The following is a 115,343-nucleotide window of genomic DNA, read 5'->3' on the forward strand; positions in this document are numbered from 1 at the left end:
GCCGTTATGTCTCGCGAAGAGATCGAACGTATCGGCAATATTGCCGACGCAGAAGCGCGCGCCATGATAACCTGGTTGCTGGTCGGCCTCCTCCTGGCCGCAGTCGTGGGAAGCGTGGTCGCCTGGATCAGTCATCGCGTTCTCGCGCGCGACGTTTCGGGCACCCTTCGCCAGATGACCGACGTTGCCGGCCGCTTGGCCGAAGGCGAAAAAGACATGCATATTCCCGCAACGCACCGAAAGGACGAGATCGGCGAGCTCGCGCGTGCGCTCGAGGTATTTCTTCATACGTCGCGCCAGATCGAAGAGTTTGCTCAGGAGCGAGAAGCATCGCGCCGTGAGCACGGACAAGAGCTTGTTCGCCTTGCACAGCGTTTCGAAGCCACCGTCGGCGAAGTCGTCAATGGTGTCGCCGCTGCAGCCGCTCAGTTGCAGACAACTGCGGGGTCGATGGCAACCGCCGCCGAACAGACGACTTCGAAGGCAGCGACTGTGTCGGATTCCATGATGCAGGCATCCGGCGGCGTTACCGCAGCGGCTGCCGCGTCCGACGAGTTCGCCATGTCGATCGGGGAAATCAGTCGTCAGGCTGCCCATTCGGCAGAACTTGCCCGCAATGCGGCAAACGCAGCAAATGGAGCCGACGAGACGATCTCCGCGCTTGCCCTATCCGCAGACCAGGTCGGGCAGATCGTCGAACTTATCCAGTCGATCGCGAAGCGCACCAACCTCTTAGCCCTCAATGCATCGATCGAAGCTGCCAGGGGCGGCGAAGCGGGGCGGGGCTTCGCGGTCGTTGCCAGCGAAGTTAAGGAACTGGCGGCTCAGACGAGCAAAGCGACAGAGGAAGTCGCCAGCCAGATCCGCTCGATGCAAGATTCGACCGGGGCCAGCGTCAGCGCGCTGCGTTCGATCGCAGGTCAGATCAAGGAGCTCGAAACAACTTCCGTTTCAATCGCCAGCGCTGTGGATCAGCAGTCGTTTGCCGGTCAGGATCTGGCACGCAGCATCGATCTTGCGGCTCGCTCGACCGATGAAGTTGCGTCGAATATCGACCATGTACGCGAGACGAGTTTGGCGACCGGCGCTGCTGCGAGTCAGGTATTTAATTCCTCCACGGAACTCGAGGCTCAGGCGCGTACCTTGAAATCGCAGGCAGCCGACTTCCTCCTGCACGTGAAAGCGGCTTAACGCGATTTCAAGCATTCGCCCCGTACAGTTTACGTGACGTTGAGGGGGATGCCGGGATGAATGCTCATAGTTCGCTGATCTACGACGAGGAACTTGCGCGCGAAATCGCAGATGTCGAGATCGTGAACGCCGCGGACGTCCGCGCAATGCGTGGATGGAGCCGCTGGCTGATGGAACAGCCGCTTGCAAATAAGGCGAAGCTGGCAGCGACCTTCTCGCTCGGCGGCATGACGGTAATCACCGCCCTCGCCTTGGCTGGATTTTACGTGCCGTCCTTTGCGGCAACCGCACAGATACTCATGATCGCTATATTGAGTGCGGCATTCGTCAGTGGAATTGCCAGCGTCCGGTTCGTGCTCAGGCATGTCATCGAACCTTATCTGCAAATCTCCGCGGACATGTCCCGCCTCGCGAACGGCGATCGCGATTTCACCGTATCCAATACCCATCGCCCGGACGAGATTGGCGATCTTGCCCGCACGTTCGCGGTCTTTCTCAGGTCTGGTCACAAACTCGACGAACTCTTTGCCGGCCGCAAGGCAAACGCGGAAGCGCGCAAGCAAGAACTGATGCGCATGGCGAAGGAATTCGAAAATGGCATCGGTGACGTTGTCGGCGGTGTCGCCGCCGCCGCTAGCCAGCTCAATGCTACCGCATCGGGCATGGCTACATCGGCAGAGCAAGCCTCGAGTAAATCGCAACTGGTCACCTCGCTCATGGAGCAGGCCAACAACGGCGCCACTGCTGCCGCTGCCGCGTCCGACGAATTTGCCATGTCGATTGGCGAAATAAGCCGCCAGGCCTCACATTCCGCCGACCTTGCACGGCGAGCGACCGATACTGCCAACGGGGCGGACGAAACCATTTCCGCCCTCGCCTCTTCGGCTGAACAAGTCGGAAAGATCGTCGAGCTTATCCAGTCGATCGCGCAGCGGACGAACCTTCTCGCGCTGAATGCCTCGATCGAGGCTGCACGCGGCGGGGAGGCCGGCCGCGGCTTCGCGGTCGTTGCCAGTGAAGTGAAAGAACTGGCCGCCCAGACGAGCCGCGCGACCGAGGAAGTCGCCGAGCAGATCCGTGCCATGCAGCAATCCACCGGAGCGAGTGTCGGCGCCCTGCGTTCGATCGCCGGGCAGATCAAGGAACTGGAATCGACCGCCATCTCGATCGCCAGTGCCGTCGATCAGCAATCCGTGGCAGGCCAGGACCTGGCACGCAGCATCGATCTTGCCGCACGTTCGACCGACGAGGTCTCGTCTCACATCGGACAGGTCCGCGAGACCAGCCTTGCGACCGGAACCGCCGCAAGCCAGGTCCTCAACTCCGCAAGCGAGCTGGAAGAGCAGGCTGGCGCTCTCAAGAGCCGCGTCGACTCGTTTCTCGGCCAGATCCGCGCAGCCTGAAGCAGAGCGGCGCGTAGCTAGCTGCGCGCCGCCCCTGATATCTCACTCCCACCAATACGGCAGGCGCCGCGCGTCGCCCGTCTCGACCTCGTTCATGGTCCGGGCATCGTACAGCCGCCCGCCGATCATCACGCGCTCGATCTTGTCCGAATTGCGGATGTTCTCGCTCGGATCGGCCTCGAGCACGATCAGGTCGGCCAGTTTGCCTGCCTCGAGGCTGCCGATATCGCGGTCCATGCCCAGCGATCGTGCGGATTCGATCGTCCCTGCACGGAGTGATTCGACCGGTGTCATGCCGCCGCGCACAAAGCTCCACAGCTCCCAGTGCGAGCCGACACCGGCTTGCTGGCCATGGGCCCCGATGCTCACCTTCACCCCGCGCTGCGCCAGCTTTTTGGCTTCACGGGCCGCCTCGTCATCGACGAAGGCCCATTCGGGCGCCGTCACCCTGCGCGCGGTTTCCGCAATCAGCTGCCGCGGCGGGGTGTGGACCATCAGGGGATTGTCGAACACATCGGTCGCCTGACGCCAGTAGGGGTCGGCCGCCAGCCCGCCATAGGTGACGACCAGTGTCGGCGTGTAATTGGACTGCGATCCGGCCCAATACTGCAGCACGTCTTCGTAAAAGACTTCGCCCGGGACATTATGTTCGATGGTCGAATTGCCATCGGCGATGAGGTTCATGTCCATGCCGAACAGCGAACCGCCCTCTGCCACCACCAGCATGTTTTCCGCACGGGCGGCGGCGACGACCTGCTGGCGCTGTTCACGCCGCGGCTGATTGTAGTTCTTGATCGAAATACCGCCCTGCGCCTTGATCCGCTGGATGTGCGCCAGGGCATCCTCGTAACTGTCGATGCGGGCATAAACGCCGGGGGCCTTGGCTCCGTACACGACTTCCGCAGTCGAAAAGATACGCGGTGCCAGCATGTTGCCCGCCTGCTGCCGCTCCGAGGCGGAGAAGATCATGCTGGCGCTGGAAGACGGATCGTGGATCGTGGTGGTACCCATCGCCAGGTTCTGGACGAGCGACCAGTTCTGCTGCGGCACCAGGTCGCCCACACCTTGCGGACCATGCGCATGGGCATCCACCAGCCCCGGCATGATGGTCTTGCCCGCAGCGTCGATCATCGTCGCGCCCTGCGGTATCTGGACGGACGAGGCTGGACCTACCGCGGCAATCCTGTCGCCGACGATGACGATGGTGCCATCGGCAATCTCGCCCGCACCGTCGCCCGTCATCGTGAGGATCTTCGCACCCGTGATCGCCACGGTTGCGCGCGGCTTGTCCGCGCTGACCGTACGCTCCAGCGAAGTGCCAGAGGTCGGCGGCACGAACTTAGGGGCGTCCTTGTCCTTCGGTGCGCTGGCGAACATCGATGCCAGGCTGGCGCGATAGAGAACGGGTCCCATCGACCAGGTCAGCATATCGCCGCCTTCGGTCCACCCGATATAATCCGCTCCGCCTTTGGATGCGCGCACGACCGGTAGCGAGCTTGCTTCCTCGCCGACCGTAACCGCCTGTCCGCCCGGCAGCAGCGGCATGGCGAATGCCTCGTAATTCTCCCGGAAGGCCACGAAATCGCCGCGCGGACTGACGTGATATTCGGTCGCCAGTTCGCCTTCGGCATGGACCTGCCTCGCATCGCCATCGAGATCGGCAGACAGAAGCTGGAGCTTGCCGTCCTGCCTGCCCAGCATGAACACTCTGTCGTTCTGGGCACCGAACTGGGGATTGGTCGTATCCCGCGCGATCAGTTCCGGCACGCCGCCGCTCGCGCTGACGCGGTAAACCCCGGCGTTCTCAGAAAACTCTGGCGAGGTTAAATAGCCTCCCGAACGTTTCTCGAAAACGATCATGCTGCCGTCCGGCGAAAAGCTGGGCTGCGCATAGTGGCCCTGCATGCTGGTGACCACGCGCGCATTGGATCCATTGGCATTGGCGGTCATGATTTGCCCGAGGCCCGCATCGGTCCACCGCACATATGTGAGCCGCCGCCCGTCGCGGGACCATGACGGCCACAGTTCGAGTGCATCGTCATCGGCGGACGTCACTCGCCGCGCCGTTCCGCCCGCCACCGGCTTCGAATACAGCTTGCCCAGGCTTTCGAACACCACCGTTCGTCCGTCGGGCGATACGCTCGTGAACCGCGGGATCTTGGCCGTAAAGCTGTCGGGCGAAACCGGGATTACGGGGTGGGGTGCATCGGCAACGCCGCGCGTATCGTCGATGGTAAAGGGAATAACGCTGGCGCCGCTGCCATCGGCGGAGACGCGCTGTAACTTGCCGCCTGCCCACAGCACGATGGAATTGCCGTCCGGCATCCAGTCCATCAAGGGATAGAAGCCATGCACGGCCCAGGTTTCCTGCATATCCATGTCGAGGTCGCCATAGATCATGCGCTGCTGACCGCTCGCCAGATCCTTGACCCAGAGCTCGGTCTTGTCCTTGTCCCGGCGGATAAAGGCGATGTTCTTGCCATCGGGCGAAGGCTGCGGGCGAACCGCGCCGCCATATCCGCTGACGGCTGTCGTCACTTCGCCGGTTGCCAGGTCGTAACGCTCGATGGCGAAGGTTCCCTGCGTGGAATCCTGTGCATATTCGAAAATCGGCCCGGATGTGACGTTGCGCGAATAATACACCGCATCGCCATTGGGCGAATAGACGGGCTCGCCCAGTTCCTTCTGCAAGGTGTCGCTCGCCCGCTTCACCAGCTGGACACCGCCCCCACCCGAAACATGGTAGATCCAGATCTCGCCTGTGCCGAGCGAACGCTGGGTGGTGAAATGCTTCTTGGCGACGATATAATTGCCGTCGGGCGACCAGCTTGCCTGATTGATGAGGCGGAAATCCTCCTTGGTCAGCTGGCGCTTGTCCGACCCATCGGCATTCATGATCCAGATGTTGTCGCCGCCGCCCCTGTCGGAGGTGAAGGCGATGCGGCGGCCATCGGGTGAAAACCGCGGCTGCACTTCCCATGCAAGACCTTCCGCTACACGGGTTGGCGTTCCGCCCGTGACCGGCATGGTGTAGATGTCGCCCAGCAGTGCGAACGCGAGTGTTCGGCCATCGGGGGACACATCGACATCCATCCACGTACCCTCGTCGGTACGGATCGGCACCTGTCGGATATTGGCGCCGCGTGGCGCAGTGACGTCCCACTTCGCTTCATCCGTGCGCTCGGCTGCAGGGTTGGCCGTCGCCGCGGCCGCTTGGACTGTCTGGCCGCTGCCTTCTGCGGGTCCATCCTGCGAAGACGCCTCGACCTCCTGTTCCTCGACAGGATTGGGGCTCGGTTCGGAATCCTGGGCATACGCTGCCTGTCCCGCGAATAGGACGGCAAGAACGGAAGCAATACTTGTCTTCATGATATTCCCCTGAAAGCGAATGCGACGATCAACGCACACTGGCGCGTTCGACGAGGTGAACTTTGACACGTCGCTCGGGGCGATCTTCCCCGGATGCGAGTGCCGTATCGACCAGCGTCATGCCGGCCTGAGCGAAATCGGGTTGTACGGTAGTGAGCGGGGGAGCGCTGAATTCGCCGGATCCAAGTCCGTCGAATCCGATCACGCCGACCTGATCGGGCACTGCGATCCCGAGCGAGGCCAGTTCCTCCAGCGCACCGAGCGCCATGGCATCGCAGGCGAAAAAGAGCCCGTCGAACCCTGCGCCGCTGTCAGCCATCTGCCTGATCGCGTTGCGTCCTTGGGACACGCGATCCTCGCCGTCGCTGATCACCGGCTCGACCGGCAACAGGCCAGCCTGCTCCATGGCGTCGCGATACCCTTCGTACCGTTCCCGGAACTGACGCTGCGATGACGCCGTATCGCCGACGAAAACGATCCGCTCCGCCCCGCTACGCGCCAGCCGCTCGACCGCCAGGCGCCCGGCTTCCCGATTGTCGGAACGTACCCAGACGCTGTCGTCGAAAGGTGATCCCCAAAAGGCCATGCCTTTCGATTGCTCGGCGCAGGTGCGGAAATAATCCCATGCCGCCTCGTTGGTCGCGGTCCCGATGACCACCACGCCGTCCGCCTGCCTGCGGGCCACATAATGGCCGAAGAATTCCTCCGGTCGCGCCTGAAACGATACCAGCGCCTCGTATCCCCGCTCCGCTGCGGCGGCACAGGTACTGCCCAGCAGGCTGTAATAGAACGGATTGATTGCCGCCGGCCCCTGCCCTTCGCGGCCGATCACCACAATGGCGATCGTTCCGGTTTCCCCGCGCCTCAGTCCGGCAGCGCGTGCGTTGACATGATATCCCAATTGCTCGGCCGCCAGTTCGACACGGCGGCGGGTCGCTTCGGTGATCGTCTCGCTGCCCGACAAGGCACGGCTGACGGTCGATTGGCTGACCCCGGCCCGCTCGGCAACATCGATCGACGTCACTCTACGTAAAGGGGGTTTGTCGTTATTATTCATTGTTAACCGGCTCTCCCCTATGATCGATGCCCTAACGCAGCCGCTTCACGAAAGCGATAGCGAAGCATTTCTTGTCTAAATACTTCTGCCGTCGCTATCGTGGAAAAAAGGGTCACTACGAGAATCGGAAATGTCCAAGGAGTATCGTAGAGAAACGCGGCATACCGTCACCGTTGCAGGGCGCTATCGTGCGCGGCAAGGCGGCGCGCGCGATGTCTGGATCAAGGACATCTCCGAATACGGTTGCCGGTTTTTCGACAAGTTCTCGGTTCTTCAGACGGAAGCCGGAATCCTCGTCAAAGTCGGGAACGTCGGGCCGATCCCGGCTGACGTGAAATGGCGCAAGGGTCATGTCGTTGGCGCGGAATTCGAACAGCCGCTGCATCCCAGCGTGCTCGAACATATCATCCGCGAAATGGATCAGGGCGAAGAATAGACCTCTGGCGTCCCAATGTTCTCGCATCGTCCCGGCACATCCGCGTGGGCGACCGGGAAGCATTTAGGTTTCTCACTGCCACCGAGGCTGGCGCTGAAGCGAAGTCTGGGTTAGGCTCTTCCACACTTGGGAGAGTGACATGAAGAACACGGCGACCGATTTCGATGTTTTGATCGTCGGTGCGGGCATTTCCGGCATCGGTATGGCTGCGCATATGAAAGAGAAGGCGCCTGACCACAGTTTCGTCATCGTGGAACGCCGCGAAAGTCTCGGCGGGACCTGGGACCTCTTTCGGTATCCCGGCATCCGCTCCGACAGCGACATGCACACGCTTGGCTTCGATTTCGAACCGTGGCGCCATGAAAAATCGATCGCGGACGGTCCCTCGATTCTCGAATATCTCGAACGGATCGTGGATGAGCGTAAAATCCGTGACCATATCCGGTTGGAACACAAGGTCCTTGCCGCCGACTGGCGCGAAAGCGATGCACGCTGGCATGTCACGCTGGAAACCGGTGAAGGCGAGCGCAAGCATCTGACCGCCAACTGGCTGTATCTCGGTTCGGGCTATTACGATTACGACGAAACTTACGATCCGGGGTTCGATCTGGGCGAGTTCGAAGGGCAGGTTCTCCACCCCCAGTTCTGGCCGGATGATCTCGATTATTCGAATAAGGATGTCGTCGTCGTGGGCTCGGGCGCGACTGCCGTCACCATCGTTCCATCGATGGCGGACAAGGCGGCGAAGGTCACCATGCTTCAGCGCACCCCGACCTGGATGTTCAGCCGTCCGGCGAAGGATGCCCTTGCGAATTTCCTGCGCAGGATCCTGCCCGAGAAACTGGCTTACCGGCTGACCCGGTGGAAGAACATCACGATGCAGGATTTCGCCTTCAAGATGGCGCGCAACAAGCCGGAGAAGGTTAAGGAAGGGCTGCACAAGCGCATCCGCAAATCCATGGGCGAGGATTACGATCTGGCGCCGTTCACCCCGCCCTACAATCCGTGGGACCAGCGGCTTTGCCTCGTTCCGGACGACGATCTGTTCCAGGCGATGAAGAACGGGAAAGCCGAAGTTGTGACGGGTCACATCAAGGCTTTCGAAAAGGGAGGCGTCCGCCTGAAGGACGACCGCTTCCTACCCGCCGACATCGTCGTTACGGCGACAGGGTTGAAGCTGGCTGTCGCGGGCAAGATCGCGCTTTCGAAAGAAGGTCAGCCGATCGATCTCGCCCAGCACTTCTACTACAAGGGCTGCATGTTCTCGAATGTGCCGAACCTTGCAGTGGTCTTCGGCTATCTCAACGCCAGCTGGACGCTGCGCGCTGACATCAATTCGGATTTCATCTGCCGTGTTCTGAACGAAACACGCAAACAGGGTGTCGACGTGGCCGAACCGATACTCACGCCGCAAGCGGAAGCCGCGATCGAGGAAGACGATATTTTCGATTTCTCATCGGGCTATATCCAGCGCAGCAAGCATATCATGCCGCGGAACGCCGTGGCCTATCCCTGGCGCCTCAATCAGGAATATGTGCTGGACCGCAAGCGTATGAAGCAGGACCCGGTCGATGACGGGTTGCTCGAATTCCGTCGTCACGGGGCGAATGCGAAATTTGCCGATCAGCAACTGGAAGCTGCAGAGTAGCATTCGCCCGCCGACCGCGTTACGCCCTTCCCATGACCGAACGCATCTTTACCGCAGGACTTGTCATCATTGGTGATGAAATCCTGTCGGGCCGAACGCACGACAAGAATATCGCCCAGATCGCAAGCTGGCTTCAGGTCCAGGGCATCAGGCTCGCCGAAGTGCGCGTCGTGCCGGATGTGATGGAACGGATCGTCGAAGCGGTGAACGCGCTGCGCGAAGGCAACGATTACCTGTTCACCACGGGCGGCATCGGCCCCACCCATGACGATATTACCGTCGATGCCGTGGCCCAGGCACTGGGTGTGAATGTGGTCGTTCATCCGCAGGCGCGTGCGATTTTGGAAAAGTACTATGCCGACAAGCCCGGCGGCTTGACGGATGCGCGCCTGCGCATGGCGCGCGTGCCCGAAGGAGCAGACCTGATACCGAACCGGATGTCGGGGGCGCCCGGCATCAAGATCGGCAATGTCCACCTCATGGCCGGCGTCCCGCACATCACCGCAGGCATGCTCGATGCACTCACCGGGACGCTGGAAGGCGGCGCCCCGCTCCTGTCGGAAACGGTGGGGTGCTGGACACCCGAAAGCGAAGTCGCAGACATCCTCCGGCAGGTCGAGAAGGCGCATGAACATTGCCAGATCGGCAGCTATCCTTTCTTCCGCGATGGGCGTGTGGGTGCCAATTTCGTGGTTCGTTCGACCAGCGCACAAGAACTGAAAAGCTGCGTCGACAGCCTCTACGATGGCCTCGCGATGGCGGGATTTGATTTTACCCCAGGCGGAATTTAAGAACATCCGGATCTGGAGTAACTGTTAACTCCCCTGTTGTAGGTATCGAGAATGACTGCAGTCTACATGACGATCGATACCGAATACTCCGCGCGACTTGCCACGCGCCTGGGCCTGCATGCGCGCCAGGAAGTCTTCGAACGCTCGATTACCTGCGTGACGGACTTCGGCGACGTCGGCATCGGTTACCAGATGGACGTGATGGAAGAGTACGGCATGAAGGGAATCTTCTTCGTCGATCCAATGCCGGCACTTGTTTGGGGCACGTCAGCCATCGCAGCCGTGGTCGAGCCGATCCTGAAGCGCGGTCACGAAATCCAACTCCATCTGCATCCCGAATGGCTGAAAATCGCAGGAGACGCCAATCCCCTGCCCGGCCGGACGGGCCGCAACATGCATCAGTTTACCGAAGAAGAGCAGGTCGAACTGCTCGAAATCGCGCGCGACCACCTCATGCGAGCCGGGGCGCCCGCACCCACCGCATTCCGAGCAGGCAATTACGGCGCCAATGATGCCACCCTTCGCGCGCTGGCACGCGTGGGCATCCGCTATGACAGCAGTCATGTCCCGGGGATCAGCCGGTCCGAATGCCGCATCTCGCTAAAGGAAACCGACCAGCGCGTAGTCGAACATCAAGGCACCATCGAGGTGCCCGTCGGAGCCATTCGAAGCTTTCGCGGCAGGCGTCATGCGCAGATTACCGCCCTTTCCCATTGGGAGATGGCTGCCGCACTCAACCACTGCCTGCGCAAGGACTATCCCCTCTTCAACATCGTGTGCCACAGCTTCGAACTGATGTGCCGCAAACGCAAGCGCGCCAACGCCATCATTCGCGCACGGTTCGAGAGGTTCTGTCGAACCATCGCCGAAACGCCCGGCGCCAAAGGGGCCACCTTCGCCAGCAAGCCGCCACGTATCGGCGAAACGACAGGCGCGGCCTGTTTGCCGCAAAGCGAGCTTCGCAGTGCCGCGCGCGTTGCCGAACAACTTGTATCGAACGCTATCTACGGGGCCTCGTGACTGGTTCGCAGCCGCAGGCTGCACCGCACCGGATTTCCTATACCATCGGTTCGCGTCGCCTGATTACAGTCGGACGCAATGTCATCCCAGTTGCCTTTTCGCTTACGGATGTGCTTGCCGGCAGGATTCCTACGATCCCATCCATTACTCATGCTGATGGGTTCCGGATTCTCTCAGCGCCGCCGGCAGCTGAAGCAAGACTGCGCGATGCCATGCCGGGATTTCTCATGGGCGGGCGGGAAGATTACGAGCGCCATTACATCGACATGACCGGTAGTTACGATGATTACCTGGCGCGCTTTTCCGGAAAGACCCGATCGACCTTGCGGCGCAAACGACGCAAGATGGAAAACGAAAGCGGCGGATCGCTCGACCTGCGCCTCTATTCCCGACCTGAGGAAATGGACGAGTTCGTCCACCATGCCGTTCCGCTATCGCGGATCACCTATCAGGCACGCCTGCTCGACGCAGGATTGCCCGAAAGCGAGATAGCCCGCGCCGAAATGCGCGAACTCGCCTGGCAAGATCGCGTCCGCGCCTTTCTGCTCTTCCTGAATGGCGAGCCAGTTGCCTATCTCTATCTACCGGTGATCGGCGAAACTCTCGTCTATGCCTATCTCGGCTACGATCCGGCCCACGCCAATCTTTCGCCCGGAACCGTGTTGCAAATGGGAGCACTCGAAAGGCTGTTTGCCGAGCAACGCTACCGCTATTTCGACTTCACTGAAGGAGAGGGGGCACACAAGCGCCTGTTCGGCACTCGCAGCGCACCCTGCGCAAGCTTTCTTCTGTTGCGCCCTACCTTGGCCAACCGTGCACTGCTGTCGAGCCTCAAGGCCTTCGACGCGGCGGTGGGAAATGCGCGATCACTGGCAGCGCGGACCGGGGCCGAGCACCTCCTGCGCCGCGCTCTACGCACATAAGAAAAGGGCCGGAAGGTTCGCACCCGCCGGCCCTTTCTGATCTGTCTCCGCCGACCTTGATCGGCGATCCGTCAACGCGGGAATTACGCGCCTTCGATTTCCTCGAGGTCGACCTTGAGGCCAGGCCCCATCGACGAGGTCAGCGTTACCTTGCGGACATACTTACCCTTGGCGCCGGAAGGCTTCGCCTTCACGATCGCATCGGTCAGAGCCTTGAAGTTCGTCTTCAGGTCTTCGTCCTTGAACGACAGCTTGCCGATGCCAGAGTGGATGATGCCCTGCTTCTCGACGCGGAATTCGACCTGGCCGCCCTTGGCGTCCTTAACGGCCTGCTCCACGTTCGGCGTAACCGTACCCAGCTTCGGGTTCGGCATCAGGCCCTTGGGACCCAGCACCTTACCGAGGCGGCCGACGACGCCCATCATGTCGGGCGTTGCGATCACGCGATCGTAGTCGAGATTGCCGTTCTGCATGTCTTCCATGAGATCTTCGGCACCGACCTTGTCCGCACCTGCGGCAAGGGCCTTCTCGGCATTGTCGCCCTTGGCGAACACGGCAACCTTGACGTCCTTGCCGGTACCGCTCGGAAGCGAAACCATGCCGCGGACCATCTGGTCGGCGTGGCGCGGATCGACACCGAGGTTCATCGCGACTTCGACGGTCTCGTCGAACTTTGCCTTGTGTTCACGCAGCGTGGCGAGAGCTTCGTCAACGCTATAGAGCTTTTCAGCGTCGAGCTTGGCGACGATCTGCTGCTTCTTGGTCTGCTTTGCCATGATCTTAGCCCTCCACCACGTCGAGGCCCATCGAACGCGCGCTGCCTTCGATGATCTTGGTAGCCTGTTCGATGTCGTTCGCGTTCAGGTCGGCCATTTTCTGTTCGGCGATTTCGCTCAGCGCCGAACGCTTGATCGATCCGGCCGAAACCTTGCCCGGCTCTTTCGAACCCGACTTGAGCTTGGCGGCCTTCTTGATGAGGAAGCTGGCCGGCGGGCTCTTGGTGACGAAGGTGAACGAACGGTCCGCATAGACGGTGATCGTCGTCGGGATCGGCATGCCCTTTTCAAGGCTGTCGGTCGCCGCGTTGAACGCCTTGCAGAATTCCATGATGTTCACGCCGCGCTGACCCAGCGCAGGGCCGATGGGCGGCGAGGGATTGGCGGTGCCCGCAGGCACCTGCAGCTTGATATAGCCGTCGATCTTCTTGGCCATAACTGGCCTCCTTTCTCACTGTCGCCCCGGCACTTTCGAACCAAGGCTCATGGTAAGCGGTCAGCGGCCTGCTGTTGCAAGCCTCCCGCACGATTCCCGAAGATGACTTGGGAAGGCGCGCACATAGCGTTTTCGCGTCTCAATGCAAGCAGTCGTTTCGCGTCCGGCCCTTGTCGAAAGCCCATCGCGTGCCACATTTCGCCGGTATAGTGTGAACTGGGATGAAACGATCTGCCAACTCAGCGATAATGGCTGCCCTTGTGTGCGCAGCTTCGCCTGGGTTTGCGCAAAATTCGGCAGCGCCTTCCGGCAGTCTCCCAAAACCTCCCACGGCCGTCATCGACGAAGCGCTTGAGATCGGCGGCGAGGAAATTGCGGCAAGCAAGCTGCGCAACCGAATGACTGTCGAGGTAAAGATCAACGGCGCCGGCCCTTACGAGTTCGTCGTCGATAGCGGTGCCGACAGTTCTGCGATAGGATCGGCCCTTGCGGGCAAGCTGGCTCTTCCAGCAACCGATCGCGCCTTGTTACACAGTGTCACGGGTAGCAGCTACGTCGATCGGGTGGTCATAGACGAACTGCAGTTGGGGCCTACGGTTACCACCGGACTGGAAGTGCCGATACTCGACGAACGGGCAATGGGCGGCGATGGCATGGTCGGCCTGGACGCCCTCGTTAACCAGCGGCTGATGATCGACCTGGAAGAGCGAACCATCACGGTGGATGACAAGGTCGATTTGGGTGAGATCAGGGACGGAGTAATCGTCGTGACAGGCCGGCTTCGGCGCGGCCAGCTCATTCTTACGCAGGTCACGGCCGGTCGTCAGAAAGTCGAAGCGGTCGTCGACACGGGTTCAGAGGTCACGATCGGTAATCTTGCCTTGCGGGACAAGCTCCTGCGCAAGCGCAAAAAGGCGTTCGCCACCATCAAGGTGTTCGGTGTAACAGGCCAAGAAATCGAAATCGAATTCGCAGTCATTCCGACTTTGAAGCTCGGTCCCATCACTCTGCAGAATGTGCCGATCGCGTTCGCCGACATCCCTCCGTTCGCCGTCTTCGGTCTCGAAAAGAAGCCCGCACTGCTGCTCGGTATGGATCTGATGGAGAGCTTCCGCCGCGTGTCGCTCGACTTCAAGGACAGGAAGGTCCGCTTTCAATTGCGTAAATGCCGACAGACCAGCACCATTCTTCGATCTGCGCGGGCAACACGGATCAGCACGACCGAGGATAGCGCCTGCGCCCGCTAGTCAGAACCAGAAGCGAAGTCCGAACACAACACTGGTGACCGATACATCCCGGCCAGCCGCACGCGAGAAATCGGCGCCCCTGCCCACCTTCCATTCCTGTTCGACACCGACATAAGGCGCGAATTCCGGGACGAATTCATAGCGCAGACGAAGGCCAGTTTCGATATGATCGATGCCGGCTCCCACATCCAGTTCGGGAATGTCCTGCGCCGACAGCGCCAATTCTGTGCGAGGCTGCAGAATTAGTCGCTGTGTAATACGCTGGTCGAGTTCCGCCTCGATTCTCGCCGTTACGTCCCCTTTGTTCGAAACGAAGGCTGCCGCGTCCAATTCAAAGAGATATGGTGCCAGCCCTTGCACGCCGATCACTGCGTGAGTTCGCGCTGGACTGTTCAGATCCTGCCGGACGCCTGCCTGAAAATCGAACCAGGGGCCAATGGCGTGCGACCAGAGTGCCTGCACTTCGGCCTGTTCCAGCGGGCGGCCCCATTCACCCTCCCCTTCGCTTTTGACCCATATTTTGTCGATGTCGCCGCCATACCAGCCCTGCAGGTCCCACAGAAATCCGTCTCGCCCCTCGCGTGTCCGCAATTCCAGCCGGTCGCCCTGTACCCACAGTAGCTGCATGCCACCATGCTCACGGGCGAGCGCTGCGCGGCTATCTTGCATTGTGTCCGCTCCCCAGATCGTATCTGCGGCTCGCGGAGGCCCACTGCCAGCCGAATCAGGGGGCCGCGCCAGCATTTTCGGCTCGGCCGCGTTTTGCGAATGCTGGTGGCCATGGTCCATTTCGGAATGGTCCACTTGCTCACGATCTACTGGCTGAGCATGTTTAGGTTCGGAATGGTCGGAATGGCCTTCGTGCTGGGCGAAAGCTGCAGTGCCGACATTGGCGCAGGCGAGCGCAAGGATAAGCGCGTATCTCATGCCTGGCCATCCGGTGAAGCAACCGTAACTATCTGAAACATGCCGGCATGCATGTGATAGAGAAAATGGCAGTGAAACGCCCAGTCCCCCGGCTCGTCAGCAGTGAGATCGAATGTCGCGCTGCCGCCGGGTTGCACGATCACCGTGTGCTTTTGCGGCTGGTGCATGCGATCAGCGCCATTGACCAGCTCGAAAAAATGGCCGTGCAGATGGATGGGGTGGGCCATCATCGTGTCATTCACCAGCTTCACACGGACCCGCTCATTATAGGCAAAACGAATGGGCTGGTCGGCGACGGCGTTGAACTTCCGTCCATCGAACGACCACATATATCGTTCCATGTTGCCAGTGAGATGGATTTGCATGTGGCGACTGGGTTTGCGCGGATCGTCGTTGGGTTCCAGCGCGGTGAGATCGCGGTACGTCAGCACCTTGTGTCCCACCTTGTCGAGCCCGAGACCCGGGTCGCCCATCCGGTCGGCAGGATTTGCGCTGACCATGTCGATCCCAGGGCCGACAGCCACATTCGGCGGCAGGCTGGATGTATCGCGCATTTTCATCGAGCCATGGTCCATCCCCCCGGTCGATGGGGCATGGCCCATGTTCGAATGATCGCCACCCGAATGGTCCATCCCGCCGTGACCCATGTCCGTCATGGTCAACAGAACCGGATCGCGCAGCGATGGCACCGGTGCCCGCGCGCCAGCCCGCGATGCGAGCGTGGCGACAGCCATGCCTGACCGATCCATTGCCTCGGCAACGATAGTATGCGCTTCGGCCGTCGGCTCGACGACGATGTCATAAGTCTCTGCCGTTCCGATCTGAAACTCGTCCACCTCTATCGGACGCACGTTCTTCCCGTCCGCCTGAACCACGCTCATCCGCACCCTGGGAATGCGGATGTTGAAGAAACTCATCGCGCTGCCATTGATAATGCGCAGGCGAACGCGTTCGCCCGGACTGAAAAGATATTCGAGGCTGTCTTCGGGCGCGTGGCCGTTGATGAGATAAGTGTAGGTCGATCCGGTCACATCGGCGATGTCGGTCGGCATCATTCGCATACCCGCCCACATCCTGCGATCGCTTCCGCTCAGGCGATAATCGTCCGTCCAGCTGGTCTTCTGACGGTTGAAATACTCCTCGCCCTTCTTGAGCTTTGCCATGATCGTATGCGGGTGAAGCGGGCTGAACTCGCTTAACAGCAGCACGTAGTCGCGATCAGCCTGCACCGGATCGGGACCCGCAGGATCGATAATGATCGGGCCGTAATGGCCCGTCTGTTCCTGGAGATCCGAGTGGCTATGCCACCAGTAGGTGCCCGACTGGCGTAACGCCGGCAGCTCGTAGACAAAGGTTTCGCCGGGCTTGATACCCGGAAAGCTTACCCCGGGCACACCGTCGAACTGAAACGGAAGGAGCAGGCCATGCCAATGTATGGACGTGTCCTGCGCAAGATGATTGGCCACGCGAAGGGTGACGGCTTCGCCTTCCTTCAGCCGCACCAGCGGGCCAGGCACGCTGCCGTTCACAGCAAAAGCGTGCCCACTTCGCCCGGCAACCTCGATTGCCCCCTGCCCGACCGCAAGGTCGATCACTCTGCCGGATACTTCGTCGAAGCCTTGCCGGATTGGTCCATACGGCATCGCCCGGGCCCACGCAGGAATTGCTGCAAGACCGCCAAGACCAACTGCGCCCTTGAGCATCGCCCGGCGGGTAGTAAATAATGCGCTCATTACCGTTGCAAACTCTCGTCTTGCAGCGCAAGCTATACCCCCAGGGGGTATCACACAAGCAGGAATTCCCATGCCGGAAAAGTCAGCACAGCACCGGATCGTCGACCGGCTTCGCAGGGTAGAGGGTCAAGTGCGCGGGATTTCGCAGATGGTGGAAGACGATCGTTATTGCATCGACATCCTGCATCAGTTGCAAGCGGTGAAGTCCGCTCTGGCTCGCGCAGAGGACGAAATTTTGAAGAATCACGCCTCGCACTGTGTGGCCGAAGCTATCGCATCTGGCGATGCGGACGAGCAACGACAGAAATTCGGCGAACTGATCGATCTGTTCGCCAAGGCAAAACGTTAATTCCGGCGGCAACCACGGAACCTGACAGCGCAAACGGAAAGGCCCCGCCCGGCAGATCCGGACGGGGCCTTTCAAACGCGTTTGTCAGCCGTCTTACTTGACCAGTTCGACCTGTTCGAAGTCGAGTTCGACCGGCGTGGCGCGACCGAAGATCGAAACCGAAACCTTGACCTTCTGCTTGTCGAAATCGAGCTCCTCGACAAGGCCGTTGAAGCTGGCGAAAGGTCCGTCGAGGACCTTGACCTGATCGCCGATCTCGTAATCGACGCTGATGTCCTTCTTTGGTGCCGACTTCGCTTCTTCCACACCGCCGAAATAGCGCGCGGCTTCCTTCTCGGAGATCGCCTGCGGCTTGTTGTTGTTGCCAAGGAAACCGGTGACCTTGGGCGTGTTCTTGACGAGGTGGTAGATATCGTCGGTCATGTTCAGCTTGGCCAGCACGTAGCCGGGCATGAACTTGCGCTCAATCTGAACCTTCTTGCCGCGCTTCACTTCGGTGACGGTCTCGGTGGGAACCTCAACTTCTTCGACGCCTTCCGACAGGCCCAGACGCTCGGCCTCGGCGATGATCGAATCGCGGACCTTGTTCTCGAATCCGGAATAAGCGTGGATGATGTACCAGCGTGCCATGTGTTCCTAACTACCCTGTCGAATTACTGCTCAGGCGACTGTCAGCAGCCAGCGCACCACAGCGCTGAACAGCGAATCGACGCCGAGGAAGAAGACCGAGAGAATGACCATCATGATGAAAACGAAAATCGCCGTGCGTACCGTTTCCTCGCGCGTCGGCCATACGACCTTGCGCCCTTCGGCCTGGACCTGCCGGAGGAATTCCGCCGGGCTGGTTTTCTTTTCGTCTGCCATCGCTCACGTCTCTCGCGTAAAAATCGTGCCGCCTTCCGCCACGTCCCTTTCAGGTAGGGTCTCTCGCCGCCCCGGTTCAAGTCCGGGAGGGGCTTTTATCGATCCCAATGTCGGAAGACGGTGCAGCGTCTAGTTTGCCGCGCGCAAAAAGGCAAGCCGGGGACTGAAGTTCAAAGCCCCCCTTTGCAAGCGTGGCAAGCGCGACTAGCCTGCCCGCTTTCCAGTTAACGGGACGCATGAGGGGAATTTACGACATGGCAACAGGCCAGACGGCAAGTCTGGGCGAGCGGCTGATCGAGCCGGTCACCAACATTTCCGATTTTATCTGGGTGGGCACATGGAACGGCGCGGAGGTACTGCCCTTCCCACCCATGACGATCGTACTGCTCGGCATCGGCCTGTGGATCATGGTCGGACTGAAATTCTACCCCATCCGCAATCTCGGCAACGCTTTTGCCGGCCTTTTCAAAGGCAGGAAAAGCGCCGGCGCGGGCGAAATCTCGCCATTCGCGGCCCTGTCGACGGCGCTTTCGGGCCAGGTCGGAACCGGTAATCTTGCCGGTGTGGCGACGGCCATCGCACTCGGCGGACCCGGTGCGATCTTCTGGATGTGGATTACCGCTCTGTTCGGCATGGCGCTCGGGTTTGCGGAAGGCAGCCTTGCCATCCGCTACCGCGAAAAGACGAGTGACGGCGTGCTACGCGGCGGCCCGATGACCTACATCATGATGGGTCTTGGCAAGAAATGGACATGGCTCGCCGTGCTCTTCTGCCTCGGCACGCTGTTTTCCGCATTGGTGACCGGCAATTCGATCCAGTCGAACGAAGTGGCCAGTGGCCTTAACGAACTGTTCGGGATCGAACGTTGGATGGGCGGTCTGATCGTCGCCGTTCTGGTCTTCATCGTCATTATCGGCGGCATCAAGTCGATCGGCAATGTTGCAGAAAAGGTCGTGCCTTTCATGGCCGCAACCTACATCGCGATGGCGTTGATCGCGCTGATCCTGAACTTCCAGGACCTGCCCGAAACCTTCGGGCGCATCTTCGGCGGTGCATTCAACATGCAGAGCGCAAGCGGCGGCTTCGCTGGGGCGATGATCATTATCGCAATCCGTGCCGGCGTTGCTCGCGGCCTCTTCTCCAACGAAGCTGGTCAGGGTTCGACTGCCATTGCGCACGCTGTCGCGCAGACGAACGATCCCGAGCAGCAGGGCCGCATGGCGATGCTGGGCACGTTCATCGACACGATCGTCATCTGCACCATGACCGCACTCGTGATCCTGACGGTGGAAGGCGATTTCACTTATCAGGGGCAGGCAGTGCAGCATGTCTGGCAATCGGATCTCGGCACGACGCAGATGTCGGGCTTCGTTACCACCTCCGGGGCATTCGCCGCGGCGTTTCCAACGCTCATCGCCGGCATACCGCTCGGCACGCTCGTGGCCTCGGTGGCACTGATCCTGTTCGTCTTCACCACGTTGCTGACGTGGAGTTATTACGGCGAGCGGGCGATTACCTTCCTTTACGACCGTATTCCGGGCTCCACCCGCGGCGGCGAGAAGATCCTGCACATCATCTGGCGGGTAATCTGGTGCATCGGCATTTTCGTCGGGGCGACCCAACCTTCGCAGCTGGTCTGGCGTCTGGGCGATATCTCCAATGCGGCAATGGCCCTGCCCAACCTGCTGGCTCTCGCATTGCTGAGCGGCGTCGTGTTCAAGCTTGCCAAGGGCGAGCGTGACGCAGGACCTACCCATACGGAAGACACGCCGGAAGAATCGGAAGAATACTGACGGTTTTTAGACTGGCACGAAAAAGGGGCCGGGGGTCAACAGACCTCCGGCCCCTCGTCCTTGGTACGACTGAACCCTCAGCGCAGCCCGAACAGGCGAGCCAGGAAACCTGGCTCCTCCATGGGCAGGATCTTGCCGTGCATCTGATAACGCAGCGAGCTGTCGCTATAGGGTTTCGGCTTGGCCCAGCGATCCGGGCTACTGCTGTGGAAGGACAAACTTGACATGGCAAACCTCCATGAAATCTCTCCCACCGTCCTGATGAGTAAAAACCCTAGGGTTGCACGCTTGTTCCCGGTGGGCGGCTTCCGCGGCTCCAGACCAGCGCCAGTAACGCCAGCGCTGCGAGCGGCATCAGGTTTACACCCAGCGGGAATGCCAGAGCCCGTGTGGCGAAGGGCGCGAAGTAAAGGATGACCAGCCCAAGCTTTTCGAATGGCCGAAACCCTCGTTCCAGACCCTGAGTGACCAGCCACAGCGTAGGAAAGACCAGAAATGGCAAATCGTAGTTGAAGAGATAGGGCGACGCGAGAGCGGTCGCCGCCAGAACGACCGCGCCCGTTGCCCTGGCGTCGCCATCGAACCGCCGCCATGCGAATATCGCCGAGGCGACAGCCAGGCCGCCAGATGCAAGACCGGCAATGCTCGCGGGCAAATCCCCCGCCCAAAGCCGTACCTGTGAGAAGAACGTCGCCATCCGCAGGAGGAAATCGGCCTCGACAACTTCCATCAGCGCCCCGCTCGCGCGCCAGCTTGTGGCGTAATCGCCAAGGATGCCCTTTCCGAAAACCAGCACGGAAGAGGCAAGCAAAGCCAGTGTCACCACCCCTGCCGACAGGAAGGCTCGCCACCGCCCACCGGCAGCGAACCAGATCGGGGCAAGCACCGCTAAATGCGGCTTGATTACCAGCGCTCCGATCGCTGCTCCGGACAATGCCGAACGTTTGCCCAGTTCATGGGCGCCAAAAACCAACAGGGCGCCAGTGAGCAGTCCCGTTTGCGCATGCGTTGCCGCAATCACTGCACCGGGATACGCGATTACCAGCGGCCACAGGCGAGGAAATGCCCGCAAGCTTGCCCATGCCCATAGTCCCCATGTCGCGGCGACCCAGGCGATCCATGCGATCGGGAACGGCAGTGCCCCGAATGGCACCGCCGCGAAAAGGAACGGGGGTGGATTAACGAACGCGAACCACCCATCGCTGCCGGTGGCAATCTGCACTTGCTCTTGAACCGCGAGATCGTATGCCGCCGCCGGATCGCCTGCTGCCGTCACATGGCCCGCACCCCAGAATGCCAGAAAATCCGTACCGACAGGGCCCACTGCCTGAAGGTAGGCGTGACCCACCAGTACAAGGCCCGCCAGCGCAACCAGCCACGCATAGCCGCGCACCCGGTCCCTGGTGAGCCATTCGGCTTTGCGCAGCCAATCCACGTCCGCCTATCCGGCTTTGGCTGCGATCCAGCGATCGATCTTCGCTTCCAGTACCGGCATGGGGAGGCTGCCGGTGCCTAGCACTTCGGCGTGGAAATCGCGGATGTCGAATTTGTCACCCAACTGTTCCTCCGCGCGCTTGCGCAGTTCCTGAATTTTCAGCGCTCCGACCTTGTAGGCGAGCGCCTGGCTGGGGATCGCGATATAGCGCTCCACTTCCGCCACCACCTCGGTTTCGGTCATGCCACTGTTCTCGAGCATGAAATCGATCGCCTGCTGCCGGGTCCAGCCTTTCGCATGCAGGCCGGTATCGACGACCAGCCGCATGGCGCGCAATTGCTCGTCCTGCAGGGTGCCATAGCGATTCCACGGATCGTCGAAAAAGCCCATCGGGTAGCCCAGTGTTTCGGCATAGAGGGCCCAGCCTTCGACATAGGCCGTATTGCCGCCGAACCGCATGAAGGCGGGCAGATCGGTATTTTCCTGCGCAAGGCTGATCTGGAAATGGTGGCCAGGCGCGCCTTCGTGCAGATACAGCGTGACATTGCCGGTCGTCAGGCGGCTCGGCAAATCATAGGCGTTGAAATAGAACGTGCCCGGGCGCGATCCATCCGGGGCGCCGGAATTGTACGATCCGCCTGCTTCGAACTTTTCACGATACTCTTCGTATGGCTTGATCTCGAGCGGTGTCTTGGGAACGAGCGAGAAATACTCGCCGATCTTCGCATCAACCTGCTTGCCGATATCGTAGTAAGTCTGCGTCAGCGCCTCGCGGCTTTCCGGCTTGAACTTCGCGTCGGTGCGAACGTAGTCGAAAAACTGGTTGAGCGTGCCTGCGAAACCGACCTCTCGCTTGATTTCTTCCATCCCGTTCTTGATCCGCGCGACTTCGGTCAGACCGAGACTGTGCAGATAGTCCGGCTCCAGGGGCAGCGTGGTCGTATCTTCGATAAGCTGTCTATAGAGTTCAGCTCCACCCTTCATCTGCGACAGGCCCACCGTGTCGCGCGCGACAGGCATATATTCGTCCCGCAGGAAATCGCGAAGGCGAGCGTGAACTGCATAGATTTCAGCGGTCCCGGCTCTGTATTCCTCGGTCAGCCGGGCCTTGTCTTCATCTGAAAAGTCTTCGGGAAAATTCTTCACCGGCATGAAGAAGGGCGATTCTTCCACTGGCATGGCCAGTTGCGTGTCAAGCTGGCTGACGACATTGCCGATCGTCAGTTTCGTTTCGAAAACGCCGGTTTCCATTCCCTCGCGAAACCTGTCGATCGCCCGGTCGGTGATCGCGATATAGTCCTTGTGCCGTTTGAGATTGTTTTCGTAATCCGTAACTGTCTTGAACGGAGCCGCGCTCTGTCCACTGGCAAAGTTCGGATAGAACGTGTGGAAACCCGAAAAATGATTGATCGGGCGCACCTGCGTGACAGCCAGGATTTCCGGGGCGAAGCCTGCCAGCGTTCTTTGCTGATTGTAGGCGAACACGTCATAAGCCAGCTGGTCCGTGGCCGAAAGCTTGCTGCGGTCGATTTCTGCCAGCATGGCGATGTTCTTCGCATTATCCGCCTTGCTCGCAGCGAGATATTCGTCGGTCAGGTAATCGCCCAGCCGGTCGGCATACCGCATATCGCCGCGAAACAGGGCGCCGATGGGGTTCAACTTCAGTTCGCGCTCGTCCGCATCGGCGAAAAGCGCGAACAGTTTATCATGTTCGCCAGCCTCGGCGGCAACCGCAGCATCATTCTGCCGGTCCTGTGCGATGGACGGAACTGCCGAGAGCGCGAGCGCAAAGGCTGCACCTGAAGCGAATGCATGGCTGACGTATTTCATCGCGATTCCCCTGAAACCTCTGAGTTCCGTTACAACACTGGTTTGATATGGCGGACAAGCAGGGTTTGCGACCGATGGCGTAAACGCATCGACCGAACGCCGGCGTCGGTGTCCCCCGACGCGTAGGTCAGTCGATCACGCGCCCGCGAACCATCACCCAACCCACATTTTCGAGCGTAGCCGTGTCTTCCAGCGGGTTGCCATCGATCGCAATCAGGTCGGCGGAATATCCCGGCGCGATCCGACCGATTTCATTTTCCATGCCGAGCACCTTGGCGGCATTTGTCGTCGCCGTGGCGAAGGCTTCGCGGTGGCCCATACCCTGCGCCACCATGAGCGCGAATTCGCCGGCATTGCGCCCATGACCGAAAACGCCGGCATCGGTCCCGAAAGCGATTGGCACGCCCCAACGCATCGCCTTGCCCATGAATACCCGCGCCGTTTCGGCAACTGCCCGGATCTTCTCTTCGACAACGGGGGTGTAAATTCCTTTGCCCAGCCGTTCAGTCACACCCTGGAAAGCCATGAGCGTGGGGATCAGCACCGTGCCGTTTTTCTTCATTTCGTTGGCGGCCGCTTCGTCCAGATACGTACCATGTTCGATCGTATCGATGCCTGCTCGGCTCGCGGCCTCCACACCGCGGGCACCGTGGGCGTGTGCCATGACCTGCAGACCCAGCGAATGAGCGGTATCCGCGATGCTTTTCATTTCGGCATCGCTGAAATGCGCTTCCAGCCCGCGCCCCTGCTGGCTTAACACCCCACCGGTGGCGGTGATCTTGATGACATCGGCACCGTTCTGGCTGGCGAGGCGCACTTTCTCGGCACATTCCACTGCGCCGGTACAGGTGAACCCCGTGTCGAGAACCTCGTTCACTTCGGGACGGAAACCGCTGACATCGCCATGTCCGCCGACAATCGCCAGCGGGGGGCCCGCCGCCACGATACGCGGTCCGGCGATGAAGCCTTCTTCGGTGCCGCGCCGCAGGGCGAAAGCGGATTCGCGGCCGCTGCCTGCCTCGCGCACGGTCGTGAACCCTGCCAGTGCCGTCAGTCGGGCATTCTTGGCGCCCACGACCACGCCCCATTCGTCGGGTTCGACGGCTTCTTTCCAGAAGTCGCCCCCAGGATCACCGGTCAAATGAACGTGCAGGTCGACCAGGCCGGGCGCCACAGTCTTGTTCCTGAGGTCGACCACCGTCGCTCCTGTCGGAGCATCGGCGAAACCGTCCTCTATGCTGACGATCCGCCCGTCTGTGACCGTAACGGTCGATTGCCCCCGCGGCTGGCTGTCGGCATCCACCACGACCGCACCGGCATGGATGACCGTCGTTTCCGCCAGCGCAGGCGTTCCAATGATTGCTGCGCCGAGCACAAGCAGTGCGGCGATTCTCATATGTTTCTCCCCTTTGGCGCAAGGGGATGCCTGCCCTCATCGGCGAGGGCAAGCAAAAGCAGGTGTCAGAACGTATAGCCTACGCCTACCGCCCCCATCCATTGGTCGGCATCGCCGCGGATCGAGGTGAACGGGGTGCGTTTCGCATCGCCAAGCATGCGCGAATAACCGCCCAATGCGATCAGGGCGAGCCCGCCATTGGTCACGTCGCCATCGAGATCGAAGACACCCAGCAGATTGACCCCGGCGCTTTCGAAACCGCCTTCCGCCTGAAACTCGGGCAGCGGCCCACCAGCCGGGACGGAGTAATAATAATCGGCAAAGTCATCGTCGATATGCTTTGCGCTCACGGACAGCGATACGGCGATACCGCGGCTCAGCGGCGTGAAATAGGTGATGGAAGGATTGACCGACATGCCGTTATGCGCGCCGGCCACGTCCCACACCGCATCGATGTTGAAGCTCAGGCTGTCATAGGGATTGAGCAGCGCCGGAACGCTGGCGCCTGCGCTCGGACCTACTTCGATCGCCGTTTCCAGCTCTCCATAGCTCCTCACCACCGGATCCTTGATCTGGGCAGCGCGGTTGCGGCTCAGCTTTGCAGCGATGCCGGCGGAAAACGACACTTCACCGTCCCGGTCGGGAATGAAATCGAGCGCGATGCCGCCGGCTCTCGGGCTGATGCCGACCCCGCCCAGATTGCCCTGAACCACGGGGATCGGGGAGAAGACGTAGTCGTCCGAACCTCTGTAGCTCGGGCCATAGATCACGCCGGCGCCGACGCTCAGCCAGTCGCCGTCGAACACCGTTGGTTCGGCATTGCCGCTAGCCGCAGCGATTTCGTCCGCCTCCTGGGCGGCGGCAGGTGATGCGCACAGGGCGACGGCAGCGCCCGCAGCGGCAAGAATGGCTTTCATTTGATTTCCCTCGAGGTTCCCTGTTTGCATTGAAACACCCGGTTCGCGCTCCTGTTCCCGCCAGCATCGTCAAGACGATTGTCCCCTGTGCGCTTCGCCTCTAAGCCTCTTGGCGATGACTGAGCGCATGTTCGATATCGCAATCGTCGGAGGTGGGCTTGCAGGCGGGCTTACCGCGCTGGCAGTCCACCGGGCACATCCGCAATTGCGCCTTGCCCTGTTCGAAGCGGGGGAGGTTTTCGGCGGAAATCACCGCTGGAGTTGGTTTGCCAGCGATCTGGATGCCGCCGGCACCGATTTGCTCGCACCCTTTCGCAAGACCGAATGGCCCGGCGGCTACACCGTCGCCTTCCCCGCCCACAGCCGGACGTTGGGCTCGGCCTATCGCTCGCTCGCCAGCCGGGACTTCGACGCTGCGCTGCGGCGCGAGCTGCCGCAGGAAGCGATCCGGACCCGGTCCCGTGTGGTCGCGTTGGCAGCAAACGGCATCACGCTCGATAATGGCGAGCATATTTCCGCCCGGGCAGTGGTCGATTGCCGGGATTTCCGACCTTCGCCCCATCTGCGCGGTGGCTGGCAGGTCTTCATGGGCCGCCACCTGCGCACCGATGCGCCGCATGGCCTTGTTGCCCGGCCGATCGTGATGGATGCGCGCGTCGCGCAGCACGATGCCTATCGCTTCGTCTACACGCTGCCGCTCGGCGCCGAAGAGCTGTTCGTCGAAGACACTTATTACGCGGACAGCCCCGTGCTGGACCGCAACGCGCTTTCGGGCCGGATCGACCGCTATTGCGCCGCCATGGGCTGGCATGGCGACATCCTCGGCGGCGAAACGGGCGTCCTGCCCGTCATTACCGGTGGCGATTTTGCCGCATACCGGCGCGACCTGCGCGAACCGGGCGTGGTGCAGATTGGCGCGCGCGGCGGGTTTACGCATCCCCTCACCAGCTACACGCTGCCATTTGCCGTTGCCAATGCGCTGGTGCTGGCCCGCGAGGCCATGTTGCCGGGCGAACAGCTTGCCGCCCTGTTCGAAAAGCGCGCGCATGATCACTGGCGGACGACGCGGTTCTTCCGCCGGCTTGGCCGGATGCTGTTCGACGCCGCCCGCCCGGACGAACGCTATCGCATCTTCGAACGGTTCTATCGCCTGCGTGAACCGCTGATCGAACGCTTCTATGCCGGAGCCCCGACATATGGGGACAAGTTGCGCATCCTTTCCGGCAAGCCCCCCGTCCCCGTGACCGATGCCGTCCGCGCGCTGCTTGGCAAGGGCAGCCCGCTCGTCCATGAGAAGCCCCAATGACCGCACAGACCAGCCCTGCCCCCCAGGCGGCCCAAACCCCAGCGCCCGTTCCGCCGGGCCGCACCGCCTGCGTCATCGGCGCGGGCTTCGGCGGGCTCGCCCTCGCCATCCGGTTGCAATCTGCCGGCATCGCCACCACCGTGGTGGAGGGGCGCGACAAGCCCGGCGGCCGCGCCTACCACTGGCAGAAAGACGGTTTTACCTTCGATGCGGGCCCCACCGTCATCACCGATCCGAACTGCCTGAAGGAACTATGGGCACTGTCCGGCCACGACATTTCCGAAGATGTCGATCTGATGCCGGTGATGCCCTTCTACCGGCTCGCCTGGCCGGACGGAACGCAGTTCGATTATTCCAACGATGAAGAGCAGCTGTTCCGCGAAATCGCGCAGCTCAACCCGGCCGATGTCGCCGGTTACCAGCGCTTCCTCGAATATTCCGAAGCGGTCTATCAGGAAGGCTATTTAAAGCTCGGCCACGTGCCCTTCCTCGACTTCAAGTCGATGATCAAGGCTGCTCCGGCGCTCGCGAAACAGCAGGCGTGGCGCAGCGTCTATTCGGTCGTTTCCAGCTATGTCGATAATGAAAAGCTGCGCGAAGCGCTGAGCTTCCACACGCTTCTGGTCGGCGGCAATCCGATGAAGACCAGCAGCATTTACGCGCTGATCCACAAGCTCGAAATCGACGGCGGCGTGTGGTGGGCCAGGGGCGGCACCAATCGCCTGATCGCGGGCATGGTCACTCATCTGGAACGCCTTGGCGGCACTGTCCGGCTGAACGATCCGGTGGTCCAGGTCCACACGCTCGGCAAACAGGTGACCGAGGTCGAAACGCGGTCGGGCTGGAAACAGCGCTTCGATGCCATCGCCAGCAATGCCGACATCATGCACAGTTACAAGGATCTGCTCGCTGGCGCGAAACGCGGTGCCGATTACGCCAAGCGGCTGTCACGCAAGAGCTTCAGCCCCAGCCTGTTCGTGGTCCACTTCGGGATCGAGGGGAGCTGGCCCGGCATCCCCCATCACATGATCCTGTTCGGCCCGCGGTACAAAGGCCTGCTGGAAGACATTTACGATCACGGCGTGCTGCCGCAGGACTTCTCGATCTATCTGCACCACCCGACCGTCACCGATCCGTCCATGGCGCCCGAGGGGATGAGCACGTTCTACGCCCTCGTTCCGGTGGCCCATATGGGCAAGCTGGCGGTGGACTGGGAAGAAATGGGGCCGATGCTCGAAAAGAGCATTCTCGACGAACTCGAACGCCGCCTCATCCCCGGCCTGCACGATCGGATCGTCACCAAATTCCATTACGCGCCCAGCGATTTCGCCACCGATCTCAACGCGCATATGGGCAGCGCCTTCAGCCTTGAACCCGTCCTCACGCAAAGCGCCTATTTCCGCGGGCACAACCGGGATGACGTGCTGGACAATTTCTATCTCGTCGGGGCAGGGACCCACCCCGGCGCCGGCATCCCCGGCGTGGTCGGCAGCGCCAAGGCGACTGCCGGACTGATGCTGGAGGATTTGGCATGAATATCCTCCCCGTTACGGGGAGAGGGACTACGCATAGCGCGGCAGAGGGCGGGCCAGTGTCGATGAAGATTGTCTGGACCGCCGGTTTTCTTATCGGGACGCTGACCCATGCAATCGATCTCGTTAATTTTGGCTGGTTGCCGTACGATTTCAGACCGCTGCCGTTTAACGTCTACTGGACCAGCCTTACTTTTTTGGACCCGCTCGCCGCCCTGCTAATTTGGGTGCGCGAGCCATGGGGCATTGCACTTGGTGCAGCCATTATGTCGTCCAACGTGGTTGTGAACGGATACACGCTTTCACTCGGTTACGGCGCTTTCTTCTATCCTGTAATCCTGCAAAGCGCGTTCGCGTTATTTGTCTTTTGCGTTGCGTGGCGGCATTGGGCCAGCAGCAAAACAGTCTAGGTTTCGGAATGCATCTCCTCGCGTATCAATCAATCAACCTTAAACTAGTCCCGGTGGACACTTGTCCTGCCGAAGTCGGGAAAGATCTATGAACCGTCTGGCCGTCTATTGCGGCTCCGCCTCGCCGCAGGATCCGCGGTTCATCCAGCTTGCCTATGATGTGGGCAAGGGGCTGGCGCAGCGCGGCATCGGGGTGGTCTATGGCGGCGGACGACTGGGCCTGATGGGTGCCACGGCCCGCGGCGCGCTGGAAGCGGGCGGGGAAGTTATCGGCGTCATTCCCGATGCACTGGCCAATAGCGAAGTCGCCAATCACGACTGCACCGAACTCTACACGGTCGGCGGGATGCACGAACGCAAGCAGCGCTTCACAGATCTCAGTGACGGCTTCATCACCATTCCGGGCGGCGTCGGCACCATGGATGAACTGTGGGAAGCGATGAGCTGGGCGCAGCTTGGTTATCACGATAACCCGGTGGGCCTGCTCAACGCCTTCGGCTTCTACGATCACCTGATCGCATTCAACCGCCACATGGCCGAAGTCGGGTTCGTGCGGCCCGTGCACCAGAATATCCTGGTCCATGATACAACTCTGGATGGGCTGCTTAACCGTATGGAAGCATACGAACCCCATACCCCCATCTTCCAGATGAAGGCCGACGACCTCTGAACAAGCCCCGTACCCTCGTGCAGTCGCGCTATTTGCGCCCCACCCCCGCAAGGGCTGGCGGCGGGCGCGATCGTGCCGTGCTTGTCGATCGCTCGCTCGAATCGATCGAAGAGGGTTCGCACAGTTTTGCCGCGGCTTCGAAACTGTTCGATCGCACGACGCGCGAACGCAGCTGGCTGCTCTATGCCTGGTGTCGCCGGTGCGACGATATTGCCGATAACCAGGACAAGGGCGGCCCCCTCGGCGATCAGGGCACGCCAAAGGATGCGGAAGACCGCGTCCAGGCGATCCGCGTCCTGACCCGCCGCGCTTTCGAAGAACAGCCCACGGCGGATGCCGCCTTCGATGCATTTGGCCTTGTCGCGGACGAATGCGGCCTGACGCTGGAAGAAGCGAACGACGTGATTGCCGGTTTCGCGCTCGACGCCACCGGGTGGAGCCCGAAGACAGAAACCGACATGATGCGCTATTGCTACCATGTCGCCGGTGCCGTTGGCATCATGATGGCGCGTATCATGGGGGTTCATCCCGACGATGGCGAAACGCTCGATCGCGCTTGCGATCTGGGGCTGGCTTTCCAGCTTGCCAATATTGCGCGCGATATCGTCGAAGATGCGCAGGCCGGGCGCTGCTATCTGCCCCGCACCTGGCTCGACGAAATGGGTTGGGAACAGGGCGAACACGCATTGCCCGAAAACCGTTTCCGCCTAGCCAGCCTGATGCCTCGCCTTATCGGCATGATGGAAAAATACGAAGCCGCGTCGAAGCTCGGCGCCAGGCGCCTGCGTTTCCGTCAGCGCTGGGCCGTGCTGGCCGCCGCCCGCATATATGGTGCCATCGGGCGCAAGGTGCTTACCCGCGGGCAGCTCGCATGGGACAGCCGCACCAGGGTCAGTGGTCCGGAAAAACTGTGGCACATGACGGTCGCCTTCTTCGAAGCGATCGTGAACCGGCCGCAGGGTCCGTCGGAGCCGATCCTGTGGAGCCGCCACGATTTCAGGCCGGTCACCGGCTGGTAAGGCCCGGGGCTGTCGCAGCAGTCATTGAAAGACAGCCCCATGGGCCGTCGCACCAATCCATGGCGCAGCTTCCTAAGCCGCCGACAGGCTGACGTTGGTTTGCTTCGCCTACCGCTCGCAATGACTTCAAAAATGGGTTAGCGCCCCGCCCATGATCCAGAAGCTTCTCATCGCCAATCGCGGCGAAATCGCCTGCCGCATCATCCGCACCGCGCGCGAAATGGGGATCGCCACGGTCGCCGTTTATTCCGATGCCGATGCCCGGGCGCTCCATGTCCGTCAGGCTGATGAAGCGGTCCATATCGGCCCTTCGCCTGCTGCGGAAAGCTATCTGCTGGGCGAAAACATCATCGCCGCGGCGCAGCAGACCGGGGCGGAAGCGATCCACCCAGGCTACGGCTTCCTCAGCGAAAATGCAGGCTTTGCGCAGGCCGTCATCGATGCCGGACTGATCTGGGTTGGCCCCAAGCCCTCTTCCATCGAAGCGATGGGGCTGAAAGATGCCGCGAAGAAGCTGATGCGCGCAGCAGGCGTGCCGGTGACTCCAGGCTACGAGGGCGAGGATCAGTCGGTCGAACGCCTCAAGCAGGAAGCCGATGCGATCGGTTACCCCGTACTCATCAAGGCCGTCGCCGGCGGCGGGGGCAAGGGAATGCGCAAGGTCGATGCTGCAGCCGATTTCGAAGCGATGCTGGAAAGCTGCCGCCGCGAAGCCAAGGCCAGCTTCTCCAATGACGAGGTGCTGCTGGAAAAATGGATCACCTCGCCCCGGCATATCGAAGTGCAGGTGTTCGGCGATAGCCATGGCAACGTCGTCCACCTGTTCGAACGCGATTGCTCGCTGCAGCGCCGTCACCAGAAGGTCATCGAGGAAGCACCCGCTCCCGGAATGGACGATACAACGCGCGAGGATATCTGCGCGGCTGCCGTGCGCGCGGCCGAGGCGGTCGATTACGAAGGCGCAGGTACGATCGAATTCATCGCCGATGCCAGCGAAGGCCTACGCGCCGACCGCATCTTCTTCATGGAAATGAATACGCGCCTTCAGGTCGAACACCCCGTGACCGAAGAAATCACCGGCGTCGATCTGGTCGAATGGCAGCTGCGCGTCGCAAGCGGCGAAGCTATTCCGCTGTCGCAGGACGATCTTTTCATCGACGGTCATGCCATCGAAGCGCGCCTTTACGCAGAAGATCCGGCTGGTGGCTTCCTCCCTTCGACCGGAGCGCTCGATCACTTCGACCTTGGCGTTGAAGGCCGCATCGAAACCGGCGTCGAGGAAGGCGACCGGATTTCGCCTTTCTACGATCCCATGGTGGCCAAGCTGGTCGTCTGGGGCGAAACTCGCGGCGATGCTATCGACCAGCTCGCCGGTATTGCGGAAAATGTCGAAATCTGGCCGGTAAAGACCAATGCCGCGTTCATCGCGAACTGCCTTCGCGACGAGGATTTCGAACAGGCCAATCTCGACACCGGCTTCATCGAAACCAAGCTCGAAAATCTCGTGTCGTCCGACGAAGCAGACGACGACATCTGGCAGAGCGCGGCCGATTTCATCGCTCTGGCCGAAACCGAAGACCATGAGGACCTGCCCATCGGCCTGCGCCTCAATGCCCCCGGCGTGCTGTCGGCAACGCTCACGCACAAGGGCGAAACCCGCACCGTCTCCGCCGCTCGTGCCGGCACGGAAAGCTTCGCGACGGGCTTTGTCGATCCCGCCAGGGCTGTGGTCTTTGCCGATGGGCAGAGCTTCGTCTTCGAACGTCAGTCCCGTGGATCGGGTGCCGCAGCAGCGGGAGACGGCGCCATCCTTGCCCCCATGCCGGGCAAAGTCATCGCGGTCGATGTTGCCGAAGGCGACACTGTCACCGCGGGCCAGCGCCTCATGGTACTCGAAGCGATGAAGATGGAACACGCCCTCACCGCGCCCTTCGACGGTACTGTAACCGAACTGGCCGCCAGCGAGGGCGGGCAGGTGCAGGTCGAAGCCGTTCTCGCAGTTGTCGAGCCGAAAGAAGAATAAGGCTTCACAAAGCCTCTGCTCATTGCGAGCGTGTCCCCCGAAGAGAGAGGGCACGAATGAGCTGGGACAAGGAACTCGAGGAACTCCGCCGCCGCGAAAGACTGGCCGAGCAGATGGGCGGCGAGGAAAAAGTCGCGCGTCAGCATTCGCGCGGCAAGATGGATGCCCGCGCCCGGCTCGCCGCACTGGTCGATCCCGGCAGTTTTCGCGAAATCGGCAAGATCGCGGGCAAGGCCTCCTATGACCAGGACGGCAATCTCGAACGCATTCTTCCGGCTCCCTTCCTCTTCGGCAAGGCGGAGATAAACGGCCGCCCCGTCGTCGCCACGGCGGACGATTTCACCATTCGCGGCGGTGCGGCCGATGCCGGGATCAGCCGCAAGATGGTGCAGGCGGAAAAGATGGCGCACGAGCTCAAGCTCCCCATCATCCGCATGATCGACGGCACTGGCGGCGGCGGCAGCGTCAAGACGCTGGAACAGATCGGTGCCACATACATCCCCGCCGTGCCCGGCTGGTCGGACGTCGTGAAGAATCTCGACACGGTACCGGTGGTCGCACTGGCGCTTGGCCCGACCGCCGGTCTCGGCGCCGCCCGCACCGTCGCCAGCCATTATTCGATCATGGTGAAGGGTCTCAGCCAGCTCTTCGCCGCCGGGCCTGCCGTGGTCGATGGCCTTGGCGACAGCTATCGCGGCTCGACCGATCACCAGCAGGCCAAGGAAGATCTCGGCGGCAGCGCGATCCACACCCGCAACGGCGTGGTCGATGACGAAGTGGGGAGCGAAGCCGAAGCATTCGCCCGCGCGCGGCACTTCCTATCGTTCATGCCCGAACATGTTGGCCAGCTTGCCCGCCGGACAGACTGTTCGGACCCTGTTCGGCGGCGCGATCATACGCTTGATTCACTTGTGCCTCGCGATCCGAAGCAGGTTTATTCCATGCGCCGCTGCCTCTACATGGTCTTCGACAAGGGCACGGTTTTCGAGATCGGTCGCATGTGGGGGCGCGCCTGCATCACTGCTCTTGCCCGCCTCGACGGCTGGCCCGTGATGGTTTTGGCCAGCGACCCGTCCTACCTGGGCGGCTCGTGGGAAGCGAAGACCAGCGAAAAAGTGGAACGCTTCGTGAAGCTTGCAGACCGGTTCCGCCTGCCCATCGTCCACCTGGTCGACAACCCCGGCTTCATGATCGGTCGCGAAGCGGAAATGGCCGGCACCATCCGCTACGGCGTCCAGGCCATGACCGCGATTTACAAGGCAAGCGTGCCCCTCGCCTCCGTGGTTTTACGCCGCGCCTACGGCATAGCCGGCAGCGCGATGAGTAACGCCGAGAATTTCCAGTATCGCTATTGCTGGCCCTCGGGCGACTGGGGGTCGCTCCCCATCGCAGGCGGGCTGGAGGTCGCCTACAAGTCGGACCTCGAAGCCGCCGACGACCCCGCAGCGGAACTCGAGGCGATCCGTGGCCGGCTGGACAAGGTCACCTCGCCCTTCCGCAGCGCGGAACGCTTCAACGTCGAAGATATAATCGCTCCGCGCGACACCCGCCCGCTCTTATGCGAATTCGCCGATCTTGCTTGGCGCAAGCTGTACGCCGAAGCCTAGTCTTCTTCCGGCTCGGGCGGCCCGAAGAGCGTGCCGCGCTCACTGATCAGCACGAACACGAGGCTCAGCACCGCCGTACCCAAAAGAGCGATTGCGAGCGGCCGCGCCGTCCCGTCGTAAAGATAGCCTATATAAGCGCCCAGCGCCGCCCCGCTTGTCATGCGCAAGAAGCCCTGCGCCGACGAAGCTGCACCTGCGATATGCTTGAACGGCTGGAGAGCGATGGACCCGAAATTCGCACCGATGAAGCCGAGCAGGCTCATATTGGCGGCCATCAGAGGTACGAACGTCCACAGGCTCTCGTTCGGCTGGCTCGCAAACCAGTACTGCGCAGCGGCCACAGCGATGAAAGCGAACAGCGCCACATGGCTGACACGCCGTGCACCGAACCGCTCGACGATGCGGCTGTTCGACCAGTTTGAAATCGCCATGCAACCAGCGCAAATGGCAAAGATCATGGGAAATTTGTCGCCCGCGCCGAAGGCTTCGCCTATCAGCTGCTGGCTGGAATTGATGAAGCCGAACAAGCCGCCAAAAACCAGCGCACTGCCGAGGGTATAACCGATGGTTTCCCGCAAGGTCACGGCACTTGCCATATTGCGCGTGATCGTTGGCAGGTGAATCTGCTGCTTGTCGGACTCATGCAGGGTTTCCGGCAATCGCACATATACCCACGCCGACATAGCAACACCCGCCAAGGCCATGACGCCGAAAATCCAGCGCCAGTCGCCCATTAGCATCAAGACGCCCTGCCCGATGCTCGGTGCGACCGCCGGAACCAGCAGGAAGATCACGAAAATCAGGCTCATCATGCGGGCCATTTTATCGCCCCCCACACGGTCACGAATGATGGCGGGCGGCAGAGCGATGATCCCTGCAGCAAAGAAACCCTGCGCTGCGCGTAGAGCGATCAGCATATCGAAGCTCGTCGCCAAGGCACACGCAATCGACAGGGCGATGTAGAAGAACAAGGCCGTGAAAAGCACCGGGCGTCGGCCGAACCTGTCGGCGAAAGCCCCAGGAATGAGCGTACCGATGCCCGCGGCGAGCAGATACGCGCCGACCACGAACTGACGGTTGTTGCCTTCCACGCCGAGATCGCTGGCCAGGGCATCGAGCGCAGGAAGGATTGCATCGATACCGAAGGCGTTGCACGCCATCAGCAGAGCCATCATCCAGATCAGTTCGCGCTCGCCGATGCTCTTGCCGCGCGCAGCGCTCGAAATCGGGCGCTCGCCGCCGGCCAACTGTTCGCTTCGCATCTGCACAAAATGGCAGTTGGCCGACAAGGTTCCGATTTGCAACCCGCGTCGCTATCTATTCTCCCATGAATGATGGCGAAGTGCGTACCGATGCGGATGACAGCGAAGCCGATGGGCTGCGGAAGATCATTCACGTCGACATGGATGCGTTCTTCGCCAGCGTCGAGCAGCGCGACCATCCAGAATTGCGCGGCAAGCCTGTCGCCGTGGGTGGATCGAGCGGGCGCGGCGTTGTCGCTGCTGCCAGCTACGAGGCGCGCAAGTTCGGTGTGCGCAGCGCCATGCCCTCTGTCACGGCCAAGCGCAAATGCCCCGACCTTATCTTTTGCAAGAGCCGTTTCGACGTCTACCGCGAGGTCAGTCAGCAGATCCGCGCAATCTTTCGTCACCACACCGACCTGGTCGAACCGCTCAGCCTTGATGAGGCATATCTGGATGTCACCGAAGACAAGCTGGGCATTGGCAGCGCCACCCGGATAGCGGAACTGATCCGCCAGGAAATCCGCGCCAAGACGAAACTGACCGCCAGCGCAGGGGTCAGCTACAACAAGTTTCTCGCCAAGATCGCGAGCGACCAGAACAAGCCCGATGGCCTGTGCGTGATCCGTCCCGGCGAAGGGGCCGCCTTTGTCGCCGACCTCTCGATCAGGCGCTTCCACGGCGTCGGTCCCAAGGGCGCCGAAAAAATGGCGCGGCTCGGCATCGAGACCGGTGGCGATCTGGCGGAAAAGGACATCGAATGGCTGCGCGCTCATTTCGGCAGCTTCGCCGATTATCTCTATCGCGCTTCGAGAGGCATCGATTTGCGGCCCGTTCGATCAAGCCGTATCCGTAAATCCGTTGGCGGCGAGAGGACGTTCAGCCGCGACCTTTCGTCGGGTAGCGAGTTGCGCGAGACAATGGAGGACATCATCGATATCGTCTGGGGCTATATCGAGCGCGCGGAAGCAGAAGGTCGCACCGTCACTCTCAAGATGAAATTCACCGATTTTCAGATTTTCAGCCGCGCCAAGACGATGGATCGGCCAATCGCGAACAAAGAGGAATTTGCGGCAATCGGCCGCGCCCTGCTGGAGGAGGTCCTCCCCCTGCCAATGCCGATCCGCCTCATGGGACTGACGCTTTCGAAACTGGAAGGGAACAGTGACCAGCAACCGCGACCCGATGCGCAGTTATCGCTGCTCTAGTTTACGCAGGACTGCCATAATTCCAGCCGCCTTCTGGTGAGCGCGCTCATTGCTTCGGGAAGCAGGCGTATCGCAAAGAAACGCGCTTCCACGATTTCTCGCCCGTCCGCTTCGGGTGCCGCATCCACGACAGTGCTGAAAATATAAGCGCGGTGCGGTGCGCCCGAAATTTCCTCGTTCAATATGCCGACAAGTTTCAGATCGGTCACGAGGCAGCCTGTTTCTTCGCGCATTTCTCGCCGCGCCGCGTGCTCCGGCGTTTCTTCCCGCCTGATACCACCGCCCGGAAAATACCACCCTTGCGGACCGTAACTATGCCGCACCAACAGGATTTCACCCTGCGGATTGGACGCAATGATGGTGACGCCCTCTGCCGTGATCCCGCTGAATTTGCGCCAGTGATGGCGCAACCGGTGCGCAACCTTCAGCGCCACTCGGTGAAGCGGCCTGGGGATCAGGTGAAGCATGTCACCGGTTGCCGGGCCGCAGCGAGCAATCGCGCAATCGGAAGATCGTTATCACCTGCAATAGCCTGATCGAGTACGCTGCGTTTTTCCGCACCGCGAAGAACGAAGACCAACCGGTCGCTTGCGAGAAGCGATGGCATGGTCAGGCTGATCCGATCGAACGGAGCTTCGGGAGGCAGCGGATCGGGCGTCAAACGCACGACCGGTCGCGCGTCGTCGACCTTGGGATCCGTATTCGGAAATAGCGAAGCCACATGCCCGTCAGCGCCCATGCCAAGCCAGGCAAGAGCGAAAGGCGGCACGCCCTCCATCTCGTTCAAAGTGACGACTTCGGCCCCCGCAGGCTCGAACAGTTTGCGCAGCTTCCCTGTATTCGATGCGGCATGATCTTCGGAAACGATACGGTCGTCTCCCGGCCACACAACCAGTCGCGTCCAGTCCAGTTCGTGGCCAAGCAATTTTTCCATGATCGGAAAGGGAGTGGATCCCCCGGGAACCGTGATCGTCACCGGCCCATCGGATTGATCCATCCGTTCGCGCAGCGGGGACGCCAGCCAGTCAGCAATAGCAGCATCGCCCTGACCCTCGATGATAGTCAAATTTTCCATACTGTATTGATACACCAATGCCGCCCGTCCCCAAGGGGAAAGGCGGCATAGGCGCACACGAATAGGTATGTGCTTACTTGGTAGTCTGATTAAGGAACCAGACGCGTTCTTCGCACTGATCGATCCAATCGTCGACGATACCGCTGGTGGCGTTGTCACCCACTTCTTCCGCGGCGTCTTTTACCTGATTGAGCCGTGTGTGCAGCTTGCGGTTATCATCACGCAATTCTGCCACCATCGCGTCGGCAGTGATTGTCACATCATCCTGATCGGCAATCTTTGTCTGCTGGGCGATGCTGCCGATCGATGTGAGCGTGAACTCGTCATTCTTGCGGACGCGCTCACCAATGGCATCCACTGTGCCAACCAACTGCGCTGCCTGCTCGTCAAAGAGCAGATGCAGGTCGCGGAAACGCGGCCCCGCCACATGCCAGTGAAAGTTCTTGGTTTTGAAGTATAGCGCCACGGTATCGGCCAGTGCGCCGTTTAGCGCGCTTACCAGTCCGGCTTTCGAGTTGTTGCCCAATTCTGCCATGGTATTTACCCCTTTCGTCATTTTGAAGTTCACCTCCTCAACGGCCCTCCGCCACTCCGGTTTCCCGATTAACGGCGGTTGCTGTGATCGGGTCAGGCGATGATTCCTCTCGCGCTGAGCCCGGTAATCACGCCAAGGCCGAAAAGCAGGACAGCCAGGCCGATCCTCAACCGCCGTAGCGGCAGTCTCGCTTCCAGTGCTGTGCCGGAAAGCCATCCCATAGTGACTGCAGCCCCTCCCCCGATCACGCCGCCTAATCCCGCCAGCGGCCAGTAGGAGAAAACTACGGCCATCGCCGCTACCAGGAAGCGCGAGGCGTCGGTCATTTGCCTGAAGCACAAGACGATGAACGCAGCCCCCAGCGAACGTGTCGGTTCTCGCGGCACTCGCTCCCGATTGGGCCAGGCGCACTCGAAGGCGGCCAGCAGAAGCGCGAGGGCCACGAACATGGTTGCCGCACTTCCAGACATGGTTCTCGCCAGAAGGCTTCCCAACCAAGCCGCGGTAATTGCGGTCACAGCAGAACTCGTCAACGCCACCACGAGCAAACCATTCGCCGCACCCAGAGCACCCGCAAGGCGCGCCACCAGCAACTGGTCGCGCGCGCCGATCGCGGCTACGAAGCTGGCAACCATGGCGAATAGCAGTGCCGTCATCCTCGCTCCCGTCCATCTTTCTAAGCGTCCAGGCTTGCGATAGCACGGCCCGCAGAAAAACGAACAGGAGAGCGATGTGAAACTCGCAGACGGCATGGCGGCAGTGGTCACAGGCGGCGCTTCGGGGCTTGGCAAGGCGAGCGCACAGGCACTGGCGGACGCTGGCTTAAAAGTCACAATCTTCGATGTGAACGAAAAGACGGGCGAAGAACACGCCGAAGCAATCGGTGGAAGCTTCGTGCTGGTGGACATCACCGATGAGCAATCGGTCGTCGATGGTTTTGCGAAGGCCCGTGCGGCCAATGGGCAGGAGCGCGTCACCGTACATTGCGCAATGACCAGCCGGCGCGGAAAAACGCTGGGCTGGGACAAGGACGCATCTCGGTACAAGCGACTGGAAACGGAAGACTATGCGTTTGGCGCCGAAGGCATCCTCGTATCATCCTATCGCATTGCCAGCCTGTCCGCGCTGGGCATGGCCAATTCCGAGCCGCTCAACGAAGATGGCGAGCGCGGTTGCATTATCCTGACGGCCAGCGTGGCGGCGCAGGACGGGCAAATCGGCCAAGTGATTTATGGTAGCTGCAAGGCTGGCGTCAACGGGCTCGTCCTGCCGATGGCACGCGATTTGATGGACATCGGCATTCGCGTGAACTCCGTGATGCCTGGCGTCTTCGCGACCCCGCTGATGCTTGGCATGAAAGAACGTAATCCGCAGATGTGGGACCAGCTGAATGCGAGCGTTCCCTTCCCCAAACGCCTCGGTCACCCGGAAGAATTCGCTTCGCTAATCTGCGAAATCGCCCGCAACAGCTATATCAACGGTCACCAGTTCAGGCTCGACGGGGCGATAAGAATGCCGCCCAAGTAACCCATTTTAGGCGATTGGCAGATCCATACGGCCGGACTTGCTCTCGTTCTACGTGTGACCACGAAAATCTTACATATCGCCAATCCAGAAACGCGCAGCTCAAGCACCGCACTTTAAGTTTCGAAAAAGATGTCCGGAATGGAGGGCCCTAAACCTGCCCGATCGCTTCGAGAGCGGCCCCGGCTGCCAGCCATGCTTCTTCTGCTACCGCCAAGGAATCGACCGCGTCGGCTCGTTTCCTCAACAGCTCCTCCATCGACACACCATCCAAGTTGGATGTCTTCGCGCTGCCTTCGAGGATCGAACGGTCGAGTTTTTCGACTTCCGCTGTGAGCCGCTCCATGGTTTTTTCGGCTTTGGCCAGTTCGGACTTGGCCTCGCGGGACTGAGCCTCGGTTTTATTCCCGCGCGAGCCGCGCGATTTTCCGCCGCCACTGCGCCGATCTCCCTTGGGCTGGTTCCGACCCAGAACGAAATCGATGTAGTCCTGCATGCTTCCAGCGTACTCGGTCGCAGTGCCGCTATCGACAAGGATCAGCCGATCCGCAGTCAGTTCGACCATGTGGCGATCGTGACTGATAAGGATGACGGCTCCCGAATAATCGTTGAGCGCCTGTATGAGGGCCTCGCGTGCGTCGACATCCAGGTGGTTGGTGGGCTCGTCCAGTATCAGCAAGTGCGGCGCATCGCGCGTGATCAATGCCAGCGCCAGCCGCGCGCGTTCTCCACCCGATAGCTTGTCCACTCGCTGCTGCGCTCGCGGGCCGGAAAAACCGAACCGTCCCAGTTGTGCTCGAACCGCACCTTGGGCTGCGCCGTCCATCGCGCGGTTCATCAGGTCGAGAGGCGTGTCTTCGCCAGCCAGTTCTTCTACCTGATACTGGGTAAAATAGCCGACCTTCAGCCGTCCCGGTGCATTCACCTCCCCTTCCGCTGCGGCGAGCTGCGAAGCCAGAAGGCGCGCGAGCGTGGTCTTGCCGTTTCCGTTACGACCGAGCAGCGCAATGCGATCGTCTGCTTCGATCCGGAAGTTCAGTCGCTTGAGGATTGGCGGCGCTTCGCCGTAACCCACGGCCGCCTGCTCCAGCGTGATCATCGGCGATCGCAGCTCTTCAGGATCCGGGAAGTCAAAACTTAAGCTTGGGTCCTCCATGAGCGCAGCGATTGGCTGCATGCGCGCCAGCATCTTCGCTCGCGATTGCGCCTGTTTGGCAGTCGAAGCACGGGCACTGTTACGGGCGACGTAATCCTGCAACTTGGCGCGCTGCGCATCCTGCGAAGCCTTTGCAGCCGCCAGTTGCGCCGCACGTTCGGCCCGCTGTTTCTCGAACGCATCATAACCGCCCGGATACAGCGTCAACTGTCCACTCTGGAGGTGCAGGATGTGATCGACCACCTTGTTCAGGAGGTCGCGCTCGTGACTGATTACTACGAGTGTTGCGGGATAGGACTTGAGGAAATTCTCCAGCCAGAGCGTCGCTTCCAGATCGAGGTGGTTGGAAGGTTCGTCCAGCAGCAGGATGTCGGGTTCGGAAAACAGGAGCGCGCCGAGAGCGATGCGCATTTTCCATCCGCCCGAAAAGCTTTCGACCGGACGTTTCTGCATCTCTTCATCGAAGCCCAGCCCGCTCAGTATCTTGGCCGCGCGCGACGGGGCACTGTAGGCGTCGATCGCCAGCAGGCGGTCGTGTACATCGCCCATGCGATTCATGTCGGTGCAGGTTTCAAGCTCTTCCAGCAATTGCGCCCGCTCGGTAGCAGACGCGAGTACGACCTCTTCCGGCGTCATCGTGCCGCTGGGCGCTTCCTGCGCAATATAGCCAATGCGGGCGCGCGACGGTTTGCTGACTTCGCCCTCATCCGGTTCAATTTCGCCGATAAGCGCTTTCATCAGCGTGGATTTGCCTGCGCCATTGCGGCCGATCAGGCCGACGCGCGCACCAACCGGAACGGTCGCGCTGGCGCCCTCGAGAATGGCCCGGCCGCCAAGCCGCACTGTGACACCATCGATTGTAAGCATGCGCGGCCCCCTAACAGCCCATCGTCGTTCCCCAAAGAAAATACGGACTGTGAAACTTGCAAGATTTGCGTCGTGCGCTAGCCCGTCGAAATGGAGATGCAGGATCTGCTACAGCGGTACTTCGGCACGCCCGATCTGGCCAACGTCGATCCGGCTACAATGCCGGCGGGGATCGATCGCATGCTTGTCGACCTCGGGCTTGAGCGCGACCGCGGCCGGCGGTTCGCGCTTTGGACATTGCTTTACATGCTGGATGCAGCGCCCGACCTTGATGTCGCATTCAAAGATGAAACCGATCGAGAGGCAGCGCGCAACATGATGGATATGATCGCCGCCGCCACGCCAGACTAAGGCCCCAGGAGACAAGTTTCCTTTAGCTACTGCGCGCCCCCAAACGCGTTGCTGCTAGCTCGCTGTCAGCGCGCTTTGCTCCCGGTGACGTTCCAATTTGAATGCCACGCATAGGATCAGGATACCTCCCAGCGCGAGGCACAGGCCTACCCATCCCGGAGCGGTCCAGCCCATTCCGGCAGTGATGGCCAAACCCGCCAGCCAGGGGCCCAGCGCGTTGGCGATGTTGAAGGCCGCATGATGGAGGGCGGCAGCCATAGTCTGCGCCTCACCGGCGACATCCATCAGGCGAACCTGGAGAATTGGGCCGAGGCCGCCGCCCATGCCGATGGCAAAGCAGACGAGAGATAGCAGCCAGAAATTCGTAGCAGCGAAAGTGAAGGCCGCGAGAAAGACTGCACTCCAGGCAAGCAGGCCGATCGCTGCAGCCTTTAGCGAAATATCGGCCATCCAACCACCCAGCAGATTTCCGACGAGAATTCCGACTCCGAATATCGCGAACACCCACGGAACCGAAGCAGGCGTGGCGCCGGTATATTCCGTAAGAACGGGTGCCAAAAAGCTGTATACTGCGAACAGGCCGCCGAAGCCCACCGCACCTGCTCCAAGCGTCAGCAGAACCTGCGGATGCGCCAATGCATGCATCTCGCGCCGCATGCTCCGCCCTACTTCCACTGGTTGTCGGGGGGCAAGGATCAGGAGCGCGGTGGCGGTCGCCAGGGCGATTCCCGAGACACCGCCGAATACGACGCGCCAGCCGACATGCAGGCCAAGCCAGTTGGCGAAAGGCGCCCCGATCACCGTGGCGACAGCCAGACCGGCCATCACGTAAGATGCGGCCGCGGCGCGCTTCTCCGGAAGAAGCGAGGCGGCCAAGAGCGCTGCCACCCCGAAGTAGGCGCCGTGAGGCAGGCCGCTAAGGAACCGGAAAGCGAGCAGCGTATGATAAGTAGGCGCCCACACTGTCGCCGCATTACCCATCGCGATCAGGACCATCAGCACAACCAGCAGACGCCGCCGCGGCCAACTCGCCCCGAACAGCCCGAGGATCGGCGCGCCGACCACCACCCCGAGCGCGTAGGCACTTACGGCATGCGCTGCGACCGGTTCGGTAACAGCGAAGTCTGCTGCGTAAAACGGCAGCAGGCTCATGGCAGCGAACTCCGTCGTGCCAATCGCGAACCCGCCGAGGGCAAGAGCAAGAATAATGAAGGCTATGCGACCCGTTGAGAGTGGATCTGCGGAATGGGTCATGATGTGGTCTGTCGCGGGGAGTGAGGGGAAGATCGCGCTAGATCGGTAGCGGCGCAGCTTCGATCAAGCCCCACGGCACGTCTCCCGATATTTATCCTAGACGCCAACCGCCTCTGGCGTGTCCCCGATATTGGTACAGAGAGTTTGCCCCTCCGGAACGGGATGGCGCGTCGCATCGTTGGATAAACCAAAGGAGATCAACATGTTCGGTTGGGCCATTACACTTGCCATCATCGCACTCGTCGCAGCAATCCTCGGGTTTGGAGGCGTTGCAGGCTTTCTGGCAGATCTGGCCCTGATCATATTCGTCGTCGCCTTGATTGCGAGCGCGATCTTCTTCTTCCTGGGCTGGAAGGGTGCGAAGGCGGCTGCAGACAAGCTGAAACAGTGAGCCGCTTACTGTGAGTGAATGACCGAACCTAATAGCTGGCGAGTTCTGAATCTGCGGATCAGTCGTCGACCATGCTGGTCAATTCAACTGTGGGCTTGCCGCAGATAGACACCCCGGGTCGGTAGTCGGGAGATGTTGCATGTCCAGGCGCCCCCGTCCGGACCGTTTGACATCGTACATAAGGTTATCGGCCAGTCGGATCAGCGAACCTGGATCAGGATAGTTATCGGGGGGGATTACAATCCCGCCTGCACTTGTACTGACACCCCACGGTAGAGTTTCGATCGCTCCAACAAGCGAACTTTGAACACTCTCAGGCCTCGCCGGATCATTTGCGACCTGAAGAAAGACAAGAAACTCGTCGCCGCCAATACGCGCGACATGGTCTTTTTCCCGCAAGACACTTCGCAGGGCGGTGACGACATGACGCAGTACTTCATCGCCCCCCGAATGTCCGTAGCGGTCGTTGATCGATTTGAAGTGATCAAGGTCTAGAAATATCAGAGCTGTCGTGCGCTCGTCACTTTTTGCCTTCGCCAATTCCGTCCGAAGCATTTTCTCGAAACCGCGCGGTGTGAGCGCTCCTGTGAGCTTATCGATATTCGCCGCCTTTTCGGCGTCGTTAAATCCAGATCTCGCTCTGCTCACGCCCACTCCTGCAGCGAGTGTCATGGGGACCAGTAAATATGCTTCCCATGGCATGTCATGCACCCACGCTGAAATCAGCAAGACCGCGCATGCCGACAGGATGATCAGGTGAGAAATCGGTTTGCGGAAGTGCCAGCAGGCGAAAGCTGTGAAGAGCAGATATCCGCACTGTGCAGATGCTGAGGGAGGCGCCGCGATCAGCGCGGGGGTCAATAATATTTGCCCTGCCAAAAGGCCGTAGCCCAAGTGAGCCTGAGAAAACAATCCCCGCGACCGAACGGCGCCGGAAGGGTCTCTGTCGAAGTTGTATGACTTGTCTCTCTGGCCCAACCGCATCGAGGCGAACTCCGCTCCTTACGGGTTGAATGCCGTCCCAGGCCACCCACGCACCCGGCAAGCTACGACCTCTCGCTGCGCACGTATAAGACCCACGACCAATTCCCCTGCTCAAACCCCAAATGCTTCGCCCATGCCTAACTTGCGCTAACTGGATTCGCGCATGGCTTGCGCGCGCGATGAAGCAGTTGCCTTTCCGCATGGAAACCGTAGAAATCAGAATAGTGCATATTCCGATCGGTAATAATAACGACGAAGGCCTTGAACTTCTGAAGTAATTGCCCTGATGGAAGCAAAGCTAGCGACGACGTGGTATTTGCGGGGGCGATAAATGCTAGGCTCGAATGAGGCTCAGCAAGAGCGGCAGAGCCGCGATTTGCGCAAGCTCGACCTTAATCTGCTCATCGTGTTCGAAACCGTATACAAGACCGGCAGCGTCAGCGAGGCAGCCCGGGTTTTGGGTATGACGCAGCCTACTGTCAGTAATGCATTGGCGCGCCTTCGAGATCATTTCTCCGACCAGCTCTTTGTGCGCCGGGATCATAGCATGAAGCCAACGGCGCGCGCCCGCGCTCTCCTACCTCCAGTGAAGGAAGCGCTGACCGCTTTGCGGCGCGGCCTATCGCTCGAAACCGACTTCGATCTGATTACCGCCGCTCGCCGCTTTCGGCTGCTCTTGCACGATTTCAGCGTACCGTCGGTTCTGCCGCCGATCATCAAAGCGCTCGATGATGCGCATTCATCCTGCTCGGTCGAAGTGATTACGCCGGACTGGTCGCGACCGCACGAGGCGCTCACCAATGGCGATGCCGATATCATGCTCGACATTTCCCTGCATGATCAGCCGGGTGTCACGCTCGAGCCGCTTATGGACGGCGAGGCGGTCTGCGTCGTCCGGGAAGCCCACCCCACGATCGGGCACGCACTCTCGCCAGAGCAGTTCGCGGAGAACGGGCACGCCGTGGTCGAAAAGGAAATGCGTCTGCACCTTCCCACGGCGCGGCTGGTGATGGCGGGAGGGTTGGAACGCCGGGTCGTAGCCGTGGTACCGAATGCTGCCAGCCTGACGGTCACGATCGCAACGACAAACTTGATCGCGATAGTACCGCGACGCTATGCGGAACTGGTGGCACCGATCTATCGGCTGAGAATACTTCCGGTCCCCTTTGAATATCCAAAAACCAAAATATTCTTGGGTTGGGCCACAGAACGCGCTGACGATCCAGGACTTCAATGGCTACGCGGCCTGATCCGGGCGACCTTCGCCGCCTGACCAATTCCCGAGGTGCCAAACGAAAGGCTGCACACCTTACGGCTCGCTAACCGGTGGTTATCTTGAGGCACGCTAGGAAAACTGGAGCGGGTGAAGGGAATCGAACCCTCGTCGTCAGCTTGGGAAGCTGCTGCTCTACCATTGAGCTACACCCGCAAAGCATTGCAAAACAAGCTAAACCGAAGCATCCGCATGGAGCGGTTTACAGGTCAGTTTACACCCGCGTTCCTTATGCGTTCGCCGATTGCCACGATTGCCCGCGATTGGTCAACGTATGTTCTGCGAATGCCGGATACCTTTTCGATAGACCATGCCATAATCTCCGCGACCTCTACATCCGCCAGCCCCGACAGGATGAGGCGAGTGGCGAATGTCCCACGCACATCGTGCAGGTGTTTGCGCTTCTTCTCCCCAGTATCAGGATCTGTGAAAACGATACCTGCGGCGTCACGGACCCGATTGAATGATCCGCCGTAACCGTCACCACTCCAGGGCTGACCACGACTGTTGACCAGCAAGGTGGTTACCCCCTCTGCCCGCTGCCGAGTATCGAGTTCTTGGAGAAGGAGATCGAGCTCCGGTATCCGTGGCATCGAAGCGGTCCGGCGCCGACCACGACTAGTCTTCAAGGTGCGCTTGACGATGGCATAGTCGTAGACGTCCGACCGGCTCACTGTGACAAGATCTTCTCGTCGTAGACCGGTGACCGCGCATAGACGAAGACCGTCGAGGACATGATGCTTGTCCATGCGCTTGGCTTCGAACGCGAACCGATCAATGTCTTCCTCGGTCCAGATGATCTCCGCGCGCTGCCCGTTGCGATAAAGTGTTGGAATACCTTCCGCTACATTGATGAGAACGCGGCCATGCAGGCATCCGAACTTCAGAAGTTCACGAAGCACCATAACCCCGAGATCAGCACCCCGCGGCGTGGCAGCACGCTCGTCGCGCCAACGAACAACCTTCGCCTTCATGCGTGGGTCATTCCACACCGTAAGGGGTGTTTGGCCCCAACGCTCAACGATCTGCTTCAGGTAGCTTGTCCACGTCTTCTTCGTGGAGGTCGCGAGATTGCTCCAAGACGGGCTACGTTCCCATTCCCGAACCAGCGCAGACAGCGTCTTGCAGTCCGGCGTCGCATTGCGCTCGAGCGCTGCGATCGCAGCCTTGATTTCAGCGGTAGTGAGAACCGGCTTTCCACCACCTTCACGTTTCGCGATTAGCGGTCCTCCGCGCCATGCATACACGTAATGTAACGTGGGCTTACCTGGTCGCTTTTTCGGGACGAAATGCAGACCGACGATCAAAGAACGCCCTTTCGGTCCCACTCGTCGAAGTCATTGGCTACGCTCTCCGCTGGATTACCGGCGGCGATGACGCGGATCAGGCCCGATGGCAAAATTTCAACCGAGCCGACGGAAACACCGGCCCTCGCTACGGCGGTGATTGCTCGTTTAATTTGGGTTGTGCGGGGAAACGACCCGCTGGGAGGCATTGTCATGCGTGTCATATAACACGCATCGGTGATAAGTCAACACATTGACACGCATGTGTGTTATATGCCATCCAGACCGCCATGGATAATGACTACCCCCTTGCAGAGACCCTCGCTGCCCGCATGCTCTCCGAGGCCCTAGCTCGCGCTAAGGACGAGGACGGCCTGAGTGTTCGCCAGATCGGCAAGCTCATGAACTACAAGACGGCCGTCGTCTTGAGTCATATGGCTACCGGCCGCGTGCCCATTCCGATCGACCGCGCCCCCGAACTCGCCGAAATCCTCAAGCTCGACAGGGACCGTTTTCTCTCGGCGGTGTTGCAACAGCGGCACCCTGACATCGACTGGGGCAGGCTTTTTAAGCGGACCACTTTTTCCGGCGAAGATGGGCTTGCGATGGAACTCGAAGCGGTTCTGGGTTCCAAGCTGAAAGACCTCACACAGGAACAGCGCGCAGTCATGCGTGAAGTAGCAGGTGAGCGGTCCCCACGAAGGCGATGGCTGTCTGTCCATGAGCTAGGCATGGTGACCATGCTGCGGGAGAGATTCCCGGAGATGACCACGGACGGTCTCGATCAGGCTGACATGGTAAAAATAATGTCGGCGATCGAATGATGCCGATTTCAAATTCAGTGACGCCGCGTCTTCTAAAAAGATGAAGACACAGGGGCGTTGGGAAATTGAAAAATGCCTCCCGATTATTTCTGCCCTACATCGGGCTTTTAATAAATGTATGAAATACGTGACTTTTTCTGAAAGTCGCTAATTCTCTCAAGTTTAGTTGCTAAACAAATGGGGTGACGTGGTCGCCCAAGGATAACCCTTTTCGATATGATCCCTTCAACATCACCACCGAGCACATGGGCGGAAGACGTGTTCGCCGCTGGACGAAATGACGCTTGGAAGGGGCGACTCCCCCTCAAACATGGAACTACCTTTCAGTGGGCCGACGTCCGCACGGATGGATTGGGCAACGTCCTCGAAATGCCATTACTTCGGCACAAATGGTGCTTCGGCCGACCTGAAGTTTACATACGGCAGATCAAGCGGACCAAGATGCAGCGCTTTCACTGGGGCACAAAGGAGGTTGCAGCGTCCCGTTGCGGCAGCTGCAAAATCGCCACTGGGTGCGGTAAGCTTGCAGGCGAGCGAATTGAGAGTTCGCCATTGATCCATTCAGCGCTGAAGCAATGGAGCGACTTCTGCAGAGCTATGGGTGGTGACCGTCAATTTTCGGGAGTGGCAGGCCGATACTGGCAAGGGTTCCTTCAGGCCATTGCGGACCACGGCCCTTGGTCATCTAGGAATGACGAACTGATCGCCGAAGATGCGAAGCGGCGCCTGATCGAGGGACGCAAGGCTGATGCGACCCGAAAGAGTAAGGACCGAGCAGCAGAACGAGCTCATCGTCGATCCCTGAACCTTCCTCCCACGGAAGAATTTGTGAAGGCAGCATTGCTGGAAAGAAACGAGCGGTGCGCTCGGCTCGAAGGAGCGGCGGGCGACGCAACATACCCGCCCTCGATCAGCAAGATCAGAGCGGACCATGCCAAGGCAACAGCGGCGTTCACCGCCGATGCTTGGATGGTCGATGCCCTTCTACGCGAACATGGGAAGAAGTCGAACCCGAGCACGATCGCTAAAGCGATGATCAGAATGGGTCGGAACCAGGATAAAAAATATCCGGCGTTACGGCAACGCGTCGAAAACGACCTCCGGCGCGTCCGAGACTGCGAGACGGGCTCACCACGTCTGTGGACAGCTTTCGACTTCGAGAGCCAGCAGGTGGCGACCGAGCTCGACCAAATCATGCAGGAGCTAGAGGACCCGCTCGAACGGGTTGTGAGAGGTTGGTAGTCACCCCCTACCGGCACCCTCTACATTTCGTGTCCGTCTGCTTTACCTACATGGACTCCATGTAAGAATATGTAGACCATGGATTCAGAACACATAATGAGATGGTCAGCATCCCTCGGCTTACGCCGAGGGATAGAAGACACGCCGGAGCGTGCCTTCGAGTTTTTTTGCAAAGGGAAATACTCGGAGTGTCAGGTCCATCCGTGAGTCGATCCCGCAGTCCCACCGAATTGCCCACCCGACACCCAACCGGGGTGCACGTAGACCTTGCTGATCAACAACATAATGAAGGTCTATCGAATGAAATTTCACCTCTACGAGTGCATCATCCAGCGCGGTGATCACGAAGTCCGCGGACACATCGTCGCCCCCTCCCAAGATGCCGCCTTTATGGTCGTGGTAGAGCACAATGAAGCGCTCGGCCTGGACCATGAAGACTTCACCACCGAACGGGTCGATCATACTCTTAAGGGCGACCGTCGGCGTGGCCTCGACACATTGCTACGCACCGCCCCGGTGGGCTTCGCGAGCTTCTGCGAGATCGGGTGGATCGCCCATGTTGCCCCCGTCCAGAAATTGAATCTCTACCGAACCACGGACGACAAGGGCAGTAACTTGTTCGCGATCGCTCCCAACACCGACATTGCCGCGTCGATTTTCACGACTGCTATGTTCATACCGACCGGTGAGGTAAGGCTGCTGCATATCTCTGACGGTATGGCTGACCTGCCTGATGACCAGGTTCTCAACCTTCCGAAGCTCATGGAGTGTGGCCCCATCGGGATCGTTCGATTCGACGAAGCCGCCGGCGGCTGGTCGCTCGCCTGACGCGTTCAGTTCGGCTTGGCGGTGTGTGCTTCTCGAAGTTGGACATACCGCCGCGCTACTTCCTCCCAAAGCTTTCTTCCGCCATCGTCGCCGCGTTCGACGAAGTGCAGCACCTTTCCGGCGATGAATTCTTCGGCGTCTTCACCATGCTCACGATCGACCCAGAGCGCCATCGCCCAGATTTCCTGTTCGCGGGTGACCGTCATGAGAACAGCCCAATCACGACGACAACGAACATCGCGACATGCAGCACCAAGAGCGCGGAGAATTCGATCAGCGTGCCCCGCTTTGCGCGTCTGTCAGCCATTGCTGCACCACGGTTCTCGGCGACCAGACCATGTTCGTGCAAGCCCCTCGGACACCAATTGGTCCCCTATCGAACGGCCTGACGTCTGCAGCGTCGCTAGCGTTCGTCCATACCGATCTCGCCCTGTCCGGGCGATCTGGAATTCTCCGGCGTTCAGTAGCTCTACGAGTCGGTTCCTGGCGCGCAGCACCAGTCGTCGCTCATACCCGCACTTGCCGTTCAACTCCGGTGTATCGATGTCCGAGACGCGAATCATTTCGCCTTCGATCCAAACTGTGTCGCCATCATGGACACAATTTTCGCGAGGAACAGGGGCACACACTGCGAGAGCGGCTGCAATGAGAAGCATAGCATCATCTAGCCGCACACAGACCATTTTCCTACACGGAACGAATATGGAACAAAGCCGATCATCGAGTCGGAGATAGCCATGATTGTTCTTAGCGCCCCGGTGCTCGCTGCGATTGCGAGCATTATCACCGCATGCGCCGTCCTTGTCTGGTCAGTGCGTCGCAAACCATGAGTTCCAAGCGCCTCGATACAATCGCTGATTACACGCGCCATGGCTACGCACCGCGGGTGGACTGCAAGGCATGTCGCCACACGGCTGTCCTGAACCCTCTGGAGGTTACGTTGCTGTGCCAGCGGCGCGGGTGGACGAAGCAGATGGCTGGTGTCGAGCGACGGCTAAGGTGCTCGCGCTGCAGCAGTCGTGACATACGCATTGGCCCCTCGTTTGGACCGTGAAGCCCGCTTACGATCTCTTTACGCCGGTGAGTTACGTTGCACCGATGCGCAGCCTTCCCATCTTACTGCTCGTTGCCCTCGCCGTTCCGGCCAATGCCGAGGTCGTCAGCGGGACAGCACAGGCTTTCGATGGCGATACTCTCGTCTTGAACGACAGGCAGGTGCGCCTCGCTGGTATAGACGCGCCAGAGTTGGATCAGCATTGCCAGCGTGACGGCCAAGCCTGGGAATGCGGTGAAGAAGCTAAGCGCCAGCTGAATAGCATGATCGCAGGCCAGACCGTGTATTGCCAGGGAGAGGGGGTAGACCAGTATGGTCGGCTTCTCGGAACATGCTCGGCGAACAGGATGAACCTCAACGCCTCCATGGTCGAGTATGGTTGGGCCACGGCCTATCGCGCTTACAGCGACGACTATTTGGCACAAGAACACCGCGCACGTTCTGCGAAGGCGGGTATCTGGAAATCTGAATTCGCCCTGCCCGAGCAACACCGGATAGCGGCGAGAGAAGCGAGCAGACCGGCAGCCACTGTGGCACCAGCGCGCAGCACGATGAGACGCTCGAACTCTGCATGCGACATTAAGGGGAACCGCAGCAGGCGCGGTGACTGGATTTATCACCTCCCTGGCATGCAGTATTATGAGCAAACAAGACCGGAGGAGATTTTCTGCTCCGAGAGTGAGGCGATAGCAGCAGGATACCGGCGTTCGACGGTGTAGGCTGGCGAAAACTTATTCTCGACCGGCTGCATTCATGACCGCGCGATCGCCCTGAAGAACGAGGCGCTGCGTGGTGTTCCTGCGCTGCTGGAGTTCGGCCCCGCTGGCCTCGCGGTGTTCACCGAAGGCGGCTGGTCGCTCAAGGACTAGCTGCATATTGCTAAATCGAGCTTGTCGTGTTTTGGTGTTCCATTTCACGAAAAGCTTTTCTTCGTCGCTACTCCCAGTATCGCGGGCGCGCGCTCCGAATACTGCCTTGCCGATGACTTCACGGTGCGGCACTAACCCCTGCAAAGGGGAAATCAGTGAATCATCAATCGCTTTCGGCGTTTATCTGGTCGGTCGCGGACCTATTGCGCGGCGACTATAAGCAGTCTGAATACGGGCGCGTCATCCTCCCGTTCACGGTGCTTCGGCGCCTCGACTGCGTGCTCGCTCCCACCAAGGAGTCGGTTTTCGAAGCGGCTGGTAAGGGTCACCCCGACCCGATGCTGCTGCGCGCATCGCAGACCACCTTCTTCAACCGCAGCCCGCTCGACCTGGTGAAGCTGGTTGGCGACCAGGACAACATCGCCACCAACCTGCTCTCCTACGTGCAGGGCTTCTCGCCGGAGGTGCGCGACATCTTCGAGCAATTCGAGTTCGCCGCGCAGATCGACAGGCTCGCCAAGAACGGCCTGCTCTATCAGGTCACCGAGCGCTTCGCCGGGATCGACCTTCACCCCAGCACCGTCGATAACAACCAGATGGGGCTCGTCTTCGAGGAGCTGATCCGGCGGTTCGCGGAAATCTCGAACGAGACGGCTGGTGAGCACTTCACCCCGCGCGAAGTCATCCGGCTGATGGTGAACCTGATCTTCGTCGAGGATGACGATGTGCTGTCCAAGCCGAGCGTCGTTCGCACGATCTACGACCCTACGGCGGGGACAGGCGGTATGCTCTCGATCGCGGGGGAATACCTGCAAGAGCATAATCCGCAGGCGCACCTCACCATGTCAGGGCAAGAGCTGAACCCCGAATCCTATGCGATCTGCAAGGCTGACATGCTCATCAAGGGGCAGGACATCACCAAGATCGTTCAGGGCAACACGCTCTCTGATGACGGTCATCCCGGCCAGACCTTCGATTACATGCTCTCCAACCCACCCTTCGGTGTGGAGTGGAAGAAGGTGCAGAAGGAGGTTAAGGATGAGCACCAGCGGCTTGGGTACGCCGGTCGCTTTGGCCCCGGCCTGCCTCGTGTTTCCGATGGCTCGCTGCTGTTCCTGATGCACCTGCTCGCGAAGATGCGTCCCAAGGCCGAAGGCGGCTGTCGCTTCGGCATCGTGCTCAACGGCTCACCGCTGTTCACCGGCGCGGCTGGTAGCGGGGAGAGCGAGATCAGGCGCTATGTGCTGGAGAACGACCTGGTCGAGGCGATCATCGCGCTGCCGACCGATATGTTCTACAACACCGGCATCGCCACCTATGTCTGGATCCTCTCGAACAAAAAGCCTGCAGAGCGTCAGGGCAAGGTGCAACTGATCGACGCCAGCAGCTTCTGGCAGCGCATGCGCAAATCGCTCGGCAGCAAGCGCAAGCAGATGAGCGATGACCAGATCGGCAATGTGACCCAACTGTTCGGGGCGTTTGTCGAGGCGGAGCTGGCCACTGTGATGGACGGAGAAGGCAAGGAGATTGCCCGACAGATTGTGCGCGAGGGCGAAGCAGCACCCGCCGCGCCGGAAGGTGGCAAGGTGAAGTTGGCACCGCTCTCTCGCATCTTCGACAACACAAGCTTCGGCTACCAGACCATAACGGTCGAGCGACCGGAGCTGGACGAGCATGGCAAGCCGGTGCTGGGGCAGCGGGGCAAGGCCAAGGGCAAGCCTGTCGCTGACACCAGCTTCCGCGACACCGAGAATGTCCCACTTGCCGAAGACGTGGATGCCTATTTCGAGCGCGAGGTGAAGCCCCATGCACGCGATGCATGGATCGACAAGTCAAAGACCAAGACCGGCTACGAAATCCCGTTCAACCGGCACTTCTACGTGTTCGAGCCGCCTCGTGCGCTGAAGGAGATCGATGCGGAGCTTGGCGAGGTGTCCGACCGCATACGCGCGCTGCTGAAGGACATGGCTGCGTGAGCTTCACACGCTACCCCGAATACCGAGAAAGCCAGGTTGATTGGCTCGGTGAAATACCTGCTGCATGGGATGTCGCAAAGTTCCGACACATATTCCGGGAAAGCGGCGAGAAGATCGACGACGAGGTAGTCGGGCCGATGCTCTCGGTCTCTGGCTATCGAGGCATCGAAATCAAGGATTACGAAGACGATAACCAGAGACGGTCTGATGAAGACCTTGTTGGCTATCGGATCGTTCGCCCTGGGCAGTTGGTCGTGAATACGATGTGGCTGAATTACGCCGGCCTCGGTGTGTCAGAGCATGAAGGTCACGTCAGCCCTGCTTACCGAAGTTACTGGATCGAGGCGGACGTTGACAGCCGCTACATCCATCATCTGATGCGCAGCTCGCTATACGTTCAGGGCTATACGCAGCTGCTAACGGGTATCCGCCCAAACTCTCTCCAGATGAGCCGCGACAACCTAATGGGCTTCCCAGTGTTGTTGCCGCCTCTAGAGGACCAGCAAGCCATCGCCGCCTTCCTCGACCGTGAAACGGCGAAGATCGATGCGCTGGTGGCGGAGCAGGAGCGGCTGATCGCGCTGCTGAAGGAGAAACGGCAGGCGGTCATCTCGCACGCCGTCACCAAGGGTCTCGATCCCGACGCACCCATGAAAGACAGCGGCATCGAATGGCTCGGCGAAATTCCGGCGCATTGGGAAGTGAGGACGCTCAAGTCCCTTGTCGAGCGGGGCGTCTCAATTTCCTACGGCATCGTTCAGCCGGGGGAGAATGTCGAGGATGGAGTGCCATTCATCCAGACAACAAACATGTCGAGCGGCAATTTCGATCTTTCGATCCTTCAGAGAACTACTGCGGACATTGCCTCTGCATACCCAAGGTCAACTCTTCGGCCCGACGACGTGGTGCTCGGAATACGCGCCTCGATCGGGGCTGCCCACATTGTGCCGGAAGAGCTTGCGGGTGCGAACCTTTCTCGCGGCGTAGCGCGCATTCAATGTGGTGAAGAAATCTATCCGCAATATCTCGTGGCATGCCTGGGCTCTGCATCGACCGAGCGATACTGGCAGCTCTGCAAGCAAGGATCGACTTTCAACGAGGTTTCAATTGAGACGGTAAAGAATCTCAAGATCGCGGTGCCGCCCAAGAACGAGCAGGAGAAAATCATTCAGCAATGCCAGGTCGAACAAGAACGTTTTGCTGACATCTTGGCGGCAGCGACTGACCTTTTGGCGGTTATGCGAGAGCGCCGCGCCGCGCTGATCTCCGCCGCCGTCACTGGCAAGATCGATGTGCGCGGGCTGGCCAAACAACACGAAATGGAGGCCGCATGAGCCTAGAGAAGATCATCGCGTCATTGCCCGACAGGTCTGCTGGCGAGCGCAAGCAGATGCGGCTCAACGCCATCGAACAATCCGAAAGCGATGACTCGAAAAAGGCAACCGACGCCCAGCAGTTCCTCGCGGCACTCGACGAAGTTGAAGCCGATGAGCACGCGGAGCTGATCGCCCAAGTCGAAGGTCTGAAACCAGCAGATAGGGTCATCAAGGCATTCAAAGCTGAACCGATGACAGACACCGAACAGAAGCTGATTCAGGTGCTGCTCGACAACCCAAACTCGACGTCTGGCGAACTCACCGAAAAGATCGGCTGGAAGGGCATGAGCTGGCATCTGCACTTCGGCACCATGTGCGCGAACCGCGGCGTCTATCTCGGCCAGCCCCCCAAGGCGACGACACCCAACGGCAAGTTCTACACCGGCATCCTCGCCGATTTCGACAACGATACGAGCCGCTTCACCATGAAGCCCGATGTCGTCGCAGCCTTCGCCCAGCTTGGCTTGAAAGGACAACTAGAATGTTAAGATCACTAAATTCCGCCATGGTTATCGCGGTTCTTACGTTTGCCGCCCCCGCTGCGGCCGAAAATTGGCAGCTGGTAAGTTCGGAACCCGCTTCTGGGGACTATCAATTCATAGACGCTGACAGCGTAACGGAATCGCAATTTTGGTCCGCGCGAGTTCAAGTCCATGATGAGTCCCAGCCTATCGCCATGGCTAGAACCCTGTATCGCTGCCGAACGCGCGAAATGGCGATAACCTATATTACCATCTACTCGGCGCAGGGTTCAGTTATCAGAAGCTGGTCGGAGGACGTGAGTTGGACCCCGGCGGTTCCACAGTCAATCGGTGCAAGTCTTTTAGAAAGAGTCTGCTCCGGCACGGTCGTTCAAGGCGTCCCACTCCGCGACATATTCGAGGTGCGAAGAGTGTTGAAAGAGCGCGGATTGTGATGACGTGAGTCTCCACAAGGAAATCAGCTTCGAAGACGAAATCTGCGACCACCTTGGCGCGGCTGGATGGATTTACGAGGAAGGGGCTGCGGCACGCTATGACCGCGAGCGGGCACTCTTCCCCGAAGATCTTCGCGACTGGTTGCGGGAGACGCAGCCGAAGGTCTGGGAAGCGCTAGAGAAGGCACACGCTGCAGCGGCGCTCAATGTCCTTGGTGACCGCCTGCGCAAACAGCTCGACGACCGTGGCACGCTGGATGTCCTGCGCCATGGCCTCGAACTGATCGGAGTGCGTGGCCTGGTGAGCCTAGCGCAGTTCGCTCCCGCGTCGGGCATGAACCCCGACATCGTGGCTCGCTACGAGGCGAACAAGCTGCGGGTCGTGCGCCAGCTGCGATACTCGCGCTCGAATGAAAACTGCATCGACATCGGCCTATTCCTCAATGGAATCCCTGTCGCCACCACCGAGCTGAAGACTGACTTCACGCAGAGCATCGGCGATGCGATCGACCAATACCGGATTGATCGAAAGCCAAAGAACGAGCCACTGCTGACTTTCGCTCGCGGCGCGCTCGTTCACTTCGCCGTTTCCAACCGTGAAGTGATGATGACCACCAAGCTCGAAGGCGGAAAGACGCGCTTCCTGCCGTTCAACCGGGGCAACAAGGGCGGCGCAGGGAACGTCGCCGATGGTCCCGGCCACCCGACAGCCTATCTGTGGGAAGAAGTCTGGCAGCGCGAGAGCTGGCTCGAACTGATCGGTCGTTACATGATCGCGAAGCGCGACAAGAAGAAGCAGATCACCACCGTGATCTTCCCGCGCTATCACCAGCTCGACGCGACAAGAAAGCTGCGCGAGCAGGTGCGCATCGAAGGTGCCGGTGGGCGTTTCCTGATCCAGCACAGCGCCGGATCGGGCAAGACCAACTCGATCGCCTGGTCAGCGCACTTCCTTGCTGACCTGCACGATGAGAACGATCAAAAAGTGTTTTCGAGCGTGATCGTGGTCTCTGACCGCAACGTGATCGACGCACAGCTTCAAGAAGCGCTGTTCGAGTTCGAGCGCACCAAAGGTGTCGTTGCTACCATCACGAGCGACGGTGGTAGCAAGAGCGCTGCGCTGGCTGATGCACTCGATGCGGGAAAGAAGATCATCGTTTGCACCATGCAGACATTCCCCTTTGCATTGGAGGCTGTGCGTGAACGCGCTGCGACCGAAGGCAAGAAGTTCGCTGTGATTGCCGACGAAGCGCACAGCAGCCAGGCCGGCGAAACTGCCGCAAAGCTCAAGGCGGTGCTGTCACCCGAAGAAATCGAGGAGCTAGGCGATGGCGGCGAGATAAGCGCGGAAGACGTTCTCGCCGCGCAAATGGCCGCGCGTGCTGCCGAGGATGGGGTGACCTACGTTGCGTTCACTGCGACGCCAAAGACGAAGACGATGGAGCTGTTTGGGCGCAGGCCGAACCCTGACGCACCGGCGGGCGAAGACAACAAACCGGGGCCGTTCCACATCTACTCAATGCGGCAGGCGATCGAGGAAGGCTTCATCCTCGACGTCCTGAAGAACTACACACCTTACAAGCTGGCCTTCAAACTCGCCAGCGGCGGGCAGGAATGGGATGAGATGGAAGTCGAGAAGAGCGCGGCCACGAAAGGCATCATGCGCTGGGTTCGGCTGCATCCGTATAACATCTCGCAGAAGGTGCAGATCGTGGTCGAGCACTTCCGCGAGAACGTCGCGCCATTGTTAGGCGGCAAGGCGAAGGCGATGGTTGTGCTTGGAAGCCGTTTGGAAGCCGTCAGATGGCAATTAGCGATCGAAGCCTACATCAAGTCGCAAGGCTATCGCATGCGCACCCTCGTGGCTTTTTCTGGAGAGGTGAACGAACCAGAGAGAAAGGGAGAGGGCTTCACAGAAACTAGCGCGAAGCTGAACCCCGGTCTGCGTGGCCGCGGCATTCGCGATGCTTTCAACGACGAAGAATTCAAGCTGCTACTCGTCGCGAACAAGTTCCAAACCGGATTCGATCAACCGCTTCTGTGCGGCATGTATATCGATCGTCGGCTGGCGGGCATTCAGGCGGTGCAAACGCTATCGCGTCTGAATCGCTCGCACCCCGGTAAGGACACCACATACATCCTCGATTTCGTGAACAGTTCCGAGGAAGTGCTGGCGGCCTTCAGGCAGTATTACGAGACAGCAGAGATCGAGGCCGAGACCGACCCGAACCTTATCTTCGATCTGCGCCAGAAGCTCGATGCTTCGGGTCACTACGACCAGTTCGAGATCGACCGGCTGGTAGCAGTCGAACTTGATCCCAATGCGACACAGGGGCAGCTAGTCGCCGCGATCGAACCCATCGCGCAGCGCATGCTGACGCAGTTCAGTGAGGCCAAGGATCAATACAAGGCGGCTATCGACGCAAAGGACAAGACTGCCGCGAACGAGGCCAAGGAAGAGATGGACGTTCTGCTCCAAACGCGCGGAGACATGGCCGCCTTCACGCGCATCTATGCCTTCCTGTCCCAGATCTTTGACTACGGCAGCACGGAGATCGAGAAGCGCTACATGTTCTACAAGCGCCTTACCCCGCTATTGCAGTTCGGCCGTGAGCGAGATGGCGTGGACCTGTCGGGAGTTCGGCTTACGCATCACAACCTTAAGGACGAGGGTGCGCGCACGCTACAGGTCGGTGATGATCGTCCCGCGCTTCCACCAATCACCGGGGTTGGCTCTGGAGCGGTGCAGGAGACGGAAAAGGCGCTGCTCGCGGAGATCATCGCCAAGGTAAATGACCTGTTCGACGGTGACCTGACCGATGACGATCAGCTCATTTATGTGAACAACGTGATCAAGGGGAAGCTGCTGGAGTCTGAAGAGCTGCGATCGCAAGCGTGGAACAACAGCAAGACCCAGTTCGCGAGCTCACCGACCCTTTCGAGCGCCATTCTCGACGCGATCATCGATGCCATGGCCGCGCACGAGAGCATGAGTTCGCAGGCGCTTAATTCGGCGAAGGTTCGCGAGGGATTACGGGCTGTGCTTTTGGGGCCGGGGCAGCTCTACGAGGAGCTACGGAAGGACAACGGGCAAGAGTAAGACCGCTTGCAGCGGGTCTGCCTCTTTCCGCACCCATCGGTGTTTGCGCTCGTCTCGCTGTCGTTCTTGAGTATACCCATCCGAGGCGTCTCACGGCGTCCACGGAATGTCTCATACGAGTTCGATCCCGATTGTGAGACGCTATGCTGCGCTGACTCTAGACCCCATTGAGACAGCGAGAACCATCACATGAGCATCGTCGGATACGCGCGCGTCAGCAGCAGTTCGCAGAACCTCGACCTACAGCTTGAGCAGCTCGCCGACGCGGGGTGTGAAAAGGTCTTTTCAGAGAAAGTCACCGGGACGACGCGCAACGACCGCGAAGCGCTCGCCGAATGCCTCGACTGGGTTCGCGATGGTGACACGCTAGTCGTCACGCGCCTTGACCACCTCGCTCGCTCTGGTCGCGATTTGCACGACATCATTGCACAGCTGTCCGCAAAGCAGGTCGGGTTCCGGTGCGTGCAACAAGGGGCGGTCGATACTACCACAAGCATGGGGAAGCTCATCCTTGGTATCTTGGGGGCGGTCGCCGAATTCGAGACTGACATTCGTAAAGAACGCCAGCGCGAAGGCATCGAGCGCGCCAAGGCGGCTGGTGTCTACAAGGGTCGCAAGCGCACGGTGGACGTCGATCAGGTGCGCTTTCTACGCGATCAGGGGCTCGGGGCGACCGATATAGCGTCAAAACTCGGTATTGCGCGAGCGAGCGTCTATCGAGCGCTCAAAGACACGATGGTGCCGACGACGTAGTCGCTACACTACAAATGCGAGAGGTCCTAGACCCTGACAGTCTGCTCGACCCTGATGCTGCCTATGAGGCGGGGCTAGGAAGGGCCGCCCATCCACCGGGACGATTGGCGTGTCGCCGATCGCCGAGTGTAGCAATGTCTATGAAGGCGCAGGAAACCGGTCTTCTGCGACCGTCGTGCGATTAAGCGGTTTTGGGTTGGTCGCGAAACGGCTGTTTTGTCGGGAAACAATCAACTAGCGACTTTCGCTGTGACCAAGAGCTAATTGGACCGTAGCGAGCCCAGCACCACATTCTGACGGCCTCGCCCAATACAGACTTCATCAAGGATCGCAAAACACTCCACCAGATGCGAACCTCGGTATTTAGTGTGTTCGGGATCGCGGAGGGTGCGGTGGTCGGTGATCTCGCCGCGCGGTTGCGGCGCTCCATCGTCATTACGGACCTTCCATTTGTAGAGGTCCGCAGCCGGCGCGTCGCGGCCGAGCCGGAAATGGATCTTGCGATCGACGGGGATCAACCCAAGCGCGTCTAGGACGAAGCCACGGAAGCCGGACGCCTGGGGGACCTCGCCGACGATGCTAAAGTCGTGCTCGGTCAGCATCGGGATGCGTTGGTCAAATAGGAAACTTTCCGCGCTCCCAACGCGCTTGCGGTGGTCACAGGCGAGAAGGGCGGCAACGTCGTCGCCCTCTTCGAAGTCTTCGAGCGCCACTAGGAAGCCATCGCGTGCCTCGATAACGTTGCGCACGGCGCGTTCATCGAGCTCCGCAACATATGCGTCGATGTTCGAACTTGGGTCTGCCCGGTCCGGCAACTGTGGGTAGCGCAAAAAATCTGGCAGTCTGACGAAGAATTCAAATACCATGTCGAACAACGTGGAAGTTGGATTTTGTAGCACCCACTGGGTGATGGCCTGCTCGACATGGAAGGACTTAAGCGGAAAGTTGTCGTCGGCTTCCTTACAGGAATGTCGCCAGCCTTTTGCAAACTTGACTGCCTTGCGGAAATCGCCGTTCTGCGTGTTCAGATTTGAGGCGGCGGTGATGTATCCGCGCGGATCGGATTGAATCCACCTCATATCTCTCGTGCCTCTCGACACGTTTTCTCGGAGCTGCGCCCGTTCGCGGTGCGGACGCAGCACGACCTCGGGAACGACGTAGCAATCGCCGCCGAATTCATTTCGGCCGTTTGTATACGCAGGGACGATATCTACGCCAAACACGACCCGTTCGGCCTCGACAAACGATAATGTCACGGAATGGGTCTGACGCGCGAACGTGACGGAATAGCGCGAGGGATTCTTGAAAGTGGTGCGCAGAGCCTGTTCGAGATCGGCGAGCGCCTCATTCGGATCGTGCTGGGCTGGATCCCAGGCGCCGAGAATGTAAAGCACGTCAAGGTCGTGCAGCGGCGTAATCGCAGTGAAACGAGGATACGAGCCGATCTGAAGTGATTTTCGGGCCCCGAGCACGTCCTGAACGGCTTCATACACGTCCGACACAAAATCGCGCTCGCCGGGCGTTGGCGAGAGATGGTCCCGAACATGCGCACGGAACAGCGCGTTGAACCTATCCTTTCTCATATCCACTCGTAATAAGGCTCACAACCACGTCATTCAGTAACCGACCGCGGAGGTTCGCAAGGGTTACATTACGCTCTCTCTCCAGTAGTGAGATTGCGTCCGGCGGCAGAAAACCAGAACCCTGCGGCGCGTATACAATGAGCGCTGTTGCGTCACGTTTTTGTGCAAGTATCTGGTCGAGATCGCCCGACCAATCGGGCCAGTAAACCAGAAAAACGCTTGCCGGCTCGGCGCGACCGAGATCGCCGATATGCGAGATGCGAATGATGTTCTTACAGTCAAAAATCTTGCTGTCGGCGAAAAGACCTTCGAGGCTGTCAACGACGTCACCCTTCGCGAAGATGGCAATTCTTCGTTTCGCTAATCCGTTGCCGAGCCGAAGCAACACGGGAAGCAGCCCGCGCAGCCAGAGCCAGACCGCGTATAAGGAGGCGAAAAGGACGATGAGCGCGGACACCGTCTCAAATGTCTCGAATGCGCTTTTCAGATAAGTCCCGAGTTCGGTCATAGCTCACAATATCACCGCTCGACAAATCTAACCATACCTGCCTCCCGCAGCGGCTTTTCATCCACCGCTTTCGAACATGTGTGACCGATACTTAATTGCAGAGCAGACCGTGTGCTGGTCCTTCCCGACGTTCGTGTCGTCATTGCGACGAGCATGTTCGATTACCAAGTCTGACGACCGAGTTCTGGTCTCGGGAAGGCGCGCCAACGGTTTACAGCGATTTCGGAACTCGTTGAAAAGAAACGGGCTGTCTTCGAACAAGTTTACAGCGAAAAGCGCAGAATTCTGCGGTTGCTGTCAGCTTGGGAAGCTGCTGCTCTACCATTGAGCTACACCCGCGAACCATGTCGGACTTCACGCCGTATCGGCCATGCAACGCGACGAGGCGCCTGCCACGACAGGGCTCGATCAGTCAATATGGCTTGGCTGCCCCTACGTGTTGCACCAGCGAATCCGACGAAACTCAATTAGGGAATGAAGTCACCATCTGGTAAGTAGGCTGTCGTTCACCATCACTGGACGGAGTCGCAGGCTCTAAACCGACCAATTGGCGGACTCCCCGATCGGAGGGGGCTTATATGCACGACTATAATCTCGAATATGTGGATGACGACGGCGTCGCCCAGACGATCTCGTTTTCTGCTCTTACGCCCAACGGCGCGCTGGATCGGGCCATGACGATCGCCCCTGGTCGGTGGGCGAGGCTGCGCGACGAAGCAGGCGATATCTGTCGGATCGAACGTCTGTCCCATTCTGCCGTGTGGCGTATCGCGCGCACCGCCTGACCGCCTTACGCCGGCCGGCTCCGTTTTATCCTTTGCAGCGCGTCTATCATCCGACGCTGACCTTCCGCTCGCGCGATCTCCGACCAACCGCGGAAAACGTGTCCAGCGAGGGTTCCCTCCCGGGAGGAGGGCTATACAAGGCCCCAATGTCGACCAATCGTGAATGGGTGAACTGGGCCATCGGCCGGATCGAAGCCGATTTCCATCGGTCGGCCGATACCCATCTTATACCTTTGCCCGTACCGGCCCTGCCGAATATCGCCATCTACCTGAAAGACGAATCCAGTCATCCGACCGGCAGCCTGAAGCATCGCCTTGCCCGATCACTATTTCTGTATGGTCTGTGCAACGGATGGATTTGCGAACGCACCGCTATTGTCGAGGCGTCCAGCGGATCCACAGCCGTTTCGGAAGCCTATTTCGCCAGGATGCTCGGACTGCGTTTTATCGCCGTCGTTCCACGCTCGACAGCGCAGGCGAAGCTTGATGCCATCGCCTTCTACGGAGGGGAATGCCACTTTGTCGATCGGCCATGCGAAATATACGATGCAGCGCAGTCGCTCGCCGATGAGCTGGGCGGCCATTACATCGACCAGTTCACTTTTGCCGAACGCGCCACAGACTGGCGCAGCAACAACAACATTGCCGAATCGATCTTCGCCCAGATGGAGCGCGAACCGCATCCCGTACCGCGCTGGATCGTGTGCGGTGCAGGCACGGGCGGGACGTCTGCCACCATCGGGCGCTTTGCACGATACAATCGTTTCGACACGCGCGTATGCGTGGCCGATCCGGAAGGATCCGTGTTTCACCGCCACTGGCAGGATCGCTCGATCGAGCGCGTGGAACATTCAGCGGGCTGTATAGAAGGCATCGGCAGGCAGCGGGTCGAGCCCAGCTTTCTCCCCGACGTGATCGACCGCATGGAAGCCGTGCCGGACGTCTGCTCGATCGCGGCGGCGCACGAAGTCAGCCAGCGCCTGGGTCGCCGCTGCGGCGGATCCACCGGAACGAACGTCTGGGCGTGCGCGAAGATCGCGGCGGAGATGGCCGAACGCGGCTGGAAGGGATCGATCGTGTCCATCCTTTGCGATGATGGCGCGCGCTATTCCGATACGATCTTCGACAGCGCATGGCTCGCTGCGCGTGGTCTGGACATCATGCCGCAGCAAAAGAAAATCGCGCATTTCTTCGAAACCGGCACATTCGCGGCCGAATGACATTCAGGCAGGATAAGGGGCCGCACGATCATGATCAGCGATGACAGGATAATCCTTGGCCTGCTGGCTCTCGTCCTCGCGTTCGTGTTCGCCACGCGCGACAGGCCCGGCTGGCAGCGATTCTACGTCTTCGTGCCGATCATCCTGATCTGCTACCTAGTACCCAGCCTGATGACGACCTTCGGCCTGATCGACGTGTCGCAGAGCAATCTGTGGCCCGTGGCGAAGGACTATTTCCTGCCCGCCGCGCTGTTCCTGATGACGCTCAGCATCGACATCAAGGGCATTCTGGGCCTTGGCAATAAGGCCATCATTATGTTCCTTACCGCCACCGTCGGCATCATCCTGGGTGGCCCACTGGCGCTGTGGATCGTTGCGCAGTTCGAACCATCGATTATCGGTTCCGGCGACACGGCAGCATGGCGGGGCCTTGCCACGCTCGCAGGAAGCTGGATCGGCGGCGGAGCGAACCAGACCGCGATGCTCGAAGTCTATGGTTATCCTCTCGAAGGTTTCGCTGCGCTACTGGCTGTCGACATCATCGTCGCCGAAATCTGGATGGTCTTCCTGCTGTATGGCGCTGGCGCGCATGAGCGTGTCGACCGCTGGCTGGGCGCGGACAGTTCTTCGATCGCCAAGCTGCGCGATACGATGGCCGACTACACGCAAAGTATCGAACGCGTCGCCAAGGCAAACGACTACGTCCTGCTATTCGGCATTACCTTTGCGGTTGTCGGCCTCTCGCATGTGCTTGGCGGCTGGCTCGGGAATTTCTTCGCCCAATTGCAGGGCGAAGAGGCGACGCTGGCCAGCGAATTCTTCTGGGTTGTGGTCATTTCGACCACTCTCGGCCTTGCCGCCAGCTTTACCCGCGCCCGCGAACTGGAGGGTATCGGGGCGAGCAAATTCGGTGTGCTGTTCATTTTCCTGCTCGTTGCAGTAATCGGCACGCGGATGGATGTTACGAAGATCGCGGATGCTCCTGCCTTCATGGCGATCGGCTTCATCTGGATGCTGTTCCACGTCATCCTGCTGCTGGTTGTCGCCAAGATCATAAAGGCGCCGTTCTTCTTCGTCGCGGTAGGCAGCAAGGCGAATGTCGGCGGGGCCGCGTCTGCACCAGTCATAGCCGCTGCATTTCACCCCGCCCTCGCCCCAGTCGGCGTGCTGCTCGCCGTGCTTGGCTATGCATTGGGAACATATGGCGCGATCCTGTGCGCGCAGATGATGGCAGGGGTCGGGTAGACCGCAGTTCCTGAAGGTTTCAGCCGATACCGGTTGATTTCGGACCTCTCGTGCGTATTGGCCGTTGCCAACGAAAGAGAGGATTTTTCCTATGCGTCAGGTTGACCATTTCATTGCCGGCAACAGCCCGGCTGCCACCCGCAAGCACAAGATCTGGAACCCGTCGACGGGCGAGGTTCAGGCCGAAGTTGCGCTGGGCGATGCTTCCCTGCTTGATCAGGCGGTTGCGGCTGCCAAGAAGGTCCAGCCCGAATGGGCCGCGACCAATCCGCAGAAGCGCGCCCGCATCATGTTCGAATTCAAGCGGCTTGTCGAAGAGAACAAGCAGCAACTTGCCGAGCTGCTCGCCAGCGAACACGGCAAGGTTGTGGACGATGCGCATGGCGATGTGCAGCGCGGGCTTGAAGTCATCGAATATGCGTGCGGCATTCCGCAGGCGCTCAAGGGCGAATACACGCAGGGCGCTGGGCCCGGCATCGACGTTTATTCGATGCGCCAGCCGCTGGGTATCGGCGCGGGCATCACTCCGTTCAATTTCCCGGCGATGATCCCGATGTGGATGTTCGGCATGGCGATCGCGGCGGGCAACGCCTTCATCCTCAAGCCGTCCGAACGCGATCCCGGCGTGCCCGTTCGCCTCGCCGAACTCTTCGTCGAAGCCGGCGCGCCCGAAGGATTGCTGCAGGTCGTCCACGGCGACAAGGAAATGGTCGATGCCATCCTCGATCATGAGGATATCGCCGCCGTCAGTTTCGTCGGGTCGAGCGACATCGCCCACTATGTCTACAAGCGCGGCGTTGCTGCGGGCAAGCGCGTGCAGGCCATGGGCGGCGCAAAGAACCACGGCATCGTCATGCCGGATGCCGACCTCGATCAGGTGGTCAACGATCTGGCCGGGGCAGCCTTCGGTTCGGCGGGCGAGCGTTGCATGGCGCTGCCCGTGGTCGTCCCGGTGGGCGAGGATACAGCGGACAGGTTGCGCGAAAAGCTCATCCCCGCGATCAATGCCCTGCGCGTTGGTGTCAGCACCGACAAGGACGCCCATTACGGTCCCGTCGTTACGCCCGAACACAGGGCGCGGATCGAACAATGGATCGACACGGCGGAAAAGGAAGGCGCCGAAGTTGTGATCGACGGTCGCGGCTTCAGCCTGCAGGGGCATGAAGATGGCTTCTTCGTCGGCCCGACCCTGCTCGACCGCGTAACCACCGACATGGAAAGCTACCAGGAAGAAATCTTCGGCCCCGTGCTGCAGATTGTGCGCGCCCGGGATTTCGAGGATGCCGTTCGCCTGCCGAGCGAGCATCAGTACGGCAACGGCGTCGCCATTTTCACCCGCAATGGCCATGCTGCACGCGAATTCGCCCATAGGGTGAATGTCGGCATGGTCGGCATCAACGTGCCGATCCCCGTCCCCGTCAGCTATCACAGCTTCGGCGGCTGGAAGCGCTCTGGCTTCGGCGACACCGACCAGTACGGCATGGAAGGCCTCAAGTTCTGGACCAAGGCCAAGAAGGTCACGCAGCGCTGGCCAGATGGCGGCGGCGATGGTTCCAACGCCTTCGTCATCCCCACGATGGGATAAGACCTTTGGCAGGAGCGTTGGGGACTGATGATGACACGCAAAGCTTTCTCCTTCGCCCTGCCCATGGTCCTGCTGGCCGCCGCCTGTTCGGACAATTCCGACACCCCGCCCGATCCCGATGCCACGATGACGGTCGAACCCGATGGCGGCATCGGCGACGGGGCCGGTCCGCTCGAACCCGTCACGGCGGATACCGTCCCCGCTGCGTTTCTGGGTGTGTGGGATGCTGGTAGCGGCGATTGCGCCCCCGCTTCGCTCACCCGGATGGAAATCCTGCCCACCACGTTCCAGTTTTACGAATCGCACGGCGACGTAACCCGTATCGAGGTCGACAGTCCCGAAAAGATCGTCGTCTCGCTGGCGATGGAGGGCGAAGGCGAACAATGGCAGATGGCGCGCATGTTCACCCTTTCCGATAACGGCCAGACGCTAACCCCGTCCGCTGTCGATCCCGAAGAACAGTTCGAACCCACCCCCCTCACGAAGTGCGAATAGGAGCCCCCATCATGCGCATTCTCACCCTGGGCCTCATGGCCGTTCCGCTTGCCGCCTGCGCCACCACCCCGGCGCCCGATACCCCGGCAGATCAACCGCCGCCCATGGCCGGGGCCTGCAACGCTGACGCTGCGCAGTCGCATGTTGGCAGCACGGTTTCGGCAGCAATCGGCGCCACCATCCAGAAGGAAAGCGGTGCCCGGTCGCTGCGCTGGGGCCCGCCCAATTCGGCATGGACGATGGATTACCGAGAAGACCGCGTGAATGTCCGCTATGACGACGAGATGAAAATCACCGAAATCACCTGCGGGTGACACGCAGACACGCCTTCACCGGATCGCCCTACGAAGCGCAATTCGGCTTCGCTCGGGCGGTGCGGGAAGGCAATCGGATAATCGTGGCCGGTACGGGACCGGTCGAAGACGATGGCTCGTCCACGCCCGGCGATGCAGCCGCTCAGGCCGAACGCTGTTGCGTCCTCATCCTGCGCGCCATCGAAGAACTGGGCGGCAGCGCCGATGATGTCGTACGCACCCGCATGCTGCTGACCGATCCAGCCGATCAGGATGCTGTGGGCGCGGTCCATGCCCGCTTTTTCGGCGAAGCGCGTCCGGCAGCGACCATGGCGGGCATCGCGTGGCTCTGCCGTCCGGAATGGAAGGTCGAGATGGAAGCGGAAGCTTTGCTGGGCATGCCACCGTCGCGCTGATTGTGCCCATCGACCTGATTGGAACGTGGGACAGCACAAACGGTTGATCGCAAACGCCAAGGCATTTCCCGGAGATTGTTTATGAAGCCGCTGCTGTATCTTGCCCCGATTGCTTTAGCGGGCCTCGTCGCCTGTTCCCCGTCGGGCGATACCAATGAAACATCCGCGGATGCGACCGTTGACCCCACCCCGGCCGGAACTATCGAACCTGATCCGCACGGACCTGCGGCGAACCCTGCCGCTCCTGACGCGATGGGCGATACAGCACCCGTCTCGAATGACAGGACCTTCCCTGTCGCCCTGCGTGGCAAATGGCGTCTGACCGATGGCCCCGCGCCCACCACAGCGCAATGCGAAGGGGCGACAGGCGATAATATCGGCAAAGTACTGGAAATCGACGAAACCCGTTTCAGCGTCTTCGAGAATGGCGGCAAGTTCACCGAAGTGAAGCAACGCAGCGCAGGCATGGTCCGCGCCATATTCGATACGACATATGCCGATACGCCGACCAGCGCGAATCTGACATTCGCAGTCGATCCGGAAAGCCGGACGCTTACGGTTACCGATAATGAAGGGCGGGACGAAGCGCGCGTTTACAAACGCTGTCCCGGCTGAAGCGCGCCCGGGCGGCATTCGGCTCCAATCCTGCTGCACACGGCTGCCGCATTACGCCGCCCCGCCCCCTTTCCGGCGAAGCACTGCCTTATCATGATTTCCGCATGATCCGGCGCGGCCATTGTGATATCGCTCGATTGGATCGACGCATAATTGGGGGCATACAATTACAATGAAATCACATGTCTGGTGGATAATCGGCGGAATAATCGCTCTGATCGGCGGCTTCTTCGCTCTTCTCAATCCTGTACCTGCGACGCTCGCAGTGAACTTTTTCGCTGGTTGGTCCTTCATCATGTTCGGCATTCTCGCCCTCGTCGGCGTGTTCCAGCTCGACAGGGGACGCCACAAGATGTTCATGGCCATCTTCGGCCTTGCTGCACTGCTCCTTGGCATTTCGCTGATCGCCAATCCGCTCGCCGGCGTACTGACGCTTACCCTACTGGTTGCCAGCATCATACTCATCTCGGGTATTGCGCGGATATTCTCCGCATTTCTTCTGCGCGGCACCCGCCTGTTCTGGCTGATGCTCATCTCGGGCGTGATCTCTGTCCTCCTTGCAGTCCTGATCTTCGCGGATTTCCCAGCTTCCGCCATGAGCATTCTGGGACTTTTCCTGGGCTTCGAGCTTCTCTTCAGCAGCATCTCCATGTTTTCCATGGCATCTATCGCTGCACAGGCCGAAAAAGCCCGCGGGCAATTCTGATCTCACTGGCTGTGCCCGATCCATTCCAACGACCTTGGTAATCTGATCGGGCACCGCCCTCCTCCGGACGCCCCCCTTCCCTCGCCTGTCCGGCGGCGCTACAGCGCGCCCCATGACGACGAATGCAGGACAATTCCAGCTCACCGAAGAACAGCTGCAGATCCAGGAAATGGCGCAGCGCTTCACAGCCGACAACATCACGCCCTTTGCCGGGGAATGGGACGAGAAATCGCACTTCCCTATCGACGTGATCAAGCAAAGCGCCGAACTCGGCTTCGGCGCGATCTACGTCAGCGAGGAATCCGGCGGCATCGGCCTTGGTCGGCTTGAAGCGGCGCTGATCATGGAAGCCATGGCCTATGGCTGCGCGGCGACCAGTTCCTTCATATCCATCCACAACATGGCCGCCTGGATGATCGACCGCTTCGGTGGAGAAGAACTCAAGGGCCGGTACCTTCCCGACCTCGTCACCATGAACAAGGTCGCCAGTTATGCCCTGACCGAACCGGGCAGCGGATCGGATGCCGCGGGTCTCAAGACCACTGCGAAGCTCGATGGCGACCACTACGTGCTGAACGGAACCAAGCAGTTCATCTCGGGCAGCGGCTTCAACGATGTCTATGTCACCATGGTCCGCACTGGCGAACACAAGACCAAGGGCATCAGTTGCCTCGTGATCGACAAGGACACGCCCGGCGTTTCCTTCGGCAAGCCGGAGAAGAAGCTCGGCTGGAATGCCTCACCCACCGCACAGCTCATCTTCGAAGATGCGCGGGTGCCGGTCGCCAATCGTGTCGGGCCGGAAGGCGATGGTTTTCGCTACGCCATGGCGGGCCTAGACGGGGGACGCCTCAACATCGGCGCCTGTTCGCTGGGCGGCGCACAGCGTTGCCTCGACGAAGCGGTGAAATACACCAAGGAACGGCAGCAGTTCGGCCAGCCGATCGCGGATTTCCAGAATACCCAGTTCATGCTGGCCGACATGGCTACCGATCTGGAAGCTGCCCGCGCGTTGCTTTACCTCGCGGCGGCCAAGGTCACCGACAACGCGCCGGACAAGAGCAAGTTTTCCGCCATGGCCAAGCGGCTCGCAACCGACAGCGGCAGCAAGGTGGTCAATGACGCGCTGCAACTCTTCGGGGGCTACGGCTATCTCAAGGAATATCCGATCGAACGCTTCTGGCGCGATTTGCGCGTTCATTCGATCCTCGAAGGCACCAATCAGGTCATGCGAATGATCGTCGGGCGGGAGATGCTGAGACAATGACCGAAGACGTAAACGTTCATGTCCACGGCCACGCCGGCCATCTTTCGCTCAACCGCCCCAAGGCGTTGCATGCACTGACGCTCGACATGTGCCATGCAATCAGCGCGGCGCTGACTGACTGGGCGGATGACGAAGCCGTGCAGGCCATCATTCTCGACCACGCCGAAGGGCGCGGCTTCTGCGCGGGCGGGGACATCAATCTCCTGCGCAATTCGGCGCTCAACGACGGCGGTAAAAGCGGCCGTGAATTCTTTCACGACGAATACCAGCTCAACCACCAGATGTTCGAATATGAAAAGCCGATCGTGGCCTTCATGGACGGCATCACCATGGGCGGCGGCGTCGGCATCGCCATGCCGTGCAAATATCGCGTCGCGACCGAGAACACGCGCTTCGCCATGCCGGAAACAGGGATCGGCCTGTTTCCTGATGTCGGTGGCGGCTGGCACCTGTCGCGCCTCGGCGGGCGGCTCGGACAATTCCTTGCGCTTACCGGTGCGCGGCTCGATGGCGCGGAATGTGTGTGGGCAGGAATTGCCACGCATTATCTCGACCCGGCCGATCTGGCCGAAGCCAAATCGCGCATCGCCGCCGGTCACGAACCGGGGCAGGTCTTGAGCGCGCTTGCCAAGACCCCGCCGGCTGCGCGCCTCGAAAGCAACGAAGCTGCCATCAAGAAGCATTTCGCTTCCGACCGCTACGAGGACATCCTCGCAAGCCTGGAAGCGGACGATAGCGAATGGGCGGCGAAAGAACTCGCGACGCTGCGCACCAAGAGCCCGCAGACCTGCAAGGTCGCACTGCGGCAGCTTCAGCAAAGCGAACAGCTCGACAGCTTTGCCGACAACATGCGCATGGAATACCGCATCGCCAGCCGCGTTCTGACCCGTCCGGATTTTTCGGAAGGCGTGCGCGCAGTGATCGTGGACAAGACCAACGACCCCAAATGGGACCCGGCGACGCCCGAGGGCGTGAGCGAAGAACTGCTCGACCAGATCTTCGCTCCGCTTCCCGCCGACGAGGAATGGAGACCCCTATGAGCTATGAAACCATCACGGTCGAACAGCGCGATGCCGTGACGCTGATCACCCTGAACCGCCCCAAGGCGCTGAACGCGCTTAACAGCAAGGTCCTGGAAGAACTGATCGATGCGTTCGCCGCCTATCAGGCCGACAGCAGCCAGCTATGCGCCGTGCTGACCGGATCGGGTGACAAGGCATTCGCGGCAGGCGCCGACATCAAGGAAATGAGCGAGAAGGAAGCAGCGGACTTCTATCTCGAGGACTTTTTCGGACCCTGGACCAGCGAGATCGTGAAGAAAACCCGCAAGCCGTGGATCGCCGCGGTCAACGGCTTCGCGCTGGGCGGTGGATGCGAACTTGCGATGATGGCCGATTTCATCATCGCATCGGAAAACGCCAAGTTCGGCCAGCCGGAAATCAAGCTCGGCGTTGCGCCGGGCATGGGCGGCTCGCAACGCCTCACCAAGGCCGTCGGTAAGTCCAAGGCCATGGAGATGTGCCTGACCGGACGCATGATGGATGCCGAGGAAGCTGAGCGCAGCAATCTCGTCGCCCGCGTCGTGCCGCACGATCAGCTTCTCGACGAAGCAATGAAGACAGCGAAGCAGATCGCCTCGATGCCGCCGATGGCTGCGATCGCGAACAAGGAAATGGTCAACGCCGCTTTCGAAACCGGCCTCGATCAGGGCCTGATCGTCGAACGCCGCATCTTCCAGATCCTCGCCGCGAGCGAGGACAAGAGCGAAGGCATGGCCGCCTTTGTCGAAAAGCGCGAAGGCCAGTGGAAGGGTCGCTAAGCCGATCCCCTCGGAATAAAAGAATACCCGGAGAGAGAACATGAAAATCGCCTTCATCGGCCTCGGCAACATGGGCGGCGGCATGGCCGCGAACCTCGTCAAGGCGGGGCACGAAGTGAACGCCTTCGACCTGTCGGAAGAAGCGCTGGCAACGGCCAAGTCCAACGGCTGTGAAACTTTCGCAGATCCGGGCGAGGCCGTCCAAGGCGTCGACGGCGTCGTGACGATGCTGCCGAATGGGGAGATCGTGAAGCCGGTCTACGAAGGCAGCGTGATCGGCAAGGCTCCGCAAGGGGCCGTCCTGCTCGATTGTTCGACAATCGACGTTGCCACCGCCAAGGAGGTGAACGCAGCGGCCGAGGCCGCCGGATATGACATGGTCGACGCGCCGGTTTCAGGCGGGATCGCGGCGGCCAACGGCGGCACGCTCACCTTCATGGTCGGCGGGACCGAGAAGGCTTTTGGACGTGCCGAAGAGGTGCTTCAGGCCATGGGCAAGGCCGTCATCCACGCTGGCGATGCAGGCGCTGGCCAGACCGCCAAGATCTGCAACAACATGCTGCTCGCCATTTCCATGATCGGCACTGCCGAAGCCATGAAGATGGCAGAGAAGCTGGGCCTCGACCCGCAGAAATTCTACGAGATTTCCAGCCAGTCGTCGGGCTACTGCTGGTCGCTCAACGCCTATACGCCGATGCCGGGTGTCGGCGTGGAAAGCCCGGCGGACAAGGATTACAAAGGCGGCTTCGCTACCGGTCTGATGCTCAAGGACCTGCGTCTCGCGATGGAAGCCGCACAGACCGCCGATGCTTCCACCCCATTGGGCGCCCACGCGAAAGAGCTTTACGAACAGTTCGCCAAGGACAACGCCGGCCTTGATTTCTCGGCGATCATCAGGACGCTCTGATTTCATCGAGTACCCGCGCGAGCCATTCGCGCGGGGCCTTGCGCCGGCCGACATCGGCTACGAATTCCTGTCCGCGGGCGACGCTTTTCAACCTCCCGCCCCGCAGCCAGCGGTCGGCGCGGTCATGATAGCTCAGCCCACCGCGCGCCATCCAGGGCGGCCTCTCCCACACGGATGGCGGCGCGCCCGCAGCAGTCAGGCGCAAGGCATCGCTGGCCCGCCGAGCCTCTTCGCCCGGCCCCGAATATATCGTGTCGTTCGAAGCGTGCATGGCGAGGACATGCGGGTGTCCATGCTCGATCAGTCGGTCCGGAACGTCTCCCGTCAGATCGATCACCTCCCCGACTTCGAGATAGCCGAAGATGCGATGATGCGGATCGCCCCCGTCTTCGCGAAACAGGCCGAAGAACAGGAAGACATCGCCCAATCCTACACCGCGATTGGAAAGGTGGGTTTGCGCCGCCCCGCACTGGCCGAACAGGCAGGTGCCATTGCCGAGAAACATCGGGTCGTGATGGCACAGATCGTCTGCTCCAAGCCGCCCTCTGCTGGCCTTGGCTGCGTGAGCGCCGAGACCGAGATCGCCAAATGTGGTGCGCGACGCCGCTCCTGCGGGAATCGGCAGGCTGAACGGACGCCCCTCGACGATCGGCGAAGGCCCGCCGCCCGACGCGCTATCGAACCCCTTGCGTGAAAAGATGATCCGCATGCCCCCTCCAGTGCCCGAGGGCCGGTACAGTGACAACCATGACCGTCGCGCCTATCTGCGCTGGCATGAGCAGCGTTTACGATGGCAAGGTCACTGCCCTGATCGTGGCCGGGGCAAGCTCCGCCGCGCTCGATCCGCTGGCCGAGCGCGCGGGCGTGTCTGACAGATACCTTGTTCCCGTCGAGGGGATGCCCATGATCGAGCGGCTTGTCATGAATGCCGCCATGAGCCCGCGCATCGGCGGAATGCGCATCGCCGCACGCGAGGCCGATGAAATCGCAGCCATTCCATCGATTGCAAAGCTGGTCGATAAAGGACGGCTGGCGTTCACGCCAGAAGCGTTCGACATGGTCGACAGCATGTCCGCAGGCGCCGATGGCGCGAGCTATCCGATCCTGATCACGACAGCAGACAACTGCCTGTGGCTACCCCGGGACTTCACCGAGTTTGCCGACAAGGCCATCGCGAGCAAGGCCGCTGCTGCTTCCGCGATTGCCCGCGAGGAAGACGTGATCGCAGTCGATCCGGACAGGCAGGGGAGATGCTATGAATTCTCCGAAGGCAGATATTCGACCTGCAACACCTACTGGATCGCCGATGCCTGCGCACTCTCCGTGGCGCAGATCATGTGCAGCGGCGGAGAGTTTGCGAAGGATACCGGCCGCATGGCCGAAGCGTCGCAGCGCGACGGCTTCGAACTCGTTCCGATCGTGATGGAGCACGGCTACTGCGCGATCGCCGTAAACGATGAGCACAGTTTGCACGTCACCGAAAAGCTGCTGATGAAACGCCTCGCCACGGCCTGACACTCAGGCCGCACCGACGTGCCGCCCCATCCGCCAGAGTCTGACCGGGCGCTGTATCGACGCGGTGCTGGAAGGGACGACGTCCAAAGATATGCCCGCGGGCTCGCCGCCTGCTAGCGGCAGCCCCCGGAGCATCATGCCATATCGGGATCGTTCCAGGCCAGCACCGGCTTGCGCGCGGCTTGCGTTTCGTCGAGGCGGCGACGCGGCGCGTAATGCGGCGCGGTCTTCAGGCTTTCGTCGCCCTCTTTCGCGCGCTCGGCAACACTGCGCAAAGCCATGATGAACTGGTCCAGCGCCGCCTTGCTTTCCGTTTCGGTCGGCTCGACCAGCATGGCCCCGTGGACGACCAGCGGGAAATACATGGTCATCGGGTGATAGCCTTCGTCGATCATGGCCTTGGCCAGGTCGAGCGTGGAGAGACCTTCTGCAAAGCCCTTATCGCTGAACAACGCCTCGTGCATGCACGGGCCGCTTGGTCCGAACGGCGCGTCGAGCACGTCGTCCAGGCTGCGCAGGATGTAATTGGCGTTGAGCACGGCATCTTCGGCAACCTGCTTCAAGCCGTCCGCCCCGTGGCTGAGGATATAGGCGAGCGCCCGCGTGAACATGCCCATCTGGCCATGAAACGCGGTCATCCGGCCGAAGTGCTGCAGCGCCCCGCCGAAATGTTCCTTGGCGAACTCTTCCGCGTCCTCTTCTTCGATGAGGTGGACGACGCCGTCCTTGGTCCGCGCCGTGTAGGGCAGCGGTCCGAACGGAGCGAGTGCTTCGGAAAGGACCACCGGGCCCGAGCCCGGGCCGCCGCCGCCATGCGGCGTGGAAAAGGTCTTGTGCAGATTGATATGCATCGCATCCACGCCGAGATCGCCGGGACGGACCTTGCCGACGATGGCGTTGAAGTTCGCGCCATCGCAATAGACGAAACCGCCCGCCGCATGGACTGCGTCGGAGATCGCCTTCATGTCGCGCTCGAACAGGCCGCACGTATTCGGATTGGTGATCATCACGCCAGCGACATCGGGGCCCAGCCGCGCCTTGAGCGCTTCCAGGTCGACGCGGCCTTCGGCGGTCGCGGGAATGTCTTCCACCTTGTAACCGGCAAAGGCGGCGGTCGCGGGATTGGTCCCGTGGGCGCTTTCCGGCACCAGGATCACCTCGCGCGCATCGCCCCGCGCTTCGAGTGCGGCGCGAATGCACAGAATGCCGCACAATTCGCCATGGGCACCCGCCTTGGGGCTCATGGCGACGGCGTGCATGCCGGTAAGATCGATGAGCCAGTGAGCGAGTTCATTGATGACTTCGAGCGCACCGCGCACCGTGTCGACTGGCTGCAGCGGATGCACGTCGGCAAAGCCCGGCATGCGCGCGATCTTTTCGTTGAGCCGCGGATTGTGCTTCATCGTGCACGAGCCCAGCGGAAAAAGACCGAGGTCGATCGCGTAATTCTGCCGCGACAGGCGCGTGTAATGACGGACGGTTTCCGGTTCGGACAGGCCCGGCAGGCCGATCGCCTCGCTCCGCTCGAAACCGCCAAGCCGGTTCGCCCCGTTCCCGGGCTCCGGCAGGTCCACACCGGTCGTCTCGACATGGCCGATCTCGAACAGCAGCGGCTCTTCCAGCATCAGCGCGCGATTGCCGGTGGCCGTATCGGGACCGCTCATCGCGTTATGGCCTTCGACGGGTGTGCCGGGCTTCCAGCCCGATGCATTGGGCGTGCTCATGCCAGCACCTCCTCGAGTGCGGAGGCAAGCGTTTCGATGTCCTCCTCGGTGGTGGTTTCAGTGACGGCGACCAGCAGTCCGTTTGCCAGATTCCCGCTTCCCGGGAACAGGCGGCCGAGCGACACGCCTGCAAGAACGCCGTCATCGGCCAGTTGACGCACGACCGTGCGCGCATCGGTGCCGAGAAGGACTGTGAATTCGTTGAAGAAGGTATCGTTCAGCACCGTCACGCCGGGCACCTTGGCCAGCCGGTCCGCGGCGAGGCACGCCAGGCGATGGTTTTCCATCGCCAGCCGGCGCAGGCCCTTTTCGCCAAGCAGTGTCATGTGGACGTTGAACGCCAGCGCGCAGAGGCCCGAATTGGTGCAGATGTTGCTGGTCGCCTTTTCACGGCGGATATGCTGCTCGCGGGTGGACAGGGTAAGCACGAAGCCGCGCTTGCCCTCCGCATCTACCGTTTCGCCGCACAGGCGCCCCGGCATCATGCGCACATGCTTTTCATCGCGCACGGCAAACAGGCCGAGGTAAGGGCCGCCGAACTGCAGGCCCACGCCGATCGCCTGGCCTTCGCCGACCACGATGTCCGCCCCCAGTTCGCCCGGCAACTTGATTGCCCCCAGTGCGACAGGTTCGGTATTGACTGCAATCAGCAGGGCCCCCTTGTCATGCGCGGCTGCGGCAATCTTCGCGAGGTCCGGCAGACGCCCGAGAATGTCGGGATATTGCACCACGACACAGCTCGTATCGGAATCGATGCGGGCAATCAGGCCATCATCGTCGGGCTTGGCGGTCAGGCTCGGCGGGGCACCGGCGATCTCGTCGTCGGTGAACTTCGCCATGGTCCGCACGACTTCCGCGTAGTGCGGGTGTAGTGCGCCCGAAAGCACCACCTTGCGCTTCTTGCCGCGCGCCACGCGGCCCGCCATGGCGACCGCTTCCCAGCACGCGGTCGAACCGTCGTACATGGATGCATTGGCCACCGCACACCCGTAAAGCCGCGCAACCTGGCTCTGGAACTCGAACAGCATCTGCAGCGTGCCCTGCGCGATTTCCGGCTGATAGGGCGTGTAGGCGGTCAGGAACTCGCCGCGCTGGATGATGTGATCGACGCTCGCGGGGATGTGGTGCTTGTAAGCCCCCGCCCCCAGGAAAAAGGCCGCATCCGATGCCGCCAGATTCTTCTTCGACAACCGCCGCATATGCTTTTCGACGGCCATCTCGCTGGCATGCATCGGCAGGCCCTCGATCGGTCCGGAAAGGCGGGCCTCTTCGGGTACATCGGCGAACAGGGCATCGATGTCCGGTGCGCCGATCACGTCCAGCATTGCCGAACGATCGGTATCGGTCAGGGGTAGGTAGCGCATTTCAAAGTCCCGTCATCCCGGCAAAGCCTGGGATCTCGTGCAGCTATGTCCGGCGTGGCAGCCGGGCGATCCCGGCTCGCGCCGGGAGGGCGGTTACAATCCGTCGCAGAAGCTCTTGTAGGCGGCCTCGTCCATCAGACCGTCGAATTGCGATCTGTCGCCAATGGTCATCTTGAAGAACCAGCCATCTTCTTCGGGCGAGGTGTTCACCAGCGCCGGATCGTCTTCGAGCGCGGCATTGGTTTCCATGACCTCGCCACTGATGGGGGCGTAGACGTCGCTGGCGGCCTTGACGCTTTCGACTACGGCGGCATCCTTGCCCTTGTCGATCACGGTGCCGACATCCGGCAATTCGACGAAGACGATATCGCCCAGCTGGCCTTGTGCGTAATCCGTGATGCCGACAGTGGCGGTTTCGCCCTCGACGTCGATCCATTCATGTTCATCGGTGAAGTAACGGGCCATCGGTCAGTTTCCTCTGTGATAGCGGTGTGGGACGAAGGGCAGCTTGGTGACCTTCGCTGGCAATCTCTTGTTACGAACCTCGACTTCGAGTTCGGTTCCCTCGGCGGCGAGCGCGGTGTCGACGTATCCCATGGCAATGGGCCGCTCGAGCGTGGGCGAAAAACCGCCCGAAGTGATCCGGCCGACTTGTGTGTCGCCCGAATAGATCGGCGCGCCTTCACGGGCAGGCATCCGCCCGTCGATGGCAAGGCCGACACGCTTTTGCGCAGGGCCGTTTTCCAGCACCTGCATGACCTCTTCGTGCCCCATCCAGCCGCCTTGCTCGCGGCGTTTCTTGGTCAGCGCGAAACCGAGGTCGGCAGACACCGGGTCGGTATCGGTCGTAATGTCGTGGCCATAAAGCGGAAGGCCGGCTTCGAGCCGCAGGCTGTCGCGTGCGCCAAGGCCGATGGGCCGCACTTCGATTTCCGCGCACAGGCGATCGGCCAGGCTTTCAGCGAATTCTGCCGGGACAGATATCTCGAACCCGTCCTCGCCGGTATAGCCGGAACGCGTGATGCGCAGCGGCCATTCGCCGAACTCGTGCGTCACGCTTTCCATGAAGACCATGTCGTCGATGACATTGCGCATGACGCGGTTCAGCGCGGTTGCGGCACTGGGGCCCTGCAGCGCGATGAGCGCGTGTTCGTCCATGTGGGTGAGCGTGACATCGTCGTCGATGAACTCGCGCAGGTGGCCGATGTCTTCCCACTTGGTCGCACCGTTGACGACGAGATAATAGGCAGGCTCGCCCCAGTGACCTTCCTCGCCTGCATCCGCGTCACCTTCGATCCAGGGCGTGGCATTGGTGACCATCAGATCGTCGAGTATGCCGCCATCTTCGTCCAGCAGCAGCGAATAGCGCACCTTGCCCGGCTTCAGCGATGCAATCGCTCCGGGGAGGAGCTTTTCCAGCTCTTCGGCCGCCTTTTCGCCGGTGACCATGATCTGGCCCATGTGGCTCACGTCGAACAGGCCTGCCTGGTTGCGGGTCCAGTTGTGTTCGGACACGATCCCGTCGAACTGGATCGGCATGTAATAGCCGGCAAACGGCACCATGCGCGCGCCCTTGCGGCGATGCCATGCATCCAGCGGCAGCGTTTCGGTTTCGGCAATGGTATCGTCAGTATCGTCGCTCAAGTCCCGTCCTTCGCAAAGCATGGGTGCGCCCCGCAAAGGTGCGCTAAGAAAACCCATGCCCCCTCTGTCGGGAAACCTGAGAGACTGACGCACTAATGGGTGCGCTTACCCCTTCGGTGGCCCCCGCCGGAGCGGAGACGCTTTCCAGAGTGTCGATGGTGCGCACGGTCCGTTTAGCCTGAGAGTTTCCGGGGCGGTTGCTCCTTCGGCGCCGGATGGACGCCGCCACCCGAACTCTCCCGTACGCGCCTGCCGCAGAATCGCCTCTGCAGCCGACGCCTGTTGCACTGCGATATTCGGCGGTGACGGTCAATCGCCCAGCTGCATCAAATACGGTTCAGCCACAGCAAATATGCCGCCGATGCGACGATCCATGCCCCGTCCAGCGTCTTGAGCCGGCGCGCGCCCAGCCACAGGGCGATCGGGCGGGCAAAAAACCCGCCGACCGCAGCGGCGGGCCCCGCCAGCAGGACGACCTCCCACTGGATCGTGCCGGCGCCGATATGCCAGACCGAGCCCGCGATCACGCTGACAGACGAAATGAGGCACGCGGCACCGGTGCACAGCAGCACGGGATAATGGCGGATAAAGAGATAGAGCGCGACCAGCTCTCCCACCCCCACCGAAAACAGCGCCGTCAGGATGCCGCCGGGAATGGCCAGCAGGATGAGCACCATGAGATCGCCGCGCTGCAGCGTCCCGCGTTCCGGCCGGGCGAGATTGACCGTCCATGTGGAGGCGATCAGCGCCAGGCCGAGCAGGATCGAAAACGCCTTGTAACCCATCAGCACCGCATGCTGATCGAATGCCGTCAGCCTTTGCGTCAGCAGCATCGCGGGAAGCGACAGGGCAAGGACCGCCAGCGCGACGGTAAAGAAATCGCGCGGGGCGACCCGTGCGTGAAGCGGCGCCGGTTCTGGTTGGTGATAAAGCCGGTTGGTCCAGCGCAAAGCGCCCATGGTCATGCCGAAGCTCTGGATCGCCATCGATACGCCGACGACCTGCAGCGGTTGCAGGTCCATGACCGACCATTCGCGAAGCGCATTGAACACCGGCACGAAGACCACGCCCCCGCCAGTGCCCGACGTATTCGCGATGATCGCCCCGATCACACCGATGCCGGGCAGGAACCACAGCCTGCGCAGCAGGTCGGCATCGTAGGGAACGAGCAACAGCAGGAGCAGCCAGACGGCGAGCAATATGCTCCCGCCGATCAGCACCAGCCTCCCCCTGGGGAGCGCGGTCAGTCCAGATTGGGTCGCAGCCATCGCTCGGCAGTCGCCATATCGACGCCGCGCCGCTGCGCATAGTCTTCCAGTTGATCGCGCCCGATGCGGGCCACGCCGAAATACTGCGCCTCGGGATGGGCGAAATAGAACCCGCTCACCGCCGCGGTGGGATACATGGCGAAATTCTCGGTCAGCGTGATCCCGGTATTGGCTTCGGCATCGAGCAGGTCGAACAGCATCGGCTTGAGGCTGTGGTCGGGACAGGCGGGATAGCCGGGCGCCGGGCGGATGCCGCGGTATTTCTCCTTGATCAGCGCCTCGTTGGTCAGCTGTTCCTGCGGCGCATATCCCCATAGTTCCGAACGGACATGCTGGTGCAGCCGCTCGGCAAAGGCCTCGGCAAACCGGTCGGCCAGCGCTTTCAGCAGAATGTCGGAATAATCGTCTTTGTCCGCAAGGAAGCGCTTCGAATGCTCCTCGATCCCGTGGATGCCGACCGCAAAACCGCCCATCCAGTCGCCCGCCGGGTCGATGAAATCGGCTAGGCACATGCTCGCCCTGTCCCGGCTCTTCTTCACCTGCTGGCGCAGGAACGGCAGCACCGTGTGCGTTTCGCCATCGGGATCGTGAATGGTGACATCGTCGCCATCGCGTGCGCAGGGCCAGAAGCCGGCGACGCCGCGGGCGGTGAGCCATTTTTCCGCAATGATCCGCTCCAGCATGGCATCGGCATCCGCCTTCAGGCTGCGCGCGCTTTCGCCAACCACTTCGTCGTCGAGGATCTTGGGGTAGGTCCCGTGCAGTTCCCAGGCGCGGAAGAAGGGCGTCCAGTCGAAATAGTCGCGCAGTTCGGCAAGGTCCCATTCCTCGAACACATGCGTGCCCGGCTGCAGCGGCGGCGCGGCCTTGTCCGACAGATAGGCATCGTAGAAATTCGCCCGCGCATCTTCCAGGCTGAGCAATTCGCTCTGCCCCTTGCCCGCCCGCGCATCGCGCACATGGGCATAGTCCGCTGCGGTGGTCGACACGAATTCCTCGCACTGCGTATCCGACAGCAGCCGGCTCGCCACACCCACCGCGCGGCTGGCGTCGAGAACGTGGATGACCGGCCCGGGATAGGCCGGATCGATCCGCAGCGCGGTGTGCACCTTGCTGGTGGTCGCTCCGCCGATCAGCAGCGGCATGGTCATGTTGGCCGCCTTCATCTCTTCCGCAACGGTCACCATCTCGTCGAGCGAGGGGGTGATCAGGCCCGACAGGCCGATCATGTCCGCATCGTTTTCGTTAGCGGCTTCAAGGATCCTGGCCCACGGCACCATCACGCCGAGGTCGATCACTTCATATCCGTTGCACTGCAGGACCACGCCGACGATGTTCTTGCCGATGTCGTGCACGTCGCCCTTGACCGTGGCCATGATGATCTTGCCCTTCGCGCGGGCGCCCGCTTCCTTTTCCGCCTCGATGAAGGGGATGAGATGCGCCACCGCCTTCTTCATGACGCGGGCCGATTTGACCACCTGCGGCAGGAACATCTTGCCGCTGCCGAACAGGTCGCCGACGACATTCATGCCGTCCATCAGCGGGCCTTCGATCACCTCGATGGGCCGCGCGAATTGCTGGCGCGCTTCTTCGGTATCGGCGACGACATGCGCGTCGATCCCCTTGACCAGCGCATGTTCCAGCCTGCGGCCCACTTCCCAGCCGCGCCATTCCTCGGCCGCCTTTTCGTCGGCCGCGCTCTTGCCCTTGTAGCTTTCGGCCAGATCGATCAGCCGTTCCGTCGCATCGGAACGGCGCATCAGGATCACGTCCTCGCAGGCCTCACGCAGCACCGGGTCGATCTGGTCGTAAACGTCCAGCTGCCCGGCGTTGACGATCGCCATGTCGAGCCCGGCAGGGATCGCGTGATAGAGGAACACCGAATGCATCGCGCGGCGCACGGTCTCGTTGCCGCGGAAGCTGAAGCTCAGATTGGAGAGGCCCCCGCTCGTCTTCGCATGGGGGCAGCGCGCCTTGATTTCCGCCACCGCCTCGAGGAAGTCGAGGCCATAACGGTCATGCTCCTCGATACCGGTCGCCACGGCGAAAATGTTGGGGTCGAAGATGATGTCCTCGGGCGGATAGCCGATGTCCGTCAGCAGGTCGTAAGCCCGCGCGCAGATTTCGACCTTGCGCTCCTTCGTATCGGCCTGGCCCGTCTCGTCGAACGCCATGACGACGACTGCGGCCCCGTAATCCATGCATTTGCGCGCATGGTCCAGAAACGCGTCCTCGCCTTCCTTCATGCTGATGGAATTGACGATCGGCTTGCCCGATACGCATTTCAGTCCGGCCTCGATCACGCTCCATTTGGAACTGTCGATCATCACCGGGACCCGTGCGATGTCGGGTTCTGCGGCGATCAGCTTGAGGAAGGTCGTCATCGCCTTTTCGGCGTCCAGCAGGCCTTCGTCCATGTTGACGTCGATCACCTGCGCACCGTTTTCCACCTGCTCGCGCGCGACTTCGACGGCGGTTTCGTAATCGTCCGCCATGATCAGTTTCTTGAACCGGGCGGATCCGGTCACATTGGTGCGTTCGCCGATGTTGACGAACCGGGCGGTGGATTTGTTGCTCATGATCTCAAAGTCCGGTCGAGTGCGCGCGCCAGCACGACATCGTCATAAAAGGTTCCGCCCACGTCGAAACGACGCGTGGCGATCTGTTCGAAGCCCTGCTTCCTGTAGAAACCGATGGCCCGCTCGTTGTCCTGCTTCACGCCCAGCAGCAGGCGGTCGTGGCCTGCTGCCCCGGCCAGCGCCGCCTCGAACAGCCGCCCGGCAATGCCGCTGCCGTGGAAACGCGACAGCAGGTAGATTTTCTTCAATTCGATGTCGCCGGGTTCCGCCGCGTCCAGTTCGGGCCGGTTGACCAGCGCATAACCGATCGGCGCCGCGTCCAGTTCGGCCAGCCAGGCCTTTGCCCCTGCCGCCAGCAGCTGGTGCAGATAATCCGGCGCATGTGCCCGTTCGCAATGCGCGACCAGCGCCTCGCCGCTGATCATGCCGGCAAAGGTTTCCAGAAACGTGGCATCGGCCACCAGCGACAGGCGGCCCGCGTCCGCTGCCCCGGCCTCCCGGATGACCACTTTGCTGGCGTCGAACCCGGTCATGCCGCGATCGTGAACGGCTCGAGCCCGGCCAAATGCATTTCGGGATTGCGGCTCGGGCGCTTGCGCGGGGCCAGCCCTTCGACCGCTTTGGCCATGGCCGCGATATGCGCAGGCGTCGATCCGCAGCAGCCGCCCAGCGCATTGATGCGCCCGTTTTCGGCCCAGACGCGGGTCAGCGCCGCCGTCGTTTCGGGCATCTCGTCATATTCGCCCAGATCGTTGGGCAGACCGGCATTGGGATAGGCCATCAGCCAGCTGTCGGCGATGTCGGACAGCAATTGTACATGCGGGCGAAGCTGTTCGGCGCCGAAACTGCAGTTGAGGCCGATGGTCAGCGGCTTGGCGTGGCTCACCGTGTACCAGAACGCCTCCACCGTATGGCCCGACAGGTTGCGGCCCGAAAGATCGGTCAGCGTCAGCGATATCATCAGCGGAATGTCGCGGTTCAGTTCGCGCTCGAGCTGCTTGACCGCCATGATGGCCGCCTTGCAGTTCAGCGTGTCGAACACGGTTTCGATCAGGATGAAATCGGCTCCGCCCTCGACCAGTGCGGCGCATTGTTCGCGGTAAACGTCCACGATCTCGTCGAAGGTCACCTCGCGGAAGCCCGGGTCTTCCACGTCGGGCGACAGCGACAGCGTCTTGTTGGTCGGCCCCACCGCCCCGGCAACGAAGCGCGGCACGCCATCGTTACGCGCATCGATCGCTTCGCGGATGATCCGCGCTGCCGATATATTGATGTCGCGCACCAGTCCCTCGGCCCCGTAATCGGCCTGGCTGATGCGGTTGGCGTTGAAGGTATTGGTCGCCAGGATATGCGCGCCGGCATCGATATAACTGTCGCAGATCGTGCGGATCACCTGCGGCTGGGTCAGATTGACCAGATCGTTATTGCCTTTCTGGTCGTCCGCCAGCCCGGTATCGCCTGCATAGTCCTCCGGCGCCAGTTTCGCGCGCTGGATCGCCGTACCGTATGGCCCGTCCTTGATCAGGATGAACTGCTTGGCAGCGGCTTCGAATTCTTCGCGTTTGGTCATGGTCAGGCCTTCGGACGCAGGCCGAGCATGTGGCAGATCGCATAGCTCAGCTCGGCGCGGTTCAAGGTGTAGAAATGGAACTGGCGCACCCCGCCTGCATAAAGGCGGCGGCACATCTCGGCAGCGATCGTGGCGCTCACCAACTGGCGCGCCTCCGGACGTTCGTCGAGGCCTTCGAACAGGCCTTCCATCCAGTGCGGGATGGCGGTGCCGCACAGACCCGACATGCGCTGCACGGCGGCAAAGCTCATCACCGGCATGATGCCCGGCACGATCTCGCCCTTGATGCCGGCCGCTGCCGCCTGATCGCGGAAATCGAAGAAACATTCCGGCTCGAAAAAGAACTGCGTGATGGCCCGCGTCGCGCCGGCATCGAATTTCGCCTTCAGATTGTCGAGATCGGCCTTCCGGTCGGACGAATCCGGGTGAACTTCGGGATAGGCCGCGACGGAAATTTCGAAATCGGCCACTTTCTTCAGGCCCGCGATCAGTTCGGCGGCATTGGCATAACCGCCGGGATGCGCCGAATAACGCGATTGTCCGTCGGGCGGATCGCCGCGCAGGGCGACGATGTGGCGGATGCCTTCTTCCCAGTAATGGCGGGCGACGTCGTCCACCTGCTCGCGCGTCGCCTCGACACAGGTCAGATGCGCGGCGGCCGGAATGCCGGCCTCGTTCTGGATCCGCACCACCTGCTGGTGCGTGCGTTCGCGCGTCGACCCGCCTGCGCCATAGGTAACGCTGGCAAAACGCGGGCCCAGCGGCGCAAGCGTTTCCACGCTCTGCCACAGGGTCTCGCCCATCTTGTCGCTCTTTGGCGGAAAGAATTCGAAGCTCACCTCGATATCGCCGGGCAGGCCGGAAAAAAGCGGGGCTTCCAATGCGCGCTGTGCTTCGCGCATCTGGTCAAGGGTCGGGCTCACACTGCTGCCTTCCTGCTTTGGATGCGCCGCTGCGCAATCCAGATTTTCACCACGAGTTCGCCGTCTTCCAGGGCAATCGGATCGGCCGGTTCGAAATCCGCTTCATGCAGCAGGGTACGCATCTGCCCGTCTTCGAAACCGAGGCGCGCATGGGCATGCCTGTCGCGCAGTTCCTCGCGCTGGTGTGCGGCGAAATCGACGATCGCGATGCGGCCTTCGGGTCGGGTGACGCGCGCGGCTTCCATCAGGACGGCGCCGGGCGCTTGCGCAAAATGCAGCACCTGATGGAACAGCACCGTGTCGAAACTGGCAGCCGGGAAGGGAAGCGATCCGAAATCGCCCTGAACCAGTTCCACGCGCTCGGTCGGAAAATGATGCAGCTTGGCCCGCGCCACCCGCAGCATGGCCAGGCTCTTGTCGAGCGCTACGATCCGCTCTGCCCGTTCCGCGAACAGTTCCGCCATGCGGCCCGTACCCGTCCCGATATCCAGCAGGCGCCCCATCGGCATATCGCCCAGCGCAAGGGTCAGCGCTTTTTCGACCGCTTCGTCCGATGAATGCATCCGGCGCAATTCGTCCCAGTCATGGGCGTGATCGGAAAAATAGGCCTGCGCCTCGTTTTCGCGGTGCTCGCGAATTTCCGCAAGCCGCCGCCGGTCCAGTTCGCATTCCTCGGCGAACTGCGAATCGCTGGCTTCCGCTTTCACCAGCAGGTCGGCGATTGCCGTGCTCAGCGGCGGGGCATCGTTGGTATTGGCGCAGGCGCGCAGGAATACCCAGCTGCCTTCGCGGCGCCGCTCTGCCAGACCGGCGTCGCACAATATCCCGATATGACGCGAAACGCGCGGCTGGCTTTGCCCCAGCACCTGGGCCACCTCGCCTACGGCAAGTTCCATCGAACCCAGCAGGCGCATGATCCGCAGGCGCGTGGGATCGGCAAGGGCCCTGAAGATGGTCTCGGTCCGCATGATGAAATGGATATAAAGATATTTTTATATCTGTAAATCGCTTCCATGGCCAGGCGCCGAAATGAGCCGGGCGAGCGACGAAATCTCAAATCCAAACCTGATATTTACCATTAGAGCCGAAACCGGTTGGCTATGGCACTCCGCCCAACCGACCATGGCGCAAAGCGCGAACGCTTCGTCGAAGACCTGCTCGACATCATGTCGATGGAGGAAAAGATCGGTCAGCTGGTGCTGCGCCCGCTGCCCACTTCCGACGATCCGCAGGACATCCGGCACATCCGCGATCAGTTGAAGCGCGGCCATCTCGGCGGCCTTATCGGCAGCGCGTCGCAGGTCGAAAGTGCCACCTTCCGGCGTATTGCGGTCGAAGAAACCCGGCTCGGCATCCCGCTGCTCTTTGCAGACGAGGTGAGCCGCGGGGACGCCGTCGTCATGCCCAGTCCCTTCGCTCTGGCAGCAAGCTGGTCGCCCGACATCGTCGAACGCGCAGCCGCGGTCGTCGCCGACGAAGCGCGTGAAACGGGCAAGAACTGGCTGCTCGGCCCCGATGTCGTGCTCAGCCATCTGTCGGCCGACCGCAATGGCGCCGCCACTTGGGGCGCATCGGAATTCCTGGCGCGCACTCTTGCTGCGGCCACCGTACGCGGGCTGGAAAACGACGATGATGAAAGCGGCGGCTCGCTGGCTTGCCTGCGGGTCGACGATCCGTCCTGGACCGATCGCCGCATGCCCGACGCCATAATCGATAAATTCCGCCTCGTTGCGGGCATTCTGGGCATCTCGACCCCTGCCAGTGTGGCGCTCGACCCGGCAACCCAGTACGCGCTCGATATTGCGGGCGCGGACGATCCTGCCTTCTCCATCGGCGGGCCGGGCGGGTATGAAGGCATCGACCTTTCCGAATGGGCCGCCATCGCCCGCGCGGCCGGTCAGGACGATCGGCGCGGCCCCTATATCGGCCTCTCGGTCGATGCGGTGATGGCCGCCTTCCGGGCCGGGCGCATCACGCAGTTGCAGGTCGACGACGCGGTTCGCCGGGTGCTCGGGGCAAAATACGATCTTGGCCTGTTCCGCTCGCATGGCCGCGCGGATCGCAGCCCGGCAATGCCGGCTCCCGCGCCGCTCGACCCGCGTGCCGTCGCGCTCGATGCAGCGCTGCATTCGATCGTGCTGCTGCGCAATGAACCGGCGGTGCTCCCGCTAGATTCGGGGCCGCACGACATCCTAGTGGTGGGTACGGCGGCCGCTGAGCGCTCCCTTTCCATGGGCGATGCGATGGCGGACGGGGCAAGCCTTCTCGACGGCCTCGATGGCCTCGGTCTGCGCTATAAATATGTTCCGGGCCTCGCCCTTCGCGATGAAGGGGAACGCTCGCAATCGGGCAAGCTGGTCAATGCCGACCGGATGGCCATCGGCATGGCAAGCGAAGCAGCGCGCCGATCGGAAACGGTCATTATGGCGCTCGGCGAAACCGACAGTCTCGGCGAAGCGGCACAGGCCCTGCTCGATGCACTGCACGCCGCCAACAAGAACCTCGTTCTGGTCACGCTCGGTTCGCGCCCGCTCGATCCCGATGTGAGTGGGCACAAGCTGCCCTGCGTCCTGCATGCGGGCCAGCTGGGCAGCGCGTCGGGCCACGCTATCGCTCTGGTTCTGACCGGCGCGTTCGCCCCGCGCGGACGCCTGCCCGTCGCCCTCATCGACAAGGGCCGGATTGGCCTTCCCTTCGGGCACGGTCTGGGCTTCTCGCAATTCGAGCTGGAAGATTACAGCATCGAACTGAGCCATGATCGCCTCATCGCCAGCACCGTCCTCTACAACACCGGGGACAGCGAAGGGCAGGAAACCGTGCAGGTCTATCTCAAGCGTCCTGCATCGCGGGACCGCGGCCCCTCGGAACTGGCGGACTTCCAGCAGATATCGCTGCTGCCCGGCGAAAATCGTCGCCTGCTTTTCGAACTGGGCGGCAACCAGCTCGGCCGGTTCGAACGCAACGGCCGGTTTGTCATCGATCCCGGCAGTTACACGATTGCCGTCGGTCTCAGCGAAGGACAGCCGCATGCGGCGGAAATCTCCATTCCGCCGACGGTTGCCGAAGCAATGGGCAAGGCCCGCTCGCTGGAGCCTTTCCCTGCACTGTTCGGGCGAATGCGTCGTTCGGCCTGACAATCAAACGTATGATTGACATGTGATTTCTGGTGTAGGGTCCACTATTTCCGTTTCGGGATGGCCCTGCACCGTGTAGGGGCGTCGCCATGCACGATGCATTTGGACGCCGGATCAACTACGTCCGCCTCTCGGTGACGGACCGCTGCAACCTGCGCTGCACCTATTGCATGGCCGAGGACATGCAGTTCATGCCGCGCCGGGATCTGCTCACTTTCGACGAAATCGAACGCCTCGCCCTCCACCTCGTCGGCCGCGGCGTAAAGCGTATCCGCCTCACCGGCGGCGAACCTCTCGTCCGCAAGGGCATCGTCGATCTCGTCTCCCGCCTCACAAATCTGCGCGAACACGGACTGGACGAAGTCACGCTGACGACCAATGGAACGCTGCTGCCCGAACTGGCCGCCGATCTGGCTGCCGCCGGCATCCGCCGGATCAACGTCAGCCTCGACACGCTCGATCCGGCACGCTTTGCAGAGCTGACCCGGCGCGACGAATTCGACAAAGTCATGCGCGGCATCGACGCGGCGCGCAGCGCCGACCTCGCCGTGCGCATCAACACGGTAGCGATGCGCGGCGTGAACGACGGCGAACTGCCCGCCTTGCTCGCATGGTGCGGTGAACGCGGCTTCGATCTTGCGATGATCGAAGCCATGCCGCTCGGTGACGTCTCCGTCGACCGCAAGTCGACCCATCTCGATCTGACCGAAGTGCGTAAGCTGCTGCAAGAGCGCTTTACCCTTTCCCCATCCATCCACCGCACCGGCGGCCCGGCTCGTTATTTCGACGTTGCCGAAACCGGCACCCGTATCGGTTTCATCACCCCGCTGAGCGACAATTTCTGCTCGGGCTGCAACCGCATCCGGATCGCCGCCACAGGCACGGTTTACGGATGCCTCGGCCACGATCAGAAGGTCGAACTGCGCGAAATCCTGCGCGCAGAAGGTCCCGGCACCCTGGACGATGCCCTTGATCGTCTGCTGGCCGGCAAACCCCTCCGTCACGACTTCGACATAGACCGCGCCGAGCCTGCCCTTACACGCCATATGAGCGCCACGGGCGGCTGAGAACACGCGCTGCGCGATAGGTGCTGACAACGGACCTTCGATTGCATATGGGGCCGCCATGAAACGCGCTCGCGGCCTGGTTGAAGACCACCGCTATCTCTTGATGCTGCTGCTGGTTCTGGCGTTCTGCGTCCGGGCTGCGATCCCTGCCGGGTACATGATCGCGCCTTCGACCGAAAAGCTGGTCGAGGTTTCCATCTGCCATGGCGGTACCGGCGAGCGCAGCCTCGCTACCATTGCCATTCCCATGAAGGCCGACGCGGACGAAAGCCGGCATTCACCGGACGCGAAAGATACGCATTGCGCGTTTTCCTCCCTCGCCCAGCCCTTGCTCGGCGGCATACCGCCTGTACTGCTCGCGATTGCGCTGGCAGCGATCATTCTGCTGGGTCTGGCGCCGCTTGGCCGCCTGCCCGTTGCGCCCATTCCCTACCTCCGCCCGCCCTTGCGCGGACCACCGGCCTCGATCTGAACCCGTAAACTTTCAGATCAATTGCGCGGGAATGCGTGCGCCGAGCCGCACCGCGCAGCAGGGGAATTACCGTGAAATCTTCTATTTTCGTCCTTGGGACGGCAACCTTCGCCGTGGCCGCGCCCGCTTATGCCGAGACATCCGAAAGCGATGCCGCTGGCGAGTCGGACCGTACGATCATCGTGACCGGTCAGCATGCGTCGAGCGAAGCCAAGCGGCGCGCCGATGCCACGCCGGGTGGCGCCGATGTCGTCACGCATGAAGACTATGCCGACAAGTCGCTGGTGAGCCTGCGCGATGCGCTTGCCTTCTCGCCCGGCGTCTATCTCCAGCCCCGTTACGGCCAGGAGGTTCGCATCTCGATCCGGGGCTCGGGTCTTTCGCGCGGTTATCACATGCGCGGCATCACGCTGCTGCAGGATGGCGTTCCGATCAATCTCGCAGATGACAATGGCGACTTCCAGGAACTGGAGCCGATTTTCTTCGACTATCTCGAAGTATATCGCGGCGCCAACGCGTTGCGCTTCGGGTCGGGCACGCTTGGAGGAGCGATCAATGGTGTGACACCCACCGGCATGACGGCCAGTGGCATGTACCTGCGCGCCGACACCGGCAGCTTCAACACCTGGCGCGGCTTGGCCTCATACGGCGCAGCGAGCGGCGCTGGCGATGTGTGGGCCGCTGTCAGCTACGATCACTCCAACGGCGACCGGGACCATGCCCATCGCGAAAGCCTGCGCTTTCACGGCAATGTCGGGTTGCAGATCGCCGATGGCGTAGAGAACCGCACCTATGCCAGTATCAACCGGATCGATCAGGAACTTCCCGGCGCGCTCGACCTGCCGACCGCGCTGACGGCACCGAAAACCGGCAATTTCGTCAACGATCAGGCGCGTGACATCGACTCTCTGCGACTGCAAAACCGCACCCGGTTCAGCTTCGCCGACGGCCAGCTCGACGCCGGCGTGTTTATCAATGCCAAGTCGCTCCACCACCCGATCTTTCAGGTCGTGGACCAGAAATCCGTAGATCGCGGAGCCTATGCACGGTTCGATTATGCGGCCGGTCCATTCGAACTGACGCTTGGCGGGGAGGCGCGTTTCGGCGACGTCGATTCAAGACGCTTCGTCAACATCGACGGCGAACGCGGAGCAAAGACTTTCGAAGCCAAGCAGGAAGCGCGGACCGCCAACATCTATGGCGAATTCCGCTTCCGTCCAGTCGACCGACTCCAGCTCATTGCGGGCGGTATCTATGCCGATGGCCAGCGCGAACAACATCTTCTCTTCGACAGTTTTGCCGGCGGGGCCACCGACGTCACCGGCTCGGCAGACTTCAACGCGTTTTCACCCAAGTTTGGCGTGCTGTACGAACCGGCCGACGGCATACAGCTGTTCGCCAATTACAGCCGGTCGGTAGAATTTCCCGGCTTCATCGAACTGGCGCAGGTGGCAAGCTTCGTGAATCTCGATCCACAGAAGGCGTGGAGCTTTGAAGTCGGAACTCGGGGGCGTGCGGGGATCGCCGAATGGGATGTGGCCGCCTATCGCGCGGACATTCGCGGCGAGTTGCTGCAATTCAATGTCGGACCAGATATCCCTGCATCGACTTTCAACGCCGATGAAACCCTCCACCAGGGCATCGAGGCGGCGCTCTCCATCGATGTGGGGGAATGGGCCAAGCTGCGGCAGGTGTACCAGTACAGCGACTTCCGCTTCAAGGATGATGCACAATACGGCGATAATCGGCTGCCGGTGGTACCGCGCCATGTCTATCGTGCGGAACTGCGTCTCGGAACCGACAGGATACATGTTGCGCCCAATGTGGAGTGGGTGCCGCAAGGTGCGTGGGTGGACTACACCAACTCTTTGAGAACCGATGGCTATGCGCTGGTCGGTCTATCAGCCGGAGCAACGGTGACCGATGGGATCGACCTTTTCCTCGACGCCCGAAATCTTCTGAACGAGAAAGCCGTCGGCGATATCAGTGCGGCCATAACGGCTACACCGGCATCCGTCGTCTTCTATCCCGTGGAACGCCGCGCCGTCTTCGGCGGCGTACGCGCACGGTTCTAGGGGGAGATAAGACCGTGGCCGATACTGCGACCTACCGTACGATCTGGCGCTGGCATTTCTATGCCGGCCTGTTCGTCCTTCCTTTCATTCTCATCCTGTCGCTGAGCGGGTCGATCTATCTGTTCAAGCCACAGATCGACCGGTGGGAAGAGCGTAACTATCGCGGCCTATCGCTCGAAGGCGCAGTGTCGGCCGACCGGCAGCTTGAAGTCGCACAGACGGCTTATCCGCAAGGCAGCTTTCACCATTACCGCATGCCGGAACATGCTGGCGATGCCGCCATGATCCAGCTTGGTCTACCCGGCGGGGCGCTGACGGACGTCTTTGTTTCTCCGCAAGGCCAAGTTCTGGGTACGCTTGATCCGATCGAACGCATCCCGAATGTCATCGCGACATTCCACGGCTCACTTCTGCTCGGGGATTGGGGCGATCGGCTGGTCGAACTTGCAGCGAGCTGGACCATCGTAATGATCCTGAGCGGCCTGTATCTGTGGTGGCCGCGCCCGTTCAGGGCAGCGGGCACGTTCTGGCCGCGCCTCTCTCTCAAAGGACGTGCGCTGATGAAGGACCTGCACCGCGTGACAGGTTTCTGGATTGCAGGGCTGGTCCTGGTCATGCTTGCTAGCGGTTTGCCATGGGCAGGCACATGGGGCAGCGTCTTCAAATGGGCACGCACCGAACTGGGGCTGGTGGAAGGCCCCCAGGACTGGAAGATCGGGTCGGGTCCAGAGATCGTTCGGCATGAACCGGCAGGCAACTGGATTGCCCCTGCGGCCCATGCCCATGCCGGGCACGATCACGGCGACATGGCAGCGCCAACGATGCCAGCACGACAGGCCACCAAAGGCGATCCGCTGCCGCTCTCAAGCTTCGTCTTGAAAGCCAGTGAAGAAGAAATGGCGTTTCCGGTGCTGGTACTGCCGCCTCACGCCCCGCAGCGTTTCGGTCCGCCAACAGGTGATGTATGGACGATCAAATCGGAAACGCAGAACCGTCCCTTGACGCAAAGTGCCACTTTCGATCCGATTGATGGGCGAGAGGTTTCGCGCACCGACTTTGCAGACAAACATCCGATCGACCGTGCGATCAATTACGGAATTGCCTGGCATGAAGGGCAGTTATTCGGCCTCGCCAATCAGGTCATAGGTCTGATGACCGCATTCGCCTTGATCGGGCTATCGGTGCTTGGCGTGATCATGTGGCTCACGCGAAAGCCGTCGGGTAAACTGGGTGCACCTACAGGATCATCGGTTCCGCATGGTCCCGGTCTGATCATCGTAGTGGTGCTGCTCGGCTTGCTGTTACCCCTGTTTGGCCTGTCATTACTGGCAATTTTGGCGCTCGAACGCGTGGTCGGTCGTTTCGGGAGACGGCGCAGCAAACGCGTGCGATGATTATCGGGAGGGGCGGTGTCCGAACCCGCCCCGCCCGCCTGGCGATCTCGACCAGCCCTGCCGGGCGAAACCCTTGCGCCGCCGGCGACTTCCCCCCACAGATCGACACGTCAATTATTTACGGGAACGACGGTGGCAAATCATCGACAGACCGGCGGGCCATATCTGGCCGGGGTCGAACTTGGCGGTACCAAATGTATATGCGTTCTTGCGGATACATCCGGCGCCATCTTTGCGCGGGAAAGGGTGGCGACGGGGCATCCGAGCGAAACCCTTTCGAGGATCGAGACGGTTCTTCACGGCTGGCGCCGTGAACATGACATCGCGGCAATCGGGATTGCCAGCTTCGGCCCACTCGATACGGATCCCGCCTCCGCCAACTATGGCCAGTTGCTCGCCACTCCCAAGCCGGGATGGGCCGGGGCGGATTTACGCAGGCTACTCTGGGACGTTCCATTCCTGATCGATACGGATGTCAACGGCGCCGCCCTCGCCGAAGGCGTCTGGGGCGCGGCACGCGATCTGCGATCCTGGTGCTATATCACGATCGGAACCGGGGTCGGCGTGGCCCCCATTATTGATCGCCGACCGGTGCTCGGCCTCGGACATGCCGAGGCCGGCCATATGATCGTCCCCTCGCCGCAACAGGGCTGGGCGGGAAGCTGCAGCTTTCACAAGGGCTGCGTCGAAGGCTTCGTTAGCGGGCCTGCATTGGAGGCCCGCTGCGGCAAGCCCGCATCGGACATCTCAGACAGTGACGATATCTGGGACGATGTGGCACAGATCGTTGCGACCCTGTGCCATAATCTTGCTGTAACAGTGGTCCCCGAGCGTATCATGCTGGGAGGCAGTGTCGCTATCAACCGACCATATCTGCTTGAAGTCATTCGGGCGAAGCTGAACGCGAGCCTCGCTGGCTATGCGCACGGCGCTCGGATAGCTCAGATGCCGGAGTTTCTCGTCACCGCGAAGCTGGGCGAAGACGCCGGGCCGCTCGGGTCCATACGCCTAGCGCAATTGGCACTGGCGACATCGGCTCCCTGACGAACCGGCTACCCGCAGCAGCGCCTACGCGCGGTGCAAGCGGGATTACAGAGGTTGGGCCAAGAAACCGAGAGCGCCCGGCGAAAAACAAATCTCACGCGCATCCTGTGCAAACATACACTGCCCGGGCTCAACCCGTTCAGACCCGACAGTTGCCGTACCGCGATATGGCAACACAAAGGCCTTCCCGGAACTGGCGGGCTTATCGTCATTCGACGATCCATCCACCCGCCAAAGGCGGAAGTAAGGGCCGTCAACGAGCAACGCATTGCCCACGTCATCTACTTGGTAATGCAGCGACATGTCGTAAGGTTCGCGCTGTGCGATTGCCAAGGCTTCGTCGAGATGAAGTTCGCGAGGGCGCCCGTAATCGTACAGCCGATAGGTCACGTCTGAGTTCTGCTGGATTTCGATGATGGTGATGCCGGCCCCGATCGCATGTACGGTATTGGCGGGGATGTAGAAGAAGTCGCCCGGCTTGACGTTATGCCAGGCAAGCAAATCCATGATCGACCCATCCTCTGCCCCGCGCTGCACCTCATCGCGCGAAACGGAGCGTTTGAAACCGATAGCGAGCTTCGCCCCGGGCTCGGCATCGAGTACGTACCAGCATTCCTCCTTGCCCGCTCGGCCCAGACCCGCTGCCATGGCCTGATCGTCATTGGGATGTACCTGCACCGATAACCGCTCGCTGGTGAAAATATACTTCAGCAGCAGTTCGTCGGCCTCAGTGGGAGGCTCGAACCAGATTTCCCCAATCGTATCTCCGGGCGTCTTGTCGAACGGCGCCGCGAGCTGCTTCCGCCCCCAAGGCTTTTCGACATGCCGCGTTCGAAGTTGTTCGGTTGCCGCCATTTGCTCAAATACCCATCACCATGGCGATAACGGGTAAACCAAGCGGCCCATGTTGCAAACCAAACTGATTGCGAATTGACACCGACACAATTGCGTAGAAGATTGCGCGCGCAATGGCGTCGCACTCGTGGCTTACCGCATTGGTGGCATTTGTACTGGCTTTCTGGCCACAAGCGTTACGTGCCGATGAATTGCCACCAGCAATCGAACTGAAGCCAAACGTCAGCGCAACGGACGTTGTCGCGCACATCCGCTATACGCGTGACCAGGACGCGATCGAAGGCCTCAGCCTAACGGCTTTCCTGAACGAACGGCTGGAACCGATTTCCGGCAGCGCGGCTCATTTCGGGGCGCCGGGTGACCGGATTGCCCTTGCTATCCGGGTTCGTAACGTGGGCCAAACGGCTGGCAGCTGGATCGTGTCGACCGGACGCGGATCGCTCAGCTATTTCCGCATGTACGAAAGCCGCGGGGATCGTCTCGCTTTGCTGGTCGATGGCACCGATCCTTCGGCGGCAGCGGAAAATTTACGTACCTACCAGGCCTTCAGCAGCGAACTGCTTCTGCAGCCGAACGAGGAACGGACGATCGTCATCGACTTCAGGTCGGAAAACTCGACCTACATGCCGCTGGTCATCCAGACCTATGGCGATTTCTTTTCAGATCGCCGCACGAACATCGCCATGGTGGCAGGCGTTGTGCTGGGCGTTCTGGTACTGATCTTTCTGAATTTCGTTTTCTTTTCCATAACCGGACATCGCGAGTTCGCATGGCTGGCGCTGGCTCAAGCGCTGTTCGCGCTGAATACCGTTCATGCGGAAGGGTACCTGACGATATTCTTCCTGCCGGACAGCCCGATGCTCGGCGTGGCGATAGAAGACGCGATCAAATGCGGATTTGCAGCGGCCATGACGCAGTTCGCCCGCAGCTTCATGCGCACTGCCGAACTCTTTCCGCGGCGCGACATGTTTCTGAAAATCGTGATTGCAGTAAGTCTGCTGGTGATCGCCTTACAGGCCGGGCTGGCGATCTACGAACCTGCTTTGCGCAATGCCATCCATGCCATCGCCTGGCTGGTTGCGGTCGTCGTCGCGCTTTACCTCCCCTTCCTCGCCGTGGCGGGCATGCGGACGATCGGGCGGCAGCTCTGGCCCTTGTTGATCGGTTGGGGAAGTCTCGCATTATTCATCGTATATGCCGCCGTTGCATCGATGGGTGTATTCGACTGGCTGCCGATAAACTGGCATTTGGCAGGCCCCGTCGGATTGTTCGAATCCCTCATGGTTACGCTTGCTCTCGGCCTTCATCTCAAAAAGCTTCAGGCTGACAAGCGCGAGGCGGATAGCAATTATGCGCAATCGATGGCCGAGCGCCTGGCGATCAGCGAAGATGCGCAGCGTCTTGCCGAAGAGAAAGCTTTCGCGCTGGCCACCGTGAACAGTCAAAACGCTTTGCTGCACGCCTCGGGCCATGACAGTCAGCAGGTTATTCTGGCGCTTAACAGTGCAGTTCATGTGCTCGATGAAAGCGGCGATCGCGACAACCGCGAACTGGCCGACATGCTCCGAAGCTCGGCAGACTATCTGGCTGAAATCGCAACGACGACGATGTCGGGCGCTGCGATCGTCGGAGAGAATTCTGGTGCGGCGACTTTGAGCTGCTTCAGTCTGCGCCATCTGGCTGAACCGCTGATCATGATGTTCCGCGGTTCGTTCGCCGCCAAGGGACTGACGCTGCAGGACGATATCGAAGAGGGCCCCAGCATCGTCTCCGACCGACCGGTACTTATGCGTGCTCTCGCGAACATCTTGAGTAATGCCTACACCTACACCAGTTCCGGCGGCGCCCGGCTATCCATGCGCGTGACCGGCGGTAAGCTGATCATTGAGCTAACGGACACCGGCGAAGGCATCGAGGAAAGCGTGCTGAAACAATTGCACGACGATTACGCCAACCGCGCAACGGCAGGAGAGAAACGCCAGGGTACCGGTTCCGGGTTCCGGTCGGCCAAGCGCCTGATCGAAGGATTGGGAGGGGAACTGACTATCGTGGCGTCCGGACCCGACGGCACCACTATTCGCGCCATCCTCCCCGGAGCCTTCGAGCAGAACCGGTCGTGCACGATCGCCGAGCTCGAAGGCCGGGCGCCGGGATGGCACATTATCGATGTGGACCGAGTACCGGCTGACCAAACATCGATCGCACGTCGGGTGGATGGGCGTAAGCTTGCAGCCGCAACCTACGACGATACTACCATAACACGAGGAAGGCTCAGTCGATCTGTCGATGTCATCCTGATAAAGCCGCTCTGCTGCGAAATGGCCGACCATCCCCTGCTGAAGCGTGAATCATAGCAGCTTTAGCTCCTGCGCCCGGTCAACGATCTTGCGGTTGCTAGGCACGTCGAGCTTCCGGCGCAGTTCGGCAATGTGGAAAGAGACTGTCGGCTGCGCGATCGACAGGCGGTAGGAAATCTCTTTATTGGTTTCCCCCTGAGCCAGATAATGAAGGATCGCCATCTGGCGCGGAGACAAAGCGATCTCTGGAGCCTGCACCGACGCCAGCCCCCTTTGCATCATTGGTGACAGATAGACTTCACCATCGAGAGCAGCATCGCACGCGCGTAGAATTTCCGCCGCAGGCTCGCTTTTACTGACGGCACCTCGAGCGCCCAGTTTAAGCGCGTACTCGATCTCCGTGAACTGCGTTTCGCCGGTCAGGATAATCACGGTCATGTCACTGGAGCCGACGATTTCCGCCAATACGTTTATGCCGCGCAGGCCAGGCATATTCATGTCCAGCACCACCAGATCGACCTCCTGCGAGCGAACGAAGGCGCTCACTAGTGCCCCATTGTCGAGCACGCCGACAATTTTATAGCGATCGCTCGTGGCAAAGACGGAACGCAACCCGCCCTGGGCTATCGGGTGATCATCGACAATCAGCACCTTGCAGGGATCCGAAGCGCGGCAATTGCCCGGTTCCGAACTGACTGCATCCCTCACGATGCAAGGGAACCTTGAGAATTTGAACGACCGGGAAGCAGGTGAGCGCGCGGCACGGAAAACCTCTCGACCGGAATGCAGTCCGCTCATCAGTTTGGCGCAAACAGATACGCAATCAACCCTAAATTAATTCGGCTTGCGACTCTTCTCCGCGCGTGGGCAAATCAAGGTGCGACCCGGAGGGCGTAACAGCCCTTTTACCTTTAGCGCCTCGCCTTCGGGCGGGGCGTTTTTTCTGGGCCTTACCCCATCGTTGAAATCGCGAAGCGCTATGTACCCCAGCGCGCGATGAAAAATCCGTCGAGGCCACCAGCTTCCCCAAGCATGCCCGGATCGGTGCGCAACCAGCCTTCGGCGGTCGGTTCGAGACCAGCCGGAAGATTCTGCGACCCGATCGGCAGCGGCGCAAGATCGACGGCGCTCGTCTGATCTTCGCCTTCTTCGCGCTCCAGCGAACAGGTTGCGTAGACGAATATGCCACCCGGCTTAAGCCATCCCTTTGCCCGGTCTAGCAGGGCCGCCTGCAGTTCTGCCATTTCCTCTATCTGCCGAGCGCCGATACGATGCAGCACGTCTGGATGGCGCCGCGCGGTGCCGGTGGCTGTACACGGTGCGTCCAGCAGAATCGCGTCGAACTGATGTTTCGGCTCCCATGTTAGCGCATCCGCGCGCACGGTGCTGGCCGCAAGCCCGGTGCGTTTCAGATTGGATTTGAGCAGTTCGAGGCGCCGCTTGGATATATCGAGCGCGGTGACCTTCCAGCTCTGCGCCGCCAGTTGTAAAGTCTTGCCGCCCGGTGCTGCACACAGGTCGAGCACGTGGCGGCCTTCTCCATCTCCAAGCAGCCTTGCTGGGAGAGACGCGGCGATGTCCTGTACCCACCAGGCACCTTCGGCAAAGCCTGGCAGTTTTTCGATGTTGTCGCCTCGCGCCAGGCGCAAGTGGCCCGGCATCAGGCTGTCTGCAGATAGCTGAACCTGCCAGCGCTCCGTCTCTGCCGGATCGCGCAAGGTCAGATCGAGCGGCGGTGGATCGGCAAGTCCGACTGCGATGGACGCGGCACGATCGCCCCACCGGGCAGCGACCTCTTCGGGCAAGGTCGGGGCGGGCGGCAAAGCGACCTCGCGTTTGGTGAGCGTAGAGAAAACTCCATGCGCAAGCCGCCTTGGACCGCCGGCCAGCAAATCCAGCCCCGTCGCCACAACGGCGTGCGGCGGCGTCTGGAGCCGAAGCCATTGAGCGAGCATCATGCGCAAGACCATCCGCACCTTGGCATCGTCGGGCAGAGGCTTTTTCGTGGCGCTGTCGATCAGCCCGTCGAGATCGACCATCCAGCGCAGGACCTCGGCGGCAATCGCGCGGGCGAGAGCCTTGTCTTCGAACTTGCGCACGTCCTTGGTCGCGCCGTTGAAGGCGATGTCGAGCGTTTCACCGCGGCGTAGGACTGCATCGAGCAGGCGCAGCGCGGCGCGGCGAGCATGGATACCTTGGAGTTCAGCCATTGGCCGCGCCCTTACGCGGACTTGCGCAATGCCGCCAGCACCATCATCTAGAGGACATGACGAAGCAAGAGAGCAAGCGTCCGCAGGGTTTCGAAAAGCCCGCGCACTGGACCAACGATCCCCCGCCCGAACCGAAAAAGGGGACAGACGAGGAAGAACTGAGTCCGACCCGCTACGGCGACTGGGTCAAGGATGGTATCGCGATCGATTTCTGATCAGAGCGCTATCAGCCTGATCTTCAATCCATCTTTCGGCTTCGGGATTGGCCAGGCCTGCCATTCCGGATCACCATCGGCCAGTTCTACCCGGTAACGCGGCAGCAGCTGCGCCATCAATGTCTTGACCTGCATGTAGGCGAAGTGGAGGCCAAGGCACATATGCGCGCCGCCACCAAACGGTACCCAGGCATATTTATGGCGCGCCTTTACCTGATCTGGCGTGAAGCGAAGCGGATCGAACTTTTCCGGTTCATCCCAGTACTCTTCGCTATGGTGCGTCCAGTGGATATTGATGCCGACGGGCGTCCCGGCAGGAATTCGGTAACCGCCATACTCGAATTCTCGCAAGGCACGGCGTGGCATGGACGGCACCGGGGGAACGAAGCGCAAGGCTTCCTTGAACGCCATTTCGGTAAGTTCCAGCTTGCCCAGATCCTCGTAAGCAAGGTCGCGCGGTCTCCCGTCAGTGCCCGTACCACCGGTTACGGCCTCCACTTCCTGCCGCAGCTTTTCCTGCCATTCAGGGTTCTTGGCGAGCAGCCACAATAGCGATGTCGCGCTCGACGTGATCGTGTCGTGCGCGGCCATCATCAGAAAATTCATGTGATCGACGACTTCGTCGACAGGCATCAGGCTACCGTCGTCATACTCGGCCGTGGCGAACTGGCTGAACATATCCTGCCCCCCGCCCTCGGACCGGCGGCGATGCGTTTCCTGCGTGAAATAGTCGACGAGGAACGCCCGTCCATCGACCCCTTTCTTCATCTGCGTGAAGGGAAGCGGTTTGCGTACGGGCGCCACGCTGGCTTGCACCATGTCGACAAATGCCCGGTTGATCCGGTCTGCTTCCGGGCCCCAGGAAATGCCGATGAAACTGTCTGCCGCAAGATCCAGCGTCAGTTCCTTGATCGCGGGGTAGAAGCGCATGTCTCCCGCGCCCCATTTCTCGACCTGCCGGCCGATCCCCCGATTGAGTGCATCGGCATAGTGGCGCATCGGTCCCGGCTTGAATGCGATCGACAGCGCGCGGCGGTCGGCCCGGTGGTGATCGAAATCCATCAGCATCAGCCCACGAGGGAACAGCCGATCCAATATGGGGCCCCACCCCTGTTCGGAAGAAAACAGCTTCTCGCGGTCGAAGAGGACCAGCTCATTGGCGTCCGCCCCGATCAGCGCCACGTTCCAGCCGCCAAAGGCCTTGTTCTTGTAGACCCGGCCATATTTGGCGAGCATCGCCTTGGCCATGCCATGAGGATCCGCAAGCATTCTGAAGGTATTGCCGACAAGCGGCCAGCCTTTTTCGCCCGGGATATGAGCAAGCGTATCCTCATCCGGATTGCCCTGCGTCCAGTGCGCGGGTGCAGCGTCGATGGATTGATGAGCGGCAAGCGTAGCCATAGGTAGCTCCTGACAACTTACCTTAGTGTAAGTAATTCCTAGGCGCTAATCCACCCCGACAATTCGCGCCGTAAGAGCGTCTCGAGCATGGCGAGGCCGGGATCGGATGCGTTCAGGCATGATAACGCGGCAAAATGCTCGCCGCCGGCATCGGTAAATTGCTCGCGGCCCTGGATCGCCAGCTCTTCCAGCGTTTCCAGGCAATCGGCAGAAAATCCCGGTGCAGCGATGGCCAGTCGTTTCGTGCCCGCCTTTGCCTCTTCCGCCAGCACCGTATCCGTTGCGGGTTCGAGCCATTTCGCGCGGCCGAAACGCGATTGGAACGTGGTTCGGAATTTAAGGCCTGGCCTGTGCAGCTTCTCCTGCAGGAGGCGCGACGTCTTCTGGCAATGGCAATGATACGGGTCGCCAAGATGCAGTGTGCGTTCGGGCATGCCGTGGAAGCTCAGCAGGAGCACTTCCGGTTCGAAATCGAGCCCATCGAGCTGCTTCGACAAATCGGATGCGAGCGCATCGATATAGGCGGGATCGTCGTGATAGGGTGGCAGAGTGCGCAGCGCTGGTTGCCAACGCATTGTCCGCAGATAATCCGCAGCCTTGTCCACAACGGTGGCTGTCGTTGCCCCGGAATATTGCGGGTAAAGCGGCGCGAGCAGAATTCGCTCGCAACCGGAATTTTTGAGAGCCTGCAATCGGTCCGGAATCGATGGCGTTCCGTACCGCATGGCCCAGTCGACGTTTGCTTCGTTCCCCAACCTCGCCTGCATAGCCTCGGCCTGCTGACGCGTAATCACCGCCAATGGTGACCCAGCGTCGGTCCAGACCTGGCGGTAAGCATGCGCACTTTTCTTGGGCCGGGTATTGAGGATGATGCCGCGCAGAATGGGCTGCCAGGCAATGGGCGGTATCTCGACAACTCTTCTGTCGGAAAGGAACTCCGCGAGATAGCGTTTGACCGCCCCAGGCTCTGCCGCATCCGGCGTACCCAGATTGACGAGAAGAACGCCGATCGCCCCGGATTTCACCGGCGGATGGTCGGCTGGAAGCTGTTGATCACGCCAGGTCATATGCCCTCCGAAAGCAGTGGCAGACGGCGAAAGCGGACTCCGGTCGCAGAGTAAAGGGCATTTGCAATTGCAGGCGGAGCAACCGCCACGCCGAGTTCGCCAGGATCGAACGCGGGCGCATCGCTGGTAATGAACTCGACAACGATGTCCGGACAATCCGCCAGCGTCGGGAGCGACAGTCCCGACAGACGGTTTGGCACAGGTTTGCCGTCTTCATACGCGATGCTGGACCCGGTCGCGAGGGAAAGGCCGAAGATCAGGCCGCCTTCGATCTGCTGCCGGGCGATGTCATGATTGACGATCCGTCCGATATCGACGGCCGCATGCAGTTTCGTGACACGTACCCCGCCCTCGCCCAGCGCAGCCTGCGCCACGCAGGCAATACGCCCGCCGCTGTCGGGAGAGCCCATTCGGACCATGGCCAGCCCCTGACCGGTGCCGCGTCTGCCGCCATCCCAACCGGCAAGCCGGGTTGCCCGGCGCAGGCAATCGGCCATGCGCGGCATGCGGCCCAGCATCTCCATGCGATAAAGGAATGGATCACGCCCTGCGCGTTCTGCCAGTTCATCGATGAAGCATTCGGTAAAGAACGCTGTGTAGGCCGGCGCATTGCCGCGCAGTCGCCCCGTTGGAAATGGCAATGAAACGGGCAAATGATCAATCGCCACGTTATCGATCGCATAGGGCGGAACGGCGCCTTCACAGGCCAGCACGTCAGCTTTCCCCTCGGAGTGTTTCATTGCAGCTTCGGCGGTCTTGCTGTCGAACAGCCGTCTGCCGAATTCGCGAGCGGTGGCGGGCATGGCAAGGCGTGCGCGCCATGCGGCTATGCGCCCACCGCTGGCAGGCACGAATGCGGCCTCCATGCGCGCACTGACCGGGGTGCGGACCGGCACCGACTGAAATTCCTGCACGCGAGGCCATGTCAGTTGCACCGGTCGGCCAACCTCTTTGGCGATCTGCGCGACTTCGATGGCATGCCGCCTCTCGAGACGGGCGTCGAAGCTCCCCCCCGCCGCCGTGGGATAGAGAACGACATCTTGCGGTGACAGTCCGATCGCCTTTCCCGCCGCCCGGCGCGTCATTTCCGGTGCCTGTGCGGCAATCCATAATTCGAGCGTGTTGCCGTCGAAACGCGCGGTGGCGCTGGCCGTCTCGATGGCAGCGTGCACTGCCGGAGCGACCGTGTAGGTTTCCGCATAATCGGCACGCGCCAGCAGATCGTCGGCATCGCCCACATCGATGGTGCGTTGGGCATCGACGGCACCATGCGCTGCCTCCAGTGCTTCCATCGCGGCGTCGCTTTCCACAGCGCCGTCCCCGCCGAAGACGGGCCGGATTTTGCGTAACGCCTGCTCGGCGATCCACCAGCTCTCGGCTGCTACTGCGAGGTATTTCTGCGACTTCACCACGGCGACGACACCCGACATGCCAGCAACCGCCTCGGTGTCGAACCGCAGCAGGTGCGATGCACCGAGAGGGCCATGCCTGATCGATGCATAGACCATTCCCGGCAACCGGATGTCGCCTGCGAAAAGGAAACTGCCATCGACCTTTGCAGGAAGGTCGAGGCGGGGGAAAGCCGGGGCAAGTTCGGCTTCGGCAGGCGAGGGATCTTCGGCGGCGCGTTCGACCTTCACCGGGGGCGGTTCGGGCGGATCGAATTGCGCTGCATCGACCACCAGATCGCCGAATGCAAATTGCTGGTCGCCATGGCGGACGAGGCCGCCAACAACTTCGCATTCCTCCCAGTCGACATTCCATCGCGCTGCCGCTGCCATGGCGAGCAGGGACCGTGCGGTGGCAGCAGCTTCGCGCAGGGGTGGCTCGTATCCTGCCAAACTAGTGCCATCTGCCGTGGCGATGAAGGCGTTGCTGCGGGCGAAGTTTTCCGCCAGCCGACTGCCAGGATCATCGGCAAGACTAGGCAGATTGGACCAGAGCGGCGCCCATTTCGCAGCGAGAGGAACATTCGCGTACAGGCCGGAAGGCGGCGCGGGCTCGACGGCAATCTGTCGCCAGTCCGCGCCAAGCTCGACGGCCACGACCTGCGCGAGCAAGGTAGTGACCCCCTGCCCCATCTCCAATTGGGGGACGGCTACCGTCACCACGCCATCCCGGCCGATGGTGATCCAGCCGCCGAATTCGCGCTCGTCCGGTCTGGGCGCTAGGGGGCTCGAATAGTGACGCGGCCAGAGCCACCACGCGACAGCAAGCCCGCCACCCGCCGCTGCGCCTGCAATAAGGCCGCGCCGGGTCACAGGGAGCTGGCTTAACTTTTCGCGCCAATCCATTCGTCGACCTTGGCAGCGATATCGTGAAAAGGCTTCGCGAGCGCATCATCGCCTGCGGCCGGCGGTGTACCGCGATCGCTTCCCTGCCGAATGGCGAGGTCGAGTGGGATGCGGCCGAGAAAAGGCAATTCCAGCCGTTCCGCCGCCGTTTCCACTCCGCCCTTGCCGAAAGGGTCAGAAACCTCGCCGCAGTGCGGGCAGGCATAGCCGGCCATGTTTTCAACCAGCCCGATGACCGGCACGCCGGCCTGGTCGAACAACTGGCCCGCCCGCGCCGCGTCGATCAGAGCGAGGTCCTGCGGCGTCGAGACGAGGACGGCGCCCATGGGCTTGTAGCGCTGGAGCATGGTGAGCTGGACGTCGCCGGTGCCGGGGGGCAGATCGACCAGCAGCGTATCGACATCGCCCCAGTGGGCATCGATCAACTGCGAGAGCGCATTACCCGCCATGGGCCCGCGCCATGCAAGCGCGCGGCCCGGCTCCACGAGATGGCCCATGGACAGCATCGGAACGCCGAAGGAACTTTCGATCGGGACGAGCTTCTTGTCGCGCGCGATGGGTTTTTCGCCCTGATTTCCAAAGATCACCGGCTGCGACGGGCCGTAGATATCGGCATCGACGAGCCCGACGGCGCGGCCCGTTTTCTTTAGCGCGATGGCGAGATTGGCAGTCAGGGTCGACTTGCCGACACCGCCCTTGCCGCTGCCGATGGCGATCAGGCGGCGCTGCTTGCGCTCCGCAGTCATGACGATGCGGACGTCGGAAATGTCGTCATACTCTAGCAAACGGGTGTCAATCAAACGTTTGATTTCGTCGCGTTGATGCTCGTTCAGTCCGGCAGCGTCGACCACGGCAATAGCCCTGCCGTCCTTGACGGAAAGCGTGGTGACGTGTTCGGCAAGGCCGGCGGGAAGTAGCGATTTCGGGTCGGTCGAACTCATGGGCGAGGCTGCTGTAGCATCGAAAAGCGCGCGGCAACCCCTGTTTTTCCGCCGAACCACACCTATAAGGGATCGCATGAGAATTTTTGACGGGTTCGGACACAGGATTTCCCTGGCAATGGCGGGCAAGAAAAGCCCTTGGGGCGGAGGCTCCGGGGATGACGGCGACAGCGACGGCGGCAAGCCGACGGGTTCGGAAGGCGGCGACAAGCCGAAAGGTCCGCGCAATCCATGGCTGCCACCCGGTAGCGGCGGCGGCAGCGGCGATGGTCGCCGCGGCCCCAATATCGAGGATATCTTCAAGAGCCGCGGTCCCGAGGGCCCACGGCGCCGCGGCGGCGGTGGCGGTGGCCCCGGCGGTCCGAACATGCGCTTCCCGCAGCGACCCGGCGGCAAGAGCTGGTTCCCGATCGCCGTGATCGCGATCATCGGCATCGGCGTGCTGGCTACCAGCGTGCATCTGGTCGGCCCGCAACAACAGGCAGTGGTCAAGACGCTCGGTAATTATACCCGCGCCATGCAGCCGGGTCTCAATTTCTCGGCCCCCTTCCCGATCGAAACGGTCGAAGTCGAAGATGTCGAAGGTGTGCGTTCCGTCCGCATCCCCGGCAACGACAATCAGGCCAAGCTGATCCTGACCGGCGACCAGAATCTGGTCGACCTGAGCTATATCGTGCGCTGGAACATCAAGGACCTGTCGGACTTCAAGTTCCGCGTTGTCGATCCCGTCGACACGGTCAACGAAGCGGCGGAAGCCGCCATGCGCGCGGCGGTTGCCGAAACCGAGCTGGATGAAACCTTTTCTGGCCAGGGCCGCGCCGCGATCGAGCTGGATGTGCGCGAGCGCATGCAGCGCACGCTCGACGGGTACCGGGCCGGCGTCAACGTGCTCGGCGTCGAAATCGAAAAGGCCGACCCGCCCGCACAGGTCGTCGATGCCTTCCGCGACGTGCAGGTCGCCGAACAGAATGCCGATGCCGCCCGCAACCAGGCGCGCGGTTATGCGCAGCAGGTTCTGGCACAGGCACAAGGTGAGGCGGAAGCCTTCGACAAGGTGTACCAGCAGTATCGCCTTGCCCCGCAGGTCACCCGCCAGCGTCTTTATTACGAAACCATGGAGCGTGTGCTGAGCCAGACCGACAAGACCATCGTCGAGACCGGCAATGTGACACCCTATCTGCCGCTTCCCGAAATCCGGCGACGCGCCCAGCAGAGTTCACCTGCCACCGTTGTGACAGCACCGGAGGGCCAGTGACATGAGCAACTTTTTGCAGAACCACCGCTACACGGTCATCGCATTGGGCGTATTGCTCGTCATCTTCATGATGAGCGCCTACATCGTGCCCGAGGAAGAACAGGCCGTCATCATCCGCACCGGTGAACCGGTCGGCACGGTCAACACGCCCAACGGCACGACCAATGCGGGCATTTATTTCCGCGTACCATTCATCGACAGCGTTCGCCGCGTCGAGAAGCGGCTGCTCGATCTGGAAATGACCGACGAGGAAGTGCTGTCCGCCGACCAGCAACGTCTGCTGGTGAACGCCTATGCCCGTTTCCGCATTACCGACCCGGTCCGCATGGTGGAACGTGCCGGATCGACGGACGGCGTGCGCAACGCGCTGCAGCCGATCCTGAACTCCGTCCTGCGTCAGGAACTGGGCCGCCGGACGTTCCAGGCCATGCTGACGGCAGAGCGCGGCAGCGCGCTGGCCAATGTCCGCGCCAATCTTGACCGCCAGGCGCGCCAGTATGGTGCTGAAGTGGTCGATGTGAAGATCATGCGCACCGACCTGCCCGAAGCGCCGTTGCAGTCGGCCTTCCGCCGCATGGAATCCGACCGTGCCCGTGAAGCGCGGACGATCCGGGCGCAGGGTGACCGCGATGCCCGCATCATCCGGGCCGATGCCGATGCGGAAGCCGCGCGGATCTATGCCGAAAGCTTCGGTCAGGATGCGGAATTCTACGATTTCTACCGTGCGATGCAGAGCTACGATGCGACGTTCTCCAACAGCGAGAATCCGTCGGAGAGCAGCATCATCCTGTCGCCGGACAACGAGTATCTGCGGCAGTTCCGCGGTCGGCGTTGATCGTTCGTCGAACGATCCCGGTGCCGTTCAATCGGCATTCAGCGGCCAGCGACACAGTCGTTCGCCGGAACGTCAGGCTCGTTAGGCGGTAAGTCTGCCGTCGGTAGAGTCGGTGCAAGTATTTGAAGAGGACGAAAAGGACGTGAAGCCAGTGCGATATGCATATTCCGTGACGAGTGCGCTGCTGGTAGGCGGCGCCGCGATCTCGCTCGCGACCGGTTTTCCGGCTGGAGCCCAGGTTGCGCAGAACGACGACAGCCATATGGCCCGTGTCGTCCCGCGCGCCGGTGCGCCAGAGAGTTTCGCCGACCTGACGGCGCAGTTGCAGCCGGCGGTGGTCAACATTTCGACCCGGCAGCGGATCGAAGTGCCGACCAGCTCGGGTAACCCTTTTGCAGGCACGCCGTTCGAAGGCCTCTTCGGCCAACGCGGCGGAGCGCAGCAGGAACCGCAATACCGCGAAGGCCAGTCGCTGGGTTCGGGCTTCATCATTTCGGCCGACGGTTACGTCGTGACGAACAACCACGTCGTCAGCCCGACGGGGCGCGGGACGGTGGAAGAGATTACCGTCATCATGCCCGACGGGACCGAACATAATGCCGAACTGGTCGGCACCGATGCATCATCCGATCTCGCGGTGCTGAAGATCAGCGGCAGCAAGGCTTTCCCCTTCGTCGAGTTCGGCGATTCGCGTCAGGCGCGGCCGGGCGACTGGGTCGTGGCCATCGGCAATCCCTTCGGCCTGGGCGGAACGGTAACGTCCGGCATCATTTCGGCCATCCAGCGTGTCACCGGACAGGGCGGCGCATACGACCGCTACATCCAGACCGACGCCAGCATCAACCGCGGCAATTCGGGCGGTCCGCTGTTCGACATGCAGGGCAATGTCATCGGCATCAACAACGCGATCTTCTCGCCTTCTGGCGGCAGCGTGGGCATCGGCTTTGCCATCCCCGCCGAGATCGCCGCGCCTATCGTGCAGAAGTTGCGTGACGGCGTGGAAATCGAACGCGGTTATCTGGGTGTGCAGATCCAGCCGGTGACAGACGATCTGGCAGCATCGCTGGGCATTGCACAGAAGCGCGGTGAATTCATCCAGTCGGTCCAGCCCGGCGAAGCGGCCGAAAAGGCCGGCATCGAGGCTGGCGATATCGTGACGAAGATCAACGGCAAGGATGTGACGCCCGAACAGACGCTGTCCTTCCTCATCGCCAATATCCGGCCCGGCACGACCATCCCGGTCGAACTGATCCGCAACGGTGAAACCCGCCGCGTCAATCTGACCGTCGGCCGACGCCCGTCGGAAGAGGAACTGCGCCAGCAGCAGCAGTTCAACCCCGATGCGCAGGACGAGGATTCGATGGAGCCGGGCGACAATGCGGTGATCGAGGACAACCTCGGCCTGCAGGTGCTCCCGCTCACGGGTCAGATCGCGCGCCAGCTCGGCGTCGATGCCGATACGCAAGGTGTCGTCGTTGCCGGTGTCGATCAGAATTCGGACGCAGCCCGCAAGGGCCTGCAGCGCGGCGATATCATCCTGACGGCGAATTACCGTCCGGTTACCACGCTGGAAGGCCTGGAGAATGCGGTACGCACCGCACAGAGCGAGAACCGCGAGGCCTTGCTGCTGCGGGTACAACGCCGTGGCCGTCCGCCGCAGTATGTGGCCGTGCGCCTTCGCTGAGGCATCAGCAACACGAACAGGAAAAGGGCGGCCGCCGGAATGGGGGCCGCCCTTTTTCGTACCCGGGCCAAATCATTGAGCCTTGGGGGCGGCGCTGGCGCCGCCGGGGCTATGGGCGCTGGTCGCGCCTCGCCCCCGTCGCTTCGTTGAGGAAGTCGTCCCCGATCGCCTGAGGCGCGCCATCGACCCCGCGCGGAGGCTGTTGGGGCTGAGGCGGCTGCTGCGGCTGCTGCGGCTGCCTTTGACCCGGTACAGGCTGACGCGGCCGGTCGCCTTCGAGCGTCCGGTCGAACTCGTCGCCGAAGGGATCTTCGCGCGGTGTGTCCGATGTGCCGGGTTCGATCAGATTGCCCTGTTCGTCGATGAAATAGTAATCTTCCGGATCGCCGAGCATGTACTCGTCATCCGGTTCGAGCTGCCATTCCGGAAGCTGCAGATCGGTGTCGAACTGTTCCACCGGGCGATCCTTGACGGCATAACGCATATAGGCGGCAAAGGCGCGCGCCGGCGCAGTACCACCCTGCAATCCGCCCACGCGCACATTGTCGTCCCGGCCCATCCAGACCCCGGTCGTGATGCCGGAGGAAAAGCCGACGAAATAGCCATCCTTGTTGGAGCTTGTCGTACCCGTCTTGCCCGCTACCGGCCTGCCGATATCGGCGGCGCGGCCGGTCCCGGTGGCGACTGCGGTCTGCAGCAGGTCAGTGATTCCGGCAGCGACATAGTCGGGTACCAGCTGCGTGCTGCGCGTGTTGCGCTCGTGCTCGTAAAGCAGGTCGCCATCGGTCGTTTCGACTTTCAGGATGCCATAGGGTTCGACCGAATTGCCGCCTGCCGACACCGCGGCAAAGGCACGCGTCATGTCGATCAGGCGAACCTCGTTCGTGCCAAGCACCATCGATGGATAGGTGTTGATTTCGGTCGTGATCCCGAAGCGCCGCGCCATGGACGCGACCGTACCGAAGCCGACTTCGTTGCCGAGCTGCGCGGCGACCGTATTGATCGAATAGGCAAAGGCCGTGCGCAGATCGATTTCACCGACATTGCGGCCCGACGAATTGCGCGGGCTCCACCCGTTGATGCTGACCGGCGTATCCACCACGCGGTCGTCGGGCGTGTAACCGGCCTCGAGCGCTGCGAGATAGACGAACAGCTTCCACGACGAGCCCGGCTGGCGTCGGGCATCGGTGGCGCGATTGTAATTGGTCTGGATGTAATCGGTGCCGCCGATCAGCGCGAGCACCGCCCCGTCACGGTCCATGCTGACGAGCGCACCCTGCGCGCCATCGGGCGTATTGGACTTTATCGATGCGGTGGCGGCCCGCTGCATCCCCACATCGAGCGTGGTCCACACCTCGATCGGTTCGAACGTTTCGGGCAGCAGCAGGTCGAGCTGCGGCAGAGCCCAGTCGGTGAAATAGCGGACCGAGTTCTGGCCCGCTTCTTCCTTCAGCTTCACGGCGCTGGGATCGACGGTCGCATCGGCGGGGATGCGGCCCTGTTCCTTCATCAGGCGCAGGACGACACTGGCGCGGCCCACTGCGGCATTCACATCGGCCGTGGGCGAATAACGGCTGGGCGCCTTGACCAGCCCGGCGATGATCGCCGCTTCGGCGGTGGAGAGTTCGGTCGCCGGATGGCTGAAGAATTTGCGGCTGGCAGAATCCACGCCATAGGCACCGCCGCCGAAATAGACCTTGTTGAGATAAAGCTCGAGGATCTGTTCCTTCGAGAACTTCGCCTCCAGCGCCATGGCGAGCACAGCTTCGCGCAGCTTGCGATCGAGCGAACGGTTGTTGTTGAGAAAGACGTTGCGCGCCAGCTGCTGGGTAATGGTCGAGGTTGCCGACACGCGCCGGTCACCGGTCGCCGCGGTATAGACGGCGCGGACGAGGCCATAGGGATCGATCCCGAAATGCGAATAATATCTGCGGTCCTCGACCGAGATCATCGCGTCCTTCATCACCTGTGGGATTTCGTCGGAAGTCAGCCACTTGCCGTAGCTGGGGCCGAGTTCCACGATCTCGGTCCCGTCGCGTGCGCGAACGACGATGGTCTGCGCCGTCTGCGTCGCCTTGAGCTCATAATATCCGGGCATCGACCGGGCGGCGAAGACGACGGCCAGGCCGACGAACAGGGCGACAAGGACCGCCAGCGCCCCGCCCCAGATGACAAGGCGGCGCATCCAGAACTTGACCCGGCTCTGCGGCTCGTCCGCTGCTGCGCGCGATGCGCCATCCTTGCGCGCGGCGCTCTTGCGGCGGCTCCCTCTCTTATCCATCGGTTATGCAGATACCCATTGTTAGTCGCCGGCTCCAGTCGGAGGCCCTATAAATATCGGGACATCGCATGGCGAGGTCTAATCCCGCCTGAATGGATGCGCGTGAAGCGTCAGTCGTCGGGTTCGAAATCCAGCGCAGCCGAATTGATACAGTAACGCATGCCGCCGCGATCGGGTGGGCCGTCGGGGAAGACGTGGCCCAGGTGGCCGCCGCAGTTCGAGCAGGTCACCTCGGTCCGGATCATGCCGTGGGATATGTCGCGGTGTTCGTCCACGACCTCACCCTCCGCCGGGGCGGTGAAGGCGGGCCAGCCGCAGCCGCTGTTATATTTGTCCTCGCTTTCGAACAGCTTCTGGCCGCAGCCCGCGCAGTAATATTCACCTGAATCGTAATGCTTGTCGTATTTGCCGGTGAACGCGCGTTCGGTGCCCGCTTCGCGCAGGACGTGGTACTGTTCGGGGGTCAGCTTTTCGCGCCATTCGGCATCGCTGGTGTCGGGCTTGTCGCTCACATACTTGTCCTTTTGCCGGAGGTCCTACATATAGGAGCAACCGGAGCCGATGCACGCAGTTCCGCAACCGCGTTCCGGTCGCCACCACGATTTGCTTGACGATTCGCAGGGGCGCCGCTAAGTGCGCCGCTTTCCGGCGGCCCGTGCCGCCCATTCGCACGCACCCAAAGAGATTTCGCCGCGCATGCCGTGCGGCCTGACGAGGACAAACATGGCCAATACGCCGCAAGCCAAGAAGCGCATCCGTCGCAACGAAAAGCGCGCCGACATCAACGGTGCCCGCCTGAGCCGCATCCGCAACTTCCTCAAGAAGGTGGAAGTCGCAATCGAAGGCGGCGACAAGGACAACGCCCAGGCCGCGCTCAAGGCAGCCCAGCCGGAACTGGCACGCGGTGTCGCTCGCGGCGTGTTCCACAAGAACACCGCTGCTCGCAAGATGAGCCGCCTGTCGAAGCGCGTTTCCGCGCTCTGATTCGCTCTCGCCGGCACGCCGGCAGGGAAAGACAAAAGGGGCCGCCGGTCGAACCGGCGGCCCTTTTGTCGTTTTCGCGTTTCGTTTTGGTACGCACCTTTCGGGCGGCCTCGGGAAGAAGCACCAGAAACCCGCGATTCGCATCCTGATTTCGAGCAATTGCGAGCAAATTCATCGACTTGAACGGGGGCCTGCGGCTTACATCTGAGTCAACAAGTATATTTCAGGTTTTTTACAGTTATCCCCCTTGCGACTCATCCGGCCCGCGACCTAGACAATGGTCATCGGCTCGGGACGGGACAGCCCGGGCTCTTAGAAAATCGATAAAGTGAGGGAGACCTCCGGAAGCACCGATTCCGGAGCATGGCCAAACTGTGCCTCTTTCGCTGACCATCAATTCAAGGGTGCCGCACGGCGCCCTTCGGGGGACTGTACGAGAATGCGCGACGCAGCGAAATCCGGGGCGACCAAAAAGGCACAGGACGATTTCATGGAAGATCTGGAAGCGGTAAACCTGGCGGCGGATTGGGCGGACATCAGCCAGGGCCTGCGAAAGGATCTGGGACACCAGCTTCACAGCCAGTGGATCAAGCCGATCCAGGTCGGCGGCATCGAAAAGGATACGGGCACGCTCGACCTTTTCCTGCCCACCGAATTCAGCGCCAACTGGGTCAAGGATCGCTTTGCCGACCGCCTGAGCCTGGCATGGAAGATCGCCCGCAGCGAAGTGCGCGATGTCCGCATCCAGGTGCATCCGGGTCGCCGTCAGGTCACCGATCTGCGCCTGCATTCCGATGGCCGCCGTCCGGCGAACGACGGCGCGGATACCTCGATGATGGCAATCGGCGCCGATACGCTGGGCGATACCGGCTTCACCAGCTCGGTCGGCCTCGACCCGTCGCTGACCTTTGCAGCCTTCATCACCGGCGAAGCGAATGTCCTCGCCTTCAATGCAGCCCAGCGCATGGGCGCCACCGAGAAGCCGCAGTTCTCGCCGCTCTATCTCAAGGCTGCTACGGGCCAGGGCAAGACGCACCTGCTCCACGCGATCGGCCACAGCTTCCTGCAGGCTCATCCGCGCAGCCGCATTTTCTACTGCAGCGCCGAACGCTTCATGGTCGAATTCGTCCAGGCGCTGAAGGCCAACCAGATGCTGGAATTCAAGGCCCGCCTGCGCAGTTTCGACCTGCTGCTGGTGGACGACATCCAGTTCATCATCGGCAAGGCCAGCGCGCAGGAAGAACTGCTCTATACGATCGATGCGCTGCTGGCCGAAGGCAAGCGGCTGGTATTTGCCGCAGACCGCGCGCCCCAGGCTCTGGACGGTGTGGAACCGCGCCTGCTTTCGCGTCTCTCGATGGGGCTGGTGGCCGATATCCAGGCAGCCGATATCGAACTGCGCAAGAAGATCCTCACATCCAAGCTTACCCGCTTCGCGCCGCTCGAAGTACCGGCAGATGTGCTCGACTTCCTGGCCCGGACGATCACGCGCAATGTGCGCGAACTGGTCGGCGGCCTCAACAAGCTGATCGCCTATGCGCAGCTGACGGGGCAGGAAGTGTCCCTGCAGCTTGCCGAAGAACAGCTGACCGATATCCTTTCGGCAAATCGCCGCC

At 61.1% G+C, this 115,343-nt stretch carries 106 protein-coding genes, 1 tRNA gene and 1 riboswitch (2 of these 108 only partly in view); of the genes, 59 read left to right on the forward strand and 48 right to left on the reverse strand.

Annotated features, from left to right (window positions below; all coding sequences use genetic code 11):
- Together K3177_RS15355 and K3177_RS09130 are read left to right on the forward strand one after the other, a co-directional pair.
- Positions 1-1,191 carry the 3' portion of a methyl-accepting chemotaxis protein gene (locus K3177_RS15355; RefSeq protein WP_247714344.1) on the forward strand. The gene continues 612 nt to the left of window position 1, outside the view, so the window shows 1,191 of its 1,803 coding nt (coding positions 613-1,803); the start codon falls outside the window, past its left edge; its stop codon occupies positions 1,189-1,191.
- Positions 1,192-1,247: 56 nt separating this feature from the next.
- Positions 1,248-2,594: a methyl-accepting chemotaxis protein gene (locus K3177_RS09130; protein ID WP_221597981.1), complete on the forward strand. Its 1,347-nt coding sequence runs from the start codon at positions 1,248-1,250 to the stop codon at positions 2,592-2,594.
- Between the two features lie 42 nt (positions 2,595-2,636).
- Here the strand turns inward: K3177_RS09130 and K3177_RS09135 are convergent, their stop codons facing one another.
- Entirely contained in the window at positions 2,637-5,963 is a 3,327-nt protein-coding gene (locus tag K3177_RS09135) for an amidohydrolase family protein (protein WP_221597982.1), read from the reverse strand.
- Between the two features lie 28 nt (positions 5,964-5,991).
- Positions 5,992-7,020: a LacI family DNA-binding transcriptional regulator gene (locus K3177_RS09140; RefSeq protein ID WP_221597983.1), complete on the reverse strand. Its 1,029-nt coding sequence runs from the start codon at positions 7,018-7,020 to the stop codon at positions 5,992-5,994.
- Positions 7,021-7,150: 130 nt separating this feature from the next.
- On the opposite strand from K3177_RS09140, the gene K3177_RS09145 reads away from it, so the two are divergent.
- The 5 genes from K3177_RS09145 to K3177_RS09165 all read left to right on the forward strand — a co-directional run bounded on the left by K3177_RS09145 (position 7,151) and on the right by K3177_RS09165 (position 11,838).
- Positions 7,151-7,456, forward strand: a complete 306-nt coding sequence (locus tag K3177_RS09145) for a hypothetical protein (RefSeq protein WP_196846826.1) — start codon at positions 7,151-7,153, stop codon at positions 7,454-7,456.
- Between the two features lie 139 nt (positions 7,457-7,595).
- Positions 7,596-9,104 (forward strand): flavin-containing monooxygenase, encoded by a 1,509-nt coding sequence (locus tag K3177_RS09150; protein ID WP_221597984.1) that lies wholly within the window; start codon positions 7,596-7,598, stop codon positions 9,102-9,104.
- A gap of 32 nt (positions 9,105-9,136) precedes the next feature.
- Positions 9,137-9,895, forward strand: coding sequence for a competence/damage-inducible protein A (locus K3177_RS09155; RefSeq protein ID WP_221597985.1), 759 nt, complete (start codon positions 9,137-9,139; stop codon positions 9,893-9,895).
- A gap of 51 nt (positions 9,896-9,946) precedes the next feature.
- Positions 9,947-10,915 carry a polysaccharide deacetylase family protein gene (locus K3177_RS09160; protein ID WP_221597986.1) on the forward strand — a complete coding sequence of 323 codons (969 nt, stop codon included), beginning with the start codon at positions 9,947-9,949 and terminating at the stop codon, positions 10,913-10,915.
- Entirely contained in the window at positions 10,912-11,838 is a 927-nt protein-coding gene (locus tag K3177_RS09165) for a GNAT family N-acetyltransferase (RefSeq protein WP_221597987.1), read from the forward strand. Before K3177_RS09160 ends, K3177_RS09165 begins: the two co-directional genes overlap by 4 nt.
- Before the next feature lie 83 nt (positions 11,839-11,921).
- Here K3177_RS09165 and rplA read toward each other — a convergent pair whose 3' ends face one another.
- Positions 11,922-12,614 carry a 50S ribosomal protein L1 gene (gene rplA / locus K3177_RS09170; protein WP_103022418.1) on the reverse strand — a complete coding sequence of 231 codons (693 nt, stop codon included), beginning with the start codon at positions 12,612-12,614 and terminating at the stop codon, positions 11,922-11,924.
- A gap of 4 nt (positions 12,615-12,618) precedes the next feature.
- Entirely contained in the window at positions 12,619-13,050 is a 432-nt protein-coding gene (rplK, locus tag K3177_RS09175; RefSeq protein ID WP_103022417.1) for a 50S ribosomal protein L11, read from the reverse strand.
- A 248-nt stretch (positions 13,051-13,298) separates the two neighbouring features.
- Between rplK and K3177_RS09180 the strand changes: the two genes are divergently transcribed.
- Entirely contained in the window at positions 13,299-14,297 is a 999-nt protein-coding gene (locus K3177_RS09180; protein ID WP_221597988.1) for a retroviral-like aspartic protease family protein, read from the forward strand.
- On the opposite strand, the gene K3177_RS09185 is transcribed toward K3177_RS09180, so the two are convergent.
- Both K3177_RS09185 and K3177_RS09190 read right to left on the reverse strand, forming a co-directional pair.
- Positions 14,298-15,224, reverse strand: a complete 927-nt coding sequence (locus K3177_RS09185) for a copper resistance protein B (RefSeq protein ID WP_221597989.1) — start codon at positions 15,222-15,224, stop codon at positions 14,298-14,300.
- Positions 15,221-16,957 (reverse strand): copper resistance system multicopper oxidase, encoded by a 1,737-nt coding sequence (locus tag K3177_RS09190; protein WP_221597990.1) that lies wholly within the window; start codon positions 16,955-16,957, stop codon positions 15,221-15,223. Before K3177_RS09190 ends, K3177_RS09185 begins: the two co-directional genes overlap by 4 nt.
- A 70-nt stretch (positions 16,958-17,027) precedes the next feature.
- Here K3177_RS09190 and K3177_RS09195 point away from each other — a divergent pair, with 70 nt between their 5' ends.
- Positions 17,028-17,306 carry a metal-sensitive transcriptional regulator gene (locus tag K3177_RS09195; protein WP_103022413.1) on the forward strand — a complete coding sequence of 93 codons (279 nt, stop codon included), beginning with the start codon at positions 17,028-17,030 and terminating at the stop codon, positions 17,304-17,306.
- A gap of 93 nt (positions 17,307-17,399) precedes the next feature.
- Here K3177_RS09195 and nusG read toward each other — a convergent pair whose 3' ends face one another.
- Entirely contained in the window at positions 17,400-17,936 is a 537-nt protein-coding gene (nusG, locus tag K3177_RS09200) for a transcription termination/antitermination protein NusG (protein ID WP_103022412.1), read from the reverse strand.
- 30 nt (positions 17,937-17,966) lie between these two features.
- Positions 17,967-18,170 carry a preprotein translocase subunit SecE gene (secE, locus tag K3177_RS09205; RefSeq protein WP_103022411.1) on the reverse strand — a complete coding sequence of 68 codons (204 nt, stop codon included), beginning with the start codon at positions 18,168-18,170 and terminating at the stop codon, positions 17,967-17,969.
- A gap of 254 nt (positions 18,171-18,424) precedes the next feature.
- Here secE and K3177_RS09210 point away from each other — a divergent pair, with 254 nt between their 5' ends.
- A complete protein-coding gene (locus K3177_RS09210) occupies positions 18,425-19,963 on the forward strand; it encodes an alanine/glycine:cation symporter family protein (RefSeq protein WP_221597991.1) in 1,539 nt (512 codons plus the stop codon).
- A gap of 77 nt (positions 19,964-20,040) precedes the next feature.
- Here K3177_RS09210 and K3177_RS09215 read toward each other — a convergent pair whose 3' ends face one another.
- From K3177_RS09215 to K3177_RS09235, 5 genes are all read right to left on the reverse strand, one after another.
- Positions 20,041-20,190, reverse strand: a complete 150-nt coding sequence (locus K3177_RS09215) for a hypothetical protein (RefSeq protein WP_173829935.1) — start codon at positions 20,188-20,190, stop codon at positions 20,041-20,043.
- Positions 20,191-20,237: 47 nt separating this feature from the next.
- A complete protein-coding gene (locus tag K3177_RS09220) occupies positions 20,238-21,398 on the reverse strand; it encodes a glycosyltransferase family 87 protein (RefSeq protein ID WP_221597992.1) in 1,161 nt (386 codons plus the stop codon).
- Positions 21,399-21,404: 6 nt separating this feature from the next.
- Positions 21,405-23,228: a DUF885 domain-containing protein gene (locus tag K3177_RS09225; RefSeq protein ID WP_221597993.1), complete on the reverse strand. Its 1,824-nt coding sequence runs from the start codon at positions 23,226-23,228 to the stop codon at positions 21,405-21,407.
- Between the two features lie 127 nt (positions 23,229-23,355).
- Entirely contained in the window at positions 23,356-24,624 is a 1,269-nt protein-coding gene (locus K3177_RS09230) for a metal-dependent hydrolase family protein (protein WP_221597994.1), read from the reverse strand.
- Positions 24,625-24,689: 65 nt separating this feature from the next.
- Positions 24,690-25,541, reverse strand: coding sequence for a MipA/OmpV family protein (locus K3177_RS09235; RefSeq protein ID WP_221597995.1), 852 nt, complete (start codon positions 25,539-25,541; stop codon positions 24,690-24,692).
- Positions 25,542-25,656: 115 nt separating this feature from the next.
- Here K3177_RS09235 and crtY point away from each other — a divergent pair, with 115 nt between their 5' ends.
- From crtY to K3177_RS09270, 7 genes are all read left to right on the forward strand, one after another.
- On the forward strand, positions 25,657-26,847 hold the full coding sequence (gene crtY / locus K3177_RS09240; RefSeq protein WP_221597996.1) for a lycopene beta-cyclase CrtY: 1,191 nt from the start codon (positions 25,657-25,659) through the stop codon (positions 26,845-26,847).
- Positions 26,844-28,382: a phytoene desaturase gene (locus tag K3177_RS09245; RefSeq protein ID WP_221597997.1), complete on the forward strand. Its 1,539-nt coding sequence runs from the start codon at positions 26,844-26,846 to the stop codon at positions 28,380-28,382. Before crtY ends, K3177_RS09245 begins: the two co-directional genes overlap by 4 nt.
- A 62-nt stretch (positions 28,383-28,444) precedes the next feature.
- Entirely contained in the window at positions 28,445-28,789 is a 345-nt protein-coding gene (locus K3177_RS09250) for a hypothetical protein (protein ID WP_221597998.1), read from the forward strand.
- 88 nt (positions 28,790-28,877) lie between these two features.
- A complete protein-coding gene (locus K3177_RS09255; RefSeq protein ID WP_221597999.1) occupies positions 28,878-29,459 on the forward strand; it encodes an LOG family protein in 582 nt (193 codons plus the stop codon).
- A gap of 17 nt (positions 29,460-29,476) precedes the next feature.
- A complete protein-coding gene (locus tag K3177_RS09260) occupies positions 29,477-30,478 on the forward strand; it encodes a phytoene/squalene synthase family protein (protein ID WP_234036425.1) in 1,002 nt (333 codons plus the stop codon).
- A gap of 151 nt (positions 30,479-30,629) precedes the next feature.
- Positions 30,630-32,501 carry an acetyl/propionyl/methylcrotonyl-CoA carboxylase subunit alpha gene (locus tag K3177_RS09265; protein WP_221598000.1) on the forward strand — a complete coding sequence of 624 codons (1,872 nt, stop codon included), beginning with the start codon at positions 30,630-30,632 and terminating at the stop codon, positions 32,499-32,501.
- A gap of 56 nt (positions 32,502-32,557) precedes the next feature.
- Positions 32,558-34,108 (forward strand): acyl-CoA carboxylase subunit beta, encoded by a 1,551-nt coding sequence (locus K3177_RS09270; protein WP_221598001.1) that lies wholly within the window; start codon positions 32,558-32,560, stop codon positions 34,106-34,108.
- Here the strand turns inward: K3177_RS09270 and K3177_RS09275 are convergent.
- Positions 34,105-35,370, reverse strand: a complete 1,266-nt coding sequence (locus tag K3177_RS09275; RefSeq protein WP_221598123.1) for a multidrug effflux MFS transporter — start codon at positions 35,368-35,370, stop codon at positions 34,105-34,107. The genes K3177_RS09270 and K3177_RS09275 overlap by 4 nt on opposite strands.
- A gap of 65 nt (positions 35,371-35,435) precedes the next feature.
- Between K3177_RS09275 and dinB the strand changes: the two genes are divergently transcribed.
- Positions 35,436-36,557: a DNA polymerase IV gene (gene dinB, locus K3177_RS09280; protein ID WP_221598002.1), complete on the forward strand. Its 1,122-nt coding sequence runs from the start codon at positions 35,436-35,438 to the stop codon at positions 36,555-36,557.
- Here the strand turns inward: dinB and K3177_RS09285 are convergent.
- From K3177_RS09285 to K3177_RS09300, 4 genes are all read right to left on the reverse strand, one after another.
- A complete protein-coding gene (locus K3177_RS09285; RefSeq protein WP_221598003.1) occupies positions 36,554-37,024 on the reverse strand; it encodes an NUDIX domain-containing protein in 471 nt (156 codons plus the stop codon). The genes dinB and K3177_RS09285 overlap by 4 nt on opposite strands.
- Positions 37,012-37,632: a 6-phosphogluconolactonase gene (locus tag K3177_RS09290; RefSeq protein ID WP_221598004.1), complete on the reverse strand. Its 621-nt coding sequence runs from the start codon at positions 37,630-37,632 to the stop codon at positions 37,012-37,014. The genes K3177_RS09285 and K3177_RS09290 overlap by 13 nt, the downstream gene beginning before the upstream one ends.
- Positions 37,633-37,705: 73 nt before the next feature.
- Entirely contained in the window at positions 37,706-38,167 is a 462-nt protein-coding gene (locus tag K3177_RS09295; protein WP_221598005.1) for a Dps family protein, read from the reverse strand.
- A gap of 92 nt (positions 38,168-38,259) precedes the next feature.
- Positions 38,260-38,823 carry a TMEM165/GDT1 family protein gene (locus K3177_RS09300; RefSeq protein ID WP_221598006.1) on the reverse strand — a complete coding sequence of 188 codons (564 nt, stop codon included), beginning with the start codon at positions 38,821-38,823 and terminating at the stop codon, positions 38,260-38,262.
- Positions 38,824-38,899: 76 nt separating this feature from the next.
- Between K3177_RS09300 and K3177_RS09305 the strand changes: the two genes are divergently transcribed.
- On the forward strand, positions 38,900-39,694 hold the full coding sequence (locus K3177_RS09305; protein ID WP_221598007.1) for an SDR family oxidoreductase: 795 nt from the start codon (positions 38,900-38,902) through the stop codon (positions 39,692-39,694).
- A gap of 148 nt (positions 39,695-39,842) precedes the next feature.
- Here K3177_RS09305 and K3177_RS09310 read toward each other — a convergent pair whose 3' ends face one another.
- Positions 39,843-41,714 (reverse strand): ABC-F family ATP-binding cassette domain-containing protein, encoded by a 1,872-nt coding sequence (locus K3177_RS09310; RefSeq protein WP_221598008.1) that lies wholly within the window; start codon positions 41,712-41,714, stop codon positions 39,843-39,845.
- 90 nt (positions 41,715-41,804) lie between these two features.
- Here K3177_RS09310 and K3177_RS09315 point away from each other — a divergent pair, with 90 nt between their 5' ends.
- Positions 41,805-42,065 (forward strand): hypothetical protein, encoded by a 261-nt coding sequence (locus K3177_RS09315; RefSeq protein ID WP_221598009.1) that lies wholly within the window; start codon positions 41,805-41,807, stop codon positions 42,063-42,065.
- A gap of 54 nt (positions 42,066-42,119) precedes the next feature.
- Here K3177_RS09315 and K3177_RS09320 read toward each other — a convergent pair whose 3' ends face one another.
- Positions 42,120-43,319: an MFS transporter gene (locus K3177_RS09320; RefSeq protein WP_221598010.1), complete on the reverse strand. Its 1,200-nt coding sequence runs from the start codon at positions 43,317-43,319 to the stop codon at positions 42,120-42,122.
- 202 nt (positions 43,320-43,521) lie between these two features.
- On the opposite strand from K3177_RS09320, the gene K3177_RS09325 reads away from it, so the two are divergent.
- A complete protein-coding gene (locus K3177_RS09325; RefSeq protein WP_103022701.1) occupies positions 43,522-43,710 on the forward strand; it encodes a DUF1328 domain-containing protein in 189 nt (62 codons plus the stop codon).
- A gap of 78 nt (positions 43,711-43,788) precedes the next feature.
- On the opposite strand, the gene K3177_RS09330 is transcribed toward K3177_RS09325, so the two are convergent.
- On the reverse strand, positions 43,789-44,571 hold the full coding sequence (locus K3177_RS09330; RefSeq protein WP_221598011.1) for a GGDEF domain-containing protein: 783 nt from the start codon (positions 44,569-44,571) through the stop codon (positions 43,789-43,791).
- A 454-nt stretch (positions 44,572-45,025) separates the two neighbouring features.
- On the opposite strand from K3177_RS09330, the gene K3177_RS09335 reads away from it, so the two are divergent.
- Positions 45,026-45,967 (forward strand): LysR family transcriptional regulator, encoded by a 942-nt coding sequence (locus K3177_RS09335; RefSeq protein ID WP_221598012.1) that lies wholly within the window; start codon positions 45,026-45,028, stop codon positions 45,965-45,967.
- An 82-nt stretch (positions 45,968-46,049) separates the two neighbouring features.
- On the opposite strand, the gene K3177_RS09340 is transcribed toward K3177_RS09335, so the two are convergent.
- Both K3177_RS09340 and K3177_RS09345 read right to left on the reverse strand, forming a co-directional pair.
- Positions 46,050-46,123 (reverse strand) — tRNA-Gly (locus tag K3177_RS09340).
- 53 nt (positions 46,124-46,176) lie between these two features.
- Positions 46,177-47,274 carry a tyrosine-type recombinase/integrase gene (locus tag K3177_RS09345; protein ID WP_221598013.1) on the reverse strand — a complete coding sequence of 366 codons (1,098 nt, stop codon included), beginning with the start codon at positions 47,272-47,274 and terminating at the stop codon, positions 46,177-46,179.
- A gap of 269 nt (positions 47,275-47,543) precedes the next feature.
- Between K3177_RS09345 and K3177_RS09350 the strand changes: the two genes are divergently transcribed.
- The 3 genes from K3177_RS09350 to K3177_RS09360 all read left to right on the forward strand — a co-directional run bounded on the left by K3177_RS09350 (position 47,544) and on the right by K3177_RS09360 (position 50,147).
- Positions 47,544-48,077 (forward strand): hypothetical protein, encoded by a 534-nt coding sequence (locus tag K3177_RS09350; protein WP_221598014.1) that lies wholly within the window; start codon positions 47,544-47,546, stop codon positions 48,075-48,077.
- Between the two features lie 216 nt (positions 48,078-48,293).
- Positions 48,294-49,319, forward strand: a complete 1,026-nt coding sequence (locus K3177_RS09355) for a hypothetical protein (protein ID WP_221598015.1) — start codon at positions 48,294-48,296, stop codon at positions 49,317-49,319.
- 267 nt (positions 49,320-49,586) lie between these two features.
- Positions 49,587-50,147 carry a hypothetical protein gene (locus K3177_RS09360; RefSeq protein WP_221598016.1) on the forward strand — a complete coding sequence of 187 codons (561 nt, stop codon included), beginning with the start codon at positions 49,587-49,589 and terminating at the stop codon, positions 50,145-50,147.
- 5 nt (positions 50,148-50,152) lie between these two features.
- Here K3177_RS09360 and K3177_RS09365 read toward each other — a convergent pair whose 3' ends face one another.
- Positions 50,153-50,353: a DUF6961 family protein gene (locus K3177_RS09365; protein ID WP_221598017.1), complete on the reverse strand. Its 201-nt coding sequence runs from the start codon at positions 50,351-50,353 to the stop codon at positions 50,153-50,155.
- A 93-nt stretch (positions 50,354-50,446) separates the two neighbouring features.
- Positions 50,447-50,830, reverse strand: coding sequence for a thermonuclease family protein (locus tag K3177_RS09370; protein WP_345725379.1), 384 nt, complete (start codon positions 50,828-50,830; stop codon positions 50,447-50,449).
- A 367-nt stretch (positions 50,831-51,197) separates the two neighbouring features.
- Between K3177_RS09370 and K3177_RS09375 the strand changes: the two genes are divergently transcribed.
- On the forward strand, positions 51,198-51,920 hold the full coding sequence (locus K3177_RS09375) for a thermonuclease family protein (RefSeq protein WP_221598019.1): 723 nt from the start codon (positions 51,198-51,200) through the stop codon (positions 51,918-51,920).
- Between the two features lie 12 nt (positions 51,921-51,932).
- On the opposite strand, the gene K3177_RS09380 is transcribed toward K3177_RS09375, so the two are convergent.
- Positions 51,933-52,076, reverse strand: coding sequence for a hypothetical protein (locus K3177_RS09380; protein ID WP_221598020.1), 144 nt, complete (start codon positions 52,074-52,076; stop codon positions 51,933-51,935).
- A gap of 149 nt (positions 52,077-52,225) precedes the next feature.
- On the opposite strand from K3177_RS09380, the gene K3177_RS09385 reads away from it, so the two are divergent.
- The 6 genes from K3177_RS09385 to K3177_RS09405 all read left to right on the forward strand — a co-directional run bounded on the left by K3177_RS09385 (position 52,226) and on the right by K3177_RS09405 (position 60,191).
- Complete coding sequence (locus tag K3177_RS09385; protein WP_221598021.1) at positions 52,226-54,046, forward strand: type I restriction-modification system subunit M; 1,821 nt, start codon at positions 52,226-52,228, stop codon at positions 54,044-54,046.
- A complete protein-coding gene (locus K3177_RS15540; protein ID WP_221598022.1) occupies positions 54,043-55,380 on the forward strand; it encodes a restriction endonuclease subunit S in 1,338 nt (445 codons plus the stop codon). Before K3177_RS09385 ends, K3177_RS15540 begins: the two co-directional genes overlap by 4 nt.
- 56 nt (positions 55,381-55,436) lie before the next feature.
- A complete protein-coding gene (locus tag K3177_RS09395) occupies positions 55,437-55,910 on the forward strand; it encodes a hypothetical protein (RefSeq protein WP_221598023.1) in 474 nt (157 codons plus the stop codon).
- A 188-nt stretch (positions 55,911-56,098) separates the two neighbouring features.
- A complete protein-coding gene (locus tag K3177_RS15585) occupies positions 56,099-56,338 on the forward strand; it encodes a surface-adhesin E family protein (RefSeq protein ID WP_420493671.1) in 240 nt (79 codons plus the stop codon).
- A 4-nt stretch (positions 56,339-56,342) separates the two neighbouring features.
- Positions 56,343-59,438, forward strand: coding sequence for a type I restriction endonuclease subunit R (locus K3177_RS09400; RefSeq protein ID WP_221598024.1), 3,096 nt, complete (start codon positions 56,343-56,345; stop codon positions 59,436-59,438).
- A 189-nt stretch (positions 59,439-59,627) separates the two neighbouring features.
- Positions 59,628-60,191, forward strand: a complete 564-nt coding sequence (locus K3177_RS09405) for a recombinase family protein (RefSeq protein ID WP_221598025.1) — start codon at positions 59,628-59,630, stop codon at positions 60,189-60,191.
- 260 nt (positions 60,192-60,451) lie between these two features.
- On the opposite strand, the gene K3177_RS09410 is transcribed toward K3177_RS09405, so the two are convergent.
- The gene (locus tag K3177_RS09410) at positions 60,452-61,774 is read right to left on the reverse strand and encodes a nucleotidyltransferase (protein ID WP_221598026.1); all 1,323 of its coding nucleotides are present in this window, start codon (positions 61,772-61,774) and stop codon (positions 60,452-60,454) included.
- A complete protein-coding gene (locus K3177_RS09415; RefSeq protein ID WP_221598027.1) occupies positions 61,761-62,282 on the reverse strand; it encodes a hypothetical protein in 522 nt (173 codons plus the stop codon). Before K3177_RS09415 ends, K3177_RS09410 begins: the two co-directional genes overlap by 14 nt.
- 578 nt (positions 62,283-62,860) lie before the next feature.
- Between K3177_RS09415 and K3177_RS09420 the strand changes: the two genes are divergently transcribed.
- The 13 genes from K3177_RS09420 (at position 62,861) to mmsB (ending at position 73,635) form a co-directional block, all read left to right on the forward strand.
- Entirely contained in the window at positions 62,861-63,067 is a 207-nt protein-coding gene (locus K3177_RS09420) for a hypothetical protein (protein WP_221598028.1), read from the forward strand.
- A gap of 146 nt (positions 63,068-63,213) precedes the next feature.
- Positions 63,214-64,287, forward strand: coding sequence for a PLP-dependent cysteine synthase family protein (locus K3177_RS09425; protein WP_221598029.1), 1,074 nt, complete (start codon positions 63,214-63,216; stop codon positions 64,285-64,287).
- A gap of 30 nt (positions 64,288-64,317) precedes the next feature.
- The gene (locus tag K3177_RS09430; protein ID WP_221598030.1) at positions 64,318-65,532 is read left to right on the forward strand and encodes a DUF819 family protein; all 1,215 of its coding nucleotides are present in this window, start codon (positions 64,318-64,320) and stop codon (positions 65,530-65,532) included.
- 91 nt (positions 65,533-65,623) lie between these two features.
- Positions 65,624-67,117 (forward strand): CoA-acylating methylmalonate-semialdehyde dehydrogenase, encoded by a 1,494-nt coding sequence (locus K3177_RS09435; protein ID WP_221598031.1) that lies wholly within the window; start codon positions 65,624-65,626, stop codon positions 67,115-67,117.
- Between the two features lie 27 nt (positions 67,118-67,144).
- Positions 67,145-67,612 carry a hypothetical protein gene (locus K3177_RS09440; protein ID WP_221598032.1) on the forward strand — a complete coding sequence of 156 codons (468 nt, stop codon included), beginning with the start codon at positions 67,145-67,147 and terminating at the stop codon, positions 67,610-67,612.
- 11 nt (positions 67,613-67,623) lie between these two features.
- The gene (locus K3177_RS09445; RefSeq protein ID WP_103022385.1) at positions 67,624-67,926 is read left to right on the forward strand and encodes an I78 family peptidase inhibitor; all 303 of its coding nucleotides are present in this window, start codon (positions 67,624-67,626) and stop codon (positions 67,924-67,926) included.
- Positions 67,923-68,321: a RidA family protein gene (locus K3177_RS09450; RefSeq protein WP_196846857.1), complete on the forward strand. Its 399-nt coding sequence runs from the start codon at positions 67,923-67,925 to the stop codon at positions 68,319-68,321. Before K3177_RS09445 ends, K3177_RS09450 begins: the two co-directional genes overlap by 4 nt.
- Before the next feature lie 81 nt (positions 68,322-68,402).
- On the forward strand, positions 68,403-68,936 hold the full coding sequence (locus K3177_RS09455) for a hypothetical protein (RefSeq protein WP_221598033.1): 534 nt from the start codon (positions 68,403-68,405) through the stop codon (positions 68,934-68,936).
- A gap of 172 nt (positions 68,937-69,108) precedes the next feature.
- A complete protein-coding gene (locus tag K3177_RS09460) occupies positions 69,109-69,642 on the forward strand; it encodes an HdeD family acid-resistance protein (RefSeq protein ID WP_221598034.1) in 534 nt (177 codons plus the stop codon).
- Positions 69,643-69,754: 112 nt separating this feature from the next.
- A complete protein-coding gene (locus K3177_RS09465; RefSeq protein ID WP_221598035.1) occupies positions 69,755-70,909 on the forward strand; it encodes an acyl-CoA dehydrogenase family protein in 1,155 nt (384 codons plus the stop codon).
- Entirely contained in the window at positions 70,906-71,949 is a 1,044-nt protein-coding gene (locus K3177_RS09470; protein ID WP_221598036.1) for an enoyl-CoA hydratase/isomerase family protein, read from the forward strand. Before K3177_RS09465 ends, K3177_RS09470 begins: the two co-directional genes overlap by 4 nt.
- Positions 71,946-72,728: an enoyl-CoA hydratase-related protein gene (locus tag K3177_RS09475; protein ID WP_221598037.1), complete on the forward strand. Its 783-nt coding sequence runs from the start codon at positions 71,946-71,948 to the stop codon at positions 72,726-72,728. The genes K3177_RS09470 and K3177_RS09475 overlap by 4 nt, the downstream gene beginning before the upstream one ends.
- A gap of 40 nt (positions 72,729-72,768) precedes the next feature.
- A complete protein-coding gene (gene mmsB, locus K3177_RS09480) occupies positions 72,769-73,635 on the forward strand; it encodes a 3-hydroxyisobutyrate dehydrogenase (RefSeq protein WP_221598038.1) in 867 nt (288 codons plus the stop codon).
- Here mmsB and K3177_RS09485 read toward each other — a convergent pair.
- Complete coding sequence (locus K3177_RS09485) at positions 73,622-74,344, reverse strand: Nmad3 family putative nucleotide modification protein (protein ID WP_221598039.1); 723 nt, start codon at positions 74,342-74,344, stop codon at positions 73,622-73,624. The genes mmsB and K3177_RS09485 overlap by 14 nt on opposite strands.
- Positions 74,345-74,409: 65 nt before the next feature.
- Here K3177_RS09485 and K3177_RS09490 point away from each other — a divergent pair, with 65 nt between their 5' ends.
- Positions 74,410-75,150: a hypothetical protein gene (locus tag K3177_RS09490; protein WP_221598040.1), complete on the forward strand. Its 741-nt coding sequence runs from the start codon at positions 74,410-74,412 to the stop codon at positions 75,148-75,150.
- 134 nt (positions 75,151-75,284) lie between these two features.
- Here K3177_RS09490 and gcvPB read toward each other — a convergent pair whose 3' ends face one another.
- The 10 genes from gcvPB to K3177_RS09540 all read right to left on the reverse strand — a co-directional run bounded on the left by gcvPB (position 75,285) and on the right by K3177_RS09540 (position 87,190).
- The gene (gcvPB, locus tag K3177_RS09495) at positions 75,285-76,874 is read right to left on the reverse strand and encodes an aminomethyl-transferring glycine dehydrogenase subunit GcvPB (protein ID WP_221598041.1); all 1,590 of its coding nucleotides are present in this window, start codon (positions 76,872-76,874) and stop codon (positions 75,285-75,287) included.
- On the reverse strand, positions 76,871-78,238 hold the full coding sequence (gene gcvPA, locus K3177_RS09500; protein ID WP_221598042.1) for an aminomethyl-transferring glycine dehydrogenase subunit GcvPA: 1,368 nt from the start codon (positions 78,236-78,238) through the stop codon (positions 76,871-76,873). Before gcvPA ends, gcvPB begins: the two co-directional genes overlap by 4 nt.
- Positions 78,239-78,331: 93 nt before the next feature.
- Entirely contained in the window at positions 78,332-78,703 is a 372-nt protein-coding gene (gcvH, locus tag K3177_RS09505; protein WP_221598043.1) for a glycine cleavage system protein GcvH, read from the reverse strand.
- A gap of 3 nt (positions 78,704-78,706) precedes the next feature.
- Positions 78,707-79,882: a glycine cleavage system aminomethyltransferase GcvT gene (gene gcvT, locus K3177_RS09510; protein WP_247714346.1), complete on the reverse strand. Its 1,176-nt coding sequence runs from the start codon at positions 79,880-79,882 to the stop codon at positions 78,707-78,709.
- Positions 79,883-80,037: 155 nt separating this feature from the next.
- Positions 80,038-80,134: riboswitch (glycine riboswitch) on the reverse strand.
- 74 nt (positions 80,135-80,208) lie between these two features.
- Entirely contained in the window at positions 80,209-81,150 is a 942-nt protein-coding gene (locus K3177_RS09515) for a sulfite exporter TauE/SafE family protein (protein ID WP_221598044.1), read from the reverse strand.
- A complete protein-coding gene (gene metH, locus K3177_RS09520) occupies positions 81,126-83,729 on the reverse strand; it encodes a methionine synthase (protein WP_221598045.1) in 2,604 nt (867 codons plus the stop codon). Before metH ends, K3177_RS09515 begins: the two co-directional genes overlap by 25 nt.
- Entirely contained in the window at positions 83,726-84,262 is a 537-nt protein-coding gene (locus tag K3177_RS09525) for a GNAT family N-acetyltransferase (RefSeq protein WP_221598046.1), read from the reverse strand. The genes metH and K3177_RS09525 overlap by 4 nt, the downstream gene beginning before the upstream one ends.
- On the reverse strand, positions 84,259-85,299 hold the full coding sequence (locus K3177_RS09530) for a homocysteine S-methyltransferase family protein (RefSeq protein ID WP_103022369.1): 1,041 nt from the start codon (positions 85,297-85,299) through the stop codon (positions 84,259-84,261). The genes K3177_RS09525 and K3177_RS09530 overlap by 4 nt, the downstream gene beginning before the upstream one ends.
- A 2-nt stretch (positions 85,300-85,301) precedes the next feature.
- The gene (metF, locus tag K3177_RS09535; protein WP_173829945.1) at positions 85,302-86,201 is read right to left on the reverse strand and encodes a methylenetetrahydrofolate reductase [NAD(P)H]; all 900 of its coding nucleotides are present in this window, start codon (positions 86,199-86,201) and stop codon (positions 85,302-85,304) included.
- A 17-nt stretch (positions 86,202-86,218) separates the two neighbouring features.
- Entirely contained in the window at positions 86,219-87,190 is a 972-nt protein-coding gene (locus tag K3177_RS09540; RefSeq protein WP_221598047.1) for an ArsR/SmtB family transcription factor, read from the reverse strand.
- A 132-nt stretch (positions 87,191-87,322) separates the two neighbouring features.
- On the opposite strand from K3177_RS09540, the gene K3177_RS09545 reads away from it, so the two are divergent.
- The 6 genes from K3177_RS09545 (at position 87,323) to K3177_RS09570 (ending at position 95,408) form a co-directional block, all read left to right on the forward strand.
- The gene (locus K3177_RS09545) at positions 87,323-89,356 is read left to right on the forward strand and encodes a glycoside hydrolase family 3 C-terminal domain-containing protein (protein ID WP_221598048.1); all 2,034 of its coding nucleotides are present in this window, start codon (positions 87,323-87,325) and stop codon (positions 89,354-89,356) included.
- 89 nt (positions 89,357-89,445) lie between these two features.
- Positions 89,446-90,423, forward strand: coding sequence for a GTP 3',8-cyclase MoaA (moaA, locus tag K3177_RS09550; RefSeq protein ID WP_221598049.1), 978 nt, complete (start codon positions 89,446-89,448; stop codon positions 90,421-90,423).
- A 58-nt stretch (positions 90,424-90,481) separates the two neighbouring features.
- Complete coding sequence (locus K3177_RS09555) at positions 90,482-90,895, forward strand: DUF2946 family protein (RefSeq protein ID WP_221598050.1); 414 nt, start codon at positions 90,482-90,484, stop codon at positions 90,893-90,895.
- A 65-nt stretch (positions 90,896-90,960) separates the two neighbouring features.
- On the forward strand, positions 90,961-92,970 hold the full coding sequence (locus K3177_RS09560; RefSeq protein ID WP_420493672.1) for a TonB-dependent receptor family protein: 2,010 nt from the start codon (positions 90,961-90,963) through the stop codon (positions 92,968-92,970).
- A gap of 14 nt (positions 92,971-92,984) precedes the next feature.
- Entirely contained in the window at positions 92,985-94,364 is a 1,380-nt protein-coding gene (locus K3177_RS09565) for a PepSY-associated TM helix domain-containing protein (RefSeq protein WP_221598052.1), read from the forward strand.
- Between the two features lie 132 nt (positions 94,365-94,496).
- A complete protein-coding gene (locus K3177_RS09570; protein WP_345725380.1) occupies positions 94,497-95,408 on the forward strand; it encodes an ROK family protein in 912 nt (303 codons plus the stop codon).
- Positions 95,409-95,453: 45 nt separating this feature from the next.
- On the opposite strand, the gene K3177_RS09575 is transcribed toward K3177_RS09570, so the two are convergent.
- On the reverse strand, positions 95,454-96,263 hold the full coding sequence (locus K3177_RS09575) for a class I mannose-6-phosphate isomerase (RefSeq protein WP_221598053.1): 810 nt from the start codon (positions 96,261-96,263) through the stop codon (positions 95,454-95,456).
- A 113-nt stretch (positions 96,264-96,376) separates the two neighbouring features.
- Here K3177_RS09575 and K3177_RS09580 point away from each other — a divergent pair, with 113 nt between their 5' ends.
- Entirely contained in the window at positions 96,377-98,617 is a 2,241-nt protein-coding gene (locus tag K3177_RS09580) for a sensor histidine kinase (protein WP_221598054.1), read from the forward strand.
- Here K3177_RS09580 and K3177_RS09585 read toward each other — a convergent pair.
- Both K3177_RS09585 and K3177_RS09590 read right to left on the reverse strand, forming a co-directional pair.
- The gene (locus K3177_RS09585; RefSeq protein ID WP_221598055.1) at positions 98,612-99,211 is read right to left on the reverse strand and encodes a response regulator; all 600 of its coding nucleotides are present in this window, start codon (positions 99,209-99,211) and stop codon (positions 98,612-98,614) included. The genes K3177_RS09580 and K3177_RS09585 overlap by 6 nt on opposite strands.
- A gap of 326 nt (positions 99,212-99,537) precedes the next feature.
- Positions 99,538-100,770, reverse strand: coding sequence for an RsmB/NOP family class I SAM-dependent RNA methyltransferase (locus K3177_RS09590; protein WP_221598056.1), 1,233 nt, complete (start codon positions 100,768-100,770; stop codon positions 99,538-99,540).
- Between the two features lie 56 nt (positions 100,771-100,826).
- On the opposite strand from K3177_RS09590, the gene K3177_RS09595 reads away from it, so the two are divergent.
- Positions 100,827-100,985 carry a DUF1674 domain-containing protein gene (locus K3177_RS09595; protein WP_103022359.1) on the forward strand — a complete coding sequence of 53 codons (159 nt, stop codon included), beginning with the start codon at positions 100,827-100,829 and terminating at the stop codon, positions 100,983-100,985.
- Here K3177_RS09595 and K3177_RS09600 read toward each other — a convergent pair whose 3' ends face one another.
- The 4 genes from K3177_RS09600 to K3177_RS09615 are packed head-to-tail and all read right to left on the reverse strand — an operon-like array spanning position 100,986 to position 106,688.
- Positions 100,986-102,386 carry a cytochrome P450 gene (locus K3177_RS09600; protein WP_221598057.1) on the reverse strand — a complete coding sequence of 467 codons (1,401 nt, stop codon included), beginning with the start codon at positions 102,384-102,386 and terminating at the stop codon, positions 100,986-100,988.
- 38 nt (positions 102,387-102,424) lie between these two features.
- Positions 102,425-103,453 (reverse strand): ferrochelatase, encoded by a 1,029-nt coding sequence (gene hemH, locus K3177_RS09605; RefSeq protein ID WP_221598058.1) that lies wholly within the window; start codon positions 103,451-103,453, stop codon positions 102,425-102,427.
- On the reverse strand, positions 103,450-105,747 hold the full coding sequence (locus K3177_RS09610; protein WP_221598059.1) for a xanthine dehydrogenase family protein molybdopterin-binding subunit: 2,298 nt from the start codon (positions 105,745-105,747) through the stop codon (positions 103,450-103,452). Before K3177_RS09610 ends, hemH begins: the two co-directional genes overlap by 4 nt.
- A complete protein-coding gene (locus K3177_RS09615; RefSeq protein WP_221598060.1) occupies positions 105,726-106,688 on the reverse strand; it encodes an Mrp/NBP35 family ATP-binding protein in 963 nt (320 codons plus the stop codon). The genes K3177_RS09610 and K3177_RS09615 overlap by 22 nt, the downstream gene beginning before the upstream one ends.
- 76 nt (positions 106,689-106,764) lie before the next feature.
- Here K3177_RS09615 and hflK point away from each other — a divergent pair, with 76 nt between their 5' ends.
- The 3 genes from hflK (at position 106,765) to K3177_RS09630 (ending at position 110,462) form a co-directional block, all read left to right on the forward strand.
- A complete protein-coding gene (hflK, locus tag K3177_RS09620; RefSeq protein WP_103022695.1) occupies positions 106,765-107,943 on the forward strand; it encodes a protease modulator HflK in 1,179 nt (392 codons plus the stop codon).
- Position 107,944: 1 nt separating this feature from the next.
- Positions 107,945-108,778 carry a protease modulator HflC gene (hflC, locus tag K3177_RS09625; RefSeq protein WP_103022354.1) on the forward strand — a complete coding sequence of 278 codons (834 nt, stop codon included), beginning with the start codon at positions 107,945-107,947 and terminating at the stop codon, positions 108,776-108,778.
- A gap of 151 nt (positions 108,779-108,929) precedes the next feature.
- Positions 108,930-110,462 carry a Do family serine endopeptidase gene (locus tag K3177_RS09630; RefSeq protein ID WP_221598061.1) on the forward strand — a complete coding sequence of 511 codons (1,533 nt, stop codon included), beginning with the start codon at positions 108,930-108,932 and terminating at the stop codon, positions 110,460-110,462.
- Between the two features lie 109 nt (positions 110,463-110,571).
- Here the strand turns inward: K3177_RS09630 and K3177_RS09635 are convergent, their stop codons facing one another.
- Positions 110,572-112,743 (reverse strand): transglycosylase domain-containing protein, encoded by a 2,172-nt coding sequence (locus K3177_RS09635; protein ID WP_221598062.1) that lies wholly within the window; start codon positions 112,741-112,743, stop codon positions 110,572-110,574.
- Between the two features lie 110 nt (positions 112,744-112,853).
- Complete coding sequence (msrB, locus tag K3177_RS09640) at positions 112,854-113,255, reverse strand: peptide-methionine (R)-S-oxide reductase MsrB (RefSeq protein WP_221598063.1); 402 nt, start codon at positions 113,253-113,255, stop codon at positions 112,854-112,856.
- 211 nt (positions 113,256-113,466) lie between these two features.
- Between msrB and rpsT the strand changes: the two genes are divergently transcribed.
- Positions 113,467-113,727, forward strand: a complete 261-nt coding sequence (gene rpsT / locus K3177_RS09645; protein WP_103022351.1) for a 30S ribosomal protein S20 — start codon at positions 113,467-113,469, stop codon at positions 113,725-113,727.
- A 439-nt stretch (positions 113,728-114,166) separates the two neighbouring features.
- A protein-coding gene (gene dnaA / locus K3177_RS09650) for a chromosomal replication initiator protein DnaA (protein ID WP_103022350.1) crosses the window boundary here: on the forward strand, positions 114,167-115,343 show its 5' portion. The gene runs 287 nt beyond the window's last position; the window shows 1,177 of its 1,464 coding nt (coding positions 1-1,177); it begins with the start codon at positions 114,167-114,169; its stop codon lies beyond the right edge, outside the window.

Origin of the sequence: Qipengyuania pacifica, from assembly GCF_019711555.1 — a bacterium.
GTDB classification, from domain to species: Bacteria; Pseudomonadota; Alphaproteobacteria; order Sphingomonadales; family Sphingomonadaceae; genus Qipengyuania; species Qipengyuania pacifica.

Bases quoted from the DNA above. Each gene is read 5' to 3' on its own strand.
- K3177_RS09325 (WP_103022701.1), top strand. From the start codon at position 43,522: ATGTTCGGTTGGGCCATTACACTTGCCATCATCGCACTCGTCGCAGCA.
- gcvH (WP_221598043.1), bottom strand. From the start codon at position 78,703: ATGGCCCGTTACTTCACCGATGAACATGAATGGATCGACGTCGAGGGC.
- K3177_RS09595 (WP_103022359.1), top strand. From the start codon at position 100,827: ATGACGAAGCAAGAGAGCAAGCGTCCGCAGGGTTTCGAAAAGCCCGCG.
- K3177_RS09410 (WP_221598026.1), bottom strand. From the start codon at position 61,774: ATGAGAAAGGATAGGTTCAACGCGCTGTTCCGTGCGCATGTTCGGGAC.
- K3177_RS09350 (WP_221598014.1), top strand. From the start codon at position 47,544: ATGGATAATGACTACCCCCTTGCAGAGACCCTCGCTGCCCGCATGCTC.
- K3177_RS09130 (WP_221597981.1), top strand. From the start codon at position 1,248: ATGAATGCTCATAGTTCGCTGATCTACGACGAGGAACTTGCGCGCGAA.
- K3177_RS09285 (WP_221598003.1), bottom strand. From the start codon at position 37,024: ATGCTTCACCTGATCCCCAGGCCGCTTCACCGAGTGGCGCTGAAGGTT.
- crtY (WP_221597996.1), top strand. From the start codon at position 25,657: ATGACTGAGCGCATGTTCGATATCGCAATCGTCGGAGGTGGGCTTGCA.
- K3177_RS09465 (WP_221598035.1), top strand. From the start codon at position 69,755: ATGACGACGAATGCAGGACAATTCCAGCTCACCGAAGAACAGCTGCAG.
- K3177_RS09440 (WP_221598032.1), top strand. From the start codon at position 67,145: ATGATGACACGCAAAGCTTTCTCCTTCGCCCTGCCCATGGTCCTGCTG.
- K3177_RS09545 (WP_221598048.1), top strand. From the start codon at position 87,323: ATGGCACTCCGCCCAACCGACCATGGCGCAAAGCGCGAACGCTTCGTC.
- K3177_RS09145 (WP_196846826.1), top strand. From the start codon at position 7,151: ATGTCCAAGGAGTATCGTAGAGAAACGCGGCATACCGTCACCGTTGCA.
- K3177_RS09275 (WP_221598123.1), bottom strand. From the start codon at position 35,370: ATGCGAAGCGAACAGTTGGCCGGCGGCGAGCGCCCGATTTCGAGCGCT.
- hflK (WP_103022695.1), top strand. From the start codon at position 106,765: ATGAGAATTTTTGACGGGTTCGGACACAGGATTTCCCTGGCAATGGCG.
- K3177_RS09445 (WP_103022385.1), top strand. From the start codon at position 67,624: ATGCGCATTCTCACCCTGGGCCTCATGGCCGTTCCGCTTGCCGCCTGC.
- K3177_RS09530 (WP_103022369.1), bottom strand. From the start codon at position 85,299: ATGACCAAACGCGAAGAATTCGAAGCCGCTGCCAAGCAGTTCATCCTG.
- K3177_RS09300 (WP_221598006.1), bottom strand. From the start codon at position 38,823: ATGACGGCACTGCTATTCGCCATGGTTGCCAGCTTCGTAGCCGCGATC.
- K3177_RS09195 (WP_103022413.1), top strand. From the start codon at position 17,028: ATGCCGGAAAAGTCAGCACAGCACCGGATCGTCGACCGGCTTCGCAGG.
- K3177_RS09395 (WP_221598023.1), top strand. From the start codon at position 55,437: ATGCGGCTCAACGCCATCGAACAATCCGAAAGCGATGACTCGAAAAAG.
- gcvPA (WP_221598042.1), bottom strand. From the start codon at position 78,238: ATGCGCTACCTACCCCTGACCGATACCGATCGTTCGGCAATGCTGGAC.
- K3177_RS09210 (WP_221597991.1), top strand. From the start codon at position 18,425: ATGGCAACAGGCCAGACGGCAAGTCTGGGCGAGCGGCTGATCGAGCCG.
- K3177_RS09225 (WP_221597993.1), bottom strand. From the start codon at position 23,228: ATGAAATACGTCAGCCATGCATTCGCTTCAGGTGCAGCCTTTGCGCTC.
- hflC (WP_103022354.1), top strand. From the start codon at position 107,945: ATGAGCAACTTTTTGCAGAACCACCGCTACACGGTCATCGCATTGGGC.
- gcvPB (WP_221598041.1), bottom strand. From the start codon at position 76,874: ATGAGCACGCCCAATGCATCGGGCTGGAAGCCCGGCACACCCGTCGAA.
- K3177_RS09380 (WP_221598020.1), bottom strand. From the start codon at position 52,076: ATGCAGCTAGTCCTTGAGCGACCAGCCGCCTTCGGTGAACACCGCGAG.
- K3177_RS09455 (WP_221598033.1), top strand. From the start codon at position 68,403: ATGAAGCCGCTGCTGTATCTTGCCCCGATTGCTTTAGCGGGCCTCGTC.
- K3177_RS09140 (WP_221597983.1), bottom strand. From the start codon at position 7,020: ATGAATAATAACGACAAACCCCCTTTACGTAGAGTGACGTCGATCGAT.
- dinB (WP_221598002.1), top strand. From the start codon at position 35,436: ATGAATGATGGCGAAGTGCGTACCGATGCGGATGACAGCGAAGCCGAT.
- K3177_RS09600 (WP_221598057.1), bottom strand. From the start codon at position 102,386: ATGGCTACGCTTGCCGCTCATCAATCCATCGACGCTGCACCCGCGCAC.
- K3177_RS09470 (WP_221598036.1), top strand. From the start codon at position 70,906: ATGACCGAAGACGTAAACGTTCATGTCCACGGCCACGCCGGCCATCTT.
- K3177_RS09160 (WP_221597986.1), top strand. From the start codon at position 9,947: ATGACTGCAGTCTACATGACGATCGATACCGAATACTCCGCGCGACTT.
- K3177_RS09555 (WP_221598050.1), top strand. From the start codon at position 90,482: ATGAAACGCGCTCGCGGCCTGGTTGAAGACCACCGCTATCTCTTGATG.
- K3177_RS09215 (WP_173829935.1), bottom strand. From the start codon at position 20,190: ATGTCAAGTTTGTCCTTCCACAGCAGTAGCCCGGATCGCTGGGCCAAG.
- K3177_RS09255 (WP_221597999.1), top strand. From the start codon at position 28,878: ATGAACCGTCTGGCCGTCTATTGCGGCTCCGCCTCGCCGCAGGATCCG.
- K3177_RS09525 (WP_221598046.1), bottom strand. From the start codon at position 84,262: ATGACCGGGTTCGACGCCAGCAAAGTGGTCATCCGGGAGGCCGGGGCA.
- K3177_RS09430 (WP_221598030.1), top strand. From the start codon at position 64,318: ATGATCAGCGATGACAGGATAATCCTTGGCCTGCTGGCTCTCGTCCTC.
- K3177_RS09250 (WP_221597998.1), top strand. From the start codon at position 28,445: ATGAAGATTGTCTGGACCGCCGGTTTTCTTATCGGGACGCTGACCCAT.
- K3177_RS09460 (WP_221598034.1), top strand. From the start codon at position 69,109: ATGAAATCACATGTCTGGTGGATAATCGGCGGAATAATCGCTCTGATC.
- K3177_RS09615 (WP_221598060.1), bottom strand. From the start codon at position 106,688: ATGAGTTCGACCGACCCGAAATCGCTACTTCCCGCCGGCCTTGCCGAA.
- K3177_RS09245 (WP_221597997.1), top strand. From the start codon at position 26,844: ATGACCGCACAGACCAGCCCTGCCCCCCAGGCGGCCCAAACCCCAGCG.
- K3177_RS09515 (WP_221598044.1), bottom strand. From the start codon at position 81,150: ATGGCTGCGACCCAATCTGGACTGACCGCGCTCCCCAGGGGGAGGCTG.
- K3177_RS09230 (WP_221597994.1), bottom strand. From the start codon at position 24,624: ATGAGAATCGCCGCACTGCTTGTGCTCGGCGCAGCAATCATTGGAACG.
- K3177_RS09635 (WP_221598062.1), bottom strand. From the start codon at position 112,743: ATGGATAAGAGAGGGAGCCGCCGCAAGAGCGCCGCGCGCAAGGATGGC.
- K3177_RS09270 (WP_221598001.1), top strand. From the start codon at position 32,558: ATGAGCTGGGACAAGGAACTCGAGGAACTCCGCCGCCGCGAAAGACTG.
- K3177_RS09150 (WP_221597984.1), top strand. From the start codon at position 7,596: ATGAAGAACACGGCGACCGATTTCGATGTTTTGATCGTCGGTGCGGGC.
- K3177_RS09485 (WP_221598039.1), bottom strand. From the start codon at position 74,344: ATGCGGATCATCTTTTCACGCAAGGGGTTCGATAGCGCGTCGGGCGGC.
- rpsT (WP_103022351.1), top strand. From the start codon at position 113,467: ATGGCCAATACGCCGCAAGCCAAGAAGCGCATCCGTCGCAACGAAAAG.
- secE (WP_103022411.1), bottom strand. From the start codon at position 18,170: ATGGCAGACGAAAAGAAAACCAGCCCGGCGGAATTCCTCCGGCAGGTC.
- K3177_RS09135 (WP_221597982.1), bottom strand. From the start codon at position 5,963: ATGAAGACAAGTATTGCTTCCGTTCTTGCCGTCCTATTCGCGGGACAG.
- K3177_RS09265 (WP_221598000.1), top strand. From the start codon at position 30,630: ATGATCCAGAAGCTTCTCATCGCCAATCGCGGCGAAATCGCCTGCCGC.
- rplK (WP_103022417.1), bottom strand. From the start codon at position 13,050: ATGGCCAAGAAGATCGACGGCTATATCAAGCTGCAGGTGCCTGCGGGC.
- moaA (WP_221598049.1), top strand. From the start codon at position 89,446: ATGCACGATGCATTTGGACGCCGGATCAACTACGTCCGCCTCTCGGTG.
- K3177_RS09415 (WP_221598027.1), bottom strand. From the start codon at position 62,282: ATGACCGAACTCGGGACTTATCTGAAAAGCGCATTCGAGACATTTGAG.
- K3177_RS09185 (WP_221597989.1), bottom strand. From the start codon at position 15,224: ATGAGATACGCGCTTATCCTTGCGCTCGCCTGCGCCAATGTCGGCACT.
- K3177_RS09310 (WP_221598008.1), bottom strand. From the start codon at position 41,714: ATGCTTACAATCGATGGTGTCACAGTGCGGCTTGGCGGCCGGGCCATT.
- K3177_RS09355 (WP_221598015.1), top strand. From the start codon at position 48,294: ATGATCCCTTCAACATCACCACCGAGCACATGGGCGGAAGACGTGTTC.
- K3177_RS09365 (WP_221598017.1), bottom strand. From the start codon at position 50,353: ATGACGGTCACCCGCGAACAGGAAATCTGGGCGATGGCGCTCTGGGTC.
- K3177_RS09190 (WP_221597990.1), bottom strand. From the start codon at position 16,957: ATGAGCGCATTATTTACTACCCGCCGGGCGATGCTCAAGGGCGCAGTT.
- K3177_RS09370 (WP_345725379.1), bottom strand. From the start codon at position 50,830: ATGGTCTGTGTGCGGCTAGATGATGCTATGCTTCTCATTGCAGCCGCT.
- K3177_RS09235 (WP_221597995.1), bottom strand. From the start codon at position 25,541: ATGAAAGCCATTCTTGCCGCTGCGGGCGCTGCCGTCGCCCTGTGCGCA.
- K3177_RS09580 (WP_221598054.1), top strand. From the start codon at position 96,377: ATGGCGTCGCACTCGTGGCTTACCGCATTGGTGGCATTTGTACTGGCT.
- K3177_RS09610 (WP_221598059.1), bottom strand. From the start codon at position 105,747: ATGGATTGGCGCGAAAAGTTAAGCCAGCTCCCTGTGACCCGGCGCGGC.
- K3177_RS15585 (WP_420493671.1), top strand. From the start codon at position 56,099: ATGGCTAGAACCCTGTATCGCTGCCGAACGCGCGAAATGGCGATAACC.
- metF (WP_173829945.1), bottom strand. From the start codon at position 86,201: ATGCGCGAAGCACAGCGCGCATTGGAAGCCCCGCTTTTTTCCGGCCTG.
- K3177_RS09490 (WP_221598040.1), top strand. From the start codon at position 74,410: ATGAGCAGCGTTTACGATGGCAAGGTCACTGCCCTGATCGTGGCCGGG.
- K3177_RS09475 (WP_221598037.1), top strand. From the start codon at position 71,946: ATGAGCTATGAAACCATCACGGTCGAACAGCGCGATGCCGTGACGCTG.
- K3177_RS09315 (WP_221598009.1), top strand. From the start codon at position 41,805: ATGGAGATGCAGGATCTGCTACAGCGGTACTTCGGCACGCCCGATCTG.
- K3177_RS09420 (WP_221598028.1), top strand. From the start codon at position 62,861: ATGCACGACTATAATCTCGAATATGTGGATGACGACGGCGTCGCCCAG.
- nusG (WP_103022412.1), bottom strand. From the start codon at position 17,936: ATGGCACGCTGGTACATCATCCACGCTTATTCCGGATTCGAGAACAAG.
- K3177_RS09290 (WP_221598004.1), bottom strand. From the start codon at position 37,632: ATGGAAAATTTGACTATCATCGAGGGTCAGGGCGATGCTGCTATTGCT.
- K3177_RS09320 (WP_221598010.1), bottom strand. From the start codon at position 43,319: ATGACCCATTCCGCAGATCCACTCTCAACGGGTCGCATAGCCTTCATT.
- K3177_RS09590 (WP_221598056.1), bottom strand. From the start codon at position 100,770: ATGGCTGAACTCCAAGGTATCCATGCTCGCCGCGCCGCGCTGCGCCTG.
- K3177_RS09155 (WP_221597985.1), top strand. From the start codon at position 9,137: ATGACCGAACGCATCTTTACCGCAGGACTTGTCATCATTGGTGATGAA.
- K3177_RS09540 (WP_221598047.1), bottom strand. From the start codon at position 87,190: ATGCGGACCGAGACCATCTTCAGGGCCCTTGCCGATCCCACGCGCCTG.
- hemH (WP_221598058.1), bottom strand. From the start codon at position 103,453: ATGACCTGGCGTGATCAACAGCTTCCAGCCGACCATCCGCCGGTGAAA.
- rplA (WP_103022418.1), bottom strand. From the start codon at position 12,614: ATGGCAAAGCAGACCAAGAAGCAGCAGATCGTCGCCAAGCTCGACGCT.
- mmsB (WP_221598038.1), top strand. From the start codon at position 72,769: ATGAAAATCGCCTTCATCGGCCTCGGCAACATGGGCGGCGGCATGGCC.
- K3177_RS09295 (WP_221598005.1), bottom strand. From the start codon at position 38,167: ATGGCAGAATTGGGCAACAACTCGAAAGCCGGACTGGTAAGCGCGCTA.
- K3177_RS09575 (WP_221598053.1), bottom strand. From the start codon at position 96,263: ATGGCGGCAACCGAACAACTTCGAACGCGGCATGTCGAAAAGCCTTGG.
- K3177_RS09335 (WP_221598012.1), top strand. From the start codon at position 45,026: ATGCTAGGCTCGAATGAGGCTCAGCAAGAGCGGCAGAGCCGCGATTTG.
- K3177_RS09425 (WP_221598029.1), top strand. From the start codon at position 63,214: ATGTCGACCAATCGTGAATGGGTGAACTGGGCCATCGGCCGGATCGAA.
- K3177_RS09435 (WP_221598031.1), top strand. From the start codon at position 65,624: ATGCGTCAGGTTGACCATTTCATTGCCGGCAACAGCCCGGCTGCCACC.
- metH (WP_221598045.1), bottom strand. From the start codon at position 83,729: ATGAGCAACAAATCCACCGCCCGGTTCGTCAACATCGGCGAACGCACC.
- K3177_RS09405 (WP_221598025.1), top strand. From the start codon at position 59,628: ATGAGCATCGTCGGATACGCGCGCGTCAGCAGCAGTTCGCAGAACCTC.
- K3177_RS09180 (WP_221597988.1), top strand. From the start codon at position 13,299: ATGGCTGCCCTTGTGTGCGCAGCTTCGCCTGGGTTTGCGCAAAATTCG.